The 115343-nt window shown below is 72.6% G+C and carries 93 protein-coding genes and 2 tRNA genes (2 of these 95 running past the window's edge); 53 read left to right on the top strand and 42 right to left on the bottom strand.

All coding sequences use genetic code 11. The features are described 5' to 3' along the window. The 6 genes from B207_RS0101245 to B207_RS0101220 form a co-directional block, all read right to left on the bottom strand. Window positions 1-1204: the 5' portion of a SulP family inorganic anion transporter gene (locus B207_RS0101245; RefSeq protein WP_018634688.1), read on the bottom strand. It extends 464 nt beyond the left edge of the window; 1204 of the gene's 1668 nt are visible here — the first part of the coding sequence; the start codon lies at window positions 1202-1204; its stop codon lies off the left edge, out of view. A 256-nt stretch (window positions 1205-1460) separates the two neighbouring features. Beyond that, window positions 1461-2342, bottom strand: a complete 882-nt coding sequence (locus tag B207_RS0101240; RefSeq protein WP_018634687.1) for a DUF305 domain-containing protein — start codon at window positions 2340-2342, stop codon at window positions 1461-1463. A 95-nt stretch (window positions 2343-2437) separates the two neighbouring features. Continuing rightward, window positions 2438-3919 carry an FHA domain-containing protein gene (locus B207_RS0101235; RefSeq protein WP_018634686.1) on the bottom strand — a complete coding sequence of 494 codons (1482 nt, stop codon included), beginning with the start codon at window positions 3917-3919 and terminating at the stop codon, window positions 2438-2440. A gap of 305 nt (window positions 3920-4224) precedes the next feature. After that, window positions 4225-4659 carry a hypothetical protein gene (locus B207_RS0101230; protein ID WP_018634685.1) on the bottom strand — a complete coding sequence of 145 codons (435 nt, stop codon included), beginning with the start codon at window positions 4657-4659 and terminating at the stop codon, window positions 4225-4227. Between the two features lie 27 nt (window positions 4660-4686). Continuing rightward, entirely contained in the window at window positions 4687-6396 is a 1710-nt protein-coding gene (locus tag B207_RS0101225; protein WP_051102321.1) for an FAD/NAD(P)-binding protein, read from the bottom strand. Window positions 6397-6549: 153 nt separating this feature from the next. Continuing rightward, a complete protein-coding gene (locus B207_RS0101220) occupies window positions 6550-8334 on the bottom strand; it encodes a glycoside hydrolase family 15 protein (RefSeq protein WP_018634683.1) in 1785 nt (594 codons plus the stop codon). A 402-nt stretch (window positions 8335-8736) separates the two neighbouring features. Here B207_RS0101220 and B207_RS32010 point away from each other — a divergent pair, with 402 nt between their 5' ends. Beyond that, window positions 8737-9492 carry a hypothetical protein gene (locus B207_RS32010; RefSeq protein ID WP_018634682.1) on the top strand — a complete coding sequence of 252 codons (756 nt, stop codon included), beginning with the start codon at window positions 8737-8739 and terminating at the stop codon, window positions 9490-9492. A 168-nt stretch (window positions 9493-9660) separates the two neighbouring features. On the opposite strand, the gene B207_RS0101210 is transcribed toward B207_RS32010, so the two are convergent. Then, entirely contained in the window at window positions 9661-9858 is a 198-nt protein-coding gene (locus tag B207_RS0101210; RefSeq protein WP_006541195.1) for a hypothetical protein, read from the bottom strand. Between the two features lie 470 nt (window positions 9859-10328). After that, window positions 10329-11990: a dolichyl-phosphate-mannose--protein mannosyltransferase gene (locus tag B207_RS0101205; protein ID WP_018634681.1), complete on the bottom strand. Its 1662-nt coding sequence runs from the start codon at window positions 11988-11990 to the stop codon at window positions 10329-10331. A gap of 40 nt (window positions 11991-12030) precedes the next feature. Between B207_RS0101205 and rsmI the strand changes: the two genes are divergently transcribed. The 4 genes from rsmI to B207_RS0101185 all read left to right on the top strand — a co-directional run bounded on the left by rsmI (window position 12031) and on the right by B207_RS0101185 (window position 15593). Beyond that, complete coding sequence (gene rsmI, locus B207_RS0101200; protein ID WP_018634680.1) at window positions 12031-13056, top strand: 16S rRNA (cytidine(1402)-2'-O)-methyltransferase; 1026 nt, start codon at window positions 12031-12033, stop codon at window positions 13054-13056. Between the two features lie 290 nt (window positions 13057-13346). Continuing rightward, window positions 13347-13925 (top strand): dTDP-4-dehydrorhamnose 3,5-epimerase family protein, encoded by a 579-nt coding sequence (locus B207_RS0101195; RefSeq protein WP_018634679.1) that lies wholly within the window; start codon window positions 13347-13349, stop codon window positions 13923-13925. Between the two features lie 112 nt (window positions 13926-14037). After that, window positions 14038-14901: a glucose-1-phosphate thymidylyltransferase RfbA gene (gene rfbA / locus B207_RS0101190; RefSeq protein WP_018634678.1), complete on the top strand. Its 864-nt coding sequence runs from the start codon at window positions 14038-14040 to the stop codon at window positions 14899-14901. Between the two features lie 149 nt (window positions 14902-15050). After that, window positions 15051-15593 carry a YdcF family protein gene (locus B207_RS0101185; protein ID WP_035739606.1) on the top strand — a complete coding sequence of 181 codons (543 nt, stop codon included), beginning with the start codon at window positions 15051-15053 and terminating at the stop codon, window positions 15591-15593. 10 nt (window positions 15594-15603) lie between these two features. Here B207_RS0101185 and B207_RS0101180 read toward each other — a convergent pair whose 3' ends face one another. Next, window positions 15604-16215: a YdcF family protein gene (locus B207_RS0101180; RefSeq protein WP_230204768.1), complete on the bottom strand. Its 612-nt coding sequence runs from the start codon at window positions 16213-16215 to the stop codon at window positions 15604-15606. 10 nt (window positions 16216-16225) lie between these two features. Then, window positions 16226-17596: an ABC transporter substrate-binding protein gene (locus B207_RS32005; RefSeq protein WP_018634675.1), complete on the bottom strand. Its 1371-nt coding sequence runs from the start codon at window positions 17594-17596 to the stop codon at window positions 16226-16228. Between the two features lie 146 nt (window positions 17597-17742). Between B207_RS32005 and B207_RS0101170 the strand changes: the two genes are divergently transcribed. Together B207_RS0101170 and rsmA are read left to right on the top strand one after the other, a co-directional pair. After that, the gene (locus B207_RS0101170) at window positions 17743-18567 is read left to right on the top strand and encodes a TatD family hydrolase (RefSeq protein ID WP_018634674.1); all 825 of its coding nucleotides are present in this window, start codon (window positions 17743-17745) and stop codon (window positions 18565-18567) included. Continuing rightward, the gene (gene rsmA, locus B207_RS0101165) at window positions 18561-19448 is read left to right on the top strand and encodes a 16S rRNA (adenine(1518)-N(6)/adenine(1519)-N(6))-dimethyltransferase RsmA (RefSeq protein WP_026310545.1); all 888 of its coding nucleotides are present in this window, start codon (window positions 18561-18563) and stop codon (window positions 19446-19448) included. Before B207_RS0101170 ends, rsmA begins: the two co-directional genes overlap by 7 nt. A 60-nt stretch (window positions 19449-19508) precedes the next feature. Here rsmA and B207_RS0101160 read toward each other — a convergent pair whose 3' ends face one another. From B207_RS0101160 to B207_RS0101145, 4 genes are all read right to left on the bottom strand, one after another. Continuing rightward, the gene (locus tag B207_RS0101160; protein WP_026310544.1) at window positions 19509-20531 is read right to left on the bottom strand and encodes a tryptophan--tRNA ligase; all 1023 of its coding nucleotides are present in this window, start codon (window positions 20529-20531) and stop codon (window positions 19509-19511) included. 79 nt (window positions 20532-20610) lie between these two features. Continuing rightward, window positions 20611-21585 carry a ribose-phosphate diphosphokinase gene (locus tag B207_RS0101155; protein WP_018634671.1) on the bottom strand — a complete coding sequence of 325 codons (975 nt, stop codon included), beginning with the start codon at window positions 21583-21585 and terminating at the stop codon, window positions 20611-20613. A 347-nt stretch (window positions 21586-21932) separates the two neighbouring features. Further along, entirely contained in the window at window positions 21933-23399 is a 1467-nt protein-coding gene (gene glmU / locus B207_RS32000) for a bifunctional UDP-N-acetylglucosamine diphosphorylase/glucosamine-1-phosphate N-acetyltransferase GlmU (RefSeq protein ID WP_084691943.1), read from the bottom strand. A 300-nt stretch (window positions 23400-23699) separates the two neighbouring features. After that, window positions 23700-23771 (bottom strand) — tRNA-Gln (locus B207_RS0101145). A 518-nt stretch (window positions 23772-24289) separates the two neighbouring features. On the opposite strand from B207_RS0101145, the gene B207_RS0101140 reads away from it, so the two are divergent. After that, window positions 24290-25321 carry an acyl-CoA desaturase gene (locus tag B207_RS0101140; RefSeq protein WP_018634669.1) on the top strand — a complete coding sequence of 344 codons (1032 nt, stop codon included), beginning with the start codon at window positions 24290-24292 and terminating at the stop codon, window positions 25319-25321. A 28-nt stretch (window positions 25322-25349) separates the two neighbouring features. Here the strand turns inward: B207_RS0101140 and B207_RS0101135 are convergent, their stop codons facing one another. Further along, window positions 25350-27140, bottom strand: a complete 1791-nt coding sequence (locus B207_RS0101135) for an ABC-F family ATP-binding cassette domain-containing protein (RefSeq protein ID WP_018634668.1) — start codon at window positions 27138-27140, stop codon at window positions 25350-25352. 100 nt (window positions 27141-27240) lie between these two features. Continuing rightward, window positions 27241-28329, bottom strand: a complete 1089-nt coding sequence (locus tag B207_RS0101125) for a 4-(cytidine 5'-diphospho)-2-C-methyl-D-erythritol kinase (protein ID WP_018634667.1) — start codon at window positions 28327-28329, stop codon at window positions 27241-27243. A 392-nt stretch (window positions 28330-28721) separates the two neighbouring features. Here B207_RS0101125 and B207_RS0101120 point away from each other — a divergent pair, with 392 nt between their 5' ends. The 10 genes from B207_RS0101120 to B207_RS0101075 all read left to right on the top strand — a co-directional run bounded on the left by B207_RS0101120 (window position 28722) and on the right by B207_RS0101075 (window position 34696). Continuing rightward, entirely contained in the window at window positions 28722-29276 is a 555-nt protein-coding gene (locus B207_RS0101120; protein WP_018634666.1) for an Asp23/Gls24 family envelope stress response protein, read from the top strand. Beyond that, entirely contained in the window at window positions 29273-29779 is a 507-nt protein-coding gene (locus tag B207_RS36600; RefSeq protein ID WP_018634665.1) for a hypothetical protein, read from the top strand. The genes B207_RS0101120 and B207_RS36600 overlap by 4 nt, the downstream gene beginning before the upstream one ends. 232 nt (window positions 29780-30011) lie before the next feature. Beyond that, entirely contained in the window at window positions 30012-30236 is a 225-nt protein-coding gene (locus B207_RS39380) for a hypothetical protein (protein ID WP_154675064.1), read from the top strand. Between the two features lie 71 nt (window positions 30237-30307). Beyond that, window positions 30308-30508, top strand: a complete 201-nt coding sequence (locus tag B207_RS0101105) for a DUF2273 domain-containing protein (RefSeq protein WP_018634663.1) — start codon at window positions 30308-30310, stop codon at window positions 30506-30508. Further along, window positions 30505-31038 carry an Asp23/Gls24 family envelope stress response protein gene (locus tag B207_RS0101100; protein ID WP_018634662.1) on the top strand — a complete coding sequence of 178 codons (534 nt, stop codon included), beginning with the start codon at window positions 30505-30507 and terminating at the stop codon, window positions 31036-31038. Before B207_RS0101105 ends, B207_RS0101100 begins: the two co-directional genes overlap by 4 nt. 31 nt (window positions 31039-31069) lie before the next feature. Further along, on the top strand, window positions 31070-31609 hold the full coding sequence (locus B207_RS0101095; protein WP_018634661.1) for a DUF6286 domain-containing protein: 540 nt from the start codon (window positions 31070-31072) through the stop codon (window positions 31607-31609). 140 nt (window positions 31610-31749) lie between these two features. Further along, window positions 31750-32310: a hypothetical protein gene (locus B207_RS0101090; RefSeq protein ID WP_018634660.1), complete on the top strand. Its 561-nt coding sequence runs from the start codon at window positions 31750-31752 to the stop codon at window positions 32308-32310. A gap of 319 nt (window positions 32311-32629) precedes the next feature. Continuing rightward, window positions 32630-33253, top strand: a complete 624-nt coding sequence (locus B207_RS0101085) for a 50S ribosomal protein L25/general stress protein Ctc (protein ID WP_018634659.1) — start codon at window positions 32630-32632, stop codon at window positions 33251-33253. Window positions 33254-33270: 17 nt separating this feature from the next. Further along, window positions 33271-33858 carry an aminoacyl-tRNA hydrolase gene (pth, locus tag B207_RS0101080; protein WP_018634658.1) on the top strand — a complete coding sequence of 196 codons (588 nt, stop codon included), beginning with the start codon at window positions 33271-33273 and terminating at the stop codon, window positions 33856-33858. A gap of 184 nt (window positions 33859-34042) precedes the next feature. Beyond that, window positions 34043-34696 carry a PIG-L deacetylase family protein gene (locus B207_RS0101075; RefSeq protein WP_018634657.1) on the top strand — a complete coding sequence of 218 codons (654 nt, stop codon included), beginning with the start codon at window positions 34043-34045 and terminating at the stop codon, window positions 34694-34696. Window positions 34697-34814: 118 nt separating this feature from the next. On the opposite strand, the gene B207_RS31985 is transcribed toward B207_RS0101075, so the two are convergent. Further along, window positions 34815-36053 carry a glycosyltransferase gene (locus tag B207_RS31985; RefSeq protein WP_018634655.1) on the bottom strand — a complete coding sequence of 413 codons (1239 nt, stop codon included), beginning with the start codon at window positions 36051-36053 and terminating at the stop codon, window positions 34815-34817. 322 nt (window positions 36054-36375) lie between these two features. Between B207_RS31985 and B207_RS0101060 the strand changes: the two genes are divergently transcribed. After that, window positions 36376-37596, top strand: a complete 1221-nt coding sequence (locus B207_RS0101060; RefSeq protein WP_018634654.1) for a glycosyltransferase family 2 protein — start codon at window positions 36376-36378, stop codon at window positions 37594-37596. 70 nt (window positions 37597-37666) lie between these two features. Next, the gene (locus B207_RS0101055; RefSeq protein ID WP_026310542.1) at window positions 37667-38557 is read left to right on the top strand and encodes a glycosyltransferase; all 891 of its coding nucleotides are present in this window, start codon (window positions 37667-37669) and stop codon (window positions 38555-38557) included. A gap of 56 nt (window positions 38558-38613) precedes the next feature. On the opposite strand, the gene B207_RS31980 is transcribed toward B207_RS0101055, so the two are convergent. Then, window positions 38614-40128 (bottom strand): S8 family serine peptidase, encoded by a 1515-nt coding sequence (locus tag B207_RS31980; RefSeq protein ID WP_326828382.1) that lies wholly within the window; start codon window positions 40126-40128, stop codon window positions 38614-38616. Between the two features lie 1337 nt (window positions 40129-41465). Here B207_RS31980 and B207_RS0101045 point away from each other — a divergent pair. From B207_RS0101045 to B207_RS0101025, 5 genes are all read left to right on the top strand, one after another. After that, a complete protein-coding gene (locus tag B207_RS0101045) occupies window positions 41466-42491 on the top strand; it encodes an NAD-dependent epimerase/dehydratase family protein (protein ID WP_018634651.1) in 1026 nt (341 codons plus the stop codon). Beyond that, window positions 42491-43084, top strand: coding sequence for a dTDP-4-dehydrorhamnose 3,5-epimerase family protein (locus tag B207_RS0101040; protein WP_018634650.1), 594 nt, complete (start codon window positions 42491-42493; stop codon window positions 43082-43084). The genes B207_RS0101045 and B207_RS0101040 overlap by 1 nt, the downstream gene beginning before the upstream one ends. Window positions 43085-43733: 649 nt before the next feature. After that, window positions 43734-45017: a class I SAM-dependent methyltransferase gene (locus B207_RS0101035; RefSeq protein ID WP_018634649.1), complete on the top strand. Its 1284-nt coding sequence runs from the start codon at window positions 43734-43736 to the stop codon at window positions 45015-45017. A 1176-nt stretch (window positions 45018-46193) separates the two neighbouring features. After that, window positions 46194-48440, top strand: a complete 2247-nt coding sequence (locus B207_RS0101030; protein ID WP_018634648.1) for an MATE family efflux transporter — start codon at window positions 46194-46196, stop codon at window positions 48438-48440. A gap of 221 nt (window positions 48441-48661) precedes the next feature. Further along, window positions 48662-50248 carry a Wzz/FepE/Etk N-terminal domain-containing protein gene (locus B207_RS0101025; protein WP_026310541.1) on the top strand — a complete coding sequence of 529 codons (1587 nt, stop codon included), beginning with the start codon at window positions 48662-48664 and terminating at the stop codon, window positions 50246-50248. A 344-nt stretch (window positions 50249-50592) separates the two neighbouring features. Here B207_RS0101025 and B207_RS0101020 read toward each other — a convergent pair whose 3' ends face one another. Continuing rightward, a complete protein-coding gene (locus B207_RS0101020) occupies window positions 50593-51945 on the bottom strand; it encodes a hypothetical protein (protein ID WP_018634645.1) in 1353 nt (450 codons plus the stop codon). A 541-nt stretch (window positions 51946-52486) separates the two neighbouring features. On the opposite strand from B207_RS0101020, the gene B207_RS0101015 reads away from it, so the two are divergent. Beyond that, window positions 52487-53758, top strand: coding sequence for a glycoside hydrolase family 26 protein (locus tag B207_RS0101015; protein ID WP_084691955.1), 1272 nt, complete (start codon window positions 52487-52489; stop codon window positions 53756-53758). On the opposite strand, the gene B207_RS31975 is transcribed toward B207_RS0101015, so the two are convergent. Genes B207_RS31975 through B207_RS0101000 form a run of 3 tightly spaced genes read right to left on the bottom strand, consistent with a single transcriptional unit; the run spans window position 53695 to window position 56985 of the window. After that, window positions 53695-54615, bottom strand: coding sequence for an IspD/TarI family cytidylyltransferase (locus B207_RS31975; protein WP_018634643.1), 921 nt, complete (start codon window positions 54613-54615; stop codon window positions 53695-53697). The genes B207_RS0101015 and B207_RS31975 overlap by 64 nt on opposite strands. Further along, window positions 54612-56123, bottom strand: coding sequence for a DUF4910 domain-containing protein (locus tag B207_RS31970; protein ID WP_018634642.1), 1512 nt, complete (start codon window positions 56121-56123; stop codon window positions 54612-54614). Before B207_RS31970 ends, B207_RS31975 begins: the two co-directional genes overlap by 4 nt. Before the next feature lie 19 nt (window positions 56124-56142). Then, window positions 56143-56985 (bottom strand): sugar phosphate nucleotidyltransferase, encoded by an 843-nt coding sequence (locus B207_RS0101000; RefSeq protein WP_026310540.1) that lies wholly within the window; start codon window positions 56983-56985, stop codon window positions 56143-56145. 820 nt (window positions 56986-57805) lie between these two features. Here B207_RS0101000 and B207_RS37730 point away from each other — a divergent pair. Beyond that, window positions 57806-60055: a glycosyl hydrolase gene (locus B207_RS37730; protein ID WP_084691942.1), complete on the top strand. Its 2250-nt coding sequence runs from the start codon at window positions 57806-57808 to the stop codon at window positions 60053-60055. 72 nt (window positions 60056-60127) lie between these two features. Here the strand turns inward: B207_RS37730 and B207_RS0100990 are convergent, their stop codons facing one another. Continuing rightward, the gene (locus B207_RS0100990) at window positions 60128-60541 is read right to left on the bottom strand and encodes a MerR family transcriptional regulator (protein ID WP_018634640.1); all 414 of its coding nucleotides are present in this window, start codon (window positions 60539-60541) and stop codon (window positions 60128-60130) included. Window positions 60542-60969: 428 nt separating this feature from the next. On the opposite strand from B207_RS0100990, the gene mfd reads away from it, so the two are divergent. From mfd to B207_RS0100935, 11 genes are all read left to right on the top strand, one after another. Next, window positions 60970-64629 (top strand): transcription-repair coupling factor, encoded by a 3660-nt coding sequence (mfd, locus tag B207_RS0100985; RefSeq protein WP_018634639.1) that lies wholly within the window; start codon window positions 60970-60972, stop codon window positions 64627-64629. Between the two features lie 109 nt (window positions 64630-64738). Then, on the top strand, window positions 64739-65494 hold the full coding sequence (locus B207_RS0100980; RefSeq protein ID WP_018634638.1) for a SurA N-terminal domain-containing protein: 756 nt from the start codon (window positions 64739-64741) through the stop codon (window positions 65492-65494). A gap of 91 nt (window positions 65495-65585) precedes the next feature. After that, window positions 65586-66863 carry a MazG family protein gene (locus B207_RS0100975; protein WP_018634637.1) on the top strand — a complete coding sequence of 426 codons (1278 nt, stop codon included), beginning with the start codon at window positions 65586-65588 and terminating at the stop codon, window positions 66861-66863. 140 nt (window positions 66864-67003) lie between these two features. Next, window positions 67004-69097 (top strand): signal peptide peptidase SppA, encoded by a 2094-nt coding sequence (gene sppA / locus B207_RS0100970; RefSeq protein ID WP_026310539.1) that lies wholly within the window; start codon window positions 67004-67006, stop codon window positions 69095-69097. A 458-nt stretch (window positions 69098-69555) separates the two neighbouring features. Then, window positions 69556-70839 carry a phosphopyruvate hydratase gene (gene eno, locus B207_RS0100965; RefSeq protein WP_018634635.1) on the top strand — a complete coding sequence of 428 codons (1284 nt, stop codon included), beginning with the start codon at window positions 69556-69558 and terminating at the stop codon, window positions 70837-70839. Between the two features lie 7 nt (window positions 70840-70846). Further along, on the top strand, window positions 70847-71248 hold the full coding sequence (locus B207_RS0100960; RefSeq protein WP_018634634.1) for an FtsB family cell division protein: 402 nt from the start codon (window positions 70847-70849) through the stop codon (window positions 71246-71248). Between the two features lie 53 nt (window positions 71249-71301). Further along, window positions 71302-71907 (top strand): DUF501 domain-containing protein, encoded by a 606-nt coding sequence (locus tag B207_RS0100955; RefSeq protein WP_051102318.1) that lies wholly within the window; start codon window positions 71302-71304, stop codon window positions 71905-71907. Then, the gene (locus B207_RS0100950) at window positions 71904-72878 is read left to right on the top strand and encodes a Ppx/GppA phosphatase family protein (protein WP_018634632.1); all 975 of its coding nucleotides are present in this window, start codon (window positions 71904-71906) and stop codon (window positions 72876-72878) included. Before B207_RS0100955 ends, B207_RS0100950 begins: the two co-directional genes overlap by 4 nt. Before the next feature lie 31 nt (window positions 72879-72909). Continuing rightward, window positions 72910-73131, top strand: a complete 222-nt coding sequence (locus B207_RS0100945) for a hypothetical protein (protein ID WP_018634631.1) — start codon at window positions 72910-72912, stop codon at window positions 73129-73131. Between the two features lie 1740 nt (window positions 73132-74871). Beyond that, window positions 74872-74946, top strand: a tRNA-Leu gene (locus B207_RS0100940). Window positions 74947-75273: 327 nt separating this feature from the next. After that, window positions 75274-76083 (top strand): Bax inhibitor-1/YccA family protein, encoded by an 810-nt coding sequence (locus B207_RS0100935; protein ID WP_018634630.1) that lies wholly within the window; start codon window positions 75274-75276, stop codon window positions 76081-76083. 57 nt (window positions 76084-76140) lie between these two features. Here the strand turns inward: B207_RS0100935 and B207_RS0100930 are convergent, their stop codons facing one another. Together B207_RS0100930 and B207_RS0100925 are read right to left on the bottom strand one after the other, a co-directional pair. Further along, on the bottom strand, window positions 76141-76551 hold the full coding sequence (locus tag B207_RS0100930; RefSeq protein WP_026310538.1) for a PPOX class F420-dependent oxidoreductase: 411 nt from the start codon (window positions 76549-76551) through the stop codon (window positions 76141-76143). An 82-nt stretch (window positions 76552-76633) separates the two neighbouring features. Continuing rightward, window positions 76634-76861, bottom strand: coding sequence for a DUF4287 domain-containing protein (locus tag B207_RS0100925; protein WP_018634628.1), 228 nt, complete (start codon window positions 76859-76861; stop codon window positions 76634-76636). 127 nt (window positions 76862-76988) lie between these two features. Between B207_RS0100925 and B207_RS0100920 the strand changes: the two genes are divergently transcribed. Beyond that, a complete protein-coding gene (locus B207_RS0100920) occupies window positions 76989-77384 on the top strand; it encodes a hypothetical protein (protein WP_026310537.1) in 396 nt (131 codons plus the stop codon). 87 nt (window positions 77385-77471) lie between these two features. Here B207_RS0100920 and B207_RS0100915 read toward each other — a convergent pair whose 3' ends face one another. Together B207_RS0100915 and B207_RS0100910 are read right to left on the bottom strand one after the other, a co-directional pair. Further along, window positions 77472-78455, bottom strand: coding sequence for a DUF459 domain-containing protein (locus B207_RS0100915; RefSeq protein ID WP_018634626.1), 984 nt, complete (start codon window positions 78453-78455; stop codon window positions 77472-77474). 440 nt (window positions 78456-78895) lie between these two features. Continuing rightward, window positions 78896-80575 carry an MBOAT family O-acyltransferase gene (locus B207_RS0100910; RefSeq protein WP_018634625.1) on the bottom strand — a complete coding sequence of 560 codons (1680 nt, stop codon included), beginning with the start codon at window positions 80573-80575 and terminating at the stop codon, window positions 78896-78898. 230 nt (window positions 80576-80805) lie between these two features. On the opposite strand from B207_RS0100910, the gene B207_RS0100905 reads away from it, so the two are divergent. Continuing rightward, entirely contained in the window at window positions 80806-81714 is a 909-nt protein-coding gene (locus B207_RS0100905) for an alpha/beta fold hydrolase (protein ID WP_018634624.1), read from the top strand. Here B207_RS0100905 and B207_RS0100900 read toward each other — a convergent pair. The 5 genes from B207_RS0100900 to greA all read right to left on the bottom strand — a co-directional run bounded on the left by B207_RS0100900 (window position 81689) and on the right by greA (window position 87689). Then, entirely contained in the window at window positions 81689-82150 is a 462-nt protein-coding gene (locus B207_RS0100900; protein ID WP_018634623.1) for a hypothetical protein, read from the bottom strand. The genes B207_RS0100905 and B207_RS0100900 overlap by 26 nt on opposite strands. A 57-nt stretch (window positions 82151-82207) precedes the next feature. After that, the gene (locus B207_RS0100895) at window positions 82208-83374 is read right to left on the bottom strand and encodes a trypsin-like serine peptidase (RefSeq protein ID WP_230204767.1); all 1167 of its coding nucleotides are present in this window, start codon (window positions 83372-83374) and stop codon (window positions 82208-82210) included. Window positions 83375-83479: 105 nt separating this feature from the next. Beyond that, window positions 83480-85477 carry a vWA domain-containing protein gene (locus tag B207_RS0100890; RefSeq protein WP_018634621.1) on the bottom strand — a complete coding sequence of 666 codons (1998 nt, stop codon included), beginning with the start codon at window positions 85475-85477 and terminating at the stop codon, window positions 83480-83482. Window positions 85478-85565: 88 nt separating this feature from the next. Beyond that, window positions 85566-87077 (bottom strand): magnesium chelatase, encoded by a 1512-nt coding sequence (locus tag B207_RS0100885; RefSeq protein WP_026310536.1) that lies wholly within the window; start codon window positions 87075-87077, stop codon window positions 85566-85568. A 126-nt stretch (window positions 87078-87203) separates the two neighbouring features. After that, window positions 87204-87689 carry a transcription elongation factor GreA gene (gene greA / locus B207_RS0100880; protein WP_018634619.1) on the bottom strand — a complete coding sequence of 162 codons (486 nt, stop codon included), beginning with the start codon at window positions 87687-87689 and terminating at the stop codon, window positions 87204-87206. A gap of 562 nt (window positions 87690-88251) precedes the next feature. On the opposite strand from greA, the gene mca reads away from it, so the two are divergent. Together mca and B207_RS0100870 are read left to right on the top strand one after the other, a co-directional pair. Further along, window positions 88252-89157 (top strand): mycothiol conjugate amidase Mca, encoded by a 906-nt coding sequence (gene mca / locus B207_RS0100875; protein ID WP_018634618.1) that lies wholly within the window; start codon window positions 88252-88254, stop codon window positions 89155-89157. A gap of 168 nt (window positions 89158-89325) precedes the next feature. Further along, window positions 89326-89715, top strand: a complete 390-nt coding sequence (locus B207_RS0100870; protein ID WP_018634617.1) for a hypothetical protein — start codon at window positions 89326-89328, stop codon at window positions 89713-89715. A gap of 9 nt (window positions 89716-89724) precedes the next feature. On the opposite strand, the gene arfB is transcribed toward B207_RS0100870, so the two are convergent. Together arfB and B207_RS0100860 are read right to left on the bottom strand one after the other, a co-directional pair. Next, entirely contained in the window at window positions 89725-90165 is a 441-nt protein-coding gene (arfB, locus tag B207_RS0100865; protein WP_026310535.1) for an alternative ribosome rescue aminoacyl-tRNA hydrolase ArfB, read from the bottom strand. Window positions 90166-90230: 65 nt separating this feature from the next. Further along, window positions 90231-93230, bottom strand: coding sequence for a leucine--tRNA ligase (locus tag B207_RS0100860; RefSeq protein WP_018634615.1), 3000 nt, complete (start codon window positions 93228-93230; stop codon window positions 90231-90233). Window positions 93231-93496: 266 nt separating this feature from the next. Here B207_RS0100860 and B207_RS0100855 point away from each other — a divergent pair, with 266 nt between their 5' ends. After that, window positions 93497-95506 (top strand): thioredoxin domain-containing protein, encoded by a 2010-nt coding sequence (locus tag B207_RS0100855; protein WP_018634614.1) that lies wholly within the window; start codon window positions 93497-93499, stop codon window positions 95504-95506. Window positions 95507-95750: 244 nt separating this feature from the next. Then, window positions 95751-96320, top strand: a complete 570-nt coding sequence (locus B207_RS0100845; RefSeq protein WP_018634612.1) for a hypothetical protein — start codon at window positions 95751-95753, stop codon at window positions 96318-96320. A 202-nt stretch (window positions 96321-96522) separates the two neighbouring features. Here the strand turns inward: B207_RS0100845 and trhA are convergent, their stop codons facing one another. Then, a complete protein-coding gene (trhA, locus tag B207_RS0100840; RefSeq protein WP_051102316.1) occupies window positions 96523-97140 on the bottom strand; it encodes a PAQR family membrane homeostasis protein TrhA in 618 nt (205 codons plus the stop codon). Window positions 97141-97515: 375 nt separating this feature from the next. Here trhA and B207_RS0100835 point away from each other — a divergent pair, with 375 nt between their 5' ends. The 3 genes from B207_RS0100835 to msrA all read left to right on the top strand — a co-directional run bounded on the left by B207_RS0100835 (window position 97516) and on the right by msrA (window position 102061). Next, entirely contained in the window at window positions 97516-99339 is a 1824-nt protein-coding gene (locus tag B207_RS0100835; RefSeq protein WP_018634610.1) for a phosphoenolpyruvate carboxykinase (GTP), read from the top strand. A 553-nt stretch (window positions 99340-99892) separates the two neighbouring features. After that, window positions 99893-101185: a PhoH family protein gene (locus tag B207_RS0100830; RefSeq protein ID WP_026310533.1), complete on the top strand. Its 1293-nt coding sequence runs from the start codon at window positions 99893-99895 to the stop codon at window positions 101183-101185. 210 nt (window positions 101186-101395) lie between these two features. Continuing rightward, window positions 101396-102061 carry a peptide-methionine (S)-S-oxide reductase MsrA gene (gene msrA, locus B207_RS0100825; protein WP_018634608.1) on the top strand — a complete coding sequence of 222 codons (666 nt, stop codon included), beginning with the start codon at window positions 101396-101398 and terminating at the stop codon, window positions 102059-102061. A gap of 45 nt (window positions 102062-102106) precedes the next feature. Here msrA and B207_RS0100820 read toward each other — a convergent pair whose 3' ends face one another. Next, window positions 102107-102292 (bottom strand): HIT family protein, encoded by a 186-nt coding sequence (locus B207_RS0100820; RefSeq protein ID WP_018634607.1) that lies wholly within the window; start codon window positions 102290-102292, stop codon window positions 102107-102109. Between the two features lie 69 nt (window positions 102293-102361). Further along, complete coding sequence (locus tag B207_RS0100815) at window positions 102362-103060, bottom strand: JAB domain-containing protein (protein ID WP_026310532.1); 699 nt, start codon at window positions 103058-103060, stop codon at window positions 102362-102364. 195 nt (window positions 103061-103255) lie between these two features. On the opposite strand from B207_RS0100815, the gene B207_RS0100810 reads away from it, so the two are divergent. Then, window positions 103256-103894: a hypothetical protein gene (locus tag B207_RS0100810; RefSeq protein ID WP_018634605.1), complete on the top strand. Its 639-nt coding sequence runs from the start codon at window positions 103256-103258 to the stop codon at window positions 103892-103894. A 19-nt stretch (window positions 103895-103913) separates the two neighbouring features. Continuing rightward, window positions 103914-104672, top strand: a complete 759-nt coding sequence (locus tag B207_RS31955; protein ID WP_018634604.1) for a maleylpyruvate isomerase family mycothiol-dependent enzyme — start codon at window positions 103914-103916, stop codon at window positions 104670-104672. A 26-nt stretch (window positions 104673-104698) separates the two neighbouring features. Here the strand turns inward: B207_RS31955 and B207_RS0100800 are convergent, their stop codons facing one another. Then, window positions 104699-106150 (bottom strand): hypothetical protein, encoded by a 1452-nt coding sequence (locus B207_RS0100800; RefSeq protein ID WP_018634603.1) that lies wholly within the window; start codon window positions 106148-106150, stop codon window positions 104699-104701. A 393-nt stretch (window positions 106151-106543) separates the two neighbouring features. Between B207_RS0100800 and B207_RS0100795 the strand changes: the two genes are divergently transcribed. Then, window positions 106544-107302: an adenylate kinase family protein gene (locus B207_RS0100795; RefSeq protein WP_018634602.1), complete on the top strand. Its 759-nt coding sequence runs from the start codon at window positions 106544-106546 to the stop codon at window positions 107300-107302. Between the two features lie 19 nt (window positions 107303-107321). Here the strand turns inward: B207_RS0100795 and B207_RS0100790 are convergent, their stop codons facing one another. Then, window positions 107322-107927 (bottom strand): hypothetical protein, encoded by a 606-nt coding sequence (locus tag B207_RS0100790; protein WP_018634601.1) that lies wholly within the window; start codon window positions 107925-107927, stop codon window positions 107322-107324. Window positions 107928-108396: 469 nt separating this feature from the next. Between B207_RS0100790 and B207_RS0100785 the strand changes: the two genes are divergently transcribed. Next, entirely contained in the window at window positions 108397-108918 is a 522-nt protein-coding gene (locus B207_RS0100785; RefSeq protein ID WP_195905213.1) for an NUDIX domain-containing protein, read from the top strand. 83 nt (window positions 108919-109001) lie between these two features. Next, complete coding sequence (locus B207_RS0100780; protein ID WP_084691954.1) at window positions 109002-110057, top strand: DUF3616 domain-containing protein; 1056 nt, start codon at window positions 109002-109004, stop codon at window positions 110055-110057. Between the two features lie 30 nt (window positions 110058-110087). On the opposite strand, the gene sthA is transcribed toward B207_RS0100780, so the two are convergent. The 3 genes from sthA to B207_RS0100765 form a co-directional block, all read right to left on the bottom strand. Next, window positions 110088-111500 (bottom strand): Si-specific NAD(P)(+) transhydrogenase, encoded by a 1413-nt coding sequence (gene sthA, locus B207_RS0100775; protein WP_026310530.1) that lies wholly within the window; start codon window positions 111498-111500, stop codon window positions 110088-110090. Between the two features lie 433 nt (window positions 111501-111933). Beyond that, complete coding sequence (locus B207_RS0100770) at window positions 111934-113325, bottom strand: class II fumarate hydratase (protein WP_018634597.1); 1392 nt, start codon at window positions 113323-113325, stop codon at window positions 111934-111936. Window positions 113326-113787: 462 nt separating this feature from the next. Next, on the bottom strand, window positions 113788-114747 hold the full coding sequence (locus B207_RS0100765; RefSeq protein WP_018634596.1) for a 4-hydroxy-3-methylbut-2-enyl diphosphate reductase: 960 nt from the start codon (window positions 114745-114747) through the stop codon (window positions 113788-113790). A gap of 122 nt (window positions 114748-114869) precedes the next feature. Between B207_RS0100765 and xseA the strand changes: the two genes are divergently transcribed. Beyond that, window positions 114870-115343 carry the 5' portion of an exodeoxyribonuclease VII large subunit gene (gene xseA, locus B207_RS0100760; RefSeq protein WP_018634595.1) on the top strand. 804 nt of this gene lie beyond the right edge of the window, so only the first 474 of its 1278 coding nucleotides appear in the window; it begins with the start codon at window positions 114870-114872; the stop codon falls past the right edge of the window.

Raw genomic sequence — 115343 nt, 5'->3', positions numbered from 1 at the left:
GCACCCCGTAGGCGAGGTTGTGGGTCGGCACGACCACCCCCACGGTCACGACCATCACCAGCGTCTCCGAGCGGGGCATCCGCCGCAGCGTGCGCGGCGCGATGCTGCGCCACTCGAAGGTCATCACCGCGACCAGGATCATCACGGCGACGAGAGCCGACATCGGGATCACACCGACCACCTCGCGCAGCGGGACCACGAGGAGAAGCAGGAACCCGCCCGCGGCGAAGGTCGACAGCCTGGTCCGGCCACCCGAGGAGACGTTGACGATCGTCTGGCCGATCATGGCGCAGCCCGCCATGCCGCCGAAGAACCCGTTGACGATGTTGGCGAGCCCCAGGCCCCAGGCCTCCCGGTTGGCGTCGTGGGACGTGTCCGTCATCCGGTCGACGATCTGCGCGGTGAGCAGCGTCTCCAGCAGGCCGACCGCGGTGAGGGTGACGACATACGGCGCGATGATCCGCAGGGTCTCCCAGGTCATCGGCACCGAGGGGAGCCCTGGCACGGGCAGGGAGCTGGGCAGGCTTCCCTCGTCCCCGACTGTCGGCACCGAGAGGTCGAACGTGACGGCGGTCAGCGTCAGCAGCGCCACCGCGACCAGCGGCGGCGGCACGGCCCGGGTGATCCGCGGGACGGTGAGCAGGACGGCCAGGCCCGCCCCGACCAGGATGTAGACAGCGGGGGACTCGCCGATCACGTGTGGCATCTGCGCCGTGAAGATCAGAATTGCCAGCGCGTTGACGAAGCCGATCATCACCGTCCGGGGGACGAACCGCATCAGCCGCGCCACGCCGAGCTGACCGAGGACGAACATCGTCACGCCGACGCCGACAGTGGTGGCGAGCAGGTAGTCCAGGCCGTGCTCCCGCACCAGCGGGGCCGCGACCAGGGCCATCGACCCGGCCGCGGCCGAGATCATCGCGGGCCGGCCGCCGGCGACGGCGATCACGACCGAGATCGTGAAGGAGGCGAACAGGCCGACTTTCGGGTCCACCCCGGCGACGACCGAGAACGAGATGGTCTCCGGGATCAGCGCCAGTGCGGTGACCAGGCCGGCCAGCAGCTCGACCCGGACCGTGCGCAGCCCGGCCCAGGGCGGCCGGGCCGCCCCGGCCACCCTGGGCAGGCTCGCACGCACCCACGCGAGAAGCGGGCGGGTGTGGGCGGCGGCGGGCCCGGGCTGGCCCAGGGACGTTTCAGGCACGCTGAACTCTCACAGGCGCGAGGTGGTGGTGTGGTCGAGACACCATCCGGGATGAACCGGTCGGGCTGTCGGGGTGCCCGCCTGGACGGGCCGGCACACGGCTCCGGCGTGGACCACCTCCGGCCGGATGGGCCCGGGTGACCCGGTGGCCGGGCGACGGTGCCTCCGGCCGCACGGCGGAGGACATCCCCTACTCTTCCGGTAGGTCAGATATGACGATACAAAGCCCCCCGAACCGGATCCACGGGCCCTCTGCTCACGCCCGCGGCGCTCCGAGCCGCTCGAGGTCGGCCTGCATGGTGTTGATCTCCTTGGCCTGGTTGACCACCATCGCCCGGGCCAGCGCGCGCACCCGGTCGTCGGCGGCGTGCAGCGAGGCGTGCTGGGCCATGTCGACCCCGCCGCGGTGGTGACGGATCATCAGGGTCAGGAACAGGACGTCCAGGTCACGCCCGCTGGCCGCGGCCAGCCGAGCCAGCTCCGCCTCGGAGGCCATGCCTGGCATCCGCACCGGCGCCGTCTCCTCGGCGGCCACGCCCCCGGCGGCGCCCCCGGTCGGCGAGTTCCCCTCCACGCCGGGCATCTCCCCGTGACCGGCGTGGCCGCCGCCCTGACCGGCCGGGTCATTCGGGTCGGTCATCCACGCCATCGGTGCACGGGCGGAGGTCGGCGGCCGGCCCCAGCCGGCCAGCCAGGTGTACATGATGCCGATCTCCTGCTGCTGGCCGAGCGCGATGTCCTGGGCGACGCTGCGGATGACGGCGTCATCGCCCCGGCTGAACTCGACCATGGCCATCTGGACGGCCTGCGAGTGGTGCTCGGACATGTCCCGGGCGAACCCGACGTCCACCGAGCTGTCGGCCGGTGGGCGGTCGAGCAGCCCGCGCAGCCCGGCACCCGCGGCGAGGAGCCCGACCACGGCGAACAGCACGAGCGGCGTCCACCAGAGCCGCACCCAGGCGGGGGAACGCTCGGCCGGCGCCGCACCCGAAGCGGCCTCGGTCGTCGTCTCCGCGGCCGTCGCCTCCGTGGGCGCGGTCTCCGCGGGCGCGGTCTCCTCGGTTGTCGGCACGTCCCTGGTGGTCTGGTGCTCACGCGGCATGGCGGACACGCCCTGATCGTCGTCGGATCGGCTCATCACCGTCCAGTCTGACCCACCGGCGGCGCCCGGTCAGGGGCGAACCGCCCGGGAGCGCCGGGCCACCCGGCCCCCGGATTCCGTCCGGCGAGCGGTCAGACCTGGATATGGGAGTTGAAGACGAACGTGCGCTTGCCGACCTGCACCCGGGTGCCGGGCACCAGCGGCGCGGGCTGGTGCGGGCTCAGCGGCGTCCACACGGTCGCCTCCGGCGGGGCGATGTACGTCCCGTTGGCCGACCCGCGGTCGGTGATCACCGCGTCCCACCCGTTCAGGGTGATCACCGCGTGGACGCGGGACACCGCGCTCTCGCCGTCCTCCACGGGCAGCGGGCGGGCGTTGCCGGCGCGGACCGCCTCGTCCCGGTCGGGCTGGCGGCCGATGACCAGATCCATGTCGACGTTGACGGTCTGGCCGTCGTCGAACACCAGCACGCCGATCGGCGGCCGCGGGCCGAGCACGGTCCGGTTCGTCTGCTGGGCCAGGGAGATCCCGCACTCCGCGCAGTACGGCGCCTGCGGGTGGTTGAAGTGGCCGTTGGCACACATGATGCCCTCGACCTGCGGCTGCGCCGCGTTCGGCAGCATCGTCTCGGCGTCGTCGTCCTCGATGAGGTCCGACACCGTGAAGGTCGGGTCGCCGGGCAGCTGGGTGAGCGCGTCCTGGTCGTCGTCCAGATCGTCGTGGAGGTCGTCGTGCAGGTGCTCCGCACCGTGCCCGTCGTGGCCCTGGCCGCGGGAGGCCAGCTCACGCTCGGCGAGCGTGGTGGGGGGGTCCTCGTCCAGCTCGTCGAAGTCGGCGGCCTGGGTCGGCTCGGCAGCGGCCGCGAGCCGGCGGTGCGCCTCGTCGTCCTTGCTGAGCAGCGGGGTGAGTGCCGGCGGGGCGGTGGACAGCTGATCGGGCATCCGCCGGCCCGGAGTGGGGATGGGCGCGGCCTCCGTCATCGGCTCGCGCGGCGGCTCGAACCCGGAGAGGAACGCGTCGCCGGAGCCGAGGGCCGCGGCCGCGACGGCAGCGTCGTCGTCCACGATCAGGCTCGCCGCGGTGCCCGGCACGGCGCCGACCCGCAGGTCCAGCGGGAAGCCGAGGTCGTCGAGCCCGCGCAGGCCGGTGAGCCCGGCGAGGCCCGCCTGCAACAGGCTGGGCATCGCCTCGGTCGGCCCGATGTCGATCCTGGTGGTCTCGAGGGGCAGCAGCCGGTCCACCCAGGTCGCGGAGTCCACCCCGGAGAGGGACACCGGCGCGGGGCCGCCGGTGACGACGTCCATCGCACCGTGGACCAGCGCGGCGATCCGGTCGTTGACAGTTGTCAGCAGGCCGAAGTCGGGGACCCGCTCGGCCTCGGCGTCGACGAGGAGGCCGGCCACCCGGCGGACGAGACGGGAACCGGTCGTGGCCGGGCTGCCCGCCTCGCTGGTGACCTCGGCACACAGTGCGAGCAGCCGCTTGGTGGTCTCAATGGTCTCCGGCCGGCTCACGGAGGCGACGACCAGCACACCGGGCCGCCTGACGACCACACCTGCCTGCCCGCCGTGCCCGGTGCCGACCACGACCCGGAAACGGTCCAGTCCCGCCATTGCCTCGCCCTTCGCCGCTTCTCCGCGTCGTGCAAACGGTACCGATCTTCAGACTAGCGGCACCCCCGCGCGCCGTACCGTACTTATCCTGCCGGGCGGATCGCCGCGGTAAGCCGATATGTCCGATGTTCACCTCTGGCCAGGGGTGTCCGTGCGTCCACCTTCTCTCCCGTGGTATCACCCGGACTCTCCCGTGGTGTCACCCGCGCGGACGCGGCCCGGCGTGATCGTCAGACCGGGCAGTTCACGGCCGGGCAGTTCACGGCCGGGCACCGCCGCCCTGCCGGGCGCCGGCCCGGGGGCGTTCAGATCAGCCGCCCGCCGTGGAAGCGCCACCGCAGGAACGGGACGCGCATGGGGCCGTTCGCGGTCAGCCACACGCCCAGCCAGACGACCGCGAAGTGGAGCAGGAAGGCGGTGCCGGGCAGTCCGTCCGCCCCCGGCGCCGCGCCGGCCCGCACCGCGAGCCAGACCAGCAGCCCTTCGTTGAGCGCGGTGAGCAGGCCGAACAGCATCGGCCAGTCCTTCTCCCAGCGGAACTGCTGCAGGCCGTGGTAGGCGACCTCCCAGCCCAGCCCGATCACCGCGACCGTGAACAGCACCCCGAAGCTCGCCCGGTAGGCCGCGCCGAGCGACGCCCCGGTGGGCAGGACGGGGGTGATCAGCACCGTCAGAAGAGTGCCAACGGTGGCCAGCAGGAACAGCCTGGTCTGAAGTCGTCCGGCCAGTGTCGGCACCATCGTTCACATTCTCCGATCGGTACGGCGTCAGACCGGTTGGTTGCGCATCCAACGCACCCATTGCGACACCGAACGGGCCACCCCCAACCGGGGTACGAATCCCTGCGAAGCCAGGTCGTCACAGATTTCCTGGGCGGCGATCTGCAGCCCCAGGAAGGTGTCCACCCCGGGGAAGTACCCGCCGAGAGTCGCCGCGCCCGACGCGTAGAGCCGCCCCGAACCGCTGCGCGTCCCCCGGACCTCGAAGGTGCGCTCCACGTCGAGGCGGCCGAGCGGGTTGTGACCGGCACCCGAGTGGTCGAGGAGGTCGGCGAGGACCCGGTGCTCGCGGATGTCCGCCACCAGCCCGGTCGCGTCGATCACGTAGGCCGCGGGGACCTCGAGCATGCCGTCGGCGGTGCGGACCCGGGTGACCACCGTGCCGCCCGGCCCGGGGGTGAGCCGCTCCACCTCGCCGACCCTGGTCGCGTACCAGCCCTCGTGCCGGCCGCGGGCGAGCTGCTCCTGCCACCTGCGCCGCCGGGGGGTGTTCGTCCCGCCGATCGTCTCGTAGAGCGCCCGGCGCTCGTCGCCCTCGAGCGTGCGCATGCGGGCCTTGAGCTGGCCGCCCCACACCGACTTCGGATAGTTGAACCCCTGGTAGGCCCAGCCGTCGCCGCCGCGGCGGCGCATGAACACGCTCGGCCCGTGGGACCCGCGCACGTAGGTGCGGAACAGGTGCACGATGTGCGTTCGGGCGCCGTGCCGATCACGGTCGGTGATCAGTCGGTCGAGGATCCGTGAGGCGACGATGCCCGCGCCGCGCACCACCACCGTCGCCGGATGGCGGATCAGCTCGTCGTAGACGTGCTCGTGCGGCTCGTAGGCGTTGACGACCCGGCGGACGTCCCCGTATCGCGACCGGTACTCCTGCAGGTCCGGGAGGAACTTCAGGCCCGGGTAACCGACCCCCAGGTGGACGTGCCGGCTGCGGAACGCCACCCGCCGGGTCGCGGACCGCCCGGTCGGGGGAGTGATGACCGTGAAGTAGCCGCCGCCGGTGCGGCGGCGGACCATCCGCACCTGGCCGGGGACCAGCATCTGCGGGTAGGAGATCCGCGCCGCCTCCCGCGCCATGCTGTCGAGGACCGCCCCGATCCGCGGGGTGAAGTAGTCCGACAGCAGCGGCTCGGTGGCGACCCGGAACAGGGGCTCCACGAAACCGCGCAGGCCGCGGGCGGCGAACGCCTCCCGGACGGCGTAGGACGGGAACGCCCAGATGTTGTCCGGCGTCGATCCCGAATCGGACCGGATCCGTTCGTGGTCGGGGATCTGGGAGACCCGGGTCAGGTACCGGTAGGTCTGCCACGGTGTCTCGATGTTGGAAAGCACCCGGATGGCCGAGGTCGGTGCCCCCGCGATGCGCAGGTAGTCGACCAGGACGAACGAACCGATGCCACCCCCCACCGTGACCAGGGGCGTGTCGTGGACGGGGATGCCCGCCTGGGCCAGCATGCCGTCCGTCCAGACCGACGTCTCCACCAGCGCGGGGGTGAGGTCCCCGCGCACCGGGGCCGGGTGGCTGGCCTGCGCGGGGGCCGGAGACCTGGTCCGGCCGGGCGGTGCGGGCGGTGCGGGCGGTGGCGGGGCCGCCGGGCCCGCGAGGACCGTCGTCGGCCCGTCGGCGGGGTCGTCAGGACGCGCGGCGCGGCGCCCACCGGGGCGGGGCTGCCGGTCACCGGGTGACTGCGCGCCGATCACCGCCGGTGCCTCCTAGATCCGACCTGCCGGCCTGACACCGTCTTCCCTGGCCGGGTTGCCAGGATAGGTCGGTAGACCCCCCGTCCGGGCCGGATGTCCGTGGCAAGACAGGGCCCGGCCGGCCCGGTGCCCGACGGGCGCCGGGCACTGTCAGGGGAGCGCCCGGTCCAGATGGATCGCCGCGCTGATCAGGGCCAGGTGGGTGAACGCCTGCGGGAAGTTGCCCAGGGCCTCGCCCGACGGGCCGATCTCCTCCGCGTAGAGCCCCACGTGGTTGGCGTAGGTGAGCATCTTCTCGAAGACCAGGCGCGCCTCGGTCGTGCGCCCGGCCCGGGTCAGCGCCTCGACGTACCAGAACGAGCAGAGGTTGAAGGTGCCCTCGTCCCCGGTCAGCCCGTCGCTGCCGTCGGCGGCGTACCGGCGCACCAGGCTGTCGCTGACCAGGTCCGTGCCGACCCGGTCCAGGGTGGACAGGAAGCGGGGGTCGGTCGGGCCGGAGAACTTCACCAGCGGCATGCAGAGCAGCGACGCGTCCAGCCGCGGCGAGCCCGGGAACTCCATGTACGCCCCGAGCTGGGGGTTCCAGGCCTCGTTCTGGACGAACCGGTAGGCCCGCCCGGCGTGGTCCTTCCAGTCGTTGGTGGGCCCGGGCAGGCCGCGCTGCCGGGAGATCCGGCAGGCCCGCTCGAACGCGACCCAGGTCATCACCGCCGAGTAGGTGAACCGCTGCCGCCCGCCGCGGGTCTCCCAGATGCCCTCGTCGGGCTGCTCCCAGTGCTGGGCCAGCCAGTCGAGCTGGCGCCCGAGAGCCTCCCAGAGCTGGAACGAGATCGGGACCTGCTTGTTGTAGAGGTAGACCGAGTCCATCAGCTCGCCGTAGATGTCCAGCTGGAGCTGGCCGGCGGCGCCGTTGCCGATCCGGACGGGCTTCGACCCGCGGTAGCCCGCGAGGTGCTCGAGCACGATCTCGTCCAGGTCGGCGTTGCCGTCCACGCTGTAGAGCACGCTCAGGCCCTGGTCGGGGGGTGCCTCCTTGCACCGCTGCTCCAGCCAGTCCATGAACGCCGCGGCCTCGTCGGTGAAGCCGAGGGCCATGAGCGCGTAGGTGGTGAAGGCGGCGTCCCGGATCCAGGTGTAGCGGTAGTCCCAGTTGCGCACTCCGCCGAGCTCCTCCGGCAGGGAGGTCGTGGGGGCGGCGATGAGTGCCCCGGTCGGGCGGTACACGAGCAGCTTCAGGACCAGGGCCGAGCGGAGCACCATCTCCCGCCAGCGGCCCTGGTACCGCGCGGAGCGCAGCCAGTTCTGCCAGTACCCGAGGGTCCGGGCGAACAGGGTGTCCGCCTCCCCCGTCTGCAGGGGCCGGATTTCGGAGTCCCACTCCAGCACGATGTCGGACGTCTCGCCCGTCGCCAGCTCGAAGTCGCAGGCGACCGCTGTTCCCACCACCCGCAGCGGTAGCGCCGTGCGCAGGACGAGGCGGCCGGACGCCGACTCGAAGACCGCTCCCGACCCCGGCACCAGGGTCACGGTGTGGGACGCCCGCCCATAGTCGAAACGGGGGTCGCAGCGCAGCTGGAACCCGGCCGTGCCGCGCACGGCGCGGGCCTGCCGGACGATCACGTGCGGTGTCTCGGTGCGGTCGTTGTCGACCGGGATCATGAAGTCGACGACCTCGCCCACCGCTGACGGGGTGAGGAACCTCGTCATCAGGATGTTCGAGTCGGGCAGGTAGAGCTGCTTGGCCTTCGACTCGCCGCAGTGGATCCGGAAGGAGCCGCCGCGGTCAGCGTCCAGCAGGCTCGCGAAGACGGACGCGCCGTCGAAACGCTGCGGGCAGTACCAGTCGATCGTTCCGTCCGTGGCCACCAGGGCCACGGTGCGGAGATCACCGATGACCCCGTGCTCCTCGATCGGCGGGTAGTCGGATCCGGGCATGCAGTTCTCCGCGCGTGGGATGTCCGGGCGAGCCGGAGAGACGGGCTGTGCGGCAAGTCCTGGGAAGCGGCAGGTCCTGAAGGTTCCGCGCGTCTTCCGCCGGGTGGTCACTGCGCCCACGTCGACGTGGTTAGCCGAAGGTACCCCGCCCCGGCAGGCGGACCGGCCTCTCCGGCAAGCCACAGAGCACCGCCGAAGGTGCCCCCGACCACCCGATCGGGGTGGTGACGGCCTGCCCCGGTCAGGCAGGCGGGGACTGGCTCCGGCGAGGTGAACCGCCAGTTCTGACAGTCGGGTCGCCTTCGGGGGCGACCGCGGCGGCCATGGCCCGCGCGGGTGGTCCCGCGCGGGCCATGGGGTCTTGGGTGTCCGGCGTCCGGGCAGGCACCCTACGATCACGACATGACGAAGCAGTGGCCGGCCATCGCGGACGGCCGAGCCGGCCTTGTCATGTTCGCCCGCGGCGACCGGGTCTTTCCGGTGGATGATCTCGGCGGCGGTGTGTGGTCCAGGCGTGGGACGGTGCTGTCCGTGCACCCGCTGTCGTGGGAGGAGACGCAGCCCTCGTCCGGTGGCGTGCGGGTGGACGCCACCCCCGCTGCCACCTCCGGGTGCGCCCGCGCGACGGTGCTGTGGGACGACGGCTCCGCGGAGGTGCTGGCGGAGGACAAGCTCTGCCTGGTCTACGACCAGGAGGCGCCCGTGGGTATCCGTGTGGTCACGATGCCGATGAACCAGCCCTGCGACGTGGTGGACCACGGCGGGCAGGTGGTGCTGGTGCTGCGGGAGGGCCTGCTGCCCCCCGAGGCCGTCATCGCGCTGCGTGCCGGGCTCGGTCGGGTGCGCGCCGCACTGACGCCGGGCCACACCGACACCGCCTCGGCGGTCGAGCAGCGGCGCAGGGACCTCGGTCTGCTCAACGCTCTGATCGCCGAGATGACCGGCACCGGCGTCGCGCCCACCGGCACGAGCGGGGAGCCTGCCCGGAACCCGAACGCCGGGCGTCCAGCGGCGGCGGTCGGGCGCCCTGACGTGTTCGTCGGACGTCCGGACATGGGCGTGGAGGACATGGTGGTCGGCCCGCCGGGCAGGGCGGCGGCGAACCCCGGGACGGGCCCGCTGCCCGGTGCTGGGCCGCAGGCACTGCCCAGGAGATGACCCGGAGACAACCCGGCGCACCGACCGCGGGCCGGGGGACCGCGTCGGCCCGGTGCGCCTGATCCGGTGCTTGAGAGAGCCGCGGCGCCGCTGGTCGTCAACCGGCGGGAGAGGCGGGGACTCGGACCGCCGCGGGCTCAGGGCCCCTGAGAGCAGGGCCGCGCGGGCTCAGGAGGTCGAGTACGGCCCCGGACGCACCCCCGGACCGTAGGCGTTGCCGTTCATGCCCGCGCGCGGCTGCTCGGTCATGGCCTGGCTGACCTTCGACGCGATGGCTTCGGTGAGCCGGATTGCCTGGGTGAGCGAGAGATTGAGGACGATCTCGCTGTCATCGGTCATCGCGAAGCGTACCGACACATCCGCCATGCTCTTTCCTCCCATTTCAGGTCCCCCGGACACCCGTGGCCGGTGGCCGATCGTGCCGAGGAGGCCCTTGAGGACCGCCTCATCCCCGCGGCCAAGGGACGTGGTGACCGATCCACGATCCCCGATCGGGTTGTCGGCGCGTGCGTGACCCCCCTCGTTCGGGGATGTGGCGATGCTGGTAGCCGTCGGTGTTGTGGACTTTCGGTGACTTCCCATGGTCGAAAACGTCTCCCCCGTACCGACCTCGCCTGACCGAGGTCATCTCTCGGTGATGGTCCCATCTCGTGGCGTCGTCAGCATTCAGGGGAGTTTTCGGTAAAGGTGACATGAGACACGACTGTGGTCTTATCTGAGGGTCATCCTGTGTCCTGTTTCCGCTCCCGGCGGCTCGGCGGCAGTCGAACCGCCGGGAGCGGCACCCGGGGGCGGCTGTCCGTGCCGGCTCGGGGGCGGCAGGCTGCCAAAAACGGTCAGATCCACCCCGGGAACCACATCCGCATCCGCCAGGACGAGTACGGAATCACCTCGGCGGCCAGAATCGGATAGAAATAGGCAAACAGGAGGACCACGGCCACCGTGTACACACCGACTGCCAGCGCGCCGGTGAGCCGCCTGACGTCGGATGCCTCCCGCGGCCCCAGCACCAGCCCCGCCATCGCCGTCAGGCCCAGCACCAGGAACGGCAGCGACGGCAGCGCGTAGAAGAAGAACATCGTCCGGCCCGGAAGCAGCAGCCAGGGCAGGAACGCCGAGCCGAACCCGACGAGCACCAGCGCCGCCCGCCAGTCGCGGCTGCGCACCCACAGCACCAGCGAGCCGACCAGAGCCGCCGTGCCGCCCCACCAGATCGCCGGGTTCCCCAGCGCGATGACCTCCCGCGAGCAGCCACCCGGTGCCGTGCAACCCTCGGCGCCGAACACCGGCGAGCTGTAGAAGTAGGCGATCGGACGTCCGAGCACCAGCCAGCTCATCGGTGTCGAGCGGAACGGGTGGGAGTCGGACAGCCCCTCGTGGAACTTCAGGACCTGTTGCTGGTAGTCCCACCAGCTGCGCCAGGCATTGACGAAGCCGTCACCGTGCGCGTCCCGGTTCCAGCCGCCGTCGGTGACGAACCAGCCCGTCCACGTCGCGAGGAAAGTCACGGTGGGCAGGGCGACGAAGCCCACCAGCCAGCCGGGCAGATCACGGCGCAGCGCCCCCAGGAAGGGGGACGGCGCCCCCGCCGTGCGGCGGGCACCGACGTCCCACGCCAGGGCCAGCGCCGCGAAGCCCACCACGGTGTACAGCGCGCTCCACTTCACGCCCATGGACGCGCCGAGCGCGACTCCCATGAGGATCCGCCACGGGCGTGGGCCGAGACGTGGCCCGAACCGTGCGTCGGCGGACCCTGCCGCGCCCGGCTCCATCCGGTCGAGCCGGGCGGCCATCCGCCGGCGGCCGTCGTCGCGGTCGAGCACCAGGCAGGCCAGTGCGATGACGATGCCCGTCATCAGGAAGATGTCGAGGATGCCGATCCGGCTCTGCACGAACGCCAGCCCGTCCAGCGCCAGCAGGAGGCCGGCGAAGCATCCCAGCAGCGTCGAGCGGAAGATCCGCCGCGCGGCCCGGGCGAGCACCAGGACGGCCAGCGTGCCGGCGAGCGCGGACGAGAAGCGCCAGCCCAGCTCGGGGCTGCCGTGCGCGGTGCCCGCACAGTCGACATAGCCGAACAGCCACTGTGACGCGGCCATGAGCCACTTGCCGAGTGGCGGGTGGACGACGTACGCGGGCCCGTCGCAGGTCTTCGAGTTGATCTCGTACCCGGCGGTCATGAGACCCCAGGCGTCCTTGACGTAGTAGACCTCGTCGAAGTAGAGCCCGCGGGGTTCGGTGAGCCGCCAGAAGCGCAGGATGCCGGCGGCTACGGCGATGAGCACCGGGGCGACCCAGCCGACCAGCCGGTCGCCTGGCATCGGTGGGCACAGCTTCGCCCGCCGTTCCTGCCGCTCCCGCTCCCGCTCCGCCCGGCCGGCCGGGACGGCGGCAGTCGGCGCGTCCGCACCCGCACCGGCGTCCGCACCCGCACCGGCGTCCGCGTCGGGACCCGGCGGTCCGGTCTCGGAACGGGAAAGATGCGCCGTCGTCGCCGTCACACCGATCAGGGTAGGTCCTGGGCCCTGGCAGACTGGTCGGGTGTCCGGGACCCTGGTGCTGTGCGGTGCCCCGATCGGCGACCCACGTGACGCCAGCCCCCGGCTCGCCGAGGTGCTCGCGACCGCGGACGTCATCGCCGCGGAGGACACGCGGCGCCTGCGCCGGCTCGCCCACGCGCTCGGGGTCACGATCCGGGGCCGGGTGGTCTCCTGCTACGACGCGGTCGAGGGCGCGCGTGCCGCGATGCTCACCGAGCAGCTGCTCGCCGGCTCCACCGTTGCCCTGATCACCGACGCGGGCATGCCCGCGGTCTCGGACCCGGGTTTCCGCCTGGTCGCGGCGGCGTCACAGGCCGGCGTGCCGGTCACGGTCGTGCCGGGCCCGTCCGCGGTGACGGCGGCCCTCGCGGTGAGCGGGCTCCCCTCGGACCGGTGGACCTTCGAGGGGTTCCTGCCCCGCAAGGGCGGTGAGCGCCGCTCTCGCCTGCGCGGCCTGGCGGCCGAGCCCCGCACCATGGTGTTCCTCGAGTCCCCGCATCGTCTGGTGGCAGCGCTGCGCGAGGCGGCCGACGTCCTCGGCGGCGGTCGGAGGGCGACCCTGTGCCGGGAGCTGACCAAGACCTGGGAGGAGATCGTCCGGACGGATCTGGCCGGTCTGGTGGACTGGGCGACCGACGGCCGTGAGATCCGAGGCGAGTTCACCCTGGTTGTCGCCGGTGCTCCGGCGGGGGCCCGCGGCGGAGCTGACAGCGCGTTCGGCGGTGCGGCCGCGGGCCGGCCGGCCGGCCCGGCGGCGCTGGCCGCGGCGGTCGAGCACCTCGTCGCGGGGGGCATGACGCCGAAGGAGGCACGCAAGACGGTTGCCGCCGACCACGGGATCGGGTCCCGGCAGGTCTACGACGCGATCGTTGCCGCCCGCGCCGCGGCCGGGCCCGATGACGATGACGTTCGGGATCCCGCTTCCGGGAACGCCACCGGGTCTGAAGAGGGCTCCGGGTCTGAAGAGGGCGCCAGCTCGGAGAGCGGTCCGGGCGGTCCGGGTGGTCCGTCGCTGACCGGAGCCTGAACCGCGCGGGCCCGTTCCGCCGGTGCGGCACCGTGGCCGGAATCGGACGCGCCGGACCCGGCCTGCTGGCAACGGCGGCCGGGGGCGGGACACTGGATCGCAACAGCCGGGGCACGCCCCGCGCGCCGTGGTGGCTGAAAGAAACCGTCCGCCCGCGTCCGGCTCCACTCCGCCGGAGTGTGGACCGGTTTATGATGCGCGATGCAGGCGTCAGGGGGGCGGTTCGCACCCCGCGGGTAGCGGTTACGGCGGCTCGCGGTGCGACCGACGACGCGAGGGGGAGCTTTCATATGGCCGTGGCAACGACGGAGTTCTCGGTCCGGAGGACGGAGATTCCGGGGCTGCTCGTCTTCGACATCACCAGCATGGCGGACGAGCGCGGCTGGTTCCAGGAGAAGTTCCACCGGGCCAAGCTGGTCGCCGCCGGGCTGCCGGAATCCTTCGAGGTGGTGCAGACCAGCGTCTCCTTCAACCGGAGCGCGGGCGTGACCAGGGGTTTTCACGCTGAGCCCTGGGACAAGTACATCTCGGTGGTGGCCGGCCGGGTCTTCTGCGCGTACCTGGACCTGCGGGCGGGCGGGAACTTCGGGCGGGTTGTCACCGTCGAGATCGACCAGAACTGCGCGGTTTTTCTCCCCAGAGGAGTGGCGAACTCCTTCCAGACCCTGGAGGATGACACCTACTACATCTACAGTGTCAACCGGCACTGGAGTGCCGAGGAATACGACGACTACGTCTTCGTCAACCTGGCGGACCCGGCGCTCGGCGTGCGCTGGCCGATTCCGCTCGACGAGGCCGTGATCTCGGAGCGGGACCGGAACCACGCCGCGCTGGCTGATGTCCGTCCGTTTGACGAGGTGCCGGCATGAAGACGGCGGGGTCATCCGCGCACAGCGCCCGCGGCCGAAACGCTGCGAGTGGCCACGGAGAGTTTTCCGCAGGCAGGTCGGGATCGGTGTCGAAAGGTGGGCGCAGGCCGGTATGAAGGGCATTGTTCTGGCGGGAGGTACGGGTTCCCGGCTCTATCCCATCACCCATGCGGTCAGCAAGCAGCTCATGCCCGTCTACGACAAGCCCATGATCTACTATCCGCTCTCCACCCTGATGGCCGCCGGAATTCGCGAGATCCTCATCATCACCACCCCGCAGGACCAGGCGCAGTTCCAGCGCCTGCTGGGTGACGGTTCGCGGCTCGGCTGCCGGTTCGAGTACGCGGTGCAGGACGAGCCGCGTGGGCTGGCCGAAGCATTCATCATCGGAGCTGACTTCGTCGGCGACGACAAGGTCGCCCTCGTTCTCGGCGACAACATCTTCTACGGCGTCGGCCTGGGGGAACAGCTCAGGCGGTACACCGATCCGGTCGGTGGGGTTGTCTTCGCCTACCATGTCTCGGATCCGGAACGCTATGGCGTGGTCGAGTTCGACGACCGGCGGCGGGCGATGTCCATCGAGGAGAAGCCGGAGAAGCCGAAGTCGCGCTACGCCGTGACCGGCCTGTACTTCTACGACAACTCCGTTCTGGAGATCGCCCGGGCCACGACGCCGAGCGCCCGGGGCGAGCTGGAGATCACCGCGGTCAACCAGGAGTACCTGAGCCGCGGTGGCCTGAACGTGCATCTGCTCGACCGGGGTACCGCCTGGCTCGACACCGGCACGTTCAACTCCCTCATGCAGGCGGCCCAGTTCGTGCAGGTGATCGAGGAGCGGCAGGGTCTCAAGATCGGCTGCATCGAGGAGGTCGCCTGGCGGGAGGGCTTCGTCACGGACGACCAGCTGGCGGCACTGGTGCGGCCGCTGGCGAAGAGCGGCTACGGCGCCTACCTGCAGGGTCTGCTGGAGGGGTAACGCGGCAGGTGGCCCGCCGGGCGCGGGCCTCGAATCCACAGCGTGCACATCGTCCGCTGACGCCTGTGCAGGTAAACAGTGACACGCGTGAAACAGAGCACGTGCCGCCGCTGCCCAGGGTGGTCCGTCCGCCTCCTACCGTTGTGGGGATGACTGTGGACGCGCGACAGCGCCAGATCCGGCGGCTGGCGTCCCGCGGCGCGGTGTTGTGCACCCTGGTGCTGTTCGCCATGACCGTGCGGACGATTCTGTTGCCGAAGATCGACCAGCCTAGCCCCGTCGACGCGATCTTCATGCTCGGCGGACCGGGACCACGCCTCACCAGAACCCTCGAGCTCGCGCGGTCGGGCATCGCCCCGGTGGTCGTCATTTCCATGCCCGGCACGTGGCGGTGCCCCGACTCGTCGCGGACCGGCCGCAACGTGGAGATCATCTGCTTCTGGCCCGACCCGATGACAACCCAGGGGGAGGCCCGGGAGGCCGGACGGCTGGCCCGAACCCGCGGCTGGGAATCGATCATGTTTGTCACCGACCGTTCCCAGGACAGCAGGGCCCGGCTTCGAATCGGCCGCTGTTACGACGGCGAGATCCTCGTGAGCGCTGTCGAGCCCCGCCTGCGCGACTGGCCGTACCTCTTCGCCTACCAGACCGCCGCGACGGTCAAGGCACATGTCCTGCAGCGCGGCTGCTGAACAGCCGACGTCAGCACTCCCGCTGGACGACGAGGGCCTTGCCCATCGCGGCCCACTCGTAGGCGATCATGTACGGCCACATGCGCCGGGGCGGCGACACCGGGCTCATCAGGACCTGCCCGGGGTAGCAGCGCGCGAGCCGCAGCCGCGCCCGGGTGGTCTGGCTCGTCGAGGTGATCACCAGGACGGATCGCCAGCCGTAGCGGGCGGCAGCGGCGGCCGTCCAGCGCGACTCGCCCTGGGTGGTGAGGGGATCCGGCGCGAAGCAGATCACCTCCACACCCGGGATCGGCGGGGGGCAGGGGTCGTCCACCGTGGGCACCGAGACGGCCAGTGTCGGTGCGTAGCCGGCCTCGGCGAGCGCGACGGCGTGCTCGATGCGGCCGGGGCTGCCGGCGAACATCACGATGGCGTCCACCGGCGCCGGCTCGTCCCGCCCTGGGAAGACGAACAGCCGGGCGGTCGCGCCCAGGAACAGCAGACTGCTGACCCCCAGCGCCACGGCCACGGTGGTGCGCCGCCGCCGTCCGGTGCCCCGGGCGCTCCCCTTGCCGGGCCCCCTGCCGGGCCTCGTGCTGGTGGCGCGGCGCGGCTTGGCGGAGCCTTCGACCGGTGCTGACATGCGGGCCCCGTCAGCCCGGCCGGCGGGCGCCGAACCCGCCGGCACCGAAGCCACCGGTGCCGAACCCGCCGGTGCCCAGCCCCGGGCGCGGGCGCCCCAGGCGGAGCGGGCGTGGGCCGGCGCCGCCCTGCGAGGGCAGGGGAAGCGTCGGTTCAGGGCCCGCGCCCACCGGCGGCGCCTGGGCGGACCTGTCATCCGGAGCCGCGGCCGGCGCGCGCCGGCCGGCAGGGTCCCGGCCGGCGGCGTCCCGGCCGGCGGCGTCCCGGCCGGCGGTGTCCGGACCGTCACTCGCGCCGGCAAGGCCACCGGGAGGCGGTGCGTTCCAGCGCGGATGGTGGAAGGGCGCGCGGGCGGAGTCCCGGGGCCAGACCGTCCAGGACGCACCGGACTGCCACTGCACGATCGGCACCTGGTGGCCGACCTGGAGCCCGGTCGCCTGGTCGAGGCGGAAGCGGCCGAGCAGCGTGGTGGTGTCGAGCCCGCGGGCGGCGGCCAGGAGCGAGGCGTCACCGACGCGGCCGCAGAGCCGGATGCAGCGCCCCAGGATGAGGCCCGACACGTACGCCCACGCCGCGGTCGTGGTGGGCGGCACCCCGTGCAGCGCGGTGAAGTCGGCGGAGAACTGCCGCGCGGTCGGCCCGGTTCCCGTCTCGTCGGCGTTGTCCGGTGCCCAGCTCGCCGGGGCCAGCAGGCCCTCACGCAGGGCACCCAGCGTCGCCGTCGCCTCCGCGCTCACCGCGGTGGAGAACGCGGCGGCCCGCCACGAGCGGCGCAGCAGGATGTTGGCGATCTCCAGCTCGTCCTCGGCGCTGCCGTGCACGATGAGGACGTCCGCGGGCGCCAGCGGACGGGCCGCCGCGCCGCCGCGGCCGGGTGCGAAGGTGTTCGACACGACCTCGTAGCCCTGCGCCCGGGCCGCCGCCCGGCACACCGACGTCAGCTCGACGGCCATCTCGCCGGAGGCGAGCAGCGCGACGCGGCGGGCCTGCCGGTCGACGGAGCGGACCGCTGCCAGCACCCCGCGCGGCCAGGTGGACGCCGGAGCGGCCATGTTCACGATGTGCGGGAACGACTGGCGGACGAAACGGGTGGACGGCGCCCCCGCGTTGATCACGAGACGGTCCGTGGCGCCGAGCGCGGCCAGTGCCGCCCGCGCGCCGACCGGGCCGAAGACCGCCGCCGGCTCGGCGGCGACCGCCGCCCGCATCGCGCGGACCGGGTCCGGGTAGGCGTCGTACGCCGTCACACCGATCTCGTCCCAGGGGGGCGGGAGCCGTTCGTCACGGGCCCAGAGCGTCATGCCCCGCAGCGCCGCCAGGCCGACGGCGGCGTCCGGTCCGGTCAGCGGCGTGACCAGCGCGACAGGAAGCGGTGTCGTCATGGCCGGGAGCCCGTGAGGTCAAGCACTCCCTCAGAATCCCACGGCCGCCACGGTGACACGCCCGGCGGGAGCCCTAAGATCTGGCGTGGGGTGGCCCGTGTGCGGCACCCCGGTGACGACGGGCGAGACGGGTGAGGAGCGGACGGGTGGCGAGAAACTCCGGTCGGTCGGGTGATCCGCCGCCGCCCCCCGAGGCGCTGCCCGTTCCCGCGGTCGACGCGCACTGCCACCTCGACCTGATGGACACACCGGTCGTGGAGGCCATCGCCGCCGCCCGGTCGGTCGGCATCACCCGGATGATCACGGTCGGCGTCGACCTGGCGACGAGCCGCTGGCAGGCCGGTGTCGCCGCCGAGCACCCCGAGGTGCGCGCCGCGGTCGCCATCCACCCGAACGAGGCCGCCGGCGGGGTGCCCGAGGAGACCTTCGAGGCGATCGCCGCGCTCGCCCGCACGGCCGGGGTCGTGGCCGTCGGGGAGACCGGCCTGGACTACTACCGCACCGCGCCGGAGCAGCACGCCGCCCAGCAGGAGAGCTTCCGCCGGCACATCGCGATCGCCCGGGAGACCGGCCGCGCCCTGATGATCCACGACCGGGAGGCGCACGACGACACGCTGCGCATCCTCGCCGAGGAGGGGGCGCCCGAACACGTCGTCTTCCACGCCTTCTCCGGCGACGCGGCGATGGCGAAGGTCTGCGCCGACGCCGGGTACGTGATGTCCTTCGCCGGCAACGTCACCTTCAGGAACGCCGAGGCGCTGCGGGAGGCCGCCGCCGTCGCGCCGGCCGAGCTGCTGTTGGTCGAGACCGACGCGCCCTATCTCACCCCCGTCCCGTGGCGCGGGCGACCGGGCGGGCCCTACCTGATCCCGCTGACCCTGCGGGTACTCGCGCAGACCCGTGGCGTGGCCGTCGACGAGCTCGCCGCCCAGGTGACCGCCAACGCGGAACGGACCTTCGGGCCCTGGTAGACACCGACGCGCTGCTCTCGCCGGCCGACATCCGCGAGCTCGCCCACGCGCTGGACCTGCGGCCGACGAAGCGGCGCGGCCAGAACTTCCTGGTCGACCCGAACACCGTCCGCCGGCTGGTCCGGCTGGCCGCGATCGGCCCGGACGACGTCGCCCTCGAGGTCGGCCCCGGGCTGGGCTCGCTGACTCTCGGGCTGGTCGCCGAGGCGGCCGCGGTCGTCGCGGTCGAGGTGGACCCGCCGCTCGCCGCCGCCCTCCCGCTGACCGCCGCCGCCCGGCTGCCCGCGGCGGTGGCGCGGCGGCTGCACGTCGTCGAGGCCGACGGGCTGCGGGTGGGGCCCGCCGACCTGCCGGCCGAGGTCGCCGCCCCGACCGTGCTGGCGGCGAACCTGCCGTACAACGTCGCCGTCCCGCTGCTGCTGGGGCTGCTGGAGCGGTTTCCGACCGTGCGCCGCGGCCTGGTGATGGTGCAGGCCGAGGTGGCCGACCGGCTCACCTCGCCGCCGGGCGGGCGGATCTACGGCGTGCCGAGCGTCAAACTGGCCTGGTACGCCCATGCGCGCCCGGCCGGCGCGGTGCCCCGCCCGGTGTTCTGGCCGCAGCCCAACGTCGACTCCGGCCTCGTCGCGTTCGAACGACGGGCCGCCCCGCCCGCCGACCCGGACCTGCGCGTGGAGGTCTTCGCGGCGGTCGACGCGGCCTTCGCCCAGCGGCGCAAGACCCTGCGGACGGCGCTCGCCCCCTGGGCGGGTTCACCGGCGGCGGCCGAGCGGCTCGCCCGGGCCGCGGGCATCGACCCGGGCGCCCGCGGCGAGACCCTCGACGTCCACGCGTTCGCCCGCCTCGCGCACGAGGCCCGCGCTGCCCGTGCGGGCGGCTGACCCCCGCCGACCAGCCGGCCAGCTGATCAGCCGGCTGGCTGACCCCCGCCGACCAGCCGGCTAGAGGTCGACGCCGATGGCGCGCCGGGCGCCGGCGAGCACCGGGCGGGCTCGGTCGCGGGCCTTCTCCGCGCCGGCCGCGAGGATCGTGTCCAGCTCGCTGCCGGGGGCGACGAGCTCCTCGTACCGGGCCCGCAGCGGGGTGAGCCAGGCGTCCAGCGTCTCGAACAGGGCGTTCTTCAGCTCGCCCCAGCCGGTGCCGCCCTGCTCGAGGCGGACGCGCATGTCCTTCACGGCCTCGGGGCTGGCGAAGTTCTCGTAGATCTGGAAGGCCGCCGAGCTGTCCGGGTCCTTCGGCTCCTCGACGGGGGTGCTGTCGCTGACGATGCCGCGGACGAGCTTGCGCAGCCGGGACGGCGGCGCGAACAGCGGGATCGTGTTCCCGTACGACTTGCTCATCTTCCGGCCGTCGGTGCCGGGCATCGTGCGGGCGTTCACCCCGGTCGGGATGATCGCCTCGGGGATCTTCAGGCTGTAGGTGGAGCCGAAGAGGTGGTTGAACGAGCCGGCGATGTCGGCCGCGTACTCGACGTGCTGGATCTGGTCCTGCCCGACGGGGACCACGTCGGAGCCCATGATCAGGATGTCGACGGCCATCAGGACGGGGTAGTTGAACAGCCCCATGTTGACCCCGGCGTCGAGGTCGGCGACGCCGTTCTCGGCGTTGCGGTCACGCGCGGCCTTGTAGGCGTGCGCGCGGTTCATCAGGCCCTTGCCCGTGACGCAGGACAGGATCCAGGCGAGCTCGAAGATCTCCGGGACGTCGGACTGCTTGTAGAAGACGGTGCGCTCGGGGTCGAGGCCGAGCGTGATCCAGGTGGCGGCGACGGACCGGGTGTACGCCGCGAACTTCTCCCTGTCCCGGATCGAGGTGAGGGCGTGGTAGTCGGCGATGAAGTAGATCGACTCGTAGTTCGCCGTCAGCTCGAGCGCGGGGCGGATCGCCCCGATGTAGTTGCCCAGATGGGGATCGCCGGTCGGTTTGATCCCGGTCAGCGACACCCGTGGGCGGTCCTGCGTCATGCCCGGAGATTCTACGGCCAGCCCCCGACAGCCCCGGCGGCCGAGACCGGTCCGGTACCGAGGCGTCGGCGGCGGGTCTTCAGGCGTCCCCGCCGAACAGGCCGGTCACCGACCCGTCCTCGAAGACGGCCTTGATCGCGGCGGCGATCAGCGGTGCGATCGACAGCTCGGTCAGCTTGTCGATGCGCGCCTCGCTGGGCAGCGGAAGGGTGTTGGTGAGGACGACCTCGCTGATCTCGGAGTTCTTCAGCCGGTCCGCCGCCGGGCCGGACAGCACGCCGTGGGTGGCGGCCGCGATGACGTTGGCCGCGCCGTGCTCCTTCAGCGACTCCGCGGCCTTGGTGATCGTCCCGGCGGTGTCGATCATGTCATCGACGATCACGCAGGTGCGGCCGTCGACCTCACCGACGACGTCGAACATCTTCACCTGGTTCGGCACGTCCGGGTCGCGCCGCTTGTGGATGATCGCCAGCGGGCAGCCGAGCCGGTCGGTCCACCGCTCCGCGACCCGGACCCGGCCCGAGTCGGGCGCGACGACCGTCACCTCGGACGTGTCCAGCTTGCTCTCGATGTAGTCGGCCAGCAGTGGCAACGCGAACAGGTGGTCCACCGGCCCGTCGAAGAAGCCCTGGATCTGCGCGGTGTGCAGGTCGACGGACATCAGCCGGTGCGCGCCGGCGGCCTTGAACAGGTCGGCGACCAGGCGGGCCGAGATCGGCTCCCGCCCGCGGTGCTTCTTGTCCTGACGGGCGTACGGGTAGAACGGGGCGACCACGGTGATGCGCTTCGCGCTGGCGCGCTTGAGCGCGTCCACCATGATCAGCTGTTCCATCAGCCAGGTGTTCACCGGGGCGCCGTGGGCCTGCAGCACGAAGGCGTCGCACCCGCGCACCGACTCCTCGAACCGGACGAAGATCTCTCCGCTGGCGAACTCGTAGGCGTTCGTGGGCACGGGCTCGACGTCGAGCTCGCGGGCGACCTCGGCCGTGAGCTCGGGGTGCGAGCGTCCAGCGAAGAGCATCAGGTTCCGGCGGTTCTCGGTCTGGTATCCCACCGTGTTCTCCTCAGGGCATGACTGGCGGCGCTGACAGGCGGCCGTGACAGGGACGGTTGTGGGCGTGGAGTCCTTGCTGGGACGACGCACCCTCGCTCGGATGGTGCCCGTTCCGTGCCGGGGCCCGGGCACCGCGATCGCCCGGTCAGGTCGGCCCACCCGGTCCGATCGGGGCGCGTACGGGAGCCGGAGGGCGGGCGATCTCAGGACAGGGAGCCCGCTGCGCGCGCCGGCCGCTGACCAAAAGCCCTGATCAGCACACGCTCGGCCAAACCCTTCCTACGTTCGGCCCCCGGGCGTGCAGACGCCAGCGATGAGCCGGGATGAGGATCCGGCTGTGCTTCAACTCACGCTCCGGGCCGGTGCCCCGCCCCGTTCCGAGCCGCGTGCAGCGCGGCTTCGGCGGCGGCCGCGGCGGGGCTGCCCGGCCGACGGCGCAGCACCCAGTCCACCAGGGTGCGCTGCCGGCCCTCGCGGACGGCGAGGGCGCCCGGCGGGACGTCCTCCCTGATCACGGAGCCGGCGCCGGTGTAGGCGCCGTCGCCCACAGTGACCGGCGCCACCAGCATCGTGTCACTGCCGATCCGGACGTCGGAGCCGATCACCGTCCGGTGCTTGGCCACCCCGTCGTAGTTGACGAACACGCTGGTGCAGCCGATGTTGCTGCGCTCGCCGATGACCGCGTCGCCGACGTAGGCGAGGTGCGGCACCTTCGACTCGGCGCCGATCTCGGCTGCCTTGGTCTCGACGAAGGCCCCGATCTTGCCGTTCCGGCCGAGGGTGGTGCCGGGGCGCAGGTGCGCGAACGGGCCGACGACGGCGCCCGGGCCCACCTCGCAGCGTTCGGCGACGGATCGGGTCACCCGGGCGCCCGGGCCGACGGCGGTGTCGACGAGGGTGCAGTCCGGTCCGACCTCGGCGCCGCGGGCGAGTCGGGTGGCGCCGCGCAGATGCGTGTTCGGCTGGATCGTCGTGTCCGGCTCCAGGACGACGCCGGCGTCGATCCAGGTGGAGGCCGGATCGACGATCGTGGTGCCGGCGAGCATGGCCGCCCGGACGATGCGGTCGCGCAGCACCAGGCCGGCGTCGCTGAGCTGCAGGCGGTCGTTGACCCCGGCGGCCTCGGCCGCGTCGGCGAGCGTGTGTGCGGCCACCGGCTGCCCGTCGGCGACCAGCAGGCCGACCACGTCGGTGAGGTACTCCTCGCCCTGGGCGTTGTCGGTGGTCAGCCGCTTGAGCGCGCCTCGGAGCAGCTCCAGGTCGAACACGTAGACGCCGGTGTTGATCTCCCTGATGGCGGCGGTGGCGGCATCCGCGTCGCGCTGCTCGACGATCTCGCGCACCTGGCCGCCGGGTGCCCGCACGATCCGCCCGTACCCGGTCGGGTCGGGAACGGCGGCGGACAGGACCGTGGCCGCGGCGCCGGCCGCGCGGTGCTGGTCGAACAGCCCCGTGACCGCCGCGGCGGTGAGCAGCGGGACATCGCCCGGCATCACCACGACCGCCGCGTCGGGCGGGAGGCCCTGCAGCGCGCCCAGGGCGACGCGCACGGCGTGCCCGGTGCCGCCCTGGCGCTCCTGTACCGCCGTGACGACATGTGGGGCCCGCTCGGCCAGCAGGGCGGTGACCTTCTCCCGCCCGTGGCCGACCACGACGACGGAGTGCTCCGCGCCGAGCGGGCCGGCCGCGTGGAGCACGTGCTCGAGCAGGCTGAGCCCGGCGACGTGGTGCAGGACCTTGGGCGTCTCCGAACGCATGCGCCGACCTTCGCCCGCAGCCAGGACGATGACCGCCGCCGGACGTACCTCAGTCACACGAGCTCCCCGGAATCTCGACGGACCTGGTGGTGGTGCCACTCCCACCCGGAACGACGTGCCGTGGACAACGACGTGCCATGGACGACGACGTGCCGTGGACGGCCCCGGCCGACTCGCGGAGGGTGAGGTAACGGCAGCCAGCCTACCGGGTCGGGCCTCCGGCGAAGACCAGGCGGGCCTCGTGCCGGACCGGCCGGTCGTAAGGCGGCACGGAATAAGAAGAATGTTTTGGTGGGACTGCCCATGAAACACGATCGCGGCGGTTTGTATATTCCGCGGACCCGGCGTCCCCTCGCGCTCCGCCGCCACGACTCGAACGTGGACTAAGGGAACCAAAATCCCCTGTGCTGCCTATTACACTACGGCGGACCGTTGAGGGAGGACCGTTGCGGGCGTACCGTGGAGAAGGTAACCGTCCGGAAAGCGTCGGCCACTCTGCGCCCACTCTACCATCGTGCCGGCTCTCGGAAGAAATGTTCGGGGTCTCCGGCGTGCACTCGTGGTCCCGCCGGGTGGTGTGCGGTTCGGGCTGTCGCCGCAGGGATGCGGTCGCCGGGGCGGGGCCGGCCGGCCACGGCCGGTTGTCGTCGTACCGCCGCGGTGTGGCCTCGCCTTCGTCCGGTGTCGGTGTGGGCACGGATGGCCCTCCGTCGCCCGGGGAACGCAAGGTGATGATCTTGTTGTGAGGGGTGTCGGGGGGTGACGAAGTGGGAATCCTCGCTCCGGTATCCGACGTGATCCGCCAGCCCGCGCCCCCTGTGTGCCCGTCCGCCCCGCCCGTTTGCGTGGCGGACGCCGTGATTGGTGCCCGTTGTCACGTGGGCGGGCTAACGTGGCGACCAGAGGGTCGGCAGTGAGCGGCCCACCGCGACGGACGGGATGAAGCAATGACCGCTACCGACACGGTGAAAGCCACCGAAACCAGGCATCAGGGCGCGCCCACCGCCGGCAGTGACGGTGAAGTGACGGGCACCGGTCAGCCCGAGCCGTCGACCTCATCGACCGCGGCGGGGCGCCACACCACCGCCCCGAGTTCGCTGGCCCGTGCCCGCGGTGAACAGATCGTGCTGGTCACGACCATCCTCATTCCCTTCCTCGCGCTTGTCGCGGCGGTTCCGCTGTTGTGGGGGCGGTGGATCTCCTGGCGGGACGTCATACTGGCCGTGGTGATGTACGCGATCACGGGCCACGGCATCACCATTGGATTCCACCGCTATTTCACGCACCGGGGATTCAAGACGTCCAGGCCGGTGCGGGCCGCGTTGGCCATCGCCGGCAACATGGCCATTGAGGGCCCGGTGATCCGGTGGGTCGCCGACCATCGCCGCCATCATGCGTTCAGCGACGCCGACGGTGACCCGCATTCGCCCTGGCGTTACGGAACCGGCTCGGCGGCGCTCGCCCGCGGGCTGTGGCACGCGCACATCGGCTGGCTTTTCGACGTCGAGCAGACCGACCAGCGCCGCTACGCCCCCGACCTTCTCGACGACCCGATGATCGTGCGGATCAGCCGCTCCTTCGCGCTCTGCGCCTTCGTCAGCCTCGCGCTGCCAGCCGTCGTCGGCGGGCTGTGGGGCGGCTCGTTCGAGGCCGCCGTCCAGGCGTTCTTCTGGGCCTCGCTGGTCCGGGCGGCCCTGCTGCACCACGTGACCTGGTCGGTGAACAGCATCTGCCACGTGATGGGGTCCCGGCCGTACCGCTCGCGGGACCGCTCGGGCAACGTCTGGCCGCTCGCGCTGCTCTCGATGGGCGAGTCCTGGCACAACCTGCACCACGCCGAGCCGACCTCGGCCCGGCACGGTGTCCGCCCGTGGCAGATCGACACCAGCTTCTACGGGATCAAGCTGATGGAATCCCTACGGCTGGTCCGGGACGTCCGCTGGCCCGACCCGGCGCGGCTCGAGAGCAAGCGCGTCTGACCGGTCAGACGCAAGCGCGGCTGACCGGTCAGCCGGCAAGCTCCGACAGCTCGAACCAGCGCTCCTCCAGCGCGGCGGTCTCCGCCTCGGCCCTGCGCAGCTCGTCGTTGAGCTGGCCGATCACCGCGTAGTCGCTCTGGTCGTGGGCCGCCATGCGTTCATGGATGCCGGCGATCTTCTCCGAGAGGCGTTCCAGCCGCCGCTCGGTCGCGCTCAGCTCCTTGCGGGTGGCGCGCTCCTCGGCGCTCGAGCGGCGGGGAGCGCTCGGTGCCGGATCGGCGCGGGAGCTGCCCGAGGCGCCCGGTGCCGGCGTGCCGGCCTCCCGGAGGCGCAGGTACTCGTCCACTCCGCCGGGCAGGTGCCGCAGGCGCCCGTCGATGATCGCGTACTGCTGGTCGGTGATCCTTTCGACCAGGTAGCGGTCGTGCGAGACGACGATGAGCGTGCCCGGCCAGGAGTCGAACAGGTCCTCCATCGCGGCGAGCATGTCGGTGTCGACATCGTTCGACGGTTCGTCGAGCACGATGACGTTCGGTTCGGACAGCAGCAGAAGCAGCAGCTGGAGCCGTCGCTTCTGCCCACCGGAGAGCTCCTTGACCCGGGCCGACAGATGCTCGCGGGCGAAGCCGAGGCGTTCGAGGAGCTGCGCCGGAGTCAGCTCCCGGCCGTCGATGACGTAGGTCGTCCTGGTGCGGGCGAGCACGTCGCGCACCCGGTCGTCGGCGATGTCCTCCAGCTCGCGGAACTGCTGGTCGAGCACCCCCAGCCGGACGGTCTTGCCGCGCTTCACCCTCCCGGAGGTGGGCTCGAGCGTCCCGGCGACGAGGTTGAGCAGCGTGGACTTGCCGGCGCCGTTCGCGCCGAGGATCGCGGTGCGTTCGCCCGGCGCGATCCGCCACTCGACGTCCCGCAGCACCTCGCGACCGTCGAACGACACCCCGGCGTCGAGCAGGTCGATCACGTCCTTGCCCAGGCGCGCGACGGCCAGCCGGGACAGCTCCAGCCGGTCCCGCGGCGGTGGCACGTCCGCGATGAGCTGGTTCGCGGCGTCGATCCGGAACTTCGGCTTGGACGTGCGGGCGGGGGCGCCGCGCCGCAGCCAGGCGAGCTCCTTGCGCATCAGGTTCTGCCGCTTGCCCTCGACCGCCGCCGCCTGCCGGTCACGCTCGACCCGCTGCAGCACGTAGGCCGCGTAACCGCCCTCGAACGGCTCGACGATCCGGTCGTGCACCTCCCACGTCGTCGTGGCGACCTCGTCGAGGAACCAGCGGTCGTGCGTGATCACCAGGAGCCCGCCCGCGTTCCGGGGCCAGCGGGACCGCAGGTGCGCCGCGAGCCAGGTGATGCCCTCGACGTCGAGGTGGTTGGTCGGCTCGTCCAGGGCGATCACGTCCCAGTCGCCGACGAGCAGGGTGGCCAGCGCGACCCGGCGGCGCTGCCCGCCGCTGAGGGTGCCGATCCGCGCGTCCCAGGCGATGTCGGGTACCAGGCCCGCGATCACGTCGCGGACCTTCGGGTCACCGGCCCACTCGTGCTCGACGCGGTCACCGACGATCGAGTGGCCGACGGTCGAGGCGTCGTCCAGCGTGTCGGACTGGTCGAGCATTCCCATCCGCACCCCGCCGCGGCGGGTCACCCGCCCCGAGTCGGGCTCGACCCGGCCCGACAGCATCCCCAGCAGCGAGGACTTCCCGTCGCCGTTGCGGCCGACGACGCCGATCCGGTCGCCCTCGTTCACCCCGATCGTGACCGCGTCGAACACCACGCGCGTCGGGTACTCCAGCCGCAGCGCCTCGGCCCCCAGCAGATGTGAGCTCACAGGCGGACACCCATCAGGGGCTCGGGCGCGACCCGGGCGACCCGCGTGTCCCGGGCGACCCGCGCCCGGGACGTCACGACAACCGGTGCCGGAAGCCGACTCACGCCGGTGACGAGGCGGAGGGCGCGGGGGAGACCGGCGGGACGGGGGGAGTGGGTGCGGTGGACGGCCGGCTCACCTGGGCACCGGCCACCGGCCCCTGGGCACGCCGCACCGCGCGGGCGACACCCATGCCGGCCAGACTGGCCGCCAGCGAGACACTCGCCGCGGCGTCACGGGCGAGGAACGCGCAGGTCGGGCCCGAGCCGCTGACGATCGCACCGATCGCACCGAGCTCGATCCCGCTCTCCAGCACCCGCCGCAGGGACGGGCGCAACCGCAGTGCCGCCGGCTGCAGGTCGTTGACCAGGGCGGCCCCGAGCTCCTCGGGATCACCGCTGCGCAGGGCGGCGAGAACCGCGTCGGCGGGCGTCGGGCCGGTCCGCAGCCGGCCCTCGGCGAGCCGGTCGAACTCCGCGTAGACGGCCGGCGTGGACAGCCCGCCGTCGGCGAGGGCGAACACCCAGTGGTACTCACCACGCCCCAGGACGTCGGTCAGCTGCTCGCCGCGGCCGGTGCCGAGCGCCGTCCCACCGGTGAGCGGGAACGGGACGTCACTGCCGAGCCGGGAGGCGAGCTCGACGAGGGTCGCGCGGTCGAGCTCCGTGCCCCACAGCGCGTCGCAGGCGACCAGGGCGGCCGCGGCGTCGGCGCTGCCGCCCGCCATGCCGGCGGCGACCGGGATGCCCTTCGACAGGGTCAGGTGGATGGCCTCCCCGCGGATGCCGGCGGCCTCGGCGACCAGGTAGGCGGCGCGGACGGCGAGATTGTCGCGGCCGGTCGGCACCACGGAGATCGACGGCTCGGCGGCGGCACCCGCCGGGGCGCCGGCACGGTCACCAGTGTCGCCGGGGGCCCCGGTGCCGCTGTCGTCCTCGCCGTCGGTGGCCGGGCCTGCCGGCTGGGCGCCTTCGCCGGCGACACCGACGGTGACCACGATCGGGTCCTCGTCGGTGAAGACCGGCGCGGAACCATCCGGCCCCGAGACGGACTCGAGCGGAACCGAGGTCGCGGTGATCTCGTCGTACAGCGAGACGGCCTGCAGGATCGTCGTGACTTCGTGGTACCCGTCAGGGCGCAGCGGACCCACCCCGAGGTGCAGGTTGACCTTCGCGGGCGCGCGGACGGTGACGGCGGGCTGGGCGTGGCCGGGTTCGGCGGTGCGTCGACCCGGATTCGATCGAGGCAGCGGACGCTCCTTGGCTCAGGCGTCGCTCGCGAGCGAGCGCGCTCGGCATGGCCGGTGGTGGTCACCAGGGCTTGCGCTCAACTTATCGGTCGCGACGTCCGATCGGCCCGGCGCGCCGGGCGGACGTATGAGTCCGGTCCGGGCGGGTACTCCGTCGGGTGCACGGCACCGTCGGGACGTGGGAGCCGTTGCCGGGTGTTGCCCCGGTGGCTCCGCAGGTGTTCGGCGACGCGCGGTCGGGCTGGCCAGGCCGGTCGGCCGGACGAACGGAACCGTGACACGGAGGGAAATCCATGACGACCACCTCACGGAACCAGTCCCCGCCGGACGCGGCGCATCCAGGGCTGGGAGAGACCCGGGAGGACCACCGCAACGGCGCCTCCACCTTCGACTCCGGTTCCGGGCGCGCCTCCGGTTCCGGGCGCTCGGCCTCCCCGGCCCGGCGGACGTCCACCGAACTGATCACGGCCCAGGGCCGGACGTCGATCGCGGACTCCGTCGTCCGCAAGATCGCCGGTGTGGCCACCAGGGAGGTCGCCGGGGTGCACGATCTCGGCTCCGGCGGCAGCCGCGCGATGGGCTCCTTCCGGTCCCGGTTGCCGGGCACCAGCCCGAGCGTGTCGCAGGGGGTGACGGTGGAGGTGGGCGAACGGCAGGCCGCCATCGACCTCGATGTGGTCTGCGAGTACGGCGTCTCCATCGTCGACCTGTCACAGGCGGTGCGGCGCAACGTCGTCGACTCGGTCGAGCAGATGACCGGGCTCGAGGTCACCGAGGTCAACATCGCCGTGGACGACGTCTACATCGGCGACGACGAGGACTCCGAGACACCACCCCGGGTCCAGTGACCAGCAGCGTGGCGGACGCCGGCCCCGACGCGGACGCCGGGATCGCCGCGGCTGCTGACGGCCACGTCCGTCCGGCCGTGGCCGCGGTCGCGGACGCCGGTGCCGGTGCCGGGACCGTCGGCGAGGGCGAGGGCGACGGTGAAAGGGCTGCTGCGGTTGCGCGGCAGGTGACCGCATGTCCCGACGTGGTCCGGCTCGTCGGTCACCCGGCCCGGTACGGCACCGGCTGGGACGGGCATGGATACGGCCACGATGGCGGCCTGGAGGGAGCAGGCGATGCGGGCGAGCTGGCGACCTACGTCGGCGGGCGCCGGATCGAGGGCGTGCGGGTCGGCCCGGACGCGGTGGTCGTGGCAGTGGCCTGCCGCTTCGGCCCGACCATGGCCGAACTGGCCGCCCAGGTCCGGGCCGCGGTGCTCATCGCCATGCCGACAGCTCCGCGGATCGATGTGATCATCGATGACCTCGAGGTGGACATCCCGGCCTGGGCCGGTGTCACCTGACCGTGGCCGCCCCGGAGGGCGGGCTCGGGCCGGGGGAGCGGCCCGAACCTGCGGCGGCCACGGGCCCGTCGGCACCGGAGCGGGCGGCGCCCAGGCAGACAGGGCAGACAGGGCGGAGGGCGAGGCCGCGCGAGCCGCGCGGCGACGGTTCATCCTGGCGAACCATCCGGACCGCGGTGGTGATCCGGCCGAGTTCGCGGCGGGTCTGCGAGCCTTCGGGTCCGCGCCGCGGGTGAGCTCGCCGCCGGTCGGCCCGCCGGTGAGCTTCTACCGCCGCCGGAGCGCGCTGCACCGGGCGCTCGCCCGCGCGGCGGCCGTGAACTGGAAGGGCCCCGTGAACTGGAAGGGCGTGAACTGGAAGGGCGTGGCCGTCAACTGGAAGGTCCCAGCCGCTCGGCTGAGACTGGGCTTCGAGACTGCTCACCGCCGTGCGTCACGACGCGACGGCCACAGGTGACGCTGCGGCGACCCCGCCGCGTGTCCGCGAACCCGCCGGGGCGGCCTGGCGGCTGGTGAAGGAGGTCCTGGATGCGATGGGGTCCGCTGGGGCTCGTCGCCGGGCTCGTCGCTGGGCTGGCACTGGCCTTCGGCGGCTTCGGGGAGTTCCTCATTGTTCTGCTCTTCGGAGCCATCGGGCTGTTCGTCGGCAAGATCGTCGATGGTGACATCGAGCTGGGCCGGTCGGACCGTGACGGGTTCGCCGGCATGCGGCGCCGGAGGCGCCCGTGACCATCGAGCTCCCGGACCGTGTCCGCTCGGGAGGGGCGCGGCGCCCGGGGTCGGTGCGGATCGCGGAGCGGGTGGTGGCGAAGATCGCCGCCGGGGCCGCGGCGGACGTCGAGGGCGTCACGGCCCCGTCCCCGCGGCTGGCGGTCGGCGCGGCCACCCGGCTTCGCGGCTGGGCCAGCCGGGTCGTCCGTCCGGGGGATCGCGCCCGGGGGCGGCCGGCCGGCGGCGGGTACCGGCCAGGCCCCGGACACGGGTACCGGCCAGGCCCCGGACACCGGCCAGGCCCGGTGCGACGGAGCCCCGGCCAGCGGCCCGAGGGCTGGCCCGAGGTGAGAGCGAAGATCGTCGACGGCGGCGTGTGCGTGGCTCTGACGTTGTCCGTCACCTACCCCGCGTCGGTCAGCGGGACCGCGGAGGCGGTCCGGGACCGGGTGCGTGAACGGGTCGCCGCCCTCGCCGGGCTTCCCGTCACGCGGATCGACATCCAGGTCGCAACGCTGTGCGGGCGGTCCGGGGCACACCCGTACTGAGCCGTCGGTGGACAGGTCGGAGGGGGGCGCCATGCGGGTCGGAAACCGGCTTCCCGCCGCGCTGGTGGCGGGGGTGCTCGCCGCCGGCGGCGTGATCGCGGTCCTGGAGATCATCGCGGCGGCCGGAGGCCAGGGACCGATGGTGGTCGACTGGCCCGGCTGGTCGGCGCGGCTCGCCAGCTGGGCGTGGTCGTCCGGCGCGGTCCGGCTGTGCGGCGTGCTGCTGGCGCTCGCCGGCCTGGCGGTACTCCTGCTGAGCCGCGCCGCGGGTGGCGGCGGTCGGTTCGAGGCTCACCCGAGTGCGGCCGGGACGGTCATGTACGTCCGCCGCCGTGCCCTCTCCCGTGCTCTGCGGGCAGCGGCGCTCTCCGTCGACGGGATCACCGCGGCGTCGGTCCGGGTGCGCCGCCGCCGCGCCGTGGTGCGGACCCGGCTGCGGCCGCGTACCTCGGCCGGCGCGGTGGCGCAGGTCCGGACGAGGCTCGCGGGCACCGTGGAGTCCTTCGACCTCACCCGTCCACCACGGCTCGTGATCGAGGTGGGCGGACGCGCCGTGAGGGGACCCAGGTGAGGCCCGGCGGCAGTCCCGCGCGCCACCTCGCCGCGGACGGCAGGCCGCCAGTCGCCCCCGGCACCTCAGCCAGCTCAGCCAGCTCAGCCAGCTCAGCCAGCTCAGGCGCTGCCCGGCGGCCGCGCCGTTTCGTCCCGGCGGTGGAACGCTGGAACCGGTTCCTGCTCCTCGCCGCCGGCCTGTTGCTGCTCGGCGCCGGAGTCGTCGTGCTCCTGGCAGGGGCCGGCGTGTTCGGGGCGGCGGTCGAGAACCGGCCCGTGCTCGGGCCGGACGTCCGGTCGTTCGCCGCCGCCCACGGGTGGTTCTGGCCCGCGCTCGGTGTCGTGTTCGGGCTGCTGGCGCTCTGCGCCGTCGGCTGGCTGGCCGCACAGCTGCGAACGGGGCGGTTGCGTGGCCTCTTTGTGACCGATGACGCGTTGGGCGGTGTGCGTGTCGGGTCTGCCGCACTGGCCGACGCGGTCGTGGACGACCTGGTCGGCAACCCGGTCGTGCGGGCGGCCCGGGTGGTCGTCCGGGGCCGGCCGCGCCGTCCGGTCCTGCAGATGAGCATCGAGACGGACGCCGGAGCCGACGCCCGCGCGCTACGCGCCGACGTCGAGGGCCGGGTACTGCCCCGGGCGCGCCGGGCCCTGGGCCGCCCTGACCTGGCGGGTGAGATCGAGATCGGGGTGGACGCGGGTTCGCCCGCCCGGGTGCGCTGACTCTCCGGACGGGCCCCGCCGTCACCGGCCGCCGGGTGGCTTTGTAACCTGGTGGGTGCTGTGGGGCGGTGGACGGCACGGTGGTCCCCGGCGACACGACACCTGTCAGGTGTTGACAGCAAAGCTTCCGGTACTGTTGAGGACCGCGTCACTGCGCGGTCCGCCTCTGTCCCTAGACCGTCGTGCCCCTAGAGCGTCGTGCCCCTGAACGTCGTTGCTACCTGACGTCGTGCCCCCGAACGTTGCCGGCCCTGAACATCACCCTGCGGGTGAGCAGCAGGCGCCGAGTCCCGTTTTTGTCGAGAGGATGAGCACCCCCATGTCCGAGGTCCGCATCGCCGCGGAGCCGCGCACCGAGTTCGGGAAGGGCGGGGCTCGTCGCACCCGCCGGGCCGGCAAGGTCCCGGCTGTTCTCTACGGTCACGGCAAACCACCGCGTCACATCGCGCTGCCCGCGCACGACCTGCTGCACGCGTTCAAGACCGACGCCGGCACCAACGTCCTGCTGACGCTGGAGCTGTCCGGGGTCACGGAGCTGGCGCTTCCCAAGGAGGTCCAGCGCCACCCGATCCGCGGCAGCTATGAGCACCTCGACCTGGTTCTGGTGAACCGCGGCGAGATGGTCACGGTCGAGGTCTCCATCGTCCTGACCGGTGACGCGCACACCGACACCCTGGTCGACCAGCAGGTCATGGCCCTCTCGGTGAAGGCTGACGCGACCGCGCTGCCCAGCACGATCGAGGTCGACATCACGGGCCTGGAGCCGGGGCACGGCATCGCCGCCTCCCAGCTCGAGCTGCCGAGCGGCGTCGAGCTCGAGGCCGACGCCGATCTGGTCGTCGTCCAGGGCCTGGCCAAGAAGACCGCGGCGCAGCTCGAGACCGATCTGGGTGAGGGCGGCGCGGCCGAGGGCTCCGAGGGCACCGAAACCGCCTCGGCCTGAGTGTTCCGGCGAGCCGCATGGACGTGTCTGGCAGCGACGGGCCCTGGCTTGTCGTCGGGCTCGGCAACCCCGGCCCGGGCTATGCGGGGAACCGGCACAACATCGGTTTCATGGTGGTGGAACTGCTGGCCGAGCGCACCGGCGCTCGGCTGCGGTCCCACCGCGCGCGGGCTGACGTCGACCAGGTACGCCTGGCCGGCCAGCCTGCGGTACTCGCCCGGCCCCGGACGTTCATGAACGTCTCGGGGCCGCCCGTGGCGGGTCTGCGCGCCTTCTACAAGACCGACGTCGCACGGGTGATCGTCGTGCACGACGAGCTGGACATCCCGTTCGGTGTGATCCGGCTCAAGCGCGGCGGCGGTGACAACGGGCACAACGGGCTGCGGTCGATCACCTCCGCGCTGGGCTCGCGGGACTACCTGCGGGTTCGGGTGGGCATCGGCCGCCCCCCGGGCCGGATGGACCCGGCCGACTTCGTTCTGCGCGACTTCAGCACCGTCGAACGCAAGGAACTCCCCCTCCTCGTCGACAGCGCCGCTGACGCCGTCGAGTCACTGGTCCACGAGGAGCTCTCGGTGGCCCAGAACCGCTTCCACGCAGGGTGACCGGGCCCGGTCACGCCGGGTGTCGACCATGTTCGGCCGCGGGGCATCCGGGTAAGTTGGGTCAGCCCTGACAACTCTGTGAACCACTGCGGGGTCGGGTCCCGGTCTGCTTGCCGGCGTGACCCGGGCGGCAGTCGGGAGGAGCGTGCGCGCCGGTGACCCGGATCCATGAGCTGAGCGCCCGATGCTCGCGCTGACGCCCGGCCGGCCGCTCGAGGGCAGCGCCTACACGGTGGTTGCGCTGGGTGCGCACGCGGACGATGTGGAGATCGGCGCCGGCGGCACGATCGCCCAGATGATCGAGGCGCATCCGGGCACGGTGGTCCACTGGGTGGTCTTCGCCGGCAGTGGCGATCGGGGCTCCGAGGCCGAGGCCAGTGCCCGCGAGCTGCTCGGCGCGTCGCTCGGGTCACTGCACCTGCACGAGGTGCGGGACGGCTTCCTTCCCCGCGAGTGGAGCGGGGTCAAGGAGATGCTGCTCCAGATCTCCCGCCAGGTGACGCCGGACATCGTCTTCGCGCCGTCCCTCGGTGACGCCCATCAGGACCATCGCATGCTTGCCGAACTGGCCTGGCAGGCCTTCCGCGGCGCGCTGATCCTCGGCTACGAGATCCCCAAGTGGGAGGGCGACCGGGGCACGGCGAACCTGTACGTCCCCGTTCCCGAGCCGGTGGTGGCGGCGAAGGTGGAGCATCTCCAGCGGCATTTCCGCAGCCAGCACGACCGCGTCTGGTTCGACGAGGAGACCTTCCGCGCGATGATGCGCCTGCGGGGCGTCGAGTGCGGCAGCCGCTACGCAGAGGCCTTCGACGCGCGGAAGCTGACGCTCGTCTGGTGACCGCCGGCCGCCAGGGTGACCACGGCCGCCACGGCCGCCACGGCCGCCACGGCCGCCACGGCCGCCACAACTGCCCGCGCCGGAACGGCGATTCCCGCCGGCGCGGGGACAGCTCCGGCTAGGTGGCTGCCCGCTCGGTGACCCGGGCGGTCTCGCCGGGGCGGCTGGCGAGCATGCCGCGGATGCGGGCGATCAGCGTCGCGTGGTCGAGCTCCCGCAGGACGAACTCACGGCCCGCGGTGCCGATCTCCGCCGCGAGCCACGGGTTCTCCAGCAGCCCGCAGATGGCGTCCGCGAACGCTCCCGGGTCGTCCGCCACGAGCAGGTGCTCGCCCGGGCGCCAGCCCAGGCCGCGGCTGCCGGTCGGTGTGCTGACCACCGGCGTGCCGGCGGACATCGCCTCGATCGCCTTGATGTTGACTCCGGAGCCGGAGCGCATCGGGTTCACCGACACGGTGGCGCCGGCGACGTAACCGACCACGCTCGGGACGTTCGTGTGCAGCTCGACGCCCTCGAAGCCGCCGAGCCAGTCGGCCAGGCCGTCCTCGGGGCGCCGCCCGACCACCTGCAGGGTCGCGGAGGGGTGCCGCATCAGGACCGTGGGCCAGCAGCCGCCGAGGAACCACCGCAGCGCCTCGATGTTCGTCGGGGTGTCGAGCGAGCCGACGAACACCAGTGTCTCGGGGGCCCGCTCGATGCTCGTCAGCCCGCCGGCGGCCCGCGCGGCGGCGACCGTGCTGGCGGGCAGGAACGGCGGCAGGTGGTAGGTGGGGACGCTCGCCCGCGCCTGGCGCCACTCGTGGTCCTCGACGGAGATGTCGGCGATCGCGTTGATCAGCGGCGAGTGGTGCATCTCCTGCTCGGCGAGCCGCAGCTTGTGGTACTCCAGCTCGTAGGCGACAGCCCGCGGCCCGGTGGAGCTGCGCGCCAGAACGCGGAAGAACTCCGAGTCGATGTTGTGGGCGCGCACCAGATGGGGCAGCCGCCAGATGCGTGCGATCTCCTCGCCCAGATGGGACGTCCGGCAGCTGTAGCTGATGACGGCGTCCGCGCGCGGGGGCGTGTGTTCGAGCGCGCGGCGCAACGGGCCGACAGGGCGGGACGCGTGGATGAACGGCCGCGGGGAAAGGTGCGCGAGCGGACTGTCGTCGCGGGGAAGCCGGATAACGGCCGCGCCGGGGACGGCCTCCTCGTAGGCGGCGATGTCCAGATCGGTGCGGGACGGCACCAGAACCTGCATCCGGATACCGGCCGCGGAGGCCGCGGTGAGGAAGCTGAATGTCTCCACCCGACCGCCGGCGTCCGAGGGCAGGAAGGGTTCCTCGACTACGACGATCCAGCGTTCGGAGTCGCTCATCCCAGTCACTTTAGACCGGTGGCCGACACCACCGCCAAGCGGTCCACAGGTGGCGGTTCGGTCACCGGCGGTGCGGTGGAGGCATCAGACTTTGGTGGTATCGGCAGGTATCGGCGCGCTGCCGGGACGGCATGTCTCGTTTCCCCGTGATTGCGGGCGGGGAACAGTGCGGGTCCTGCGGCGACATGCCGGAGCCCCAGGTCGGAATAAGGCGCGAAACTGCCGGGACGTCAGGGTTCCGATGGGTGACGTCGCGGTCCCGATGGTAACAACGCCCGGGGGCCTCTCTGCGGGCGCGCAAGGGCACCGCTACGGTTATGCCATGACAGGAGCTCGTGCGTTCGGTAAGGGCACCGCGATCGCGGCGCTCGGCGCGACCGCCGTGTACGGTCACGTTCTGTATCCCGCCTATATCGGGCACCGCAGCCGTGGGCTCACACCGTCACAGCCCGAGGAGCCGGCGGTCTGGCCCGGGCTGAGTGTGGTGGTCTCCGCCTACCGCGAGGCCGCCGTGATCGGCACGAAGCTCGACGAGCTCGCCGGCACGGACTACCCCGGCCAGATGGAGATCATCGTCGTCGCCGATGACGCGGAGACGGCCACGGCCGCCCGCCGGCCCGGCGTCCGGGTCCTGTCCTCGGGTGAGCGGCTCGGCAAGGCCCGGGCGGTGAACCGCGGGGTCGCGGCGGCGAGCCACGACGTCGTGGTGCTCACCGACGCGAACGCGGTCCTCGCGCCGCACGCGCTGCGTGCCGCGGCCCGCCACTTCTCGGACGAGACCGTCGGCGCGGTCGCCGGGGAGAAGCAGGTCGACGACCCGGCGGGCGCCCAGGGCTTCTACTGGAAGTTCGAATCCTGGCTCAAGCAGTGCGAGTCCGCGACCGGCGCGACCATCGGCGTGGTCGGCGAGATGCTCGCCTTCCGCCGCAAGGCGTTCCGGCCGCTGCCGGCCGACACCGCGGTCGACGACGCCTGGCTGGCGCTGGACATTCTCGAAAGTGGCCTTCGTGTGGTCTACGAGCCCGAGGCGTACTCGATTGAGACGTCCGCGCCCGACTACGAGGCCGAGTGGGAGCGCCGCACCCGCATCGTCGCCGGCAACCTCGACATGCTCTGGCGGCGGCGCGGCGCGCTCGTCCCCGGCGCGCTGCCGGTGACCTCGCAGCTGTGGGGGCACCGTCTTGTCCGGTCGTCGTTCGGGCCGATGGCCCATGTCGCGCTGGTCGCCCTCAGCGTGCCGGCCGCCCGGCACAGCTGGGCCGCCCGGGTCTTCCTGGCCGGCAACGCGGCCGGCGCGGCCAGCGCCGGGGTGCTCATGAAGGGCGGGACACCTCCCGGCCCGACCCGCCTCGTGGCCCAGGTGTTCTTCCTGCAGGCCGTGGCACTCGGCGGCGTGCGGCGCTTCCTCGCCCACGACCGGCCCGCGGTGTGGCCCAAGCCCGAGCGGCAGGCCCCGCCCGGCCAGGCGCCGTCCCCGACGCAGCTCCCGGCCGCGGTCGAGCCCACCACCGGCCCAGCCACCCAGGCCTCCAGGGCAAGCTGAGAGGAACGACCCCGTGCCGGACAACGCCCCCGCGCCTGCCACCCCGGCCGCGCCCGACACCCGGCCGGCCGTGCCGGGCTGGTCGTTCGAGCTGTCGCTGGTCAGCTTCCACAGCCGCGACCAGCTTGAGCAGATGTTCGAGACGCTGCCGCTCGACCTGCCCGTGGTGGTCGTCGACAACGCCAGGGGTGTCGATCACGTCGACGAGCTCGTCGCCCGGCGGCCCAACGGCCGGTACATCGACTCGGGCGGTGGGAAGGGCTTCGCGAAGGCCTCGAACATGGGGATCCGGACGTCCGCCTACGAGTACGTCGTGCTCGGCAACCCGGACAGCCGGCCCACCCTCGAGGTCATGCAGGCGCTCGTCGACGACCTGGAGCGCGACCCGGAACTGGTCGTCAGCGCGGCCACGATGCAGGGCACCGACGGCCGGCCCGAGCTCGGGAACGGCGGCTGGGAGCCGACCCCCCGGCGTGTCCTCATGCACGTCCTCGGCGCGCACAAGGTCGCTCCCTCGTCGGCGCTGTTCGCCCGTCCGACACCGAACCAGCCGTTGAACCCCGAGTGGCTGACCGGCGCCTGCATGGCCGTGCGCCGCAAGACGTTCCTCGAGCTCGGCGGCTTCGACGAGACCTTCTACGTCTACAACGAGGACATGGCCCTCGGCCGGGCGATCAGGGAGGCGGGGCTGCGCCAGCAGCTGCGCACCGACCTGCTCGTCCCGCACGGAGCGGGCGGCTCCGGCGCCGGCAAGACCTGGATGCTCCAGATGCGCGGCGCCTCGATGGTCCGCTACCTGCGCAAGCACAACGCCCCGGCCCGGGTGAACGTCATGCGCTCGATGCTCGTCGCGGGCTACGCCGGCCGGACGGTGCTCTCCCGTGCCCGAGGTCGGAAGGCGACGGCCGACGAGCATGCCGCCTACATCAAGGGCCTCCTGGTAGGCCCCCCGCCGCGCTGAGCCGTTCCGGGTAGGGCCGGCTCCGGCGACGTGTGCGCCGCTGCGGCCCCGGCGGGTCAGTGGGGGGTGCGCCAGCCGCGGGTGTCGACGGGGACGTCCCGTCCGCTCTGCCAGGACGGTGGTGCCGGCGCGAGAGGCCCGGGCGGAGGCACCGGCCAGGCCGGCGGGACCGGCAGGGTTCCTCGCGGCAGGGGCTGACCGGGCAGCGGGTTGTTCGTCAGCGTGTGGACCGGCGCGGGCGTCCTTCCCCGGCGGCGGGCCCGGCGGGCCGCGAAGCGGTCGCCGAACAGCATGTACGCGAGCGTCCCCAGCAGCACGCCCTCCACCACGGCCAGGCCGAGCATGAGCAGCCAGACCTCGATCGAGGGTCCGTCCGAGCCCTCGGCAGCCTCGGCAGGCTCGTCGGCGCGCTGGCCGGGCGGCGTGCCCGGTGCCGCGGTGGGATCGTCCAGCGCCGTCGCGGGCCGGGGGGCCGGAGCCGCCAGCAGCGGGTTCGCGGCCACGCGGGGGATGTCGGCGGTCAGCGCGGCGACCGGATCCACCAGCCCGAAGCCATAGCGGTCGTCGCGCCCGGGCGGGCCCATGTCGAGCGCCGTGCGGATCAGCCGGTTGACGACGTTGGCCCCGTCGAGACCGCTCAGCTCCGACCGGACCAGCGCCGCGACCCCCGCCACGATCGCGGCGGAGTTGCTGGTGCCGCCGCCCGTGTCGAGCCCGTCGCTGGAGACCCGGACCGGCACCGGGGCCCTGATCCCCGGACCGGGCGCCGCCAGCACGGCCTCCGGCCCCTGGACGGAGCCACCCCAGAAACGGCCGCGGTAGTCCGATCCGGTCACGGCGATCACACCGGGGATGTTCGCGGGCGAGTTCACCTCGGTGTCGCCGGGCTCGGTGTTGCCGGCGGAGGCGACCACGACCACGTCGTGGGCGAGGGCGTACCGGACGGCGCTCGCCTCCCGGGACGTCGCCTCCCCCACGGAGCCGAGGGACATGCTGATCACGCCGGCGCCGCGGTCCACCGCGATCCGGATCGCGCGGGCGACCTCCTCGGAGTCCGCTTCGGCGCCGGTGGAGATGGGCAGGATCTTCGCCTTCGGTGCCACCCCCCAGACGGAGGGGTCACCGACGTCCGCGCGTGCCGCGACGATGCCGGCCATCGCGGTGCCGTGGCCGTCCGGGTCGTCGTCCCGCAGCCCGTCGGGTGCGGCGTCCGGGCCGATTCCGTACCCGGGCAGTAGCTGGCCGCGCAGCTTCGGATGGGTCGCGTCCACGCCGCCGTCGATGATCGCGACGATGACGCCCTCGCCCAGGGTGAGCTGCTGGGCGTCGGTCAGGCCGAGCGTCTCGTGGTACCACTGCCGGCCCTCGGCGGAGAACCCGCTGGACCGCGGGCTGCCCGGAGGCGAGCTGGACACCATCGACGGGGGTGACGGCGGGGTGCCTGCCGCCAGGCTCGGCGCGGCGCCTGCTGTCAGGACGGCCGGCAGCATCAGTACGGCCAGTGGCACCGTGCGCAGGGCCCTGGACGTCCGCCCGGGCCGGGCATGGCTGCCGTGTCGGTGAGCCCTCACTGCCTGACCTGCCTTTGCGCGCTCCATGAGCGCGGACCGGGAGCGGTGCATCACGCCATCAACACGTACATGCTGTGGAGGCGAGCCTTCCACATTCGCGGGATTGTGCAGCCGTTTGTCCGCGAGTCGACAGACTGTCCGGGGTCAGGGCGCACGTCCGCAACCGTTTATGGTGCTGGTCACATTCTTTTGGCGTCGCCGGGAAGGGCGGCCGTGCGCCCGCGCCGCCGCGAGCCGCTCTTCGGGCGTCCTTCCGAACAGTCGGCGGTCGACCGTACGTCGTTGCTCTTCGTGACTGGTTGTGGACGGGTGGATTCGTGCCGGCTCCTGACCGGGCCCCGTTGGCCGGCTTCGGCAGGCGCTGGTCAGGCGGTACCGCGGTGGCCGCGCCGGGCCCGGCAGTTTCTTCCGGCGCGGTGGTGGCGAGGCGGTCCGGAATCCGCTCCGATCCGCTGACCAATGTCTTCGCTGGTATGAGTCCGCGGCACTCGAAGGCGCCGCCCGGATTACTGCGTGGGTCAGGGACAGTTGCGAGGCTCCGGCGCGGTCGACACCGGCGGGAATGACACGCCGACCTGCCGGATCAATGCGTTCGACGGCTTCGGGAGCTGGCCTCCGGCTGTTCGCGGGCGTTCCTCGGGCCGCCGTTCAGGCGTGTCGCGGGCCGTATCAGCCCGGGGTCCCAGGGCGGCCGCGCGGGCGGGCTGCGTCGCTGGCGGCGTTGCGGTCCGGCCGGGCGGGAGATCGCCGGCACCGGTCCGGGGCGATGCGCCGCCGCGAGTGGGAAAAGGTGCTGGCGGCGATGAACGGCGCTGTGTCGGGGCCCGCGGTCGAGGCGCATTGAGCGGTATTCGGGTAGCGCCTCGTGTGATCCTGCCGCGGCATTTCCGGGAACCGTTCTCCGGCACCGTTCCGCGCGATCGGCGGGCGGGGAACACCGGCGAACCGGCCGGGTTCCGAACGGGCGCAGCCGGCGGGCTGGGGAGCGCGGGGCAATGGTCGCGGGATGGTCACCCGGGCCCCGGCAGGCCGGCCGCGGCGCGGGGCGGCGCCTACCTCGTGGCGCCCGGCCGCGTACCCGGCTGGGCGCCGGGCGGACGCCGGCGCCGGGGCCAGGACCGCCCGAGGCCGGTGCCGGTGACCGATGATCGTCGAGGATGGTGGCACCGAAGTCCGTGCCGGGTGGCGCTATGCGCAGAGTGGCCGTCGCCAGACGGACAGGAACGGAACGGGGCGTCGCTCAGGTGTCGTCGGACCACCTCGGTACCTTCTGGGGTCGGAACGTTGGGTCATGTGTGAATCCCGCGTGCCGTCGTCGAGATCGGGAGGACTCGCGGATGAAGGTGCTCGTCACCGGCACGGAAGGCTACCTGGGCTGCCTGCTCGCGCCGGAGCTGCTGCGCGACGGTCACGAGGTGGTCGGCGTGGACACCGGCTACTACAAGTACGGCTGGCTCTACCGCGGGACCGACCGCGTGCCCTACACGCTCGACAAGGACCTGCGGAACCTCACCGTCGAGGATCTCGCAGGTGTCGACGCCGTCGTCCACATGGCGGAGCTGTCGAACGACCCGCTGGGCGCCCTCGCGCCGGACGTCACCTACAAGGTGAACCACCAGGGCTCCGTGCGGCTGGCGAAGCTCGCCAAGGAGGCGGGCGTCCAGCGCTTCGTCTACATGTCGTCCTGCAGCGTGTACGGCGTCGCCACCGGCGAGGACGTCACCGAGACGTCGCCGGTGAACCCGCAGACGCCCTACGCGGAGTGCAAGGTCTACGTCGAGCGGGATGTGGCGCCGCTCGCCGACGACACGTTCTCGCCGACCTTCCTGCGCAACGCGACCGCCTTCGGCGCGTCCCCGCGGATGCGTTTCGACATCGTGCTGAACAACCTGGCCGGTGTCGCGTGGACGGCCGGCGAGATCGCGATGACGTCGGACGGCACCCCGTGGCGGCCGCTGGTCCACGGCCTCGACATCGCGAAGGCGATCCGCTGCGTGCTGGCGGCACCCCGGGACGTCATCCACAACCAGATCTTCAACGTGGGCGACAGCGAGCAGAACTACCAGGTGAAGGAGATCGCGGACGCGGTCGCCACCGTGTTCACCGGCTGCCGGCTGAGCTTCGGGGACAACGGCGGCGACAACCGCAGCTACCGTGTGTCCTTCGACAAGATCGCGAACCAGCTTCCCGGCTTCGCCTGCGACTGGGACGCCCACCGCGGCGCCAAGCAGCTGCACGAGGTCTTCAGCCGCATCCAGCTGGACGAAGAGATCTTCACCGGGCGCGGGCACACCCGCCTCAAGCAGCTCCAGTACCTGATCGGCACCGGGCAGGTCGACGCCGAGCTGTTCTGGACCGCCTGATGATCCTGCGCCCGACGGCTGTCGAGGGCGTGACGATCGTCGACGTCGAGGCGTTCACCGACGCCCGCGGGCTGTTCGCCCGCACCTTCTGCCAGGAGGAGTTCGCCGCCGCCGGGCTGGAGGTGGCCGTCGCCCAGTGCAGCGTGGCCTACAACCGGCTGGCCGGCACGGTGCGCGGCATGCACTGGGCGGGGGAGCCGGTACGGGAGACGAAGCTGGTCCGGTGCACCCGCGGCGCGCTGCTGGACGTGGTGGTCGACACCCGGCCCGGTTCGCCGACCTACCTGCGGCACGTGTCGGTCGAGCTGACGGCCCAGAACCACCGGGCGCTGTTCATCGCGGCCGGGCTCGCGCACGGCTACCAGACCCTGGTGGACGACACCGAGGCCACTTACCAGATGAGTGTGCCGTTCACTCCCGGGCACGACCGGGGTGTGCGCTTCGACGACCCGCGGCTCGGTATCGCCTGGCCGCTGCCCGTCTCGGTGATCTCGGACAAGGACCGTGCCTGGCCGCTGCTTCCCGCCACCGACGTACCGGGCGGCGGGACCGCCCCCGCCCCCGCGGGCGCACCTGCCGGTCGGAGCGCCTGACGGATCCCTCACCACCGTCGTCCCGGCCGCGCCGACTCCACCCGCTTTCCGGCTGCCCTCGACCACCGCCGGAGTGGGAGGAGGCGGGTTCGTGCCGGGGTGGCGGCAGGGGCCGGGCCCACCGAGATGCCCGGCGTGCTTGCCTCAGGTCAACTCCATGCGTGTGTGACACTCACGTGACGGGAAAGGCGCCTGCGGTGGGTGCGTCCTGGGCAGGACCCGGACAGCGCGGCGCAGGTGCGGATCGCGAGCGCGACGGCGGCAGTCGGGAGCCGCGGCGACGGCGATCAGCACCGCGGCGGCGGGCGCCTGACGACAGCGAGCGTAGAGAAGGCGGCGGGCGGCGTGAAAGTGGCGGGGCGTCATCAGGGTGGCGGGCACGGGAAGGCACCGGAAGGCGGCGAAAGTCGTGACAGTGGCGAAAGCGGCACCCGGCGTGGCGGCTCGCAACGCTGAGTAGCGTGGAGGTGGTCCGGACACGACTGAAGGCCGTCGTGCCGTCGACGTCATGATTCCGTACGAGGCCGGGTCCTCGTCTCGGGCCACTGCGTCTCGGGCCACTGCGTCTCGGGCCACTGCATCCGAACCGTCGCATCCGAACCGCCGCTCACCGGTCACCGCCCGTAGGTGACCTCGAACAGGGGAACGCATGTCATCCGGAAGCACAGCAGAAGGAAGCCCGGCCGGGGCGGGGTTCGCGGTCCCGGTCACCGCCTGCAGGTCCTGCGACGGGCCGGCACCCCGCCTCTTCCTGTCGCTGGGTGCCACCCCCGTCGCCAACCGGCTGGTCAAGGCCGACGCGCTCGGTGCCACCGACCCGGTCCTCCCTCTCGAGGTCGGCTTCTGCGAGCAGTGCGCGCTCGTCCAGCTCACCCACGCGCTTCCCGCCGACGAGATCTTCGACGCCGACTACCCGTACTTCTCCTCGTTCTCGGACATGCTCGTCCGGCATTCGGAGAAGCACGTCATCGATCTGATCGCCAGCCGTGACCTCGGCCCGGACAGCCTCGTCGTCGAGGTCGCCAGCAACGACGGCTACCTGCTCAGGGCATTCGTCGAGCGGGGCATCCCGGTGCTGGGCATCGAGCCGACCCCGGGCCCCGCGGCCGCCGCCCGCAGGGCGGGCGTGCCCACCCGGGAGGAGTTCTTCGGGGCCGACCTCGCCCGCGCGCTCGTCGCCGAGGGCCTGAAGGCGGACGTCATCATCGCCAACAACGTGATGGCGCACGTCCCAGACCTGAACAGCTTCGTCGAGGGCTTCTCGATCCTGCTCTCCGACGACGGCGTCATCGATGTCGAGAACCCCGGTGTCGGGGCGCTGCTGGCGAACAACGAGTTCGACACCGTGTACCACGAGCACTTCTGCTATTTCTCCACCATCGCGGTGGACGCGCTCATGCGCCGGCACGGCCTCGCTCTCGCCGGCGTCGACGAGTTCCCGGAGCTGCACGGCGGCACGCTGCGCTGGCGGATGCAGCACCAGGCCGCCGCCGAGCCCGCCAGCTCCGTCGCGACCGTCCTCAACGGCGAGCGCGCCGCCGGCCTCGGCACGTTCGACCGGTACGTCAGCTTCGGTGAGGACGTGCGCACCCTGCAGACCGAGCTCACCGAGCTGCTGCGGTCGCTGCGCGCGGACGGGAAGACCATCGCGGCCTACGGCGCGGCCGCGAAGGGCGCCACGCTGCTGAACTCGACCGGCATCGACCACACGCTGATCGACTTCGTGGTCGACCGCAACGTCCACAAGCAGGGCAAGTACATCCCCGGCGCGCGGATCCCGATCCTGGATCCGGCCGTGCTGCTCGAGCGCCAGCCCGACTACCTGCTGCTGCTCGCCTGGAACGTCAGGAAGGAGATCATCGCCCAGCAGGAGGAGTACGCGGAGCGGGGCGGGCGCTTCATCGTCCCCGTGCCCCGCCCGGTCGTGCTCTAGGAAAAGCACCCGACCAGGGAACGCTCCACACAGGGAACGCTCTACAAGGGAAGCGGTACCCACCGAAACAATGACACCAGTGTCGGCAACCACCCGGTTGCGCCCCGCACCCCGTGGCCCGGACGTCCCGGGTGGATCGGGGTGTTCGGCGTGACCGATCTCGGCATGGAGCCGAGGACGGCCGGCGGCGAGGACGACGATCTCCCCCCCGAGAGGCCGCCAGGCGATGCCGGCACCACGCAGTACGTCCCGCGTCTCCCGCGGCACCCCCGTTCCGGGCCGGAGACGCCGGAGCAGGGGGTGCCCAAGCCCGATGGACGGTGGCAGGTCGACACAGGTGGGCGGTCCGGCCAGGGCGGCGCACGGCCGATTTCGGACGTCCAGGTGGGGACCCCGGTACCGCGCAACGTCCCGTCCCGGGGCAGCGGGCATCCCGGCGGCGACGTCCCGCCGGGAACGCCGCCGGATCAGGCCGCGGGGCCCGGCCCACGTAGGCCGCCGTCCGGCCCGATCCTGGTGGAAGGCTCTTCCGGCCCGACCCGCCGCGGCCCGGACCGGACCCCGCCCCCGGACCGGACCCCGCCGCCTGGCTCCGGGCCTGGTGTGGTGCGGACGCCGGCGCCCGGTCGCACGCCGGCGCCCGGTCGGACCCCGGCGCCCGGTCGCACGCCGCCACCGGAGGCGGAAGCGGCATCCCGGTCGGGTGCTTCGCGCGCGCTGACACCACCGCCGGGCTGGACCGCCATGCCGCGACAGCCGGTCGGCGACACCCCCCCGCCCGGGCCGCAGCACCGGGGCGACACCGACCGTCCCGCTACTGCGCGCAGCCAGCCGGGCACACCGGCAGGCGGCTGGGTGCCACCGGAGACCACGGTGCGGATGGCGAGCGGGCCGCTGCCCTCGATCCCGCCCGAGCCGTCGACGCGCGGCGATCGTCCGGTGGAGGGGGCGCGCCAGCCGACACCGGCTCCCGGGCGGCGCCCGCCCCCCGGCCAGGACTCCTCGCCGGGCTTCCGGGTGGACCTGCCCACGCCGCCGCCCGGGCAGAACCGGCCGGCCGGACCCGTTCATTCGTCCGCACCGGCATCGGGGCCCGCGCCGATATCGGGGCTGTCCCCGTCTCCGCCCTCCCCGAGCGGCGCCGAGCCGGGTCGGCGCGCGGGCCGCGGGTGGTCGGTGACGGGCCGACGGGACCAGCCTCGCCCGGAGGCCGGCGCCACGGGGCGCGGCGGGACGGACGCGGGTCCCTATGTCGGCTCGGGCCGTGGCCGGGACCCGGCCGACGGGCGCGGCCGGGGCCGCCGAGGCGGTGGCGAGGCCAGACCGGCCGGGACGCCCGGCTCGGACATCCACTTCATCAACGCGTTCACCGAAACCGTCGACCTGTCCGCGCTGCGCCGCCGGCTTGAGACGGAGGACGCGGGCGCCCCCGAGCAGACGGAGTACATCCCGCGCCTGTACGGCCGGAACCGCCCGACCGATGCCGCCAGCACCCAGGTCGTACGGCGACCCGGTGCCGCCGGCGGCAGCTGGGAGGACTGGTCCGGCGAGACGGCCCGGCCCGGCCCGGTCGGCTCCGGCGGCCCAGGTGTGGATCCCGCTTCCACGGGGACGCAACGGATCCGTTCACCGCGCCGGCACCGGGCCGGCACGACTGGGCCGGCCGCGGCCGGTCGGGGTGAGGGCAGCCCGGCCGAGCAGCTCTCCGGCACGGGGCCGATCGAGGGCCAGACGGGCCAGCAGGCCGCGGTCGGTACCGGATCGACGAAGTCGAAGGCGATCTGGACGCTCGCCGACCAGGGAGTCTCCAGCGCCACCAACGCCGCCGTCTCGTTCCTGATCGCGCGGCAGGTGAGCACGTCCGAGTACGGTGCCTTCGCCGTCTCCTACATCATCTTCTCGGTGATCATCGGGCTCTCGCGGGCGGGCTGCTGCCTGCCGCTCGGCATCGCCTACTCGGGCCGGTCCGCCAGCGCCTTCCGGTACGCCGCCGCCTCGGCGACGGGGGCCTGCCTGGCTGCCGGCGCGGTGCTCGGGGTCGTGCTGGCCGGGGCGGGCGCCCTCCTCGGTGGCTCGGTCGGCGCCGGCCTGGTCGTGATGGGCTTCGTCCTGCCCGGCCTGCTGGTCCAGGACGCCTGGCGTTACGTGTTCTTCGCCCAGGGCAGACCGTTCGGCGCCTTCCTCAACGACATCGCCTGGGCCGCCGTCCAGATGATCGGCGTGGCCGTGCTCATCGAGCGCGGGGTGAAGGCGGCCCCGCCGATGCTGCTGGCCTGGGGTGTCTCCGCGCTGATCGCGGCCCTGCTCGGCGTGGCGCAGGCGGGGCTGTGGCCGGCGCCGTCCCGGGCACTCGCCTGGATCCGGGAGAACCGGGGCAACGCGATGAACCTGTCGGCGGAGTTCGTCACCGTCCAGGGTGCCCTGCAGGCCTCGATTCTGCTGATCGGCGTGCTCGGTTCCAAGGAGATGGTCGGCTCCCTGCAGGGGGTGCGCACCCTGCTCGCCCCGACCACGGTCGTGGGCATGGGGATCGTCAGCTTCGCCGTGCCCGAGCTCTCGCGCCGCAGCGCCATGTCCGCCCGGGCGCGGGAGCAGGCCGCGGTGCTGCTGACAGCGATCGTGGTCGGTCTCGGCGGCCTGTGGAGCCTCATCTTCCTGCTGTTTCCCCGCCTCGGAGAGACACTGCTCGGGGACACCTGGCCCGGTGTGCACGCCATCCTGCTGCTGTCGGTCCTGCACTACGCGGGGACGGCGGTGCCGACCGGTCCGGCCTGCATCATGTACGCGCTCGGGCACACGAGGACCACGTTCCGGATCAACCTGGTCATGGCGCCGATGCTGTTCGCGTTCCCGCTTGTCGGGGTGCTGGTCGGCGGGGCGCAGGGCGCCGTCATCGGATTCAACATCGTGTTCTGGGGCATCGCGCCGGTCTGGTGGATCGTGCTGCGCCGTGTCGTCCGCGAGCACGAGGCGAAACGCCTCCAGGCCCTCGCCGACGCCGACCACGAGGGCACCGCTCGGCACGGCAGCCGACCGGCGGCCCGGCAGCGGGATGACGGCGGCAGCCGGGGCGCGGACGGCACGCAGGGTCCGGACGGCACGCAGGGTCCGGACGGCCCGGTGGGCACAGAGGATCTGGCGGGCGCAGGGAGCCCGGGAAGCGCGGAGGGCCGGCCGGGTGCCGGCGGCGCGGGCCCCGCGGACCTGGCGATGGGCACCGGGACGTCCAGCGGGCACAGGGCGGGCCGTAACGTCCGGCTGGTGCAGAGCCCGGTACAGGACCGCCCGAATACCAGCGGCCGGACGTCCGCGATGATGCGCACGCCGCCCCCGGCCGGGGGCGGATCTGCAACACCGGCCGGTTCAGGACCACAGGGAAGCACCGACGGCCGAACTGAAAGCGGAAATTTACCCGAACGGTAGCTGGTATCCGTGCTATAGGTCGCTCACTTTGAGCTATCGGCTATGCTCACAAATCGGTTCCGTCAGATCTTGGCCGTGGTCCAATGACCGGGCTTGACGCTCCAGTGGGGGGCCCAATTGACTCCGCTTCACACGCCACCGGCAGGGCCCGCGTCGATGTTGGTCCGCGCGCGGCTGGCCGGCTCCTCAGCGCCGGTCAGAGGTACTGAGGCGGGTGTCAGGTGAGCCGCTCGGCGCAGCCGCCGGCCGAGGGCGGCCGCGCACCGTCCGCTCCGTCGCTGGTCCGCATCATCAGGCCGCGGTGGATGGTCATCGTCATAGCCACGGTCATCCTGGCCGCACTCGCGATGATCGTGTCAAAGCAGCAGGCGGCCACCTACGAGGCCAGCTCCCGGATCTTCCTGAACACCTCTGATGACAGTCGCGGCGGCAGCTCGGTCGACGCCAGCCGCTACACGCAGACCCAGGCGCAGCTCGCCACCTCGACGGCCATGCTGGATGCCATCGCCGCCGATCGGAAGATCTCGCGCGCGGACGCCGCGAGCCGTCTGGAGACGACGCCGTCGGACGAGGGCTACTTCTTCGTCATCACCGGCACCGGCCCGAGCCAGCAGTCCGCCATCGAGTTCGTGAACGCCGCGATCACCGCCTACAACGCCCAGCTTGGCAGGTCCGGGACGGCCGACAACACGACCGTCGAGTCGCTGACAGCGATCCGGGACCGGAAGATCGCGGAGTCGACTCAGCTTGACGCTCAGCAGACGACTCCGCCCGATCCGGTGGTGGCAGCACGGGGCAGCGTGCTCCAGACGGAGATAAACGAGCTGAACGCGCAGATCGCCAGAATCGGGGTAGACGAGGCGACGGCGAACAACACGATCCGGCTCGCCGAGCCGCCGCGGTCGGACGGGCAGGTCGCTCCGAACACCTTCCGCAACGTTCTGGTGGCCGCGCTGCTCGGGCTGTTCGGGTCCGTCGCCGGGCTGTGGATCATGTACCAGCGCCGCCCGACGATCCTCGACCCGCACAACTCGGCCGACCTGCTGGGCGTGCCGCTGATCGCGGACCTCCCGCCGAGCCGGACGAGCGCCAACGCGGCGGAGACCCTGGTCTCGGCGATGTCGGCGGTGATGTCACCGACCAGCAAGGTGGTGGCCTTCACCCCGGCCTCCCGCACGGACCTCAGCTCCGAGCTGGTGGCCGCGGTGGCCGCCGCCTGGTCCGACGACCAGGGCGTCGTCCTGATCCTCGACACCTCGGCGCAGTCCGAGGTCCGGGCGTCCCTCGAAGGGCTGCCGCGGGCCACCTCGGCGGAGCTGCCCCGCTGGGCGCACGAGCCGACCTGCCTGGCCCGCTCCTCGGGCACCGGGCGCGGCCACATCCTCTACAACCGGGTGTCGCCGGCCCGGGCGGCCCGTCCCGGCGGCCTCGCGCCGATCCTGGCCGACCGCGCGCCCGTCGTCGACCTGGTCATCCTCGTCACGGCCGCGCTCGCGGACCTGCCGATGACGGCCGCCTCGGCGATCCAGGCGGACGCGGTGGTCGTCATCACCTCGTCCGACACGAACCTCAAGGAACTCGAGCAGGTGCCGCGTGACTGGCCGGCCCTGGCCGAGCGGGTCGTCGGCGTCGTGCACGACGGGCGCGCCGCCGTGCGGCGCAACGCCGGTGGCGCGGGTAGCCGTGGTTCGGCCCCGGCTTCGGTGGAGTCGATCACGTCGGCGTCGCCGCTGGGCGCCGAGCCGGCCGGTCGCGGAGTGCGTGACACTGAGGCCACGGATCGGTACGCGCGGCCCGCGAACCGCTGAGCAGCATCACAGCCGCCGCGGCCTGACCGGCAGCTGTCACCAGCACGGTAAGGCAAGGCAGGAGGGCCCCGACCGCGACGAGCGGGTGGGGGATGTGAGACCGCACCGAATGAGGGGCGGGTCGGCCTGGATCTGGCAGAATCCCGGCAGACCCGCCCCTCGCTGTCTGCCCGGAGTCCTCTTTCCGGTCCGCTGAACGTGGCCGGGCCCGCATCGAGCAATCGGAAGCGGGCTCGAACGTGGCCGGTGGGCGGCGCGCTGTCCGTTCCGGACGCGGGGCTTGTTCCGGCCGTATACCGCGGCGCTGGCAGGGGCGAAAGCCCGCGGTGAGGCTCCCCCCGCGCTCAGACGTCGCGCTGCGCCGGCGCCAGCAGAGTGCCGGAGGGCGCAGCCGCCCGAGGGCTGGGACGGCCGCGGCTCCAGCGCTCGTCCTCGGGAGTGACGGTGTACCAGGACACGAGGAGCATGCCCAGCGTCGTCACCACTGGGCTGAGCAGACCACCGGACAGCACGCTGTAGAAGACCACGACCGCCCCGGACAGGACGAACGACGGCGAGCCGCGCACGAACATGGACAGCAGGAACGCGAGGAAGGCGACGGTGCCGAGCACGCCGTACTCCAGCACGAGTTTCGGCAGGAGCGCGTAGTTCAGTGGCAGGTCCGTCCGCAGGAAGAACGCGATCGCGTCGCGGTCGGCGAATCCGGGTCCCTGGCCGAAGATGACGGTGGCCGGGTCCTTGCCGAGCGTGTCCCAGGTCCTCGTGTAGGGCTGGACGAAGCGGAGGCTGCCGCTGGAGTTGTTCGACGACGTCTCGGTCGCGCGTTCGGCGAAGATGCTGGCGGCCGGGGTGAAGCTGAGGATCAGCACGACGACGGCGACGCCGGCCAGGGCCGTGGTGGCGAACCGGGCGCCCTTGTGCACAGACAGCAGGACCAGAGCGGCAGCGAGCAGCAGGACGCCGGTGCCGGAGACCGTGGAGAGCAGCGCCAGCACGTAGAGGAGATAGCGCCACCAGCTGCCGTTGCGCAGGACGCACACGACGACGCCGAAGGCCAGGAACTGCGAGCAGAACGATGGTTCGAGGCAGATGAACGCGTTCGACTTGTAGAGGTCGGATCCGTACTGCACCGGGTAGCTGGTGTTGAACCCCTGCATGCGGAAGTCGGCCGGGATGACGCTCAGCACGTCGGTGTACCGCCAGCCGACGAGCTGGATCGCGAACTGGAAGAGGGCGATCCCGGCGAGGATCGTCGTCAGGGTGACGAACCGGTCGAGCACGCGGGGGAAGATCGCCTTCGCGTCGGCCGGCGCGAGCCCGAAGCACAGCGGTATGTACGTCGCGAACAGCAGCACCAGCGAGGTGAGGGCGCTGTCGTCCAGTTCGCGCAGGAAGGACACCAGCGCGGCGGCGCAGCAGGTGGTCATCGCCAGCAGGTAGGTGCGAAACCGGCCGATGTTCAGCTGGATGTCGCCGTGGCTCAGCATCACGGCGACGCCGATGATGGTGATCGGCAGGATGAGCTGCAGCTGGGCTCCCGCGGCCGGGAGGGCGAGCCGCTGCAGGAAGATGTTCGCGCACAACAGGACCGTGATCGTCTTCAGGATGCGTGCGTTGCCTGGCCGCCTCTCGGTGGCCTCGGCGGTGGGGATGACCCACGAGCGTGGAATCCTCGTGGTCAGGGTGGTGGTGACCACCTGCTCCAGCCCCCCGTTCCTGCCGCGTCGACATGTCCCGCCCGCGCCGCCCCCAGCCCACGGCGCCGGCCACGGGCGCCGTGCGTCGGCGCGGGGCGCCAGTCTAACGGTGGGTGGAATGCGCTCCCGTGGCGGCTGCTCCGGGCCCGGAGCGACCAGGTATGGTTAGCAAACCTCACGTCACGTCATTGTTGCTATGTGTGATCTTGGTTGAGGGTGTTGTATTGATCGTAGGAACTGAGTCCAGTAGTCGCGTCCAAAGATTTGTGAAGATCTGACCATCTCCGCGGCTGGGGAACGGTCCGTCCCCGGTGCTCCGTTGGGCGGTTCGGGAGCGCCCGGCGAAGAGAGGCACCGCCGGCAACCCGGATCGGCACAGGGCCGGGCGTACCGGCTCCGAGTAACTGTCGCCACCCTCGCGGCGGCGTAGCCGCCGGCGCGGCGGGCGTCCTGGTGCGATGAGGCGGACGCAGCGTGCATTGCCGCATGTCATCGAAGATCATCAAGGTGCGGAGGTGCGCCAGCGATGGAGGTGGGGGGCGTGGAACATCGCCGAGGGGAGACGCCCGACGCGGGGCCGCCGTCCGGCGGTGAGCCGCCAGGCCGGGAAGGCGGCACTGACGGAGGCGTGCGGGGGGACCAGGGCGGCGCCGGGTGCTACGACTCTCCGGCCGGTGCCCGGCATCGCAGTGGTGTGATCCGCGCGCAGTCGCGTGCGGGATCCCGCACGCGATCGCCCTGGGCCACCGACAGGGACGCAGCGACCGGTCAGGGCCAGGCCCGGCAGCGCCGGCTGCCGGTGCTCGGCGCCGTCGGCGCGGCCCTCGCCGTGGTGCTGCTGGCCGTCGGCGTCGTCGTCTTCACCGGCGGGGATGACGGCCCGCCCACCACCCATCCGACCACGACCGGTGTGAGCTGGACCTCCGGCGCCAACGCCAACCCGCCGAACGATCTGGGCGCCTGGGAGCGGTGGGTCGGGCGACCCACCGACATCGCGATCCTGTTCACCGCCCGGGCGAACTGGGAGACGGTCACCCGGGACGACTGGCCCCTGGCCGACTTCCGCGACTATCCGGGGCAACTGTCCATCGCCCAGCCGCTGTTCCCGAAGGACAGCAACGAGGCCGCGTGCGCGCGCGGTGACTATGACGGCCACTGGCGGGACTTCGGGGACACACTGGTCCGCAACGGCCGCCCGGACGCGATCGTCCGTCTCGGCTGGGAGTTCAACGGCGATTGGTTCGACGTCTGGCGGCCCCGGGACAGCGGGACCTGGAAGGCCTGTTTCACCCGCGCGGCGGCGGCGCTGCGGTCGACCGCGCCCCAGGTGAAGATCGAATGGAACATGACCGCGCACCGCGACACTATGGTCAACGGTGACGGCGTGTGGGAGGCGTATCCCGGCGACGACGTCGTCGACATCATCGGGATCGATGCCTACGACAGCTATCCGGCGTCGGTGACCCAGAAACTCTTCGACGAGCAGTGCAACCGGCCGTCGGGTGTCTGCACGGTGGCGCGCTTCGCCCGCGAGCACGGCAAGCAGTTCGCGGTGGCGGAGTGGGGGCTGGACCGGCGCTCCGGCGGCGGTGGCGACAACCCCTTCTACATCGAGAAGATGTACGAGTTCTTCCTCGCGAACCAGGACATCCTCGCCTACGAGGCGTACTACAGCGCCTCGCCGGCCGAGAACGACAACGTTGCCTCGTCCCTGCACAACCCGGCGACGAACCCCGACAGCGCCCGGCGCTACCTGGAACTGTTCGGCGGGCCCCGCCGGACGGCGACCGGCGCCTCCGGAGCCGCCCGGTGACCGGCGGCCGCCCAGTCGTCCGACCCCGGGCCCGGCGGTCCCGGGGTCGCCGGGCCCGGGATCAGTAGGACTTCCGTGCCGGGCGCAGGTGCGGCGGGTTCCCCCTCGTCCTGGACGTGGATGAGGAGCAGCCGGGCGAGGTCGAGCTCCTCCGGCGTGGTGACGTGGATGTTGGCCGGCTCCCCCGCCACGACGACGACCCGTCCGCCGGCGTCGGCGACCATGGCGGAGTCCTCGACCGCCTCGACGGCGCCGGAATGCGCCGCACGCAGGGCCGTGGCCCGGAAGGCGTGCGGTGTCTGCACCAGGCGGTGGGTCTCCCGGGGCAGGGAGGCACCCGTCACGAGGTCGGCGCCGGCACCCGGGCCGTCATTCCGGGGAGCCTCCCGGACCTCCTTGACCACCTCGGTCAGCGGGAGACCGGGCACGGCGCCGTCCGCCCCGCCGCGGACCGCCGCGACCACCGCGCGGTAGAGCGCGGGGGAGGCCAGCGGGTGCGCGGCGTCCGTCACCACGATCACGTCGGCGTCGGCGGGGACGGCGGCGAGGCCCGCCCGCACCGACTCGGCCCGGGTGGCGCCACCGGGCACCGCCCGGACGCCGGTCGGCGGCACCCACCGGTCGAGCAGCGGTGCGGGGAGGACGACGACGACCCCGTCGCAGGCGGCGGAGGCGGACCGCACCGGGTGCGCCACCAGCGGATGGCCGCCGAGATCCGCGAACTGCTTGGGCCCGCCGAACCGGGTGCCGCCGCCCGCGGCCAGCACGATCGCCCAGGCCGCCCCGTCGCCGGCGGCCCTGCCATCGGCCGCCCCGCCATCCGCCCGTACACCGGCCGGACGTCCGCCATCGGTCATCGGATGACGACCTCCGCCGTCGGCGAGGGCGGCACGGAGGGTGTGGAAGGCACGGGCCTGGCGTGAGCGCCCGGCCCCGCGGGGGGTACGGGCAGGGCTGCCGTGACCGGCATCTCCAGGCCCCCCGCCGGCGGGACGTGCGCGATGGGCAGGGTGTCGCGGGCACCCGGGCCGCCGCCGCTGGAGGCAGCAGCAGCGGCGGCCGGCTCCGCGACCAGCAGACCGACGCCGGCCAGCGCGCCCGCCGCGTTGGCGACGGCGTCGAAGGGCAGGTCGGCCCGCTCGGCGATGTCCAGCAGGCTGTTCGTCCCGTCGGAGAGATTGAGCACCCACAGCAGGCCCATCTCGATCGACGCGCGGTTCATGGTCGCGCCGATGGACCGGTACAGCCCGCGTCGGCCGAGCTGCGGCTCGCCGTAGGGGGAGGTGTTGCGCCAGACCTGGTCGGCCTCGCAGATCTCGATCGTCCGGCGCAGGATCGCGAACGAGTCGGCCAGTGCCTCCGGGGTCACGAAGCCCAGGTTGTCGGCCGAGGTGTGGTACTCCGGGTACTCCCCGTGCTGGCTGCGGCCGAACCGGCCGAACGGCAGGTTGAAGCCGGGCGAGCAGAACTGGCGCTCGTCGTAGCCGTAGGGGGAGAAGTCGACGATCCGGTGCGGGCGGCCGGTCTCGGCGAGCGCGCGGGCGCTCGCGCGGTCGATCGTCGCGTCGCCGCGCCGGCTGCGCTTGTACGTCGGCGCTCCCCTGTCCCCGAGCCCGGTGAGAACCAGGCCGTGCCGGATGCGGCCGGTCACGGCCGGGTTCAGGGCCAGCCAGGCGATCGAGCCGATGGTGCCGGGGATGAACAGCAGCCGGTAGGTGAAGCGGCGCGGCTCGCTCGCCAGCAGCGCCGCCAGCTCGGTCGCCACCGCGATGCCGGACGAGTTGTCGTTCGCCATCGCCGGGTGGCACAGGTGCGTGGTGACGAGGAACTCCTCGTCGGTCGCCCCGGGCAGGACGATCTCGCCGTAGGTCAGCGAGCCGTCGGTGAGCGAGGTGTCGATCTGCACCTCGTACTCGCCGTCGGGCAGGGCGGCGAGCTGCCGGTCGGTCAGGCAGAAGCCCCAGGCGTCGTTGTAGTAGGACGTCCGGTAGGGCACCCAGTCCGGCCGGTCCGGCATCGAGTACAGGTGCCGGCGGAGGTCCTTCAGCGGCATCCGGGCGTGCGTCGGAACGCTGTAGCCGAGCAAATGCAGCGGGTTGTCGGCGGCGTCGAGGACGATCCGCCCGTCCGGCCCGATGAGCCGGGCGCCGTTGACGTTCCACTCCCGCGGCACGGTCCAGTCGAGGACTGGCGTGCCGCTCGGCACCTCGTGCACGGTGAGCGGTACCTGCGCGGGCAGCGCCGCCCGCACCAGGTCGAGCGTCGCCCGCACGCCGTGGCCGGTGATCGAGCGCATCGGCGGCATCAGCGCGGCGACGAGGCTGTGGAGGCGGTGCCCTGTCGCCTCGTTGTCGGCGGTGCTCATGGGTCCGGTGTCCGCTCGCTCAGTCGGCCCAGACACGCCACGGCGCGGCGCCCGCGTCCCACAGCTGGTTGAGCTCGGTCCAGTCGCGGAAGGTGTCCATGCCCATCCAGAAGCCCTCGTGGGTGTGCAGGGTGAGCTGGCTGTCCCGGGCGAGCTGCTGGAGCGGGTGGCGCTCGAGCATGGTGGACGGGTCGTCGTCGAGGTACTTGTCGACGAACTCGCGCTCGAAGACGAAGTAGCCGCCGCTCACCCAGCCGGTCGCCGGGGGCTTCTCGGCGAACTGGGTGACCGCGTTGCCCTCCGTGACCAGCTCGCCGTAGCGGCTGGACGGGCGGACACCGGTCACCGTGCCGATCCGGCCGGACCGGACGTGGTCGGCGAGGACGTCCGCCACGTTGATGGCGCCGACGCCGTCACCATAGGTGATCATGAAGCGCGGGCCGGTGAGGTACTGGGCGACCCGGCGCAGGCGGGCGCCGGTACCGGTCAGCAGCCCGGTCTCGGCGAACGTGACCTCCCAGTCCTCGTCGCCGACGGTGTTGTGGAACCGCGGGGTGTGGTCGTCCGCCAGCCGCAGCGTGAAGTCGGCCACCTGCTCGCGGTAGGCCAGGAAGTAGTTCTTGATCAGGTCGCTCTTGTAGCCGAGGCACAGGACGAACTTGCGGAAGCCGTAGTGCTCGTACGTCTTCATGATGTGCCACAGGACGGGCTTGCCGCCGATGTCGACGAGCGGCTTGGGGAGCTTCTCGCTGGCCTCGCGCAGCCGGGTTCCCATGCCGCCACAGAGGATGACCACGGGAATGTCACGCGGGTCGACAGCCGTGGTATCAGTCGCAGAAGATCGGGTTGTCTCGGTCGTCAAGGCGGTCGCGTCTCCCGTGTCGGTGCCCCGGCGGACCCGGGGGCGGTTGGCTTCTCCAGCCCGCGGCCGGTCCGGTGACGTCAGATATGCCTGTGTCAGTTGTGGCTCGCCTGTCGCGGGCCTGTCTGCTCTGCCCGCGGGCCTTCCGGCTCTGCGGGCCCTGCCTGCCGGCCCGGCCCTGCCTGCCGGCCCAGGCCAGCAGCGTGCGGAACTGCTTCCGCCCTTCCGCCCTGGTGGCCGGTGCGGCCGTCCTGCTCGCCGGCGTCACGGGCGGAGCGGGGCCGCGGGGCCGTTACCCGGCGAGGCGGATGTGGCGAGGCGGATGTGCAGTGTCCTCCCTATGGTCCGGGCGCGACGCGGCAACGGTACCGTACCGCCCTTTCCGCGCTGGTCCACGACCCCGCGGCCCGGTTGTGGCCCGGTGGGGGGCCGCCGGGCCGGGCCCGGCGCGGCGACAGCGCCGAGTCGGGCGGGATTCGGCGCGGTCGCGTGTCACGGCCGGCTCGTGGTCCGTGACGGCGACTCCTCTTACCTGTCTTCGACGTTGACGTGAGTGTCTGGGCAGTGGTCTGCCCGGTCCCTTTGTGGCTGGCGTCGGAGGGTCTTGTTACGGTTTGTCGGATGCCCCGGGATGAACGCCGAGTCCCGGCCTCTCCCGGCCCCTCCGGTGCGGAGATCCGGCACGTCAATAGCGTCGTCTTCTTCTACGTCGGCCGGGAGGTAAGATCCATGCTTTCGGTCGAACTTTTTACTTTTAGTAAACGACCTGGTCGTTTCCGCGAACCGGTCCGGAGTGGCAACGCGCCCGGGGGTGGATCCCATGCCGTCTGATGAGCGGTACGGCCACGGGGCGCGTCCGCTCTCCCGGCCGCGTCGCGGTGGTGAGGCCGAGGCAGGTGGGCCGGAAGCACCTGGCGCTGCCTTCGACCCCGAGATGCTGTCGACGCGTGGGCGTCCGACGCGCCGCCGCGGGCGCACCGCACCGCTCGCGCCGTACCCGGACCGGCCGGAGAGCTTCGACGACGCCGGCCGCGGCGAGGCCGGCGACGGCGTAGGGCGCGGCTCGCAGGTGGGCGCCGCGGACCGGCGCCGCCAGCCCCTGCGCCGTGGCGGCACCGACGGCCGGGGTGAATCCGGCCGCCGTGATGGCGCCGACCGACGCCCGGGCACCGATCGCCACCCAGGTGAAGACCGGCGCTCCGGTGGCAGCGGGCGTCGCGCGGCCAACCCGCCCGGCGAGGCGGCCCGGCCTGACGCCGCCGACCGGCGCGCGCCGCGCGGCCGGCCCGACGGGAGCGACCGTGACCGCGGGCCTGCGGTGGATCGGTCCCAGCCGGTCGGTCGGGCCCGGGAGCGGGGCCGCGGCACCAGCCGGGACACCGACCTGCCGGCCGTCGGTGACCTGGCCACCCAGCGTTTCCACCGCGGCGACTGGGACGCGGCTTCCCGAGACGGGCGCAATGCGGCTGGGCCGCGGGAGGGCGCCGACGCCCGCGGTGACGGCGGTGTGGGTGCCGACCAGACGATGGTGATGCCGCCGGTCCGGCCGAAGCCGTCCGGGGCAGGGCTTGGGCCCGGGCTCCGTGACAGCCCCGGCCGCCGCGAGGGCGGGTCCCGTGCCGCGGCGACCGGGCGTGCCGACCGGGATCGTGGCGCGGTGACGGAGCGCGCCGATCGGGACCGCGGTCGCGCCGATCGGGACCGCGCCGATCGGGACCGCGCTGCCGAGGCAGGCGGCGCCGGCCGCGGGGCGCGGGACCGCGCTGCCGTGGCCTCCAGCGGTTCGGTCACCGGGATCCTGCCCGTGGCGGGCGACGAGCGTGACCATGGGGAGCGTGAGAGGGCCGTCGGCGCTGCCGGTGGCAGGAACCGCCCGGGTGACGGCAGGTCGGTGACGCACCGGGCCACCGACTGGATCATCGAGCACTGGGGGGCGAAGCCCGGGTGGCACCCCTACCTGCCGGTGGCCCTGGTGGTCTTCGCCGTGCTCCTCGCCCTGGTTGCCTGGATGTTAGGGCCCGCCCAGCACGAGGACGCCAACCTGGCCGCCAACTCCGCTCCGGTGCAGGCGCCGACGCCGAGCCCGGCCGCCGTATCGCAGGTTCCGGCCACGGCCCCGGCGCCGGGGCCGCAGAACCAGCAGCCGATGGCGGCGCCGCCGGTGGCGAGGGTCGAGCGGGCGGCGACGAGCGGTCTCTTCCCGAGCGGGGTCGCCGCGCACACGACGGCCGAGGCGAACGCCTGGGCGGAGTTCCGCGGCACCCCGGTGGACGTCGTGGTGACGTACACCGGCCGGGACAGCTGGGACGAGATCGTCAACCCGTGGATGGGCCGGGTCTTCTCGTCCTTTCCCGGAGACCTGGTCATCAGCGTTCCGCTGTTTCCCGCTCCCGCTGTGGGACCACCGCTGGGAAACCTGGTCGACTGTGCGGCGGGCGACTACGACAACCGGTGGCGCCAGTTCGGCCGGTGGCTGGTGAACCAGGGCCGGGGCGACTCGTTCGTCCGGCTGGGGTGGGAGTTCAACGGCGGCTGGTTCGCCTGGCGGGCCTCGGCGAACCCGACGGCCTACAAGCAGTGCTTCCAGAACGCCTCGTCGTCGATCAAGGAGACGAGCCCCGAGGTGCGCATCGACTGGAACCTCAACGCCCACGGCCCGGACTACGACGCCTTCAACGTCTACCCGGGCGACCAGTACGTCGACGTCATCGGCATCGACAGCTACGACCAGTACCCGCCCAGCCGCACCTCGAGCGAGTTCAGCGAGCAGTGCAACGCCACCGACGGCCTGTGCCAGGTGATCAGTTTCGCGCGCCGGCACAACAAGCTGTTCTCGGTGCCCGAGTGGGCCGTGGTGAGCCAGCAGAACACCCAGGCGGGAATGCGCGGCGCCGCCGGCGGAGACAACCCGGTCTACATCCAGGAGATGTACAACGTCTTCCGGCGCAACGCCGACATTCTGGCGTACGAGGCGTACTTCAGTGACGACGTCGCGGGCAACGTCCGCTCGACCCTGGTGAACCCGAACCGACACCCGCGCTCGTCCGCCCTCTACCAGCGTCTCTGGTAGCCCCATCCCACCCGGGGCCCCGCGCCCGCCGGAGGCGCGGGGGCCGTTCTCCGGACGGCCTGAAGCTTCTGGTCAGGACGTTCCGGAGCGTTCGGCGTCGTCGTGCAGGCGGCCGACGAACGCCTCCGCCACCTGCACCTGCTCGCGCAGCGTGGTCAGCTTGTCCTCCGCCAGCGCGACCCAGGCCGCGAGCCGGGCCTGCAGCTCCGCTCGCCTCGCGGGGGGAAGCTCCGGCTCCTGGAGCTCGTCGCGCAGCAGCAGCAGCGAACGCATCTCCTCCAGGGTGAAACCGAGCGGCTTCATCTTCTTGATGAGGAAGAGACGGTCGACGGCGTCGTCGTCGTAGAGGCGGAAGCCACCGACCGTCCGGCCCACGGGCATGAGGAGACCGGCCTCCTCGTAGTACCGCACCGTGCGCAGTGACAGCCCGACTCGCTCGGCGACATCCCCGATCTGGTGGACGTCGCGGCGTCGCGTGGTGGACAAGTCGACCCTTACGTCAGTATCTGTCGCCGGCGGCAAACCGGGCGTCAGCCGACTGTACGTCGATCCGCCACGCGGCGCCCGCATCTTGGCGCAGTGCCCTGCCGTACGCTGGGTGCGACGACCTCGCTGCGGGTATGTGGTCGAGGGCCGGGTATGCGGGGCCGGGCACGTGGGCGGGGGCATGAGGCCGGCCTGGGTCCGGCTGGCATGAGTCCGGTCTGTGGGGGGCCGGGCACGCCTGCCCGCCACGGTGATCTCCGGCTGTGTCCCCCTCGGCAATATCGCCCGCCGCGGGACTGTTGCACCGGTGGACGGCCGCCGGGCGGTGCCGCGCTCCGGCTTTCCCGGTTCTCCGGCTTCTTCCGGTTCCCCGGTCGGTCGGAGCCGCACCTGATTCGCTGGCACTGGAGAGGCACGGGACGGATCACATGACCCTCGCGCCGCTACTCGACGCGCTCGTAACTCGCCCCGGTGGCGACCCGGCGCTGATCCGCGCCCTGTCCTCACTGGACGAGCCTGTCCTGGACCTGGCCGGTCCCGCCGGGCTGCGGCCGTTCGCCGCCGCGGCGCTGGCCGGCCCGGGCCGCACCGTGCTGGTCGTCACCGCCACCGGGCGGGAGGCCGAAGACCTGGCCGACGCGCTGGGGAGCCTGCTCGGCCCGGAGCGGGTCGCCGTCTACCCGAGCTGGGAGACGCTGCCGCACGAGCGGCTCTCCCCGCGCGCCGACACGGTGGGCCGCCGGCTGGCCGTCCTGCGCCGCCTCGCCCATCCGCAGGCGCGAGGTGGCGCCGGCCCGCTCGCGGTCGTCGTCGCCCCGGTCCGCTCGGTGCTGCAGCCGCAGGTCGCCCGGCTGGGGGATCTGGCCCCGGTCGTCCTGGCCAAGGGTGACACCGCCGACCTGGAGGAGGTCACCGCCCGGCTGGCCGGGATCGCCTACCACCGGGTCGACCTGGTCGAGCGCCGCGGCGAGATGGCGGTGCGCGGCGGCATCCTGGACATCTTCCCGCCCACCGAGGAACACCCGCTGCGGATCGAGTTCTTCGGTGACGAGGTGGACGACATCCGTCACTTCTCCGTCGCCGACCAGCGGGCCCTGCCCGCGGCCGACGGCGCCGGGCCGCCGGTGGCGTCCACCCAACCGGCGGTGTCCACCCAACCGGCGGTGTTCGCTCAACCGGCGGTGTTCGCTCAACCGGCGGTGTTCGCCCCGCCGTGCCGTGAGCTGCTGCTCACCGAGGAGGTCCGGGCCCGGGCCGCCGCGCTGGCGCAGGAACACCCACAGCTCGTCGACATGCTGGACAAGATCGCTCAGGGCATCCCGGTGGAGGGGATGGAGGCGCTCTCGCCTCTCCTCGTCGACGAGATGACCCTCCTGCTGGACGAGTTCCCGCCCGGCTCGCGTGTCCTCGTCTGTGATCCCGAGCGGGTGCGCACCCGGGCCACGGAGCTGGTGCGGACCAGCAAGGAGTTCCTCGAGGCCTCGTGGAGCGTGGCCGCCCTCGGTGGCGGCACGCCGATCGACCTGGGCGCGGCCACCTACCGCTCGGTCGCCGAGGTCCGGGAGCGGGCGGCGGAGCTGGGGATCCCCTGGTGGTCGGTCAGCCCGTTCGCCGCCGACCCCGCCGCGGGGGAGCCCGACGAGCTCCTCGGCGACGACACGGTCGTGGCGAGCCTGCGCCCGGCTCCCGCTTACCACGGCGACACCGCGCGGGCCACCGCGGACATCAAGGGCTGGCTCGCCGACTCCTGGCGGGTGCTGCTCGTCACCGAGGGGCACGGGCCGGCCGAGCGGCTCGTGGAGATCCTGCGGGAGGCCGACCTCGGCGCCCGGCTCGCCGCCGACGCCGAGCTCGTCCCGGGCGTCGCCATCGTCACGCAGGCCCAGCTCGGCCAGGGCTTCCTCAGCCCGACCCTGCGCCTGGCGGTGCTCACCGAGACGGACCTGGCCGGCGCCCGCGGTGTCACCACCCGGGACATGCGGCGGATGCCGAGCCGCCGGCGCAAGGGCATCGACCCGCTCGCCCTCGCCGCCGGTGACCTGGTCGTGCACGACGCCCACGGGGTCGGCCGCTACGTCGAGATGGTGACCCGCACGGTCGCCGGGGCCAAGCGCGAGTACCTCCTGCTGGAGTACGCCCGCGGCGACCGGCTGTACGTGCCCACCGACCAGCTCGAGCAGATCACCCGCTATGTCGGCGGCGAGGGCCCGAGCCTGGACCGGATCGGCGGCGCCGACTGGGCCAAGCGCAAGACCCGTGCCCGCAAGGCGGTCAAGGAGATCGCCGGCGAGCTGATCCGGCTGTACAGCGCGCGGATGGCGGCGCCCGGCCACGCCTTCGGCCCCGACACGCCCTGGCAGCGCGAGCTGGAGGACGCCTTCCCCTTCCGGGAGACCCCCGACCAGCTCTCCGCGATCGACGAGGTCAAGGCCGACATGGAGAAGCCGGTCCCGATGGACCGGGTGATCTGCGGCGACGTCGGCTACGGCAAGACCGAGATCGCGGTCCGGGCGGCGTTCAAGGCGGTGGCGGACGGCCGGCAGGTCGCCGTGCTCGTCCCGACCACGCTGCTCGTCCAGCAGCACTACCAGACCTTCGCCGAGCGGTACGCGCCGTTCCCCGTCACGGTGAAGGCGATGAGCCGGTTCAACTCGCCCTCCGAGCAGCGGGCGGTGCTCGAGGGGCTCACGAACGGCACGGTGGACGTCGTGATCGGCACCCACCGGCTGCTCTCCGGCGAGGCGAAGTTCTCCGACCTCGGCCTGGTGATCGTCGACGAGGAGCAGCGCTTCGGCGTCGAGCACAAGGAACACCTGAAGAAGATGCGGACGGCGGTCGACGTGCTCACCATGAGCGCCACCCCGATCCCGCGGACGCTGGAGATGTCGATCACCGGCATCCGTGAGCTCTCCACCATCGACACCCCGCCCGAGGAACGCCACCCGGTGCTCACCTCGGTGGCTCCCTACGACCCGAACCAGGTCGGCGCGGCCATCCGGCGGGAGCTGCTCCGCGAGGGCCAGGTCTTCTTCATCCACAACCGGGTCGAGAGCATCGACCGCGCCGCCGCCCGGCTGCGCGAGCTGGTCCCCGAGGCCCGCATCGCGACCGCCCACGGCCAGATGCACGAGGACGCCCTCGAACAGGTGATGGTCTCCTTCTGGGAGAAGAAGTTCGACGTCCTCGTCTGCACCACGATCGTCGAGTCGGGCCTGGACATCTCGAACGCGAACACGCTGATCGTCGAGCGGGCCGACAACTTCGGCCTCTCCCAGCTGCACCAGCTGCGCGGCCGGGTCGGCCGCGGCCGTGAGCGGGCCTACGCCTACTTCCTCTACCCGCCGGACCGCCCGCTGTCGGAGACGGCGCACGACCGGCTCGCGACCATCGCGCAGCACAACGACCTCGGCGCCGGCATGGCCGTCGCGATGAAGGACCTGGAGATCCGCGGCGCCGGCAACCTGCTCGGCGGCGAGCAGTCCGGCCACATCGCCTCCGTCGGCTTCGACCTGTACGTCCGGATGGTCGGCGAGGCGGTGGCCGAGTACAAGGGCGAGGTCTCCGAGCCGCTGGAGGTGAAGGTCGAGCTGCCCGTCGACGCGAACCTGCCGCACGACTACGTGCCCAGCGAGCGGCTGCGTCTCGATGCCTACCGCCGGCTCGCCGCCGCCGTCTCCGACGACGACATCACCGAGGTCCGCGGCGAGCTGACGGACCGCTTCGGCCCGCTGCCCGAGCCGGTGGAGAACCTGCTGGCCGTCGCCCACCTGCGGGTCCTCGCCCGCCGGCACGGCGTCGCCGAGATCACCGTCGCCGGCCGCCAGATCCGGTTCGCCCCGCTGGACCTGCGGGAGAGCCAGACCCTGCGGCTCAACCGGCTCTACAAGGGCTCCGTCGTCAAGCCGGCGGTGCGTACGGTGCTCGTCCCGGCACCGACCGAGACCGGCCGGATCGGCTCCCGCCCGCTGCGCGACCGCGCGCTGCTGGCCTGGGCCGGTCAGCTGCTCGAAGCAGTCGCCGGCGACTCGGTCGCCGCGGCGGCCAGCCGGGACGCCGCGAGCCCGGCCGGCCGGGCCGCCCGCCGATGAGGCGGGCCGGGCCGGCGGGCGGTGCCGGGAGCCGGTCGTGGCCCACCGGTGAGGTGAGCCGGACCGGCCCCTTCCACTTCCGGGCCGAGGAGCGGATACGGTCAGTGCCGTGAAGTTTCCGCGTCTTCTTGCCGGGCTCGGGCTCGCCGTGCTGACCGGCATCGCAGGTACCGCATGCACGACGCACGCCGGGGCGGCCGCCCAGGTCGGGTCCAGCACGATCGAGACCTCCACCGTGCGCGGCATCGTCGACCGCGGTTTCGAGGCGGTCGAGTCCGTCCCCGCCGAACAGGCGGCCCAGAGCCTCGACCGCGCGGAGCTCCAGCGCCGCACGATCACGACCCTGGTCCAGCTGAAGGTGCTGGAGACGGAGGCGAAGCGGCTCGGTATCACGCTGAGCGGCCAGGACATCGACGCCTACTACCAGGCGTACTCGGTTCTGCGCTTCGGCAGCGTCGAGGCCTTCGAGACCCGGGCCGCCGCGGCCGGCTTCGCCCGGGAGGACGTCGACGTCATCGTCCGGGCCGGAGCGCTCGAGTCGGCGATCGGCGACAAGGTCGCCCCGACCACGCTCGCCTCGCCCGCCGAGGCCCGTGCGCAGTACGACGGCATCGTCGCCCAGGTCGGCGACCTGCCCCTCACCTTCGAGGTGGCACGGCCCTACCTGCAGCGCTTCCTGGCGTCCGACCAGCGCTCCGCCAGGATCCAGCCGCTGCTGGAGGAGGCCGCGGCCCGCGAGCACATCTCCGTCAACCCGCGCTTCGGCGAGTGGGACCCGAAGCAGTTCGCCGTGGTCTCCGCGCCGGGCACGATCGCGACGACGTCCGCCCCGGAGCCCGCGCTGGACCTCTCACTGCAGTCCTGAAGTCCTGACACACGGTCCTGACACCACAGCCCTGGCGCTGCGGTCCTGATTCCGGCCGGCGGGCCCCGGCCTGCTGGAGGGAACATCCGTCATGGCACCGCGCATCACACTGGTCGTGACGAGCGCCCGGGTGGCACCCGGGCTGCTCACGGCTGCTGCCTGGGATCTGCTCCGCTCGGTCCCGGTCTGGACGGCGAATCCAGCCCATCCACAGCTTGCGGCGTTGCGCGCGGCCGGCGTCGAGGTGTCACTCCTGCCCGACCTGCCCGACCTGCCCGACCAGGCCGACCCGGTCGCGCAGGTGCGGGCCGCTGTCGCTGCTGCTGTCGCTGCTGCTGCCACCGCGGGGGATCCCGCGGTGGAGCCGGCCGGTGCTCGGCAGCCGGAGCGGATCGCCTGGCTGCTCGACCCGGCCACCCCGAACGCCGTCGACCAGGCGCTGAGCGCGGCCGGCGCGGCGGCGGGGATCGACCTGCTCACCGCCACCCAGGACCTGCCCGGTTCGGCGCTGCTCGACGCCGTCGCGGTGATGGACCGGCTCCGCTCGCCCGGCGGCTGCCCCTGGGACGCCAGGCAGACCCATGCCTCGCTGGCGCCCTACCTGCTCGAAGAGGCGTACGAGGCCTACCAGGCCATCGAGGACGGTGATCTCACCGAGCTGCGCGAGGAGCTCGGGGACGTCCTGATGCAGGTGCTCTTCCACGCCCGGGTGGCGGCCGAGGCCGGCCCCCGGGGCTGGGACGTGGACGACGTCGCGACCGGCCTCGCCGCCAAGCTGATCCGCCGCCATCCACACGTCTTCGGTGACGTCGCCGTCTCCGGCGCGGACGAGGTGGTCACCAACTGGGATGCGATCAAGGCCCAGGAGAAGGGCCGGAAGTCGGTGACCGAGGGCGTGCCGCTCTCCGCGCCGGCGCTGTCTCTCACGGCCAAGCTGCTCCGGCGTGCGGGGAAGCTCGGGTTCCCACTCGCCCTGGCCCTTCCGCCGGAGGACGGCGAGCCTGGTCGCCCGGATGCCCCGGCAGGCCCGGCCGGGCTCGTCGGGCTCGCCGTCGCACTGGCCCGCGGCGCCGGCACTGGCACTGGCACTGGCACTGTCGACCCTGCCGTCGCGGACGGCATCGACGAGGAGTGGATCGGAGAGCTCCTGTTCGCCGCGGCCGCGCTGGCGGGCGCGCACGACGTCGACCCGGAGGCGGCGCTGCGGGGCCGCGCCCGGGTCTTCCGCGATCGGCTCGCTCGGGCCGAGCACGCCGCCCTCGACGGCGGCCGGGAGCCCGCACGGCTCGACGCGGCCGGCTGGGGCGCGCTGTGGGAGGCTGCCGGGCCGGTGACCGTGCCGGGGCCGGGGGCCGCGCCCGGAACCTGACCGCCCGGAGCAGGAAGGCCGGAGCAGGAAGGCCCGGAGGCCCGGAGGTGCCTGTCTGTGTCCGGGGCCCGGGCTCACCGCGTGGTCCGCCATTGTGCGGGTGGCGCCTGGGCGGCCGCCAGGTCGTCTAGCCTCACAGCATGGTTACCTCGCCCAGGCAGGCGGTGGCTGACGTCCAGCGCCTCGCGCGGCGTCGCGTCGCCCCCGTCATCCTCGAACTGGATCTGACGTCAGACCTGGTCGAAGGTGTGCCCACCGATCCGCTCACGGCGGCGGTCGCCCACCGCCGGGTCACGTTGCGCGAGGTCGTGGACGGGCTGCGGCGGGCCGGTGAGGACGACCGCGCCCGGGTGCTCGTCGCCCACATCGGGGCAGCCGGGATGCCGCTGGCACGGGTGCAGGAGGTCCGCGACGCCGTCGCCGGCTTCCGGGCCCGTGGCGGCTACGCCTACGCCTACGCCGACACGTTCGGCGAGTTCGGCGGCGGCACCGTCCCCTACTACCTCGCCTGCGCGTTCGACGAGATCTGGCTCGCACCCCCCGGCGATCTCGGCCTGACCGGGATGGCGATGGAGACGCCGTTCCTGCGCGACGCCCTGGACCGGCTCGGTGTCAGCGTCGAGATCGGCCAGCGCCACGAGTACAAGAACGCGGTGAACACGCTGGTCGAGCGGGACTTCACCCCCGCCCACCGGGAGGCGCTCGAGCGGATCGTCGACTCCTGCTCCGAACAGGTCGTCGCCGCGGTCGCGGCCAGTCGCGGCCTGCCGGCCGAGCGGGTCAGAAGCCTGATCGACGAGGCCCCGCTCACCGGCGAGGCGGCGCTCGCGGCCGGCCTGGTCGACCGGATCGGCTACCGCGACGAGGTCTACGACCGGGCCCGGTCGCGGGCCCGGGGTCCTGCCGGCGCGGCGGGTGGCCTGTCCGGCTCCGGTGGAGCGGGATCGTCGGACGACGTCGAACCCGTGCTGATGTACGTCTCGGCCTACCGGCGCACGTCGGTCCGCCGAGAGGAGTCCCCGGTGCGCAGGGCCCGCGCGTTCGCCGCCGCGCTGCCCGCGACGGTGCTCTCCGCGGGGCAGGCCGGCGATGCGGGGCGGCGCCATGCCGGTGACGGAGCGGGCGGGCCGGCCGGGCCCGGCGGCGGGTCGGCCGAGGGCGGCCCGTCCGGTGCCGGGAGCGGGGCCGGTGCGTCGCGCGAGGTCCCGCCCGATCTCGATCCGCGCAGCTCGGTGATCGCGCTGGTTCACGGCACCGGGCCGGTCGTGCTCGCTCCGTCGTCGACGCCGTTCGGTGGGCCGGTGCTCGCCGCCCAGACCGTCGCGGCGGCCTTCCGCACGGCGGCCCGGGACGCGAGCGTCGCCGCCGCGGTCTTTCGTGTCGACAGCCCGGGCGGCTCCTACGTGGCTTCGGATGTGGTCCGTCGGGAGATCGAGCGGTTCCGGGCCACCGGCCGTCCGGTGATCGTCTCGATGGGCGCGGTCGCCGCGTCCGGCGGCTACTTCGTCGCACTCGGCGGTGATCTGATCGTGGCCGCCCCGGGAACGCTGACCGGTTCGATCGGCGTGTTCGGCGGCAAGCAGGTCGTCCGGGACCTGCTCGGCAAGGTCGGTATCGGCTTCGGCGCGGTCGCCGCGGGCGAGAACGCGCTGATGATGTCTCCGCGACGGCCGTTCACCGAGGCCGAGCGGGCCAAGCTCGAGGAGTTCCTCGACCGGGTCTACGCCGACTTCGTCGCCAAGGTCGCCCAGGCCCGGGGGATGTCGCCCGAGGAGGCACACGAGCTGGCCCGCGGCCGCGTCTGGACAGGAGCCGACGCGCATCGCCACGGCCTGGTCGACGAGCTGGGCGGGTTGTCCCACGCGATCGATCTCGCCTGGTCCCGGGCCGGGCTGCCCGCCGGGGAGACACCCCGGGTGCGGGTGACCCCGAAGCCGTCGGTGCTGGACCGGCTGCGGGTCCCGAAATCCAGTGAGGAGGCGGCAGCCGCGGCGGTGCGGCCCGGGCTCGGTGCGTGGGCACGGCCGGCCGCGCTCCTCGGCGCCGCTGCGGTGCTGCGGGCCGGCGTCGTCGGCGGTGGCGGTGGCGGTGTTGGCGGGTTCGGCGGCACCGGTGGTCTCGCCGAGGGGTGGGGGCTCGCGGAGAGCTGGGGCGCGCTCGCCCCCCTGGCCGCCCGGGCGGGACTTCCGGTCCACGGGCCGTTGTTGATGCCGCCCATTGGGCGGGTCCGGTAGTCCCCTGGTAGTCCTTGGGAGACCCACCAACGTGGTGTGCGCGCCGCCTGCGGGCCGCCGGCGTGGTCAGATGACGACGCCGGGCGGGCCGGCGTCCGCGTGGCGCGACCGGGAGGCGACGCGGCGGCACGTCCCGGCGGTAGTCTCGCACCGACCGGTTCGTCCGGACGGCGTCGCTCGTCCCCGGGTGCCGAGATCCCGTGCCGTCCCGAGTTCCGGGGCGCCCGGGCGGCTGCCCGGCGGGCCCGACGAGTCCGGCCGCCGGTGCCGCGGTGCCGGCTCACCGGCCCTGTCGCGGTCGGCCCACCGGGGCCGGCCCCGGTGCGGCCGGTTCGCTCGGCGGCTCCGCGGTGTGTGTCCGTCAGCGGTTCCGTTGACCTGTCCGTCTGTCCGTCTGTCCGCCAGCAGCTGCCGTCCCGCGCCGGTGTCCCGGTCGCGTTCCGTCGAAAGGTGCGCTCGTGCCGTCCATCGAGGCTGTCGGAGCTCGCGAGATCCTCGACTCGCGAGGCAACCCCACCGTCGAGGTCGAGGTCGTTCTTGAGGACGGCACGCCCGGCCGCGCCGCCGTCCCCAGCGGTGCCAGCACCGGTGCCTTCGAGGCCGTCGAGCTGCGTGACGGCGACGACCGGTACGGCGGCAAGGGTGTCACCAGGGCCGTCGAGGCCGTCATCACCCGGATCGGCCCCGCGATCATGGACCTGGAGGCCACCGAGCAGCGGCTGCTGGACGCCCGCCTCATCGATCTGGACGGCACGCCGGACAAGTCCGCGCTCGGCGCCAACGCCCTGCTCGGCGTCAGCCTGGCCGTGGCCAAGGCGGCCGCCGCCTCCAGCGGCCTGCCGCTGTTCCGGTACCTGGGCGGGCCCAACGCCCACCTGCTGCCGGTGCCGATGATGAACATCCTCAACGGCGGGGCGCACGCGGACACCAACGTCGACATCCAGGAGTTCATGATCGCTCCGATCGGCGCCGGCACGTTCGCCGAGTCGCTGCGCTGGGGCGCGGAGGTCTACCAGGCGCTGAAGAGCGTGCTCAAGGGCCGAGGCCTGGCGACCGGCGTCGGCGACGAGGGCGGCTTCGCCCCGAGCCTGCCGGCGAACCGGGAGGCGCTCGACCTGATCGCCGAGGCCATCGACAAGGCCGGCTTCAGCCTCGGCAGTGACATCGCCCTCGCGCTCGACGTCGCGTCGACCGAGTTCTTCAAGGACGGCGCGTACACCTTCGAGGGCAGCGCCCGCTCGTCCGACGAGCTGATCGACTACTACACCGACCTGGTCGACTCGTACCCGATTGTGTCCATCGAGGACCCGCTGGCCGAGGACGACTGGGCCGGCTGGGTGAGCATCACCACCCGGCTGGGCGCGAAGGTGCAGCTCGTCGGAGACGACCTGTTCGTCACCAACCCGGAGCGGCTCGCCCGCGGCATCGCCGAGGGCGCCGCGAACGCCCTGCTGGTGAAGGTGAACCAGATCGGCACGCTGACCGAGACGCTCGACGCCGTCACCCTCGCCCACCGCAGCGGCTACCGGGCGATGATGTCGCACCGGTCCGGCGAGACCGAGGACACGACGATCGCCGATCTCGCGGTGGCCGTCGACTGCGGCCAGATCAAGACCGGCGCTCCCGCCCGCAGCGAGCGGGTGGCCAAGTACAACCAGCTGCTGCGGATCGAGGAGGAACTCGACGACGCGGCACGGTTCGCCGGGGCCGCCGCGTTCCCGCGGCGGACGACCGCCGGCTGAGCTGACGGTGCCGTTCCGCCGCCGGGCGCTGACCACCCGGGCCACGCTGCTCGCCGTCGTGATCTGCGTGCTCGTGCTGACCCTGGCCTACCCGCTGCGGCTGTACCTGCAGCAGCAGGCCAAGATCTCCGAGCTCACGCGGGCCAACGCGGAGCGTCAGTCCAGGGTCGACGACCTGCGTGACCAGGTCGGCCGGTACGACGACTCCGAGTGGGTGGCTGACGAGGCGCGGCGCCGGCTGCACTACGTGCTGCCCGGGGAGAAGTCCTATCTCATGCGGACGACTCCCCAGCAGACGGCGGAGGCCGGGGCGGAATCCGGCGCCGGCACGGGCGACGGCTCCTGGTACAACCGGCTGTGGTCACAGCTCTCCGAGCCGGCCGTGCCGACCGCGCAGGCGAAGCCGTGAGCCCCGACCGGCCGGACGCCGGCGCCTCTTCCGGCGTGCCGGGCGCGTCTGGCGTGCAGGAGAGGCCCGGCACCAAGCCCGGCACCGAGCCCGGCACCGGGCTTGGTGCCGAGGCCGAGACGGTGCGGCGGCAGCTCGGGCGCGAGCCGCGGGCGGTGCTCGGGGTCGCCCACCGCTGCTCGTGCGGGCTGCCCGACGTCGTCGAGACGGCGCCGCGGCTCGAGGACGGCACGCCCTTCCCGACCCTGTTCTATCTGACCTGCCCGCGGGCGTCGTCGGCGGTCTCGCGGCTCGAAGGATCCGGGGTCATGCGGGAGATGACCGCCCGCCTGGCCACGGACCCCGAGCTCGCGGCTGCCTACACGGCCGCCCATCGGGACTATCTGGCCCGGCGTGACGCCCGCGGCGCGCTGCCGGGCCACCCGAGCGCGGGCGGCATGCCCGAACGGGTCAAGTGCCTGCACGTGCTGGTCGCCCACAGCCTCGCCGCCGGTCCCGGTGTCAACCCGTTCGGTGACGAGGCCCTCGCCGCGCTCGCGGACTGGGGGGGCCGTGGGCCCTGTGTCGACGCCGACGGCGCATCCTGTGCTGAGGAGCCCGTGCGTTCGCGCGGTCGTGCGGCCGGACCCGGCCAGGGACGAGAGGAGACCGCCGGATGACCCGTGTCGCCGCGATCGACTGCGGTACCAACTCCATCCGCCTGCTCGTCGCCGAGGTGGACGAGGGAGCCGGCGGCTCCGGCGGCCGCCTGCACGAACTCACCCGTCGGATGGAGATCGTGCGGCTGGGAGCGGGGGTCGACCGCACCGGAGAGCTCGCCCCGGACGCGCTGGCCAGGACGCTCGCCGCGCTGCGCGACTATGCCGGCGAGATCGACCGGCTGGGCGCGTCACGCGTGCGCATGGTGGCGACCAGCGCCACCCGGGACGCCCGTAACCGCGCGGACCTGGTGGACGGCGTCCGCGCGATCCTCGGCGTGGACCCCGAGGTGATCAGCGGCGACGAGGAGGCCGCGCTGTCGTTCGCCGGCGCGATCGGCGACCTCGACGGTGTCTCCACGCCGATCCTGCTGGCCGACATCGGCGGCGGATCGACGGAGCTCGTCCTCGGCGACGTGGGTGGCGTCCGTGAATCGATCTCGGTGAACGTGGGCTGTGTGCGCATGGCCGAGCGGCACCTCCACGACGACCCGCCCACCCCCGCCCAGGTGGCCGCGATCGTGGCCGACGTGAACGCGGCGTTCGACCAGGCCGAGCGCGTCGTCCCGATCACCACCGCCACCACCCTGGTGGGGGTCGCCGGCACGGTGACGACGGTGGCCGCGCTTGCCGCCGACCTGCCCGCCTACGACGCCGACCGCATCCACCTCATGGTCACCTCGGCGCAGGACGTCGCCGCGGTGACCGCCCGGCTCCTCGCGATGACCCACGCCGAACGCGCGGCTCTCCCGGTGATGCACCCGGGCCGGGTCGACGTCATCGCCGCGGGCGCGCTCGTGCTGCGGACCCTGGTCGAACGTTCCGGCACCACCGCGGTGATCGCCAGCGAGCGGGACATCCTGGACGGCATCGCGTTGTCGCTCGGCGGAGTGGTGGGATCCGGCGGAGTGGTGGGGTCCGGCGCCCGGTGAACGGCACCGAGACGCGGACGACCCGCATCGTGTGACAGACCCGGCCCGCGGGCCCGCCGCTCCCGGGGCGGGACGGCCGGAGGACCCCGCGACGGCGTCGACCCCGGTCGCCCAAGCCTCCGAGCAGGTCGCGGACCTTGCCGCGACGGCCGCCGGCTGCGCCGACCTGGACGCCTGGATGTCGGTGTGCCGGGCCTGCCCGCGGCTGGTGGCCTGGCGGGAGGGCGAACAGGCCGACCCCGGCCGAACGTGACACCTGCCGACCGTGGCTCGTCCGGGACCTCGAGCTGTTGCGTCTGCTCGACATGGTCCTCGCCGCGGCGGCCGGTCACGCTCGGGCGGATGACCACTCGTGACGGCCGGGAGGCCGGCGACGGCCGGGCGACGCTGTGGCGGAAGTCGGTAACGCGCGCCGTCGGAATCCTCCGCGCACAGTATTGCCCGGCCAGACCTTGTTCCGGCGCCGAGAACAGTGGGGCAGATCACTTTTTTCGCCGGATGGCTGCCCGGGCCGATCGCCCGATCCCGATGAAGTGCGTGCTGCGGGCCCGGCCCGCGACCTCGTTTTCGTCGAGAGGCTTCTCTTCGCGGAGAAGGTTTTCGGCCCAGAAGAGGGTTCATCCGGCAGCTCATTGTTGTCCGTGGATTGCGTAGCCGAACTCCGCCGGACGGGATTGCGGGCCAGGCATCGCATCCGGACCCGTCCGGGACGTGGGCGATCCCGGGGGGCCGCGCTCGCGGTCCGTCCCGGATCCCTCGCGGAAAGTGTTGCCTTCGTGTTGCGCTTTCGTTCAGATGTGGCCAGCGTCACCCTGGTGCCTCGGACAGCGTGAGGCACTCGCGTGCCCGGTGTGCGGGAGCGGTCGAACCGTGCGGAGAGGGCCTCCGCCCGGCCGCCTTCCCACTCCGACGGGCGGCCCGATCGCCGGGGCCGGGTATCGCGCCGATGCCAGCCGAGAAAGCTGGAGCAGAGCTGTCCGCCGGCCCTCTCGGATGGATGGCGGTGCGTTCCTGGCGCACCTGGGTGAGAGACATGGGCAAAGCGCGGGTGAGCGCGAGGGGTCTAATCCGGGCCGCACCGACAGAGCGACGCATTGTTCCATTCGACTGGAGGTGAATAACACGGGTACATGCGCCCTGCGTCGTCGGCCTCGCCGCGCGGCGCCCCTGGCGGAAGCCGCCAGCGATTTCGGCGGGGCGTCGGATTGTTTTCCATGTCGGGTCCGCCGGCAGCCGCGACGGCGCCCGGCGGGTGCTGCCTGTCTGTGACGGTCCGACCGCTGTCGCCGGCGGGAACGGTCGGACCGTCCGGGCCTGGCCCCCGCCCCCGGTTCGCGCCCACCAGGTGCCCGTCCCGGCGTCGGGGCCGACGCCTCCGCCCGGTGTCCTCACCGGGCCCGCGGCGGCGTTGGCTCCGGTATCCGCTCCGGCGTCCGCCATCGTCGCCGGCCGCCGACCCGCTTCGGCGTGGGCCGGTGTCGGGTCCGGCCTCGGCCCGGGGAGGAACGCGTGCCCTGCTCGGCGGCCGACCTGCAACAGCCGGCTGTGAAGTGAGGACTGCGGGCTGTCGCCGGAGCCGGCCGTGCCGTCGGACACGACGGCGGATGCCGGTGAGCCGTTGTACGCCGGGGCCCCGACTGCCGCGGGATCCGGCCCGGACCTGTGCGGATGTGAGCCGTCGGCTTCGGTATCCTTGATCTTCGCTGGTGCGGGCCCGTGCTTCTGGGCGGTGGGTGACCGGGGTGAGCCGGGGTGAGCCGGAGTCGCCAGGGCCCCGGTGCCGAGCCGGCGGATGCCCGCCGGTCGGCGGGCGAGACTGCCCTCCGGAAGCGAATCGACGCGTGACCGCTTGGCGCGAGATGACGGCGAGCGCGTCGCTGTCGTCACCAGGAGTCACGAAATGATCCGGGTCGGCCGCTCCGTACGACTTTTCCCGCGATGCGTTATTCCCAGACCCTACGTAGCGTGGTAGAAACATCAGCGATGTGCATGAGCCGGTGTATCCCAACAGGTAGAGGAGGCTGTCCTAAAAACAGCTCGAGTGTCGGTTCGACTCCGACCACCGGCACCTATCAATGGCAACCGTCTGCCTCCTATTGCCCCTGAGGCCGGCGGTCGGCCGGACGCTGGCGACGCCTAAGGGCGCTTTGTCTGAAGAGCGACTGCCAGCGGCTCGTTTCTGATCCAGTGGATCTCTGTGGCTGTGCGCCGCGCCTTCTTCCGATATGTCTGGCTTGGCTGCGGCCCGGCCGCGCGGCCAGGCACCGGTCAACCGCCCGTGGCACGAGGGTCGCCCCGCGCACCTGGGCGGAACGGTGGGCGGGGCGGGGCCGTTGTACTGTGCGATCGTCGTGCGGCAGGTCGCCCACGCGGGCTGCTGGGGAGGTCCAGGCCGATGGCAGAGCTGCACTCGTCCAATCCGGCGTTCACCCGGTCCGGTTTCGGGCAGACGAGGTCGCCCGTGCCGCCTCCGCCCCCGGGGCCCTGGCAGCCCGGTCCGTGGCCGCAGGGCCCGGGCTTCCCGCCCGCGCCGCCGGCCCCGCCGCGGGGCGGGCTGACCTTCGACGACGTGGTCATGCACACGCTCGGCGTGTTCGCGGTGATGCTCGTCGGCGCGGGGGTGGGCTGGTACCTCTCGCCGGACTCGCCGGGCATCGCGCTGGGCGCGGCTGTCGCCGCGCTGGCCCTGAGCCTCGTGATCTCGTTCCGTTCCCGGATCAGCCCGCCTCTGGTCGTGTTGTTCGCCGCGCTCGAGGGCCTGTTCGTCGGCGGGGTCTCCCGGTTCTACGAGTCGGCCTTCTCCGGCATCGTGCTGCAGGCCCTGCTCGGCACGGCGCTGGTCTTCGTGGCCATGCTCGCCGCCTACCGCAGCGGCCGGCTACGGGCCACGCCCCGCATGGCGCGGATCATCACCGGCACGCTGCTCGGAGTGGTCCTGCTCGGCATCACCGACCTGGTTGTCAGGGCGGTCTCCGGCAGCCACCTGCCGATCATCAATGACGCCTCGCCGCTGGGCATCCTGTTCAGCGTCGCCGTCCTCGCCGTCGCGAGCCTGCAGTTCATCCTCGACTTCGACTACATCGAGCGGGCGGTCGCGAACGGCGCCCCGCGTGAGGAGGCGTGGCGGGCCGCGTTCGGCCTGCTCGTCGGCTTCGTATGGGTCTATCTGGAGCTGCTGCGCCTGCTGTCCAAGCTCCGGCAGTAACTCGCCGGGCCGCGGCCGGTCTCGACCGACCCCGCGGGGTCGGTCGAGACCCGAAGCTCATCCCGAGCGGTCGGGGCCTGCCACCGTCGGTGTCACCCTGACCAGGCAGCGATGCTCGCGTTCCATGGCCGCACGGTAGCCGTCCCAGTCGGGATGCTCGCCGGAGATCTGCCGGTAGTGGTCGACGAGGGGCTCCATCGCCTCCGGCAGCCGGATGATCTCGGCCACGCCGCCGATCTGCACCCAGGGCCCGAAGAAACCATCGGACAGGACACACAGGGAAACCCGCGGCTCACGCTGGATGTTCGCCGTCTTCACCGCCGTCGTCCGGGTGCTGATCACGAATGCCCCCGTGGTGTCGACGGCCACAAGCACCGGGGAGAGCTGCGGAGTGCCGTCACGCCGAGCGGTGGCCAGCACGGCACGGTGCTGGCCACGGGCGAAGGAGCGGGCAGCGTCAAGGTCCACCGGGTCATTCTTGCCCCGCCCGCGGCGGCCGGCCACCGCGGGCCACCGCGGGCGGGCGGGCGATCAGCGCAGCGAGCGCAGGTCAGGTGCGGAGCGCATGCCGGCGCAGGTGGGCTTCGTGCACGACGGCCGCGGCGTACCGATGCGGCAGGCTGTGCACGTCCCGCAGCCAGCCCACTCGCTCGGAGGACCGGAGCAGCCCTGGGCCCTCGTTGAGCTGGGCGAGCCAGTGCCCCAGATCGTGTCCGGTGGCCTTCGGCATGCGTTCGATGAGGCTCCGGTGGGTCTGCGGGGAGCGATGCTTCAACATGCGCGCCTCCAGAGATCAGGCCCGACGTCCGTCGAACCCGGAATCAGCGGTACATGCTTCGAGCGTGCGCCCCGCCGCAGCGATCGGCAAGGCGTGCGGCACGGTTACGCGCGGGTATCCTGGCCGAATGTCGGATTCGCTCCGTGAGGTCTCCCGGCAGACGAGCATGCTGGTCTCCAGGGCACGGGGGTGGATGGGCTCCGCCTGGGATGTGCGGATCTCCAGCGGTGCGACCCGCGCCGACCGGCTCCGTGCGCTGATCGACGAGTTCGCGGCGCTCGGCCGGGAGGCGGGCAGCGGCGCGCCCTCCGGAGCCCGCCCGCCGCGGATCTCCGACCATGCACTGCCAGACCAGCTCGTCGTCCTCGCGGACGACTTCTTCGCCGCGGCCGCGGCGGGGAGTGGGCCCGGCGTGCCGCTGCCCCAGCCCGAGGTCACTCGACTGCTGGCGCGCGCGGGTGCCGCGGTGGGCGCGGCCAGGGCCGATCTCGACACTCCGGGCTTCGGCTTCCGCCCGTTCTGAGGTGGCCCGGTGCCCGGTGCCCGGTGCGCTGTGCCCCGGTGTGTCGGCGTGACCTGCCCGGCCGACCCGCCTGTCCGTCCGTCCGCCTCAGCGTGGCTGCCAGTCGCCCGCCAGCGCGGCGAGGACGGGCACCGCGGCCATCCGAGCGCCGTCCAGTGTCAGGTGCACGCCGTCACGGGTGCGGATGAGGACGGAGCGCCCGCTGCTGTCCGTCAGGTAGTCGGTGTAGCGCCCGTCGGTGGACAGGGTCGGGCGCAGGTCGAGGAAGCGCGCGCCGGGCACCCGCTCGGCCGCCGCCCGGGTTGCCTCGTTCATCCGAGTGAAGTAGCCGTTCAGGGTTTCCGACCGGGCGGGTGGCAGACCGAGCCAGTAGACGCGGCGGCTGCCGCCGTCCGACCAGATGCGCATCAGGACGATTGCCCGGCGGCGGTACTCGGCTGCCCACTCGTCGGAGCCCGCGGGCAGGATGATGCCGTCCGGCTGGGTGATGCCCTGGCCGTCGTTGCCGCCCATCACGACCACCACGGCCTCCGGGTTGCGCTCGCTGACCTGGTGGCGGGCGTGGGTGGCCCAGTCGAAGAAGTCGGGGCGGACGAGCCCGGTGCCGAAGCGGGTGTCGGTCTCGGCGCGGATCGCCGCCGGCGCGGTGTTCGTGATCGTCGGTCCGAGGGATTCGGTCAGGGAATCACCGGTGACGAGGACCCGCAGCGGATCGGCGGCGGTCGGGGTCCGCAGCCGGGTGGCCTCGCCACCGTTGCCGTCCCGGCGGGCGGCGCCGTCGCGGCTGTCAGCCGGTGGCTCGGCCAGTGCGGCGGCGGAGGCGAGCTCGGAGCTGTCCGCCTTCGCCCCGGCGGGGTCGGGGTGCCCGAACGCCCTGGTCAGCAGCCGGTCAGGCCGGTCGAGCCAGAGCGTCGAGGTGACCCGGTCCAACGGGCGTGCCACGGCGAGCACCAGGTCGCGGGTGGTTCCCGGTGGCATCCCTTCACCCGCGTGCACCATCGCGGATGACCGCAGCACCGCCAGAAGCCCCAGGCACGCCGTGACCAGGATCAGTGCCCGCCGCGCCGACATCGCCGGGGTCCGTGGGCCCGACGGCGCATCGGGCGCATCGTGCTTGTCGGGCGCATCGGGTGTATCGGGCCTGTCGGGTGCGGCAACGGGCGGGATGGCGGCACCCGTGGCACGCGGCGCGGTGGACGGAACTGTCGGCTCGGGAGCAACGAGGCGCGGCGCCGTTGCCTGCCGTGCCGGGGCGGGGGGCCGCGGCGGGGAGGCCGCCGGCCTGTCGGGATCCCTGCGCGGAGCGGGCGCGGATGGCGCCGAGGCCGTGGGCTCGTCGCGCTGCGTCATGGCGTCTCCCGCCGTCATCGGGATGTCGTGTTCGAACGATTACCTTAAGTGATGGTCGCTCGTGCTGCTGGTCGTGCGGCGTTCTGTCCGGTGCACGTGGAGGCGGCCGGCCGGTGAGGCCCGGAACCACCGGAACCACCGGAACCAGCGGTGGACGGGGGTCAGAACCGGAAGTAGATGAACGGCGCGACGTCCTGTTGGCCGACGAAGGTGTAGATGACCAGGAGGAACGCGACCACCAGCACGATCTGCACGCCGAGGGGACGGGCCGCGAAGACGCCCTGGGCGCGCACCCACCACCAGCGCGGGATGGCGGCCGCGCCGAGCCCGGCCGCGATGGCGACCAGCACCGTCGTCGTGACCAGAGGGGCTGGGCCCCAGGCGGTGAACAGCCGGGTGAAGATCTCGCCCGCGGTGCCGAGGTCGGGTGAGCGGAAGAGGACCCAGGCCACGCAGACGAAGTGGAAGACGAGGATCCGGCTGAGCCAGGCTCCGGGGGTGTGCAGGGGGCGGCGGGTCGGGGCGGGTGCCGCCAGCGTCGTGGCCGCCGGGTCGTGGGCCTCGGCGGCCTCGGCCCCCGTCCCGGTGCCGGCCGGCACGCCGCCGGCTCCGGCGTGGGCGCCGAGCAGGGACTCCCGGGAGGGCGTCGGCAGCGGCAGCGGGGGCAGCGGACCGGGTGGCAGGCCCGGCGAGCGGGGCTGGGTGACTCTCCCGGTGGGCTGGACGATGACGTGCCTCGGCCCGGAACCGGCAGGTGCGGGAGCGATCCCGGGCTGCTCCGGGCCCGGGCGGCCGTCGCGGTGCGCGCGCCAGCCCCGTTCCGCGGCGAGACCGGCTCCGTGCAGCGCGCCCCAGAGGACGAAGGTCCAGGCGGCTCCGTGCCAGAGCCCGCCGAGCGTCATCGTGATCATGAGGTTGAGGTACGTCCGGCGGCGGCCCCGGCGGTTGCCGCCGAGGGGGAGGTAGACGTAGTCCCGCAGCCAGCGGGAGAGGGTCATGTGCCAGCGGCGCCAGAAGTCCTGCAGGCTGATGGCCGCGTAGGGGCGGTCGAAGTTGTCGGGGAACCGGAAGCCGAGCAGCAGGGCCACCCCGATCGCGATGTCCGAGTAGGCCGAGAAGTCACAGTAGATCTGGACGGCGTAGCCGTACACGGCGACCGCGATCTCCAGGGCCGAGTGCTGGCCCGGCGCGTCGAAGACCGGGTCGACGATCCTGGTCGCGATCAGGTCCGCCAGGACGACCTTCTTCACCAGGCCGCCGCCGATGAGGAAGACCGCGCGGGTCACCTGGACCTGCCTGGGGTCGCGAGGGGAGGCGAGCTGCGGGGTGAACTCGCTCGCGCGCACGATCGGCCCGGCGACGAGGTGGGGGAAGAACGCCTCGTAGACGGCGAAGTCGATCAGTGAGACGGGGCGGATGTCGCGCCGCCAGACGTCGATCACGTACGACAGTGCCTGGAAGGTGAAGAACGAGATGCCGATCGGCAGCGCCACCTGCAGCAGGGGAAGCGGGGCGGGCAGCCCGACGTCCTGCAGGGCCCTGTCCACGGAGAGGGCGAAGAAGCCGTAGTACTTGAACCAGCCCAGCAGCCCGAGGTCGCAGATGATGGCGGCGATCAGGATCCGGCGGTCCCGCCACCGGTGGATCGCCACCGCGGCCGCCTGGTTGATCAGCGTGGAAGCCATGATCAGCAGGACGAACCGGGCGTCGGCGTAGGCGTAGAAGAAGTAGGAGGCGCCCAGGATGAAGGGCTTCCACAGCGCGGGGATCGGCATGAGAAGCCAGGAGACGGCCATGACGATCACCAGGAACGCGGCGAACTCGATCGTTGGGAAGACCACGCGTAACCGTCCGGCATCTGCTACGGAGAGGATTCAGTCAACTACTGAAAGTAGTTGAGGTGCGGCTGCTGCGCTCCTCGACGTGCCCTCGACGTGCCCTCGACGCACGCCCGGGGACGGCCCTGGTGCGGTTTGCCCGGGACGGGTCGCCGGCCCGCCCGGGTGATCTGGGGCCGAATCCGTAGCCGTGTACTGACGAGATGGCCAGCCTGTCGCTACCGTCCCGGGGCATGAGAATCGTTCCGGTCAACGGCATCGAACTCGCTGTCGAGACGCACGGTGATCCTGACGGCCTGCCGCTGGTGTTGGTGAACGGGCTCGGGCAGCACCTCATCGGGTGGCACCCCGATCTGCTGGCGAGCATGGTCCGGCGTGGCTACCACGTCATCGTCTTCGACAACCGGGACGTCGGGTACTCCACCCACCTCGACTGGCACGGCCCACCCGACCTGCTGGGCATCGTGGCCGGCCAGCCCGGCCTCGCGCCCTACGGCCTGGAGGACATGGCCGCCGACACCGCCGGGCTGCTGGACGCGCTGGGCCTCGACTCCGCCCACGTCATGGGCGTGTCACTGGGCGGGATGATCGCCCAGCTCCTCGCGCTGACCAGTCCCGACCGGGTCCGCAGCCTCATCTCCGTGATGTCGCATCCGGGCGACCACAGTGTGAAGCCGACCGACGAGGCCATCAACCTGCTGCTGCGGCCAGGCGCGACCACGCTGGACGAGTTCATCCTCGGGGCGGAGGAGTCCGCGCGGGTGATCGGCTCGCCCGAGTTCGCCGTCGACGTCAGCTGGCTGCACAGCCGGTCGAGGGCCCTCTGGGAGCGGCGGCAGAACCCGGCCGGGGTCGCGCGCCAGCTGGCCGCCGTCCTGGTCGCGGCGGACCGCTCGGCGGCCCTGGCCGGCCTGCGGGTGCCGACTCTCGTCGTGCACGGGTCGCACGACCCGCTCATCCCCGTCCGCGGCGGGCGGCTGACCGCTGCCGCGGTCCCGTCCGCCGAACTGCTGGAGATCGACGGGATGGCACACGACCTGCCCCGGGAGATCTGGGCCCGCCTGCTGGACCGGATCGACGACACCACCCAGCACGGCGAGTCGTTGCGGACGGCGGTCAGGAACCCGGTTTCACCACCATGAGCACGACGACGAGGACCCAGCAGGTGACCGCGGCGGCGGCGCCGATCGTGATCATGGGCAGCTGGCGGCGCCCGTCGCCCCCGCGCTCGATCTCGTACACGGCACGCCGCAGGTTCCGGGAGACGACGGCCATGGTGATCACGACCGCCGCGATCCACAGTGTCAGCGAGGCCGTCAGCCACGGATCGCCGAGGTCGCGCGTGCTGCCGAACGAGCCGGCCCGCAGGATCACCAGGCCGAAGGCGGTGACCAGGACCGTCGCCGGCGGATAGTACCGGGTGGAACGCACCGCGGCCCGCAGCCGGGGCAGGGCGGCCGGACCGCCGAGGACGAGACGGGGAGCCGCTGCCGTCGTGGCGCAGAGCGGGCCGACGAGCAGGACGGCGGCGAGCACGTGCAGGGTCAGGAAGAGGCCGTAACTGCCTGAGTGAGGCATGCCCGAACCGTATCGGCCCGCCCCCGCCAGGCCGGGCGCGGGGCCGCGCCAGCCTGGTCAGAGCTCGCTGGACTGGTAGTAGAGCAGTTCGATCGCGCGCCCGAAGTAGGTGCCGTAGACCGTGCCCGGGTCCCCGGCGTACGCGTAGCTCACGACACTGTCGACCCAGCCGGCCCCCGGTCCGGCGCGGCCGAGGCCGACGAACAGCGGGCCGCCACTGGCGCCGCCGGTCATGTCGCAGCGCAGGCCGATCGAGGCGGTGCCGTACGGGTCGGACGTCGGCGGGCCGGCACAGTAGATCAGCCGGTCGCCGTCGTAGGGCGCGAGGCGCGGGTAGCCGAACGCGTACTGGGCGCTGGTCCGCGGCTGGTTGAAAGCGATCTTCTGGGCGCCGACGACGTCCTGGATGTGCCGCCCGCCGAGGGTGTTGAACAGGACGAAACCGGTGTCGTAGTCGAAGTTGCCGCGCAGTCCCCAGTCCGGGGTGACCGTGATCCGGCGGGCGGTCCACAGACCGAAGGGCGGTGAGCCGTCGGCGAAGCCCGGCATGAAGGCCACGTTGGTCGCGAACTGCCCGCCGTTGCCTTCGTGCAGGCAGTGCCCGGCCGTCACGGCGAGATCCCGGCCCGGGCTGGACACCACCGTCGCGGTGCAGGCGTAGTCGATGCCGCGCAGGGTGGTGAACAGCCGGCCCACCGTCCTCGTCACCAGCCCGCCGTAGGTGTAGGGAGTGCCGGTGGCGGGCGGCGGCGGGCCGGTCCGGACCGGGGCCTGCCAGGTGGCGGCCGGCCCGTCCAGGGCCCTCGGAACGGGCGCGCCGTCCCGGTCGACGGTGCCGGCCGCCTGCGCCCGGGTACGGCGTTCGGCTGACCAGTACGCCGAGATCCGTGCCTGCTCGACGCCGCTGAGCGCGACGGGCGCCGACATCGGCTTCGCGAGCGGGCGCTCCAGCGGCTCGGAGTAGCGGCCGGCGAACGGCCCGGGCAGATCCTCGGAGATGACGGAACGCGGCGGCGGCCCCGCGGCCGGGACGCCGCCGGTCGCCACCGCGGCCAGCGCGGGGACGGCCGGGGCCAGGGTGCAGAGCGCGAGCGCGGCCGTGGCGACGGCAAGCCGTCGCCGGCCCGCCCGACCGGGACGGTCAGGCTCGTGCCGAGCGGTCTCGTGCCGAGCGGTCTCGTGCCGGTCCGGCCGGTGCTTGTCGTGCCGTGCGCGCTCTGCCACCACGAGCGCGCACGGTAGCAGCTTGGTGACGGAAGGTGTCGGGTGGCGGCCGGGTGCGGTCCGCCGGCCCCCTCTGGGCGGCTCAGCCGGGCGGCCGGCGGCCGCTCAGCCGGCAACCCGCCGGGAACTGCGGGAGTGCAGGTAGTCGTGGATGACGAAACTGCCCAGCGTGGACGGATCGGGGGAGAGGACGCGGCCGCCGTTGCGCCGGGCCATCTCCTCGACGAAGCGAACGAGCCGGGGCTCGTCGTCCAGCATGAAGACGTTGATCGACACGCCGCGGCGGGTCAGCCGGTCCACCTCGGCCAGCGTCAGCTCGAGGGTCTCGGGCATCGGTGGCCAGGAGAAGGACGGGGTGCCGTCCCGCTGCAGGTGGGCGGTGGGCTCGCCGTCCGTCACCACCATGACGACCGGCTCGGACTCCGGGTAGCGGCGCAGCAGCCGGCCCGCGATGAGCAGTGCGTGCTGCAGGTTCGTGCCCTGGACCATCTCCGAGTCCAGGCCCGCGAGCTCGACGGGCCGCAGCTCCCGGGCGTAGTCGGAGAACCCGATGATGTGCACCTTGTCCTGCGGGAAGCGGGTGGTGACGAGTGCGTGCAGGGCGAGGGCGGTCGACTTCGCCACCCCCCAGGTGCCGCGCAGCGCCATCGAGTAGGAGAGGTCGACGAGCAGGCAGACGGCCGCGCTCGTGCGGCGCTCCGTCTCGGCGACCTCGAAGTCGTCGACCGTCAGCCGGATCCGGTTGCCCGGGCCCGGCGGGCCGCCCCGCAGCACCGCGTTGCGCACCGTGCGGACCACGTCGATCGGCTGGGTGTCGCCGAACTGCCAGCGCCGGGACGTCCCGAGCAGGTCGCCGGCCGAACCGGCGTCCGAGTGGGTGTGGTCACCGCGGCCGCGGGCGGTGACATCCCGGAAGATGCGGGCGAGCGCCGTCTCGCCGATGCGCCGCACCGCCCGCGGGGTGAGTTCGAGCGTACCGGCGCGGCGGGTGATGAAGCCCTGGCGCTCCAGCTCCCGTTCGACCTGCCGCAGCTGCGCCAGGTCGTCGACGGCGGCCCGGCCGAGTGCCCGCTCGACCGCCTCGGGATCGACGTCGTCGAGGGAGGCCCCCGGGTAGTCCTGGCTGAGCGAGGCGGCGAGTTCGTCGAGCTCGGCGAGCTCCTCCAGCGCGCTGGTCGCGTCGCCGAGGCCGAGCGGCTCGTCTCCGGTCATCGCGCCGGAGAAGCGCCCGCGGCCACGCCCCCGGCCGCGCCCGCCCCAGTCCAGCCCGGGCCGGGCGGACCGCAGCGCCCGCGACAGCCGCGACATCTCCCCGGCCAGGCCCATGTCCTCCATCGCCGTGGCCATCAGGTCGGCGAGCTCCTGGCGCTGCGCGGGCGTCAGCCCGGCGAGCAGGCGCTCCGCGGCGGCGGCGCGGCGGGCCAGCGCGTCGACCAGCTCGTCGAGATCGCCCGGGTTCTCCGGGAAGAACTCGCCGTGCCGGCGCATGAACTCCGCGAAGCGGTCCTGGGTGTCCTCACCGCGGGCGTCCGCCTCGAGCAGCTCGTTGAGGTCACGGACCATGTCGCGCACCCGCGCCATGTCCTCGGGGGTGGCGCCCTCCAGCGCCTGCTTCATTCCGCGGAACTGCGCGTCGAGCACCTCCCGGCGCAGCAGGTCGGCGATCTGCTCGTAGGTCTCCCGCGCCTGCTGCGAGCGCCAGTCGTAGTCGGCCAGCTCGCGGACGGCACGGGCCGGGTCCGAGGGCAGGGCGTCCAGCTCGGCCTCGCGCATCCGTGCCTCGTCCGCCGGGTCGGGGAACAGCGCGGCCCGCTCCTGCCCGACGGCGGTGTCGAGCAGGCGGCGGACCTCCTCCAACGTCCCGTCGAGGCGGCCGCGGGAACGGGCCTCCCGGCGGCGGCGCTCCACCGCGCGGCGAAGATCGTCCAGACCGCGGCGGTTCGGCATGCCGCGGCGCAGCAGGGCATCGAGGGCCTCCCGGGGCGTACGCCCCTCGAGGATCTCGCGGGACATCTCGTCCACGGCATCCGTCGCCGCGAACGGGGACGCGAGCGGGTCGGGCCCGCCGTCCCACGGGCCGTATCGGAACTGTCCGGAACTCACCGGTGCCTCCTAGCCCCCGTAGACCGTAGACCTAGCCCCCCGTGGACCTAGCCCCCCGTGGACCGTTCAGCCCTCGTGGACCGTCCGGCTAGCCTCCGTAGACCGTCCGGCCGGGAAGTTCCTCCTTGGCCAGGCGCCGGTTGAGGTGCAGGCCCTCCATCGCCAGTTCCAGGGCCGCGGCGGCCAGGCCGGGTGACTCCGCGCCATCGACATCCAGCCGGTTGAGGATCGCGGCCAGCCCCGGCACCGGGCCGATCCGGCGCAGCAGCTCGGTGGCCGGGACGAGATCGCCCGTCTCCACCGCCCCGTCGCGCTCGAAGCGCTCCTGGAGGCCCGAGAGGTCGGACCCGGCCAGCTTGGCGCGGAAGGTCTCCGCGATCGCCCGCCGCAGCAGCAGCGCCAGGACGTCGTCCTCGCGCCCCTCCTCCAGCTGGTCGAACTCGACCTTGCCCCGCACCGCCGGGACGATCGCGCCCAGGTCGACGACCCGGGCCGTCGCCGTCTCCTCACCGGTCAGGGCCGCTCTGCGCACGGCCGACGCCGCGACGGTCTCCGCGGCGGCCACCGCGAGGCGGGCGGAGACGCCGGAACGCTGGTCGACCTGCGGGGCCTCGCGCACCAGCCGGGTGAAGCGGGCGACCACCTCGATGAGGTGGTCGGGCAGCTCGGGTGTGCCCAGGGGCGAGCCGGCCCAGGAGATGACCGCCTCCTGGCGGATCAGTCGCAGCTCGTCGTCCAGGCGCAGCGGGTAGTGGGTGCGGACCTCGGCGCCGAAGCGGTCCTTGAGCGGGGTGATGATGCGCCCGCGGTTGGTGTAGTCCTCCGGGTTCGCCGAGGCGACCAGGAGCAGGTCGAGAGGAAGCCGCAGCATGTAGCCGCGGACCTGGATATCCCGCTCCTCCAGCACGTTGAGCAGCGCCACCTGGATGCGCTCGGCCAGGTCGGGCAGCTCGTTCACGCTGAAGATGCCGCGGTTGGTCCGGGGAACCAGCCCGTAGTGCACCGTCTCCGGGTCGCCGAGCGTGCGGCCCTCGGCGACCTTGACCGGGTCGACGTCGCCGATGAGGTCACCGACGCTCGTGTCCGGGGTCGCGAGCTTCTCACCGAACCGCTCGGAGCGGTGCCGCCAGGTGATCGGCAGCTTCTCGCCCACCTCGGCGAGCAGCAACCGGCAGCGGCCGCAGACCGGCGCGTACGGATGATCGTTGATCTCGCACCCGGCGACGGACGGCGACCATTCGTCGAGCAGGCCGACCAGGGTGCGGATCAGCCGCGTCTTGCCCTGGCCGCGCTCGCCGAGGAACACGATGTCGTGCCCGGCGAGCAGAGCCCGTTCGACCTGCGGGAGAACGGTGTCGTCGAATCCCACGATGCCCGGGAAGCGGTCCTCGTCCGACCGCATCCGGGCCAGCAGGTTGCCCCGCAGCTCGGCCCGGACCGACCGGTGCACATGGCCGGAACGGCGCAGGTCGGCCAGGCTGATCACGGTCGGCGGGGGCCCGGACGCGGCCGGGTCGGCCGTCACGGGGACCGCCGCGCCGGCGGCGGTCTGGTGCGTCGGAGGCGTGGACGGACTGTGCGGAGCCGGCGGATCTGCCACCAGCCGACGGTACGTCCACACCGGCCCGCGCGCAGCGGAGTGGGAAGCCGTCCGCTTATGGCGTAGTCGCCTGGGCGGTCCTGGCGGTCCTGGCGGTCCCGGCGGTCCTGGCGGCCAGGGCCGCGCTCACGGCGAGTACGGCGAGACCGAGACGATCTCCACCTTGGCCGCACGACCGTTCGGCAGTGTGTACGTGACCGTCTCGCCGGCCTTGTGGCCGGTGACGGCGCCGCCGAGGGGAGAGGCGGGGGAGAAGACCTCGATGCTGGCGCTGTGATCCTCCCGTGAGCCGATGAGGAACCGCTCGGTCTCCTTCTCGCCGGGAAACCGGATCTCGACGATGGTGCCGGGGCCGGCCTCGCCGGACGCGGCACCCGAGGACTCGCCGACGCTGGCGTCGCGCAGCAGATCCATGAGCTGGCGGATGCGGGCCTCCTGCTTGCCCTGTTCCTCCTTGGCCGCGTGGTAGCCGCCGTTCTCCTTCAGGTCGCCCTCCTCACGGGCGGCCTCGATCTTCGCGGCGATCTCCGTACGCCAGGTGCCCGTGAGGTAGTCCAGCTCGGAGCGAAGTCGGTCGTAGGCCTCCTGGGTGAGCCAGGTCTGCTGCGTCACGCGTCACGCTCCTCGAGGGATACCAAAGTTCTTACTTTAACGGAGGGAGCATTGGCTCCCGACCGCTCCGCCACACGGTCCACCACCGCGCGCGGATCCGCCCCCGGCCGGCGCGGCGGCCGGCGCGGGATCAGGCCGAGCAGGTGATCCGGCCACTCCTGACGCGCCGTTCCCGGCCGCCAGGCCGTCCGTGAGGACAACCGGTGCGGCGCCGCTGCGGCCGTCGCTGGCGGCCGGGCCGACGACGATGTCGGACCTTCGGCCGGATTCCGGCGGGCCGGCTGGCGGCTTGCCGGTCGGGCGACCGTGCGTCTTCGGGCGGTATGTCTCCGCCGATCGTGTGTTCTCGGGTTCGGGCGTCATCGGAGTGTGCGCGGACTGTGCATTCTGCCACGGCGCTCGGTAACATTTCCAGATCGCACGTGAACTGGGTCTCCTTCTCTGACCGTTCTCCGGATCTGCGCCGCCCGTCCGCCGAGCCTGTCCGGGTCTGTCCGCGCCGTTCCGCGGCGGTTCGTGCCGGTCCGGCGGTCGTCGCCGTCCGTCCCGTTCGTCAGCCACAATGGGGCGCATGCTCCCGGCCGACGAGGAGCGCGGGCTGCGGCTCATGGCCGTCCACGCGCATCCCGATGACGAGTCCAGCAAGGGCGCGGCGACGATGGCGCGCTACTCCCACGAGGGCGTCGAGGTGCTGGTGGTCACGTGTACCGGCGGTGAGGCGGGCAGCATCCTCAATCCGGCCATGGACACGCCCGCGAACCTCGCCCGGATGCCCCAGGTCCGGCAGGAGGAGATGGAGCGGGCCCGGAAGATCCTCGGCGTGCGCCAGGAGTGGCTCGGGTTCGTCGACTCCGGGCTGCCCGAAGGTGACCCGCCGCCGCCGCTGCCCGAGGGGACGTTCGCCACGCTGGACGTCACCGTGGCCGCCCGCCCGCTGGTGCGTCTGATCCGGCAGTTCCGCCCCCAGGTCCTGACGACCTACGACGAGAACGGCGGCTATCCCCACCCGGACCACATCATGACGCACCGGATCAGCGTCGAGGCGTTCGAGGCGGCCGGCGACCCGCAGCGCTACCCCGAGGCGGGCACCGAGGTCGGCCTGGCCCCCTGGCAGCCGCTGAAGCTCTACTACCACCTCACCTTCCACAAGGACCGCATCCTCGCCCTGCACCAGGGAATGCTGGCCGCGGGTCTGGAGTCGCCCTACGCGAAGCGGCTGGGCGAGTGGGTCGACCGGGCCGAGGACACGGGTCGGCTGACCACCCGGGTGCGCTGCGACGACTGGTTCGAGGTGCGTGACCGCGCCCTGCTGGCGCACACCAGCCAGGTGGATCCGACCGGGCCGTGGTTCCAGGTGCCGCTCGCCCTGCAGCGGGAGGCCTGGCCCACCGAGGACTACCAGCTCGCCCGGTCCCTGATCGAGGTCGGTGTGCTTCCCGAGAGCGATCTGTTCAACGGCGTCCGCTGAGGGCGCCCTGCGGCGCCCTCAGCGGACGCCCGCCCTGGCCGGCCGGTGCCGCCGCGCGGCGCGCCGCCGCGGCGGGTGAACGTAAGGTCGGCTGACGGACGGACGTCGCGATGTGCTGGCGTACGGGAACGTTGGGGAACTGACGGAACGGACAGGAGGTGCCGGTCGATGTCTGACACGTCCGGCGGACTGCGGCTCGCCGCGGAGATAGGCACGGGCACCAGCGGTGCCCTGGTGGTCTTCGCACTGATCCTCGCGTCGGTTGCGCTCTTCGTGTTCCTCTCGCGGAGCCTGCGCAGGATGCGCGCGAACGTCGCCAGCGGAGAGTTCGGGTCGGGCCCCGCCGACAGGCGGGTGGCTCCCGGCGGCCCGGCACCGGAGTCCACCAGCACGGGCGACGGCTCAGGAGCAGGCACCGGAGAGGCCGGTGCCGCGCCCGGCGGTGACCGGGCCGCCGCGGTGGCGACCACCTCCGCCGGGGCGGCGGGGACGGGTACGCTCCCGCGTCAGCGTGAGGGAAAGGGCGTCGGGGAGGACGTCGGCACCGACCCGGCCTGACCTGGACCGTCAGTCGTCGGCGCCGGGGGTCCGGCCGCCGCGCTGCCGCTTCACCTGCGCCCGCCGCTTCTTCCCGGCGAGCCTGCGCTCGACCGAGCCGCGCGTCGGGTTGGTGGGTCGCCGGGGGCGTGGCGGCGGGGCGGTGGCCTCCCGCAGGGTGGCCGCCAGCCGCTCCAGCGCCGCCTCCCGGTTGCGCAGCTGCGACCGGTGCTCGGACGCGGCCAGGGTGAGCACCCCGCCGACCAGCCGGCTCCCGAGCCGGGACACCGCCCGGCTCCGCAGCTGCTCCGGCACGGACGGTGAGCCCGCCACGTCGAACAGCAGCTCCACCCGGCTGTCGGACGTGTTCACCGACTGCCCGCCCGGGCCGCCGGACCGGGAGTACCTCCACGTCAGCTCGCCGGCCGGGATCCTGAAACCCGGCCGGATCACCACGACGTCCGGCAGCATCATCACATCGTGCCAGGCCGTGCCGGGGGAGTCCCGGGGATTTCGCCCCGGGACCCGCGGCGCCGTCAGCCCAGCGCGATGTTGACGATCCGGCCGGGAACCACGATGAGGCGCTTCACGGTCCGGCCGGAGGTGTGCCGGGCGTAGTCCTCGTGGGCCTCGAGCACCTGGCGCACCGCGGCCTCGTCCGCGTCGGGCGTGACGTCGATCGTGAACCGCACCTTTCCGTTGACCTGCACCGGCATCCGCACCGTCGAGGCGGCGGCGAGGGTCTCGTCCCCTTCGGGGAAGGGCACCGTGGAGACCGAGCCGGTGTGCCCGAGCCGGCTCCACAGCTCCTCGGCGAGATGCGGCGCGAGCGGTGCCGTCATCAGCACCATCGCCTCCGCCAGCTCGCGGGGCGGCCCGTCGAGGCCGGCGCCGAAGTGCTTGCTGGCCAGGTTGGTCAGCTCGATCAGCCGGGCCACCGCGGTGTTGAACCGCAGCTCGGCGTAGTCGGCCCGGACGGTCAGGATCGTCCGGTGCAGTGCCTGGGTGACCTCGTCGCCGAGCGCGGCGTCGCGGACCCGGGGGGCACCCGTCTCCTCGTCGATGATGTTGCGCCAGAGCCGCTGCAGGAACCGGTAGGAGCCGACGATGTCGTCGGTGCGCCAGGGGCGGTGGGCGTCGAGCGGGCCCATGGCCATCTCGTACACGCGCAGCGTGTCGGCCCCGTAGCTGTCGTACATCTCGTCGGGGCTGACGCTGTTCTTGAGGCTCTTGCCCATCTTCCCGGAGCGCCGGTTGACCGGCGCTCCGTCGTGACGGTACGTCCCGTCCTCGTCGCGGACGACCTCGGCGGCGGCGACGTACATGCCGCGGGAGTCGGTGAAGGCGTCGGCCTGGATGTAGCCCTGGTTGTAGAGCCGCTTGAACGGCTCCCGGGTGGAGACCAGGCCCAGGTCGTACAGCACCTTGTGCCAGAAACGGGCGTAGAGCAGGTGCAGCACGGCGTGCTCGACACCGCCGACGTAGAGGTCGACGCCGCCGTCGCCGGCCGGCCCGCGCTCGGGATGCATCCAGTAACGCTCGACAGCGGGGTCGACGAAGCTCTCGGCGTTCGTCGGGTCGAGGTAACGCAGGTAGTACCAGCAGGAGCCGGCCCACTGCGGCATGGTGTTCGTCTCGCGCCGGTACGGGCGCGGGCCGTCACCCAGGTCGAGGGTCACCGTGCTCCACTCGGTGGCCCTGGCCAGCGGCGGGACGGGCTCGCTCTCGTCGTCGTCGGTCATCGCCCGCGGCCGGAAGTCGGTCATCTCGGGCAGCTCGACCGGCAGCAGGTGCTCGGGCACGGCCAGCGGCAGGCCGTCGTCGTCGTAGACGATCGGGAACGGCTCGCCCCAGTAGCGCTGGCGGGAGAACAACCAGTCGCGCAGCCGGTAGGAGCGGGTCGCGCGGCCGCGGCCGGCGTCCTCCAGCCAGCCGATCGTCGTCTTGACCGCCTCGCCCTTCGACAGCCCGGTCAGCACCGGCAGGTCGGGCGGGCCGGGCAGGTAGGCGCCCTCGCCGGCGAACGACTCCGGCCAGGACTCCGCCGGCGCCCCGGCGGGCAGCCCGCGCTCGGCGAGCCAGGCCGTACCGGGATCCAGCACTGCCACGACGGGCAGGCCGAACTCGCGGGCGAAGGAGAAGTCCCGCTCGTCGTGCGCCGGCACCGCCATGATCGCGCCCGTGCCGTAGCCGAGCAGCACGTAGTCGGCCAGGAAGACCGGGATCCTCCCGCCGCCGACCGGGTTGGTCACGTACGTCCCGGTGAACACGCCGGTGCGGTCGATCTCAGCCCCGCCGCGCTGGCGGTCGGTGCGCCGGCCGGCGAAGGTGCGGTAGGCGTCGACGGCGGCCCGCGGGGTCCACTGCTCGTCGGGCGTTCCGGTGGGGCGGTCCTGCCCGAACCGCCAGCCGGCGGGGGTGCCCGCCGGCCAGGCGTCGGCGGTCAGCGCGTCGACGAGCGGGTGCTCGGGCGCCAGTACCAGGAAGCTCGCCCCGGGCAGCGTGTCCGGCCGGGTGGTGTAGACCTCGATGTCGACGCCCGCCCCGTCACCGGCCGCGGTGGAGAAGCGGACGGTGGCGCCGTCACTGGGCCCGATCCAGTTCCGCTGCATCTGCTTGATGGAGTCGGGCCAGTCGACCAGGTCGAGGTCGGACATAAGCCGGTCGGCGTAGGCGGTGATCCGCATCATCCACTGGCGCAGCGGGCGCCGGTAGACCGGATAGTTGCCGATGTCGCTGCGCCCCTCGGGCGTGACCTCCTCGTTGGCCAGCACCGTGCCCAGCCCGGGGCACCAGTTCACCAGCTCCTCGGAGATGTAGGCCAGCCGGTGCGCGTCGAGGACACGGCGCCGCTCGGCCGGGGTCAGCTCGGCCCACTCGGCGCGGCGCGGGTTCGCCTCGAGGGTGGCCGGGCCGGCGGCGGAGCGCCGCCCGCTCTCGAACTCCTCGACCAGCTCCTCGATCGGGCGGGCCCGCCCGGCGGCCTCGTCGTACCAGCTCCCGAAGATCTTCAGGAAGATCCACTGGGTCCACCGGTAGTACGCGGTGTCCGTGGTGGCGATCTCGCGGCGGGTGTCGTGGCCCAGGCCCAACCGGCCGAGCTGGCGCCGCATGTTCGCGATGTTCGCCTCGGTCGTCACCCGCGGGTGCTGGCCGGTGTTGATGGCGTACTGCTCGGCCGGCAGCCCGAACGCGTCGTAGCCGAAGGTGTGCAGGACGTGCCGGCCGGTCATCCGCAGGAAGCGGGCGAAGACGTCCGAACCGATGTAGCCCAGCGGGTGGCCCACATGCAGACCCGTCCCGCTCGGGTAGGGAAACATGTCCAGCACGTAGAACGGGTCGCGCCCGCGGACCGCCTCGAAGCCGCCGGAGAGCGGGCCGGTCGGGTTGGGTGACTCGAAGGTGCCCTCGTCGAGCCACCGCCGCTGCCAGTTCCGTTCGATCTCGGCGGCGAGCCGGGAGTCGTACCGGTGGGGCAGGTCGCCGTCGCCGCCCGCGGGTGCCGCAGGGGTGTCGCGCTCGGTGGGCTCGTTCATGGCTGGTCGCATCCCAAGGCATCGATCACTGTTGACCCGCTCCCGCTCGCGCGCCCGGTCGGTGCCGGGCGACCGCGGAGCCGGCCGGGGCCGTGGGCCCGGGCGGCGGTCCTGGCGGTGGCGCCGGTCGCGGACCGGGGCGGGTGAGCGGCGGGGATCACCTCTGGCGTCCAGCGTATCCGGGCCGCCCCGCTCGTTGCCGGCGGCGCCGCTCGTTGCCGGCGGCGCCGCGGTGACCGGCCCGTCGCCGGTGGCATGGTGGTGCGGTGCCCAACAAGCTCGCGGAGCAGACCTCCCCCTATCTCCTGCAGCACGCCGACAACCCGGTCGACTGGTGGCCGTGGGGGCCCGAGGCCTTCGCCGAGGCCACGGCCCGCGGGGTGCCGGTGCTGCTCTCGGTCGGCTACGCCTCCTGCCACTGGTGCCACGTCATGGCGCATGAGTCGTTCGAGGACGCCGAGATCGCCGCGTACATGAACGAGCACTTCGTCAACATCAAGGTCGACCGGGAGGAGCGCCCCGACGTCGACTCGGTCTACATGGACGTCACGGTCGCGCTCACCGGGCACGGCGGCTGGCCGATGACGGTCTTCCTCACCCCCCGGGCGGAGCCCTTCTTCGCCGGCACCTACTTCCCGCCGCGCCCGCAGCGCGGGCAGACATCCTTCCCGCAGCTGATGACGGCCATCGCCGACGCCTGGGCCCAGCGCCGGGCGGAGGTCGAGGAGTCCGGCGCGGACATCGCCCGCCGGCTCGCGGAGATCGTGGCGCTGCCCGGGGGCACCGCCGGGGGCGGGGCGGCCCCGGCGGTCACCGCCGAGCTGCTCGACGGCGCGGTCGCCGGCCTGGCCGAGAAGTTCGACGCCCGGCACGGCGGCTTCGGCGCCCGGCCGAAGTTCCCGCCGTCGATGGTGGCGGAGCTGCTGCTCCGGCACTGGGCGCGGACCGGCGACCCGCAGGCGCTGGCGATGGTGGTGACCACCTGCGAGCGGATGGCCCGCGGCGGCATCTACGACCAGCTCGCCGGCGGTTTCGCCCGGTACAGCGTCGACGACACCTGGACCGTCCCGCACTTCGAGAAGATGCTCTACGACAACGCCCAGCTGCTGCGGGTCTACCTGCACCTGTGGCGGGCGACCGGCTCGCCGCTGGCCGAGCGCGTCGTCCGGGAGACCGCCGAGTTCCTGCTCACCGACCTGCGCACCCCCGAGGGCGGCTTCGCCTCCGCCCTGGACGCCGACGCCGTTCCCGCCGGGGCGCCGGGCGCGCACGCCGAGGAGGGCGCCTCCTACTCGTGGACGCCCGCGCAGCTGGCGGACGTCCTCGGGCCGCAGGACGGGCCCTGGGCCGCCCAGGTCCTCGGGGTCACCGAGGCCGGGACGTTCGAGCACGGCACCTCCGTCCTGATGCTTCCCGCGGACCCGGATGACCCGGCCCGGTTCGCCCGCGTCCGCGCCGCGCTCGCCGCCGCGCGGGCGGGCCGGCCGCAGCCCGCCCGCGACGACAAGATCGTCTCGGCCTGGAACGGGATGGCCGTCGCGGCGCTGGCCGAGGCCGGCGCGCTGTTCGCCGAACCGTCCTGGGTCGAGGCCGCGACCAGGGCTGCCACGCTGCTGCGGGACGTCCACCTGCACGAGGGGCGGCTGTGGCGGACCAGCCGTGACTCCCGCCGGGGGCCCGGAGCAGGAGTACTGGAGGACTACGGGTGCGTGGCCGAGGGCTTCCTCGCCCTGCACCAGGTGACTGCCGACCAGAGCTGGCTGGCCCTCGCCGGCGAGCTGCTGGACGTCGTCAGGGCCCGCTTCGCCGCGGCGGACGGTGGTTTCTTCGACACCGCCGACGACGCCGAGGCGCTGTTGCGCCGGCCGCGCGAGTCCTCCGACTCGGCCACCCCGTCCGGGCAGGCCGCCGTCGCGGGTGCTCTGGTGACCTACGCGGCGCTGACCGGGTCGGCCGAGCACCGTGACGCCGGGCTGACGACAGTCGGGCTGCTCACGCCACTGCTGGAGCGGGACGCCCGCTTCGCCGGCTGGGCGGGCGCGGTGGCCGAGGCGGTGCTGGCCGGGCCGGCGGAGGTCGCCGTCGTCGGCCGGCCCGACCTGGAGCGGCTGGCCAGGCTCGGAACCGCACCCGGCGCGGTGGTCGTCACCGCCGGCCCCCTCACCGAGGGCCGGGACGTCCCGGCGGTCTACGTGTGCCGGGACTTCGTCTGTGAACTGCCGGTGACGACGGCCCAGGAGGTCCGCGCGAAGCTCGGCGTCCGCCTGCCCGGGTGACCAGGGTGACCCGGGTGACCAGGGTGACCCGGGTCGCGTTCGCTGAGACCGAAACCGGCTGGCCGGGCCCGACCGTGAGTGTGAGGATTCTGATGTAAGCGTGTAATCAGGACTGATGGGGCCAGTAGCGTGACGGGGACGGCCGGCGGCCGGGTGCCCGGTCTCCGGCCGCACGCGTGCCGGCAGGCGCCGTCGGGTTTCGTCGGGTGTCGGTGGATGCCGTCCGACCAGTGAGGGGACTGTGATGGCCGGTCTTCGAGGGCGTGGGCCTGCGCGGGGGGGCGACGGCGGCGACACCGTCTCCGCGGACGAGGTCGCGGCCTGGTTCACCGCCCGGGTGCCCGAGGGCTGGTTCACCGGCCCGCCCAGAGTGACGGTCGACCGGGACGAGATCACGGTCGTCGGCGCGCTGCCCCCGGGAGATCCGCACCCCGGCGACCCGGCGACCGGGCCGGCCCCGCCGTCCGGCGGAGCGGGGCGGACCCGGCGCTTCCGGGAGGAGACCCGGGACGCCCGCATCGAACTCGCCCGCGACGCCGAGCACCAGTTCGGCCGCAAGGTGTCCTGGGGGGTCTCCCTCGGCGCGGCCACCGAGTTGTTCACGACGTTGTCCGTTCCGGTGATGACCCGTCTTCGGCAACCGGAACGACAGGTTCTGGACACCCTCGTTGATTCGGGAGTCGCGCGCAGCCGAAGCGAGGCCCTCGCCTGGTGCGTCCGGCTGGTCGGCGAGAACGCCGACGAGTGGCTCGCCCGGTTGCGTGAAGCCATGGAAAAGGTCGAGCAGATCCGGGCGGAAGGCCCGGGGATTTAACGCTCCGGGCATCTGCGGGCGGATTTCGTCACGCTGCGTCGGCCGGGACCGACCGGTCTGTCGTGCATGCCGCCGGATGGGCGCCGCCGGGCCGGGTGAATCAGAAATCACCCTCCCCTGCCACGGGGGGGGGGGGGGCGGGTGGCGTTCCGTGCTCAGGTGACGTTCCGCATTCGTGCGTTGCTGCGTGTACGGGGGCGGCTCAGCCCAGCATTGCGATCATCAGGGCGATGTAGTGGCAGCAGGCGGCGACCAGAGTGAAGGCGTGGAACACCTCGTGGTAACCGAACGTGGTCGGTGCGGGGTCCGGTCGGCGTGTGGCGTAGACCACCGCGCCGAGGCTGTAACACGCGCCGCCGACCAGGAGCAGCACGATTGCCGCCACCCCGGCCTGGTGGAGCAGTTCGGGCAGGACGAACACGGCCACCCAGCCGAGCGCGATATAGAGCGGGATGATCAGGTAACGCGGGGAGTGCAGCCAGAGCATGCGCAGCAGCACGCCGAGGGCCGCGCCGCCCCAGACGACGCCCAGCACGATCCGGGCGGTCCGCTCGGGCATCGCGATGAGCGCGAACGGCGTGTAGGTGCCGGCGATGAAGACGAAGATCATCGAGTGGTCGAGGCGCTTCATCAGCGACCGCGTGCGTGAGGTCGACCACACTTTTCGGTGATAGAGGGCACTGGTCCCGAACAGTGCCGCAATACTGACGGCGTAAACCGCCACACCCAGGCGGGCCCTCAGTGTCGTGGCCAGTGTCAACGCTATGACGCCGAGTGCGAGGCTCACCGGGAAAGCTCCGGCGTGTAGCCACCCCCGCATGCGTGGTCGCACCAGGTCACGTGGATGGGTGTTCAGTGGTGCACCGGTGGAGCCCAGGGTCTGACGCGCGAGGGTGGCCACGGGGGACAACGATATCGGGTCGCCGTCGAGGTCACGAAGCGGAGCGGGCCAGTGCCCGTCAGTCCGTCCCGGTGCGTGATGGATCCTACGTTTCCGCACACTGCCTACCGCGCGACTCTGCACCGAAAGCGCGGTACAGTCTAATGATCCTGAACGCGGCCTCGAACTGCCCCGTTTCCCGCAGGTTTGTACCTGGGTGTCTGGTGGTGTTCGGGTGCGAACGCGGCACCTGGCTACGGCACTCGCACACGGGACGAGAACGCGACAGGTTCAACTCGACCGGAGGTGTGAGCTGTGACGACCGCGGCACAGATTCCCGGGCTGGATGCCGCCCCCACCAAGCACGCCAGGCTGATCGCCTGGGTGCGTGAGATCGCCGAACTCACCCAGCCGGACCGTATTGAGTGGTGCGACGGCTCGGAGTCCGAGTTCGATCGGCTGACCTCGCTTCTCACTGAGAAGGGCACACTGGTCCGGCTGGCCGACAAAAAACGCCCGAACAGCTTCTATGCGGCGTCGGATCCCAACGACGTCGCGCGGGTGGAGGACCGGACGTTCATCTGTTCGGAAAAGGCGGAGGACGCCGGTCCGACGAACAACTGGCTGGATCCCGCGGAGATGCGGGCAAAGCTGGGTGAACTGTTCACCGGGAGCATGCGCGGGCGGACGATGTATGTCGTTCCCTTCTGCATGGGGCCGCTCGGGTCGCACATCTCCGCGCTCGGGGTCGAAATCACGGACTCGCCATATGTCGTCATCTCGATGCGCACGATGACCCGTATGGGAACGCCCGCCCTTGAACAGCTCGGCGAGGATGGGTTCTTCGTCCCCGCGGTGCATTCACTGGGCGCTCCGCTGGAGCCGGGCGCGAAAGACGTCCCGTGGCCCTGCAACACGACGAAGTACATCTCGCACTTTCCGGAGACCCGGGAGATCTGGTCGTACGGGTCGGGCTACGGTGGTAACGCCCTGCTCGGCAAGAAGTGCTACGCCCTGCGTATCGCCTCGGTCATGGCCCGTGACCAGGGTTGGCTCGCGGAGCACATGCTGATCCTCAAGCTGACCTCGCCGCAGGGGAAGGTCCACTTCGTGGCCGCGGCCTTCCCGTCGGCGTGCGGCAAGACCAACCTGGCGATGCTGATCCCGACGCTGCCCGGCTGGAAGGCCGAGACGGTCGGTGACGACATCGCCTGGATGCGCTTCGGTGAGGACGGCCGGCTCTACGCCGTGAACCCGGAGGCGGGCCTGTTCGGCGTGGCTCCCGGAACCGGTGAGGAGACCAACCCGAACGCCGTGAAGACCCTCTGGGGTAACGCGGTGTTCACGAACGTCGCCCGCACCGACGACGGCGACGTCTGGTGGGAGGGCCTGACAGCGGACAAGCCCGCGCACCTGACCGACTGGAAGGGCCGGGACTGGACCCCCGAGTCGGCGGAGCCGGCGGCCCACCCGAACGCCCGGTTCACCGTCCCGGCCAGCCAGTGCCCGACCATGGCACCGGAGTGGCAGGACCCGGCGGGCGTGCCGATCTCGGCGATCCTGTTCGGTGGCCGCCGTGCGACGGCCGTTCCGCTGGTGACCGAGGCTCCGGACTGGCAGCGCGGTGTCTTCTTCGGCTCGATCGTCTCCTCCGAGACGACCGCCGCCCAGGCGGGCGCCATCGGCAAGCTGCGGCGCGACCCGTTCGCCATGCTGCCGTTCTGCGGTTACAACATGGCCGACTACTTCGCCCACTGGCTGGAGATCGGCAAGCGCTCCGAGCCGGGCAAGCTCCCGCGGATCTACTACGTGAACTGGTTCCGCAAGAGCCCCGAGGGGCGCTTCCTGTGGCCCGGGTTCGGCGAGAACAGCCGGGTGCTGGCCTGGATCGCCGCTCGTCTCGAGGGCACGGCCGAGGGCGTCGAGACGCCGCTGGGCATCCTGCCCGCGCCGGGCGAGCTGCCCATCGAGGGCCTGGACGTCCCCGCCGCCGACCTCGAGACGCTGCTGAGCGTCGACACCGAGGTGTGGCGGCAGGAGGCGGAGCTGATCCCCGAGCACTACAAGACCTTCGGTGACCGCCTGCCGGAGGAGCTGTGGGCTGAGCACGAGGCTCTGATCAAGCGCCTCAACGGCTGAGGCCTCCGGCGACCCGCTCGCCCGTCCCCGTCCCCGTCCCCGTCGACGAACCGGCGCCCGCGATCATTCGCGGGCGCCGGTTCGTCATTGCTGGTCCGGCGGGTGTCCGTCGGGTGAGCGTCGGGTGAGCGGCGATGCGTGTCCGGGGGCGATGCCTGGCTCCGTCGGGCCAGGGGGCGGTGGGGCCAGGCTCACGGTGGCGAGCGTCTCATCGCGGCGGGATGCCCGGACCTCCGCTGTTGTGTCATCTGAGAAGAACTGCGCGGTTTCGTACCGTGAGATTCTTCGCAGACGGTGACCAGTGGCCGGCGATCGCCGAGCATAGACCACGAAGGGCACACAAAGACAAGCGAAGCGTGTTGTAAGAAGTTGGTCGCCATCTTGCGGGGTGACGGCTAACGTGAGAGCCCTAGCGTCTCAAGTCGTGGTCCGACATCGGGTCGGCCACTCGGGAGGCCCCTCGGTGCCGCAGTTGCGACAACGCCAGGAGGCCGGTACCCGGCCCCTGGTCAGGGGCCCGGTCCCGGATACCTCCGAGTAGGCGGGTGGGCGTGTGCCACGAACGCATGTCGTCGACACAAGCGTGCTGCTCTCTGATCCTGGCGCGCTGCTGCGGTTCGCGGAGCACAATGTCGTGCTCCCCCTGGTCGTCATAGGGGAGCTGGAAGCCAAGCGGAACCATCCGGAACTGGGCTGGTTCGCCCGGGAGGCCCTGCGCATCCTGGACGACCTCCGGATCCGTCACGGGCGGCTGGACATGCCGCTGCCACTGGAGTCCGGTGGGACGCTTCGGGTCGAACTTAACCACACCGACTCGTCCGTGCTTCCACCGGGGTTCCGCGTGGACGACAACGATTCCAGGATCCTCTCGGTGGCCCTCAACCTCGCCGGCGAAGGCGCCGACGTCGTGCTGGTCACCAAGGACCTCCCGCTGCGCGTGAAGGCATCCGTCGTCGGGCTCGCCGCGGAGGAGTACCAGGCACTGTCACCGGTCGACAGCGGCTGGAGTGGCATGGCGGAGCTGACCCTCGACCAGGACGATCTCGACCGCCTGTACGCCAAGGAACTGGTCGAGCCCCCGGAGGCGGCTGATCTGCCCTGCCACACCGGGCTCGTGCTCACCACCGCCGGCGGCAGCGCCTCCGCCCTCGGCCGTGTCACCGCCGACAAGACGATCCAGCTCGTGCGCGGCGACCGGGACGCCTTCGGGCTGCACGGCCGCTCCGCGGAGCAGCGCGTCGCCCTCGACCTGCTGCTCGACAACGAGATCGGCATCGTCTCCCTCGGAGGCCGCGCCGGGACGGGCAAGTCCGCCCTCGCGCTGTGCGCCGGCCTGGAGGCGGTCATGGAGCGTCGGCTGCACCGCCGGGTCGTCGTCTTCCGCCCGCTCTACGCCGTCGGCGGCCAGGATCTCGGCTACCTGCCCGGCAGCGAGAACGAGAAGATGGCGCCTTGGGCGCAGGCCGTCTTCGACACCCTCGGCGCGCTGGTGTCGCCCGAGGTCATCGAGGAGATCGTCGATCGGGGCATGCTGGAGGTCCTCCCGCTCACCCACATCCGTGGGCGTTCCCTGCACGACGCCTTCGTGATCGTGGACGAGGCCCAGTCGTTGGAACGCGGGGTCCTGCTCACCGTGCTGTCCCGGCTCGGCCAGGGGTCGCGGGTCGTGCTGACCCACGACGTCGCCCAGCGCGACAACCTGCGGGTCGGCCGGCACGACGGGGTCGCCTCGGTCATCGAGACACTCAAGGGCCACCCCCTGTTCGCCCACATCACCCTCACCCGGTCGGAGCGGTCGCCGATCGCCGCTCTGGTCACGACCATGCTTGAGGATCTCGTGCTCTGAGCGGACCGGATCGGCCGGACTGGCCCAGACTGGCCTAAATCCACAACGGCGCATCGCGATGGCCTCGTCGCTGGTAGTGGCAGGCGACGAGGCCGGGCCGGGGCCGGGCTCCCACCGGGCATCCATGTGGCCTGCGGGCGCTGCCACCGACATGGGAACTAAGCGGGCGGCGCGGTGGTTGTGCGGGGAGAAGCCCGGAGGTGGTTCGTGATGTTCTTCGGTCGCCACAAGACGACCCTGCCGACGGCCGAGCAGGCACTGCCCGGCCGTACCGTTCCGATCTTCACCGGTCCTGACCGCCACACCGTTCTCGGGACGTCCCTGCTCGGTCCCTTCCCGGAGGGGCTGGAGACCGCGGTGTTCGGCATGGGCTGTTTCTGGGGCGCCGAGCGGAAGTTCTGGCAGGTGCCCGGCGTGTACTCCACCTCCGTCGGCTACGCGGGCGGGATCACGCCGCACCCGACCTACGAGGAGACCTGCTCCGGGCAGACCGGCCACACCGAGGCTGTGCTCGTCGTCTTCGACCCGGCGAAGGTCAGCTACGACGAGCTGCTGCGTGTCTTCTGGGAGGGCCACAACCCGACCCAGGGCATGCGGCAGGGCAACGACGTCGGCACCCAGTACCGCTCGGCGATCTACACGACGACCGACGTGCAGGCCACGGCGGCGGCCGCGAGCCGGGAGGCGTTCCAGCGTGTCCTCGACGCCGCCGGCTACCCGCAGATCACCACCGAGATCGCGCCGGCCGGCCCGTTCTACTACGCCGAGGAGTACCACCAGCAGTACCTCTCGGAGAGCAAGAACCCGCACGGTTACTGCGGGCTCGGCGGAACCGGCCTGTCCTGCCCGGTCGGCGTCGCGTCAGCGGAGTCCTGAGCAGATCGTCGGTCGGTTGGACCAGGTGCTCTGACGGGGCCACGATCAGGGTTCGTGGGCGCCTCGGGCGGACCCGCCCCGAGTGAGCGTGGCCAGGCCGGCGCGGACAGCGGCGGCGGTCTGGTCGAGTTCGGCGCGGTCGCGGATCTCCCAGTGTGCGTCGATGACGACCGCGTCGTCCTCGTAGATCAGACTTGCCTGCTCCTCGCCGCGCAGAATCGCGCAGAACACGCACTCCTCGTCGGTCAGGACCGGTCCTCCTCGCTGGGCGCGGACCGGGGCGCTCCCGGCCGCCGCTCCTCATGATCCCTGGCCGGGCTCGACCCGTCGCCAGCTTTTCTCGGTGACGATCACGTGGTCGAGGAAGCGCAGACCGACCAGGCCGGCGGCCTCCTGGACCCGGTGGGTGACCTGGCGGTCGGCCCGGCTGGGTTCCAGGTTGCCGTCCGGATGGTTGTGGGCGAGCCCGAACGCCGAACCACCGCAGCGCAGGACGTGGGCCAGCAGCTCGCGGACGCTCAGCGGACTGCCGTCGGACGACGCGCCGTCGGAAGCGCCGTCACCCGTCGCGGGGCTGAACGGGCCGGCCCGCAGGACGGTGCCACCACCGTCGCAGACGATCACGACGACCCGCTCGGTGCGTAGCCCCCGCAGGTGCGGCGCCGCCACCGCGGCCAGCGCCGCGGTGCTGGCCACCGCCCGCCGTGCCGGCGGAGGCCGGGAGGCCCGGCGGCCGAGGTGGAACGCGGCACAGACCCGGGCGGCCTTCGCCGGGCCGATGCCCGCGTGCGCGACCAGCTCCGCGGGCGCGGCCCGGGCGAGGTCGTACAGACCGCCGTGCCGGGCGATGAGCTGACCGGCGAGGTCGACGGCGTCGCTGCCAGGGACACCGGAGCCCAGCAGGAGCGCGAGCAGCTCGCGGTCGGCGAGCGCCTCGACACCGGATGCCAGCGCCCGCTCCCGCGGCCGCTCGTGGGTGGGCAGGTCCTTCAGCCGCATGGCCGTTACCCCGTTCATGGTGTGCCCGTTCATGGTGTGTCGTGCCCTGCCGGGAAGGTGTTGTCCGGCCCGCGCGAACACCGTAGGTGTCGGGTACGACAGGTTCCGCGGTCGAGCCGCCCCGGGTCGCCGCAACGTCGGCGGCCGCCTGCGCGTCTGTCTTGTGCCTGCACACCTCGGCGCGTGGGAGAACATATGGCACGCCGTAACCATGACCTTCTTGTACGTAACAACGACGTCCGGACCTGGGACGAACTCAGCCGGCAGGAGCGACGGACCGGCATCACGGTGCTGGCCACGATCGGGATCGTCGCGGTCGCCGCGGTGTGGTTCCTGGTCGGTGGCGAGACCAGCGTGGAGGCCGAGACCGGCGCCGCCCCGCCGCCGACGCTGGACGTCGCCGCCGAGCTCGACGCCTGGTACGGGTCCACCGCGGCCGCGCGGGCCGAGGTCGCCGCCGCGGTGGCCGGCGTGCGCACCGCCGTCGCCGCCAATGACGGGCGCGCTCTGCAGCCGGCCTGCGCCGTGCTCGGTGCGGCCGTTCGGGACGCGGCGGGCGTGGCGGAAGCGCCCGTGGACGGGGCGCGGAAGACCTGGACCGACGGCGTGGCCGCCTACGGTGGCGCGGCGCAGGCCTGCGGCAACCTCTTCGACGGCACCCGGGAACCTGTCGGCACGCTGCTGGCGCGCACGACGACCGCGCTCGACACCGCGGACGGCCTGTGGACCCGGCTCGCGGCAGACCTCGGCCAGCCCGCGCCGACCGGGCTGGCGCCGACCGGGCCTGCGCAGGCTGTGCCCGCGCCGTCCGTGCCCGGGGCGCCTGCCAGCTGATGCTGCAAGACTTCGTCCGATGGACTACCCAGCACTGTTGGAAACGCATGCGGACGCCCTGCTGACCGCGGCGCTGCGCGATCTGGACGCGCCGGTCCCGAGCTGCCCCGGCTGGGACTGCCGCCGCCTGGTGTCCCACGTCGGCCGGTTGTTCACCGTGACCGCGAGGCACCTGCCGAGGGGCACGACCGAGGAGCCCGAGCGGGTTCCGGCGCCGCCGCGGGGCGACACCGAGCTCGCCGACTACTACCGGCGTTCGGTGGCCGACGTTCTCGCCGTGCTCCGGGACGTCGACCCCCGGTCACCGGCCTGGACGTTCACCCTCCACGTCACCCCCGGTGTGGCCGGCTTCTGGCCGCGCCGGTTGGCCAACGAGACCCTGGTCCATGCCTGGGATGCCGCCGGCGCGGTCGGCGAGCCGCCGGCGTTCCCGCCCGACCTGGCCGCCGACGGCATCGACGAGATGCTGACCCTGCTGCTGCCGGCGGCGCGCGCGGTCGGGCTCTCGCCACCCGGGCAGGGCAGCGTGCACGTCCACCTGACCGACGTTCCGGGGGAGTGGCTCGTGCGGCTGGACGGCCCGACCGCGACGGTGACGACCGAGCACGCGAAGGGGGACGCCGCGCTGCGCGGGCCCGCGGGCCCGGTGCTGCTCGCGCTGTGGGGCCGGCTCGATCCGGCCGCTCCGGGGGCCGCCGGGGCTGTCGGGGCCGCCGGCGGCGGGACCGAGATCCATGGTGACGCCGGGCTGCTGCAGGCGCTGCGCACCGGGCGGTGATTCCGGTGTGAACCCGTGCAGTCGGCTCAGGAGGTGCCGGTGGGGCGGCGGAAGAGCGTGGCGGTCGGGGCCGCCGAGGTCAGCGTCGCCCGGGCCGGGGTGAACAGGAAGGACTCCTGCGGCAGCCCGTCGGGGCCGAGGAAGAACGCCTGCTCGATGGAGTCGATCTGGACCCGGGCGCCGGTGTCGCGCCCCTCGCCGACCACTCGGGTGGCCTGGATGGACGCGATGTCCTCGGCGACGGTGCCCGGCGGGAGCGCGATGGCGGTCTGGGCCGGGGAGTCCCGCTCGATGGACCACACCGGGTACACCTGGTTGGAGCGGAACGTGTTCGGGTTGCCGGACAGGCGCACGCCGACCGACACTCCGACCCACGCCGCGTCGGTGTTCGGCGGTCCCTGGGTGGACTTGCGGATCACCAGGTACAGGTAGTTGCGCGGGTCGCTGATCTGCTCGGTGGACGACGACTCGGGCGCCTCGGTGACCTTGCCCTCGCGGTTGACCTCCTGGGCCATCACCCAGTACGTCCACGGGTTGCGGTCCATGATCCGCTCGCGGGCCTCGTTGACCGGGTCCAGCCGCTCACCGGCGGCGAGGGCGAAGCGCATCTGCCCGTCCGTCCGGTCGCAGATGTTGTTGTTCAGGGTGCAGGTCTGCAGGATCGGGTGGGTGCCTTCGACCTGCCCGCGGAACGGGACGTCGACGTGGTCGGGGCCCTGCATGACGGCACTGCCGGGCACGGCGTTGCCGGCGCCGTCGACCTCGACCTTGTAGGTCCACTCGAGGTCGGTGGTGCGCCCCCAGCGGGCCATCAGGGCCGGGGTCGAGGTCCCGCCGTCCTCGTTGCTCCAGATCATGGAGTAGGTGAGCAGCCGGTGCCCGGTGGCTGTCGGTGCCTCGGTGTGGAAGGCGACGAGCGGCGAGTCGGTCAGCGCGTTCTGGAACGGGCCCGTCGCGGGGGTGCCCGGGAGCAGGGCCGGGTTCACGGCCGTCCGCCCGTAGACCACCGGCGCGTTGCGGGCCGCCGCGTACTGCGGGTCGTCGGGGCCGATCGCCCGGAAGGCGAAGTCCGACAGCTTCGCCTGGGTGGAGCCCTGCGGTGAGCGGTCCGCCGCGAACTGCACGCGCAGGTCGTGCCTGCCCCCGCTGAGGCTGCCGAGCGCGAGGCTGCGCCGGATCGGGAACGACGCGGGGATCACCACGTCCGTCGTGTACGTGCCGTCGACGAACAGGGAGACCACAGCGGACTCCGAGCCGACGGTGCCCCAGGCTGCTCCCGGGGCCTCGGTGGTGACGTCCAGCACCACCTCGCCGGTGGCCGGTACCTCGAACGGGACGGTGCTCTCGCCCGCACGCTCCAGCACGACCGAGGCGGGCGGGGCGGGGTCGTCCCCGTCGGAACTGCAGGCCGTGACGGCCACGGCCAGCATGGCGGCGGTCAGCCCACCGCCGAGCAGCCGGCGAAGTTGCCCAGACACCCGAATCTCCTTCGTGCGATCCGGGAGTCCCCACCGCGGCCGCGGCTGTCCCACCCGTCCCGAATCCTCGCGCGAAACCGCGCCTCTCCATCCTGCCGGGTAGGCGTCGCCCGGCCGCAGCCGGCTCCCCGTATTGGACGACATCGTCCTGGTAGAAGCGGGTACGCGGGGTGTCGCCGGCAACTCCCGGCAGCCACCGATCCGTCATCCGGATGTCACAGGTGAGTACACCCGAGTGGGGGTGGCGGATGTCGCGTCCCGGCGCGCCGGGAAATCCCTCCGAACGTGCCCGCCGGATGCCCGGGGGCACAATTCCGTCCGGCATCATTCTTGGGGGTACGTGCTGGGGCGGGGGCCACTGACCACAGGCCGTCGAGCACGCGGGGAGGCACGTTGCGCAAGTTCGTGATCATGGGCGTGCAGGGTAGCGGCAAGGGTACCCAGGCGAAGCTGATGGCCGACGAGCTCGACCTGGTGCACATCAGCGTCGGAGACGTCTTCCGCTGGAACGTGCAGAACCACACGAAGATCGGCGCGCAGGTCCGGCGGATCGTCGCCAGCGGCCACCTGGTCGGTGACGACCTCGTCGAGTCGGTGGTCCGGACCCGGCTTACCGAGCACGACTGGAACTACGGGTTCATCATCGACGGCTTCCCGCGCAACGCCCGTCAGGCGGAGTTCTTCCTCGAGAGCTACGACATCGACGGGGTGATCTACCTCGACCTGCCCGACGAGGAGGTCGTGCGCCGGGTGCTGGCCCGGCGGCTGTGCTCGCGGTGTGGCCTCGACTACAACCTGATCGCCAGCCGTCCGCAGGTGGAGGACACCTGCGACGTCTGCGGCGGTGCGCTCGTGACCCGCTCCGACGACAACCCGGAGGCCCTCGCGGTCCGGCTCTCCGACTACCACATGAAGACCCGTCCGGTGATGGAGATCTTCCAGCGCAAGGAGCATGTGGCCGTGGTGGACGCCCGCCGGTCGGTGCTGGAGGTGCAGTCCGAGATCCGCGACCACTTCGACCTGCCGGCCCCCCGCTCGCTGGCGGCACGGCCCACGGCCGGTGCCGCGCGCCGCTCCGCCGGTCAGGTGGCCGGTCAGGTGGCCGGCCGGCCGGAGGACCAGCCGGCCGGAGCCGACCGCTCCGCCGGCTGAGCGGCCGCGGCGGGCCGGGTCACTGCTTTTCGAAGACCACCGCGACGCCGTTCGTGGAGCCGGACCCGGCGGCGCCGATGGTCCCCGTCACTCCGTTGCCCCGGAACCCGAGGGAGCTGGCGACGCCGGGGACGCCGACATCCGAGGTGATCTCGTAGCCGGCGGCCGGCAGCGCCTGGCGGTAGAAGGTGCGGACGGCGTCGCTGCTCACCCCCCGCATCGTCACGGTCGAGTGGCTGCCGCCGGTCGCACCCACCTCGACGGTGGCGCCGGGCGGGACCGGGAAGCCGGGCGGGATGTTGGTGCCCTTCAGCGCGTCGGCGCCGGTGGCGGTGTCGATCCGTCCGACGCCGGGCAGCGAGGTCGGGACGGCTGTCGGGACGACTGTCGGGATCCCGCTCGGCAGCGAGGTGGGAATGCCCGTCGGGAGGGCCGAGGACAGGTCGGCCGGCAGCGTGGGCCGGGTCGACACCGACGGCTGGGGGATGTCGTCCAGCGCGTCGCCGTCGCCGCCGCAGCCCGCCAGGGTGACGGCTGCCGCCGCCACTCCCATCGCGACGAGGAGACGCGGCCCCCGCCCGCCTCCGACGACCCGCCGGATCTGGGTGCGGGTGATGTTCGGCATGCCCGGTCACTCCCCTGCTCGCACGCGGCGCGACTGCCCGGCGCCACCCGTCCGGGGCGGCCTGATCGCGCAAGATCAACGATCACACCATAGCGGCATATCGTCCGACCGCGACTCATCCTGTCACCAAGGTGACCCGCTCTGTCCCGGCCCCCGCCGGGCCGCGCCGCGCCGGGCCGCGCCGCGCCGGGCCGGGTCGGGCCGAGGGGACGGCGCCGTGTGGCGATCCCGGGCCGTGAGGCGGTGCGCCCTGCGGTGAGCGACGCGGTGCGTGATGAGGGGATCGTCAGGCCAGCTGGTCATTCCCTTTTGCCTGGATATGTCCTGATGTGCAGCTATTGTTGTTGTGTGGGGACGGTGGCCGTGTAGGGATGAAAGCACCTCGGTGTACACCCGGCCAGGGGGTGTGTGGGGCGTCTTACACCTGTACGTTCCATTTGTGACGGTCACGAACAATGCGGTGATCGGTATGGCTCTGGAGTACATCGAGGCCAATCCCGACGAGCGGGATCTCCTGCGCTCGCTGATCGTGCTGGCACTCCACGGCCCACCCATCGCCAGTACGTCCACCACTCCGGCGCATGTCACCTGCAGCGCGGTCCTTGTGTCGCCCGACTGGCAGGTGCTGCAGACGAAGGGCCGCGCGGCCCCGGCCTGGCGGCTGCCCGGCGGACACGTCGACCAGGAGGACCAGTCGTTGCTGGGCGCGGCCCTGCGGCATCTGACGGACCAGGCGGAGGTGGAGACCAACGGCCTGATCCCGGCGAGCGTGCTGCCGGTTGACGTCACCCCGTACCCGGTCGACGCGGTGCCGTCCCGGCGCGAACCGGAGCACGTCCACTACGAGGCCACGTTCCTGCTGCACCTCGCCGACCATCCCCTCGGGCAGCTCACCGGGAAAGGGATCTCCCGGCGTTGGGTGAACATCGCCGACGTGCGGGGCAAGCTGGGTGACAAGCTGCGGCTGGAGTCCGCCCGCGCCCGCGTCTGACCGTCCGGCGCCGGTGGCGGGCACAGGCGGAGGGGGCAGGCGTGGGTACGGTACCGATCCGGTTCGTCGACGACGGGGCGGTCATGGACATCGCCGAGTCGCTGTCAACGCTTCGGGTCGACGGTCGGCACCTGTGGCTCGGCGGGGACGAGACGGTGACGATCGAGCGACTCACCCTGTCGGCGGACGGGGAAGTCTTCGACGGGCACGTGAGCTTCGCCGTCGGGGACTTCCTGCCCCTGCCCGAGCCGCCCGACGAACACGGCGTGGTGCCCGAGATCGACATCGAGGGTCTCGACCTCGCCGGCGGCTACCTGTGGTTCACCGGCTCGCACGCCCGGACCCGCAAGCGGGTGCGACCCGAGCACGCGACCGAGACCGCCCTCGCCCGGCTCGCCCGGGTCAGTAACAACGCGAACCGCCACCTCGTCGGTCGGATCCCGATCCTGGACACCGAGGACGGCCCGGTGCTCGCCGCCACCGCCCCGGATCCCACCTCCGCCACCGGTGCGCCGCTGACCGCGGCCGCCCTCGGCCTGAGCAAGCCCACCAGGCTCACCCGGGCGCTGCGCGACGACCCGCACCTCGGGCCCTTCCTGCGCATCCCCAGCAAGGACAACGGCCTGGACATCGAAGGCCTGGCTGTCGTCGGCGAACGGATCTACCTGGGCCTGCGGGGGCCGGTGCTGCGCGGCTGGGCGGTCGTCCTCGAACTGCGCGTCGCCGGCAGCGACGGCCAGGACCTGGTGCTCGCGCCGCTCGGCGGCGGCGGCTACCGCAAGCACTTCCTGGACCTCGGCGGCCTCGGCGTGCGGGACATGGCGGCCCACGGCGACGACCTGCTCCTGCTCGCCGGCCCGACGATGGATCTCGACGGCCCGGTCCGGGTCTATGTCTGGCGGGGCGCGGCGCAGGCCGAGACGTCCGTCGTCGTGCACGACAAGGAGATCGAGAAGATCCTCGACATCCCCTACGGCGACGGGCTGGACCACGCCGAGGGCATCAGCCTGATGCCCGACCCCGCCGGTTCGGGCCAGGACGCCCTGCTGGTGATTCACGACAGCCCGGCCCCCGCTCGCCGGCGGCACCGCCACGAGATCCTGGCGGACATCGTGCCGCTCCCGCCGGCAGGCGGCTGACCGGGTGCGTCCGCGTGGGCGGAGGCGGTCTCAGTGGGCGGAGATACGCGCCACCGCCCGCATCTTGTTCATCGCGTCGAGCGCCGCGACCTTGTACGACTCGGCGAGGGTCGGGTAGTTGAAGACGGTGTCGACGAGGTAGTGCACCGTCCCGCCGCACCCCATGACGGCCTGCCCGATGTGGACCAGCTCGGTCGCGCCCGTCCCGAAGACGTGGATGCCGAGCAGCCGACCGTCCTCCGGGCTGACCAGCAGCTTCAGCATTCCGTACGAGTCACCGAGGATCGCGCCGCGGGCGAGTTCGCGGTAGCGGGCGACCCCGACCTCGAACGGCACGGCCTGCTCGGTCAGCTCGTCCTCGGTGCTGCCCACGTAGGAGATCTCGGGAATCGTGTAGATGCCGATCGGCATCAGCTCGGCCCGCATCCCCGTCGACGGCTCGCCGCAGGCGGCGTAGGCGGCCAGCCGCCCCTGCTCCATGGACGTCGCCGCCAGCGCGGGGAAGCCGATCACATCGCCGACCGCGTAGATGTGGTCGACCTCGGTGCGGAAGTCCGGGCCGACCAGGATGCGGCCGCGGTTGTCCGCGGTGAGCCCGGCGTTGCGCAGTTGCAGCACCTCGGTGAGCCCCTGCCTGCCGGCCGAGTACATGACCGTGTCGGCGGGGATCTTCTTGCCGCTCTCCAGCAGGGTGAGCGTGCCCCCGTTGTGGCGCTCGACCGAGACCACGGACTCCCGGAACCGGAAGGTCACCGCGAGATCACGCAGCTGGTACTTGAGGGCCTCGATGATCTCCAGGTCGCAGAAGTCCAGCATCCGGTCGCGCCGTTCCACGACGGTGACCTTGGTGCCCAGGGCCGCGAACATCGAGGCGTACTCGATGCCGATCACGCCGGCACCGACCACCACCATCGAGCCCGGGATGCGGTCGAGGTCGAGGATCTGGTCGCTGTCGACCACCGTGCGGCCGTCGAAGTCGACGGACTCCGGCCGCGCCGGCCGGGTGCCGGTGGCAATGATGATCTTGTTCGCGCGGACCTGTCGTTCCTCGACGCCACCCTGTCCCCGCACGCTCACGGTGTGCGGGTCGAGAAACGTGGCGAGGCCGGAGAGGACCTGGACCCGGTTGCGCGTGAGCTGGCTGCGGATCACGTCGATCTCGCGGCCGATCACATGCTGGGTTCGCGCCGAGAGGTCCGAGACGGTGATCTCGTCCTTGAGTCGGTAGCTCTGTCCGTAGACCTCGCGCTGCGCCAGACCCGTCAGGTACATGACCGCTTCGCGCAGCGTCTTGGACGGGATCGTTCCCGTGTTGATGCAGACGCCGCCGATCATGTCCCGCTTGTCGACGACCGCGACGCTGCGCCCGAGCTTGGCCGCGGCGATGGCAGCCTTCTGCCCGCCGGGACCGGAACCGATGACAAGGACATCGACCTCATGCACGTCGTTTCCCCCTGTCATTTGTCGTGTCGCCCGAGGCTATCCGCCCATCCGGCCTGGAACGCACGGCGGCTGGTGTTGTTACGTTCTTTTCCCTCCCGGGTCCCCACATCGACACATCTGGCGCGCCGAGTTGGTATCTGAGTGCCCATGGTCACATATCGGCGGACGGGGGTGAAGTGGTCCCATGGTGCCCCCCCACCGGCGGGGCAGTCGGAAAATCCGCGGCGGAGGCCGTAACGAAAGCTCCGGTGCCTCGTTGGACATGCATCGGGGCCGCGGAGGTCGTGGAGGCTGGCTGGGGGGTCTTCCACGGCTCCCGCGGCCCCGGTGCCGGCCCGCGGGGGACGGCGTCGGCATGAGAACCGGCTCCCCGCAGCTGCTGCGGGGAGCCGGTTCGGGAATGTGCCTGTGCAGGCCAGCCTGTGCCTGCCGGCTACGGGTGCGTCATCGACAGGACGTCCAGCGCCCGGTCGAGCTCCTCCTCGGTGAGCTTGCCCGCCGCGATGTAGCCGCGCTCGAGCACCACCTCGCGGATCGTCTTCTCCTCGGCCAGCGACAGCTTGGCGACCTTCGCCGCCTCCTCGTAGCCGATGTACTTGTTCAACGGGGTGACGATCGACGGCGAGGACTCCGCATACCGGCGGCAGCGCTCCTCGTCCGCCTCGATGCCGTCGATGCACCGGTCGGCGAAAAGGCGGCTGATCGTCGACAGGATGTGGATCGACTCCAGCAGATTGCGCGCGATGACCGGCAGCATCACGTTGAGCTCGAAGTTGCCGGCCGAGCCGCCGAACGCCACCGCGGCGTCGTTGCCGACGACCTGCGCGACGACCTGGCAGACCGCCTCGGGAATGACCGGGTTCACCTTGCCCGGCATGATCGACGAGCCGGGCTGCAGGTCGGGCAGCCGGATCTCGCCGAGCCCGGCCCGCGGGCCCGAGGACGCCCACCGCAGGTCGTTGGAGATCTTGTAGAGCGACACCGCGATCACCCGCAGCACGCCGGACGCCTCGACCAGCCCGTCACGGGAGGCCTGCGCCTCGAAGTGGTTGCGTGCCTCCGTCAGCGGCAGGCCCGTGGAGGCCGCGAGCTCCCCGATGACGGCCGCGGAGAAGCCGGGCGGGGTGTTGATGCCGGTGCCGACCGCCGTCCCACCGAGCGGCAGCTCACCGATCCGGGGCAGCGCCGCGTTCAGCCGCTCGACGCCGAGGCGGACCGCGGCCGCGTAGCCGCCGAACTCCTGGCCGAGGGTCACCGGGGTGGCGTCCATCAGGTGGGTGCGGCCCGACTTGACCACGTTGGCGAACGCCGCGGCCTTGCGCTCCAGTGAGACGGCCAGGTGGTCGAGGGCGGGGATCAGCTCGTGCACGATGCCCTGGGTCGCCGCCACGTGGATCGACGACGGGAACACGTCGTTGGACGACTGCGAGGCGTTCACGTGGTCGTTCGGGTGGACGGCCCGCCCGAGGCGCTCGGAGGCGAGCGAGGCCAGCACCTCGTTGGTGTTCATGTTCGACGAGGTGCCGCTGCCGGTCTGGAAGACGTCGAGGGGGAACTGGTCGTCCCAGTCGCCGCGGGCCACCTCGCCGGCGGCCTGGGCGATCGCCGCGGCGATGTCGCCGTCCAGCACGCCGAGCTTCGCGTTCACGGTGGCCGCGGCGGCCTTGATCCGGGCGAGCGCGGCGATGTGGGCGCGGGAGATCCGCTGGCCGGAGACAGGGAAGTTCTCGACCGCGCGCTGGGTCTGCGCACGCCACTTCGCCGCGGCCGGCACCCGCACGTCACCCATGCTGTCGTGCTCGATGCGGTATTCCTGCTCGCTCATGACGCCTGCTCGCTCATACGCCGATCTCCCGAGATGTCCGTCAACCTTGGTCTGGCTGGTCGCCGACCCGGCCACCCGCGGACGCGTCCGGGGCGCAGGCCGGCCACTGCCGACCCTAGGACATCAGGAGCATCCGTCGCCTCGGCCGAGGCCGCCGCAGGCGATCGTCACACCGCGCCGCGGGGACGGGTGGCCCGGCCGCGGTGCCCCGTCGCGCCCGCGTCGACCCGTGAGGAGCCCCGCGGCACCCGCCGGGGTGGCCGGGCCGTGCAGGCGGGACCTTCGGGTGCCGAGGGCCCGATCGTGCTCCCACCGGAGGGCGGGAGAGCGGGCCGGCGGCGCAGACGGGCCGGCGGCGCAGACGGGCCGGCGGCGCAAAAAGGCGCCGGGCCCGGCCTGGCCGCCACTGTGTGAGCTGGCGGCCGGCCCGAACCCGGCGCGGAGTCGGAAGGTGAGCTGAACTCAGCCCGTGGCCCGCTCGCGGGCACGCATGTCCCGGCGCAGTTCCGGCGGGAGGGCGAACAGGAGGTGCTCGTCGGCGGAGGTGACTTCCTCCACGTCGTTGAACCCGTGGCCGGCCAGCCAGGCCATGACGCCTGTGACCAGTTCCTCGGGTACGGACGCCCCGCTCGTCACACCGACCGTCTCGACGCCGTCGAGCCAGCTCTCGTCCACCTCGGTGGAATCGTCCACCAGGTAGGACTTCGGTGCCCCGGCGTCGAGGGCGACCTCGACGAGTCGGACCGAGTTGGACGAGTTCGGCGAGCCGACGACGATCAGGAGGTCGACCTTCTCGGCGATCTCCTTCACGGCCACCTGACGGTTCTGGGTGGCGTAGCAGATGTCGGAGTTCGGTGGACCCTGCAGATGCGGGAACCGCTCACGCAGTGCGTTCACCGTGGTCATCGTCTCGTCAACGGACAGCGTCGTCTGCGACAGGAACGCGACCCGCTTCGGGTCCCGGACCTTCACCGCAGCCGCGTCCTCCGGACCGTCCACAAGATGAATGCGGTCCGGCGCCTGGCCGGTGGTGCCCACCACCTCCTCGTGGCCCTCATGACCGATCAGGAGGATGTCCAGATCCTCCTTGGCGAATCGGCGAGCCTCGGAGTGCACCTTGGTGACAAGGGGGCACGTCGCGTCGATGGTGCGGAGCTGACGCGAGGCTGCCTCCTCATGGACCGTCGGTGCCACGCCGTGCGCCGAGAACACCACCGTGGCGCCATGCGGCACCTCGTCGGTCTCGTCAACGAAGATCGCGCCCTTGGCTTCCAACGTCTTGACGACGTGGGCGTTGTGCACGATCTGCTTGCGTACATACACCGGCGACCCGTACAGATCGAGTGCCTTCTCGACGGTCTGGACCGCGCGATCGACACCCGCGCAGTAGCCGCGCGGCTTGGCCAACAGGACCCGCCCCATGTCGCAGCAGTCTACGCGGGCGCTGCCCGCCGCCAAGGGGCGCCGAGCGGAGCATCCCGGATGCGCGCATCGCCCCGACCGCCGGTGACCTTGGCCGCCGGGCCGGGTCGTACCGTTCGGGGGTGGCCCTCACCTCGACGCCGGACGAGCCGCTCCCGGTGCGGACGATCTCCCGCGCGATGGGCGAGTGGATCTCCAGGCTGGGTCGGGTCTGGGTCGAAGGTCAGGTGACCGAGATCTCCCGCCGCCCGGGCATGGGCACGGTCTTCATGACGCTGCGCGACCCCGTCGCGGACGTCTCCCTGCGGGTGACCTGCCCGCGCGCGGTGTGTGAGGCGGTCGGGCCCGGGCTGGTCGACGGTGCGCGGGTCGTGGTGTGGGGGAGGCCGTCCTTCCACCCTGGTCGGGGCACTCTGGCCCTTGCTGTCACGGAGATCCGGCCGCTCGGCGCGGGCGCGCTGCTGGCCCGGCTGGAGCGGTTGAAGGCGACCCTGGCGGCCGAGGGACTTTTCGCCGCGAGCCGCAAGAAACCGCTCCCGTTCCTCCCGGGTGCCGTCGGGCTGATTACCGGGCGTGCATCCGCGGCCGAGCGGGAC

Origin of the sequence: Parafrankia elaeagni (genome assembly GCF_000374165.1) — a bacterium.
Lineage (GTDB): Bacteria > Actinomycetota > Actinomycetes > Frankiales > Frankiaceae > Parafrankia > Parafrankia elaeagni.
The sequence above is the reverse complement of the archived record's forward strand: the minus strand, read 5'-3'. Positions and strand labels throughout refer to the sequence as shown.

What these genes read in the sequence shown, in the direction of transcription:
- B207_RS0101240 (WP_018634687.1), bottom strand. Translation starts at nt 2,342, where the DNA reads ATGAGCCGATCCGACGACGATCAGGGCGTGTCCGCCATGCCGCGTGAG.
- B207_RS0101235 (WP_018634686.1), bottom strand. Translation starts at nt 3,919, where the DNA reads ATGGCGGGACTGGACCGTTTCCGGGTCGTGGTCGGCACCGGGCACGGC.
- B207_RS0101230 (WP_018634685.1), bottom strand. Translation starts at nt 4,659, where the DNA reads ATGGTGCCGACACTGGCCGGACGACTTCAGACCAGGCTGTTCCTGCTG.
- B207_RS0101220 (WP_018634683.1), bottom strand. Translation starts at nt 8,334, where the DNA reads ATGCCCGGATCCGACTACCCGCCGATCGAGGAGCACGGGGTCATCGGT.
- B207_RS32010 (WP_018634682.1), top strand. Translation starts at nt 8,737, where the DNA reads ATGACGAAGCAGTGGCCGGCCATCGCGGACGGCCGAGCCGGCCTTGTC.
- B207_RS0101210 (WP_006541195.1), bottom strand. Translation starts at nt 9,858, where the DNA reads ATGGCGGATGTGTCGGTACGCTTCGCGATGACCGATGACAGCGAGATC.
- B207_RS0101195 (WP_018634679.1), top strand. Translation starts at nt 13,347, where the DNA reads ATGGCCGTGGCAACGACGGAGTTCTCGGTCCGGAGGACGGAGATTCCG.
- rfbA (WP_018634678.1), top strand. Translation starts at nt 14,038, where the DNA reads ATGAAGGGCATTGTTCTGGCGGGAGGTACGGGTTCCCGGCTCTATCCC.
- B207_RS0101185 (WP_035739606.1), top strand. Translation starts at nt 15,051, where the DNA reads ATGACTGTGGACGCGCGACAGCGCCAGATCCGGCGGCTGGCGTCCCGC.
- B207_RS0101180 (WP_230204768.1), bottom strand. Translation starts at nt 16,215, where the DNA reads ATGTCAGCACCGGTCGAAGGCTCCGCCAAGCCGCGCCGCGCCACCAGC.
- B207_RS32005 (WP_018634675.1), bottom strand. Translation starts at nt 17,596, where the DNA reads ATGACGACACCGCTTCCTGTCGCGCTGGTCACGCCGCTGACCGGACCG.
- B207_RS0101160 (WP_026310544.1), bottom strand. Translation starts at nt 20,531, where the DNA reads ATGACGCAGGACCGCCCACGGGTGTCGCTGACCGGGATCAAACCGACC.
- B207_RS0101140 (WP_018634669.1), top strand. Translation starts at nt 24,290, where the DNA reads ATGACCGCTACCGACACGGTGAAAGCCACCGAAACCAGGCATCAGGGC.
- B207_RS0101120 (WP_018634666.1), top strand. Translation starts at nt 28,722, where the DNA reads ATGACGACCACCTCACGGAACCAGTCCCCGCCGGACGCGGCGCATCCA.
- B207_RS0101105 (WP_018634663.1), top strand. Translation starts at nt 30,308, where the DNA reads ATGCGATGGGGTCCGCTGGGGCTCGTCGCCGGGCTCGTCGCTGGGCTG.
- B207_RS0101095 (WP_018634661.1), top strand. Translation starts at nt 31,070, where the DNA reads ATGCGGGTCGGAAACCGGCTTCCCGCCGCGCTGGTGGCGGGGGTGCTC.
- B207_RS0101085 (WP_018634659.1), top strand. Translation starts at nt 32,630, where the DNA reads ATGTCCGAGGTCCGCATCGCCGCGGAGCCGCGCACCGAGTTCGGGAAG.
- pth (WP_018634658.1), top strand. Translation starts at nt 33,271, where the DNA reads ATGGACGTGTCTGGCAGCGACGGGCCCTGGCTTGTCGTCGGGCTCGGC.
- B207_RS0101075 (WP_018634657.1), top strand. Translation starts at nt 34,043, where the DNA reads ATGCTCGCGCTGACGCCCGGCCGGCCGCTCGAGGGCAGCGCCTACACG.
- B207_RS31985 (WP_018634655.1), bottom strand. Translation starts at nt 36,053, where the DNA reads ATGAGCGACTCCGAACGCTGGATCGTCGTAGTCGAGGAACCCTTCCTG.
- B207_RS0101060 (WP_018634654.1), top strand. Translation starts at nt 36,376, where the DNA reads ATGACAGGAGCTCGTGCGTTCGGTAAGGGCACCGCGATCGCGGCGCTC.
- B207_RS0101045 (WP_018634651.1), top strand. Translation starts at nt 41,466, where the DNA reads ATGAAGGTGCTCGTCACCGGCACGGAAGGCTACCTGGGCTGCCTGCTC.
- B207_RS0101040 (WP_018634650.1), top strand. Translation starts at nt 42,491, where the DNA reads ATGATCCTGCGCCCGACGGCTGTCGAGGGCGTGACGATCGTCGACGTC.
- B207_RS0101035 (WP_018634649.1), top strand. Translation starts at nt 43,734, where the DNA reads ATGTCATCCGGAAGCACAGCAGAAGGAAGCCCGGCCGGGGCGGGGTTC.
- B207_RS31975 (WP_018634643.1), bottom strand. Translation starts at nt 54,615, where the DNA reads ATGACCGATGGCGGACGTCCGGCCGGTGTACGGGCGGATGGCGGGGCG.
- B207_RS31970 (WP_018634642.1), bottom strand. Translation starts at nt 56,123, where the DNA reads ATGAGCACCGCCGACAACGAGGCGACAGGGCACCGCCTCCACAGCCTC.
- B207_RS37730 (WP_084691942.1), top strand. Translation starts at nt 57,806, where the DNA reads ATGCCGTCTGATGAGCGGTACGGCCACGGGGCGCGTCCGCTCTCCCGG.
- mfd (WP_018634639.1), top strand. Translation starts at nt 60,970, where the DNA reads ATGACCCTCGCGCCGCTACTCGACGCGCTCGTAACTCGCCCCGGTGGC.
- B207_RS0100975 (WP_018634637.1), top strand. Translation starts at nt 65,586, where the DNA reads ATGGCACCGCGCATCACACTGGTCGTGACGAGCGCCCGGGTGGCACCC.
- sppA (WP_026310539.1), top strand. Translation starts at nt 67,004, where the DNA reads ATGGTTACCTCGCCCAGGCAGGCGGTGGCTGACGTCCAGCGCCTCGCG.
- B207_RS0100950 (WP_018634632.1), top strand. Translation starts at nt 71,904, where the DNA reads ATGACCCGTGTCGCCGCGATCGACTGCGGTACCAACTCCATCCGCCTG.
- B207_RS0100935 (WP_018634630.1), top strand. Translation starts at nt 75,274, where the DNA reads ATGGCAGAGCTGCACTCGTCCAATCCGGCGTTCACCCGGTCCGGTTTC.
- B207_RS0100925 (WP_018634628.1), bottom strand. Translation starts at nt 76,861, where the DNA reads ATGTTGAAGCATCGCTCCCCGCAGACCCACCGGAGCCTCATCGAACGC.
- B207_RS0100920 (WP_026310537.1), top strand. Translation starts at nt 76,989, where the DNA reads ATGTCGGATTCGCTCCGTGAGGTCTCCCGGCAGACGAGCATGCTGGTC.
- B207_RS0100915 (WP_018634626.1), bottom strand. Translation starts at nt 78,455, where the DNA reads ATGTCGGCGCGGCGGGCACTGATCCTGGTCACGGCGTGCCTGGGGCTT.
- B207_RS0100905 (WP_018634624.1), top strand. Translation starts at nt 80,806, where the DNA reads ATGAGAATCGTTCCGGTCAACGGCATCGAACTCGCTGTCGAGACGCAC.
- B207_RS0100900 (WP_018634623.1), bottom strand. Translation starts at nt 82,150, where the DNA reads ATGCCTCACTCAGGCAGTTACGGCCTCTTCCTGACCCTGCACGTGCTC.
- mca (WP_018634618.1), top strand. Translation starts at nt 88,252, where the DNA reads ATGGGGCGCATGCTCCCGGCCGACGAGGAGCGCGGGCTGCGGCTCATG.
- B207_RS0100870 (WP_018634617.1), top strand. Translation starts at nt 89,326, where the DNA reads ATGTCTGACACGTCCGGCGGACTGCGGCTCGCCGCGGAGATAGGCACG.
- arfB (WP_026310535.1), bottom strand. Translation starts at nt 90,165, where the DNA reads ATGCTGCCGGACGTCGTGGTGATCCGGCCGGGTTTCAGGATCCCGGCC.
- B207_RS0100860 (WP_018634615.1), bottom strand. Translation starts at nt 93,230, where the DNA reads ATGAACGAGCCCACCGAGCGCGACACCCCTGCGGCACCCGCGGGCGGC.
- B207_RS0100845 (WP_018634612.1), top strand. Translation starts at nt 95,751, where the DNA reads ATGGCCGGTCTTCGAGGGCGTGGGCCTGCGCGGGGGGGCGACGGCGGC.
- trhA (WP_051102316.1), bottom strand. Translation starts at nt 97,140, where the DNA reads ATGCGGGGGTGGCTACACGCCGGAGCTTTCCCGGTGAGCCTCGCACTC.
- msrA (WP_018634608.1), top strand. Translation starts at nt 101,396, where the DNA reads ATGTTCTTCGGTCGCCACAAGACGACCCTGCCGACGGCCGAGCAGGCA.
- B207_RS0100815 (WP_026310532.1), bottom strand. Translation starts at nt 103,060, where the DNA reads ATGCGGCTGAAGGACCTGCCCACCCACGAGCGGCCGCGGGAGCGGGCG.
- B207_RS0100810 (WP_018634605.1), top strand. Translation starts at nt 103,256, where the DNA reads ATGGCACGCCGTAACCATGACCTTCTTGTACGTAACAACGACGTCCGG.
- B207_RS31955 (WP_018634604.1), top strand. Translation starts at nt 103,914, where the DNA reads ATGGACTACCCAGCACTGTTGGAAACGCATGCGGACGCCCTGCTGACC.
- B207_RS0100790 (WP_018634601.1), bottom strand. Translation starts at nt 107,927, where the DNA reads ATGCCGAACATCACCCGCACCCAGATCCGGCGGGTCGTCGGAGGCGGG.
- B207_RS0100785 (WP_195905213.1), top strand. Translation starts at nt 108,397, where the DNA reads ATGGCTCTGGAGTACATCGAGGCCAATCCCGACGAGCGGGATCTCCTG.
- B207_RS0100780 (WP_084691954.1), top strand. Translation starts at nt 109,002, where the DNA reads ATGGACATCGCCGAGTCGCTGTCAACGCTTCGGGTCGACGGTCGGCAC.
- B207_RS0100770 (WP_018634597.1), bottom strand. Translation starts at nt 113,325, where the DNA reads ATGAGCGAGCAGGAATACCGCATCGAGCACGACAGCATGGGTGACGTG.
- B207_RS0100765 (WP_018634596.1), bottom strand. Translation starts at nt 114,747, where the DNA reads ATGGGGCGGGTCCTGTTGGCCAAGCCGCGCGGCTACTGCGCGGGTGTC.